The sequence below is a fragment of the Agarivorans sp. D1326 genome (assembly GCF_056958115.1).
This window is the reverse complement of sequence record NZ_JBTWEN010000001.1, coordinates 173014-288356: the sequence shown is the minus strand read 5'-3', so window position 1 is coordinate 288356 and position 115343 is coordinate 173014. Positions and strand designations below refer to the sequence as shown.

Below are 115343 nucleotides of genomic sequence, written 5' to 3'. Positions count from 1 at the left end.
TTTGATAACACCATTCAAGCTAGTGGCCGTATTGAACACCTGCAATTGCCTTATTTTGATAACCAAGGGCAGTTACAGCAGCAGGAGTTTTGGCGTTTAGGCGGCTTTGGTTTGGTTAACGAACAAGGTTATGCTCGCTGGGATGGTAAGCAAGCTAAGTCGTTTATTGTGCAGCCTGAACTTGCGCCTACGGCCACAGAACTGCAGCAAGCACCGGGCAAGTTTGTGAGCTTGGATCCAAGCCATGGAGGTTTGTTGCAACAATTGGCCGAGCAACCGACTTTAGCTCAGCGTTTTGCCCATGGTGGGGTAGTCGGTAAAGTTATCGCACTATTGTTTGCATTAGGAATGCTGATTGCCTTATATCGAGGTATTCGTTTACTCATTATTCGCAGTCAAATTCGGGCTCAGCTAAAGCAACCTGCTAATCCAAAAGATAATCCTTTAGGCCGAATATTACAGGCTTATAAAGCCGACCAAGACCAAGCTGTAGAAGCAATAGAGCTGCGTTTACTTGAGCAAATTGTAGATGAACAGCAGCATTTAGAGCGTGGCTTAAGCATGATTAAATTGCTTGCAGCGCTAGCACCAATGTTGGGTTTATTGGGGACAGTAACTGGAATGATTGAAACGTTCCAGGTGATTACTCAGTTTGGTAATGCCGATCCTAAAGTAATGGCAAGTGGCATCTCAATGGCCTTGGTGACGACTGTTCTTGGGCTTATTTCTGCTATGCCTTTGCTGTTCTCGCACAATGTACTGCATGCACAAGCCGAGGCGATTCGTAACATACTCGAGAAGCAAAGCTTGGGATTGGTTGCACAGCGGGCAGAGGCAAACCATAGCTTAAAGGCCATAAGTAACAATGCTGCTTGAGCTAATCAACCAGCTACCTGACTGGGCCAATATTAACGAGTTCATGCTGCGGGGCGGGCCGGTACTTTGGGCCTTAGTTGCCGTGGTAGCTGGCTTTTGGTTACTTAGTTTAGAGCGTTTGCTGTTTATAGTGTGGGATTTTCCGCGCTTGCAAAACGTCTGGAAGTCTCGCTGGGATGCCCGTGAAGAGCAGCATTCTTGGCTGGCCTTGTGGCAGCGTAATGCTTGGTTGAGCGAAGCAGAAAACGCTTTGAAAAGAAATTTTAATCTCTTGAAACTGCTGGTGGCACTTTGCCCAATGTTAGGTTTACTGGGTACGGTAACCGGGATGATCGTGGTATTTGATACCATGGCTAGCCAAGGTAATGCCGATCCGCGATTAATGGCAGCAGGCATTGCTAGAGCAACACTACCTACTATGGCTGGCATGGTCGCAGCCCTTACCAGCATGTTTATCTATTCACGTTTATCGCGGTTAAGCCAGCGTAAACAGCTACATTTAGAAAAGCTTTTAAGGAGTCGTCGATGAGATTAGGTCATCGCAGGCAACAGCACGAAGAAGCGCAAGTCGACCTTACGTCGATGCTGGATATTGTATTCATTATGTTGATTTTCTTCATTGTGACTAGCTCATTTGTTAGAGAGTCGGGTATGGAAGTGCAAAGGCCGCAGGCGAGTAATGCGGTTGCTCAAGCTAACGCTGGAATTTTTGTAGCAGTGGATGCGCAAAACCGGATCTTTATCGATCAACGCATGATTGACGTAGAGCGAGTTCAAGCTAATTTGGAGCATTTACTGTTAGAACAACCTAGCGCCAAGCTGGTTATTCAGGCCGATAAACATGCCTATAATGGCACAGTAGTAAAAGTGATGGATGGCGCTAAAGCTGCCGGTATTCAAGACATCGCTTTGGCCACCGAGGCGCCATAATGCTGCGTTTGTTGTTAATCAGCCCCTTAGCTGTGTTGTTGGCTATTAGTCTGTTTGTAGCGATGAACTCTATGGTGCATTTTCAACGCAGTTTGCCGGAAGATAATTCAGCGAAGCCGAATTTGTTTATTCAGCTACAACAGCCTGAAAGTATTGCCCAGCGCAGACAGCGCCGCTTACCTGAGCCGCCAGAACCGATGCCGGAAGCGCCAAGTTCAAGCGCTACCAGTGCACCTGAGCAAGCGTCTAGTCACGACCAACAACTTAATACTTTGGCGATGCCAAGCATTAACTTTGAAAGTAATGTTAGTGCGCTAAGCTTATCGGCACCCAATTTACCTATGGTTGCCAACGTTCAACAGCAAGACATTTTGCCACTGCATCGTATAGAGCCTAAATACCCAGAGCGGGCTAAACGACGTAATATTGAAGGCTATGTGAAATTCAGTATCACTATCAATGAGGCTGGGCGAGTAACAGATATTAAGGTTTTAGATGCCAAACCCAAAGGGGTGTTTGAGCGCGAAGCATACAAAGCGCTGTCGCGATGGAAGTACCAACCACAAATGGTAAATGGTAAAGCCACAAAAATTGCAGATCATACTGTTATTATTGATTTTGAGGTTCCTGCTGCAGATGATTAGGATCTTATTGGCTACTTTAATGTTTTGCGGGCTAAGTTCTGGGCCACTGTTTGCTCAAGAACTCAGTCGGAATACAGCAGAAAGGGTGCAACGAGTATTTCAATTGCAACAAGATGGCGAACTCGCTAAAGCCATTTCTCAGTTAGAACAACTCAAGCCCAGCGGTAAATATGACCAAGCTTACATAGCTAGAATGTTGGGGATTTATTATTGGCAAGACGAGCAGGTAGCGTTATCTAAAGCAAAACTGGTAGAGGCTGTGAACTTGCAAGCGTTTCCCCCACAACAGGCTTGGGAAACGCGAAACATGCTGGCCGAAATACTACTTAGCGAGCAACATATTGATGAGGCATTAAGCCATTTTGAGATATTGCTGACTCAAGTTCAGCAACCGGAGTTAGAGCTTGATATTAGTCCCTCACAAACGCTTAATTTACGCGCTAATTTAGCTTACGCTAATTATCAACAACAAAACTGGCAAGCGGTGTTAGATCATTTAGCCGCGTTAGAACAGCTGCAAGTGTTAGATAAAAACAATCTAAGTATGCGTTTTATCGCTCAAGTGCAGTTAAAGCAGTTAAAAGCGGCGATCATCACCAATCAAGCTTTACTGGTGTTAGAGCCAGAAACGCTGCGTTGGTGGCAACAACTAAGTGCTTTGTACAGCCAAACCCAGCAACATCAAAAAGCCTTAGCTACCTTAGTTTCTGCAGAGCGTTCGGGATTAGCCTTAGGGGAGAACTTGTTACGCCATAAAGCCCAGTTATATGCGTATCTGAGAGTGCCAGAAAAAGCAGCCTTGAGTTATGCGCAATTGGCTGATGCGGATTCTGATGCCTCATTATTACTTCGCCAAGCACAACTTTGGCAGCAAGCAAGAGAATGGCAAAAGTCAGCGAAGTATTGGCAACTGCTTGCTGAGCATAAGCCTGAGTACAATCTGCAGTATGCTCAGGTGTTGTTATTAAGCAATCAATATACTCAAGCTATTGAGGCTTTAAAACTAGCTGATCCGCAAGAACAACAAGCTAAATCGCAGCTATTATTGGCCGAGATTTACTTAGAGACAAAAGATTACTCACTGGCTTATGCCGCTGCTCAACGTGCGCATAACCTTGAACAAAGCTCGCAAAGCGAGCGCTGGTTAAACTATTTAGAAGCCTTAGTTGCCGATACAAAAGCTTAAGCAAACCAAGCTAATCGGAAAGAAAGGCCAAGGGCAACAAAGCCAACACTGAGCAAAGTAACTGCGATGATATGCAAGGCCATATCCCACAAGTTATTGCAGGATAGTTTAGGTAAAACGCGTAACTTGGCGTCTAAGGCTAAACCAAAGGTTAAAGCCAATAATAGTAGTTTACCGGCGATGCCGTGGCTTATAGGGTTACTCATGCTAAACCAAAGGCTCACATCGGGGAGCCAATGGTAAGCCAGAAAAAGCCCGGTAATCACTTGAATAATTAACGCTGGCATTCCCACCTTTTCAAAAGCTTGCTCAAAATCTAGTAGCATTTCCGGTGATTTGGCTCTTAAAACTTTGGGTAATATCACCAAGCAAAGCACGATATGTCCGCCGGTCCAAATAGTTGCTGCGATGAGGTGAGCGAGTAGCAAAAGGCTGTATGTCATTAGGTTTCCTTACCTTGGGGAGTTATTTGCACTATAAGCGAATGGCTAGCTAGTAACCTTGATAATTATCATTCAAATACGAATGTTAATTGTTTTTGTTACTGAGTTTTGGAAGACATCAGGTTGTACGCTTTTTGAGGGTAGGTTGGCTTTGAAAGGTGGTGACTAAAGTGCTTTGCTTAGGCTAGCTTGAACTTGGAAAGCGTTTATTGGCTCAAGCAAAAGCAGATGTTTTGCAGGTAACAAAAAGCCCGTAGCTCATTGAGCTACGGGCTGCTATTTGGTCGGAACGAGAGGATTTGAACCTCCGACCCCCGACACCCCATGACGGTGCGCTACCAGGCTGCGCTACGTTCCGAATTGAGCAATGAATTTACTTAGCTATCAGAGTGCTGTCAATACACCACTTTGGTTTTTGTGCTTAAGTGTTCATTCAATGTACAAATTACTGTTGAGGTTGATAAAAACGCTTTAAGTCGTTTAATACTTGTACCAACATAGGCACAGATACACGAGCGTTGCTGGATTTTAGATCGCGATCTAACACCCGATAGCTACCTGATTGATTAAATAGAGTAATCTGGTTGCGTTGAACAACGGCTTGTTGTTCTTGGTTACCTATTAATATCCAATCGCGCTTACGCTTCTTAAATAAGTTTTGTCCGGTGCTATAGTTCGCGCTGTTAGATGCTACTGAGAGCATTTCTTCAAGCAAGGTTGGCACTATATCGTTATGGCTAGTATCACTGTGCAATAGTGATGGGTTTTTATCTGGCCAAGATATAAATAACGGCACTTGAGTTTGATAGCGGCTAAAGTTGCTATTGTTACCCCAGTAGTTGCTATTACCATCGTTTAGCTCGTTTCCGTAGTCGGATGTTACCACTAAAATGGTGCGCTCTAATTGGCCGCTTTGAGCTAGTTGCTGGTACACCTTGTTCAGTTGCGAGTCCACAACTGTGGCGGCATCTGAGTAATGCTGGCTTAAGGACTCAGGTGTCACTTCGCTCATAGTTTCACCGCTGCCATTGTCATAAGCAGCAACGCCATTTAGATATAAAAAGTTAAACCAAGGAAGTTGCGCATATTGGCTTTGCTGCCAGATTAGCCATTCCTGTATGGCTTTCTCGTCACCCGCAGCTCCGCCTGGCCGCTTGGTCATATCGAGGTTTGAAAGCTCGCTAAAGCTGGTTCCTGCTAATTCCGGCAGGTTTAAGCCACGGCTACTAAACAATTCGATTTGATAATTGCTGTCTTGAAGTGCAGACACCAATACAGAGCCTTGGCTTTCCGTTTTAAAGCTCGGCCAATAACTGGTCGGGATTCCGTAAAACAAACTAAATAAACCTTCTTGCGGTTTATTGCTGCCACTGTAGTGACTAAAAAACTGGCTAGAGCGTTTAGCTTGCTTCCAGCTGTTTGGCATTGCTTGTTGGTTAAGCATATCCCAGCGTAAGCCTTCTACTACCACGAGCATTAAGTTGTAGCGCTGTTCAACTTGGTCATATTTTAGTGGTGAGATAGGGTAGCGAAGTTGCCCTTGCTGCTCTTGTTCTTGTGCTTTGATTTGTTTGTAGTAGGCGTCTACATCAAAAATGCCTTGCTCTTGTAAGAAGCTTCGCGCGGTAAGCGGGTAGAACAAAGGGTAGTTATTCTTTTGTCGAGTAATGGTGGTGTAATTTGTTGCATCGGCCCAAGCGTGCACAAAGTGGGTTAACAAAAAGCAAATGAATAAGACACCAGCAATTGGACCACCAAGGCGTTTGTGCTCTAAACGGCGTAAATACTTCCAACACAGTTTTGCGAGCCAAAGCTCTAACAGAAAGATAAAAGGTACAGATACAAACAATAAGTTAAGTGTATTGGCTTGGCTGTTTTGCTCTTCATCTATAAGTAGTTCCAACAAAGCTGGATTTAGGTGCAAATTAAAAGTAGCAAAGACCTCAGTATCAACAATCAGTAAGCTTATTCCGATGGTGGCGAACAACGCCCCAACAAAACGCAATGAGCGATTACTAGGAATAACAAAACTGAGTGGAAATAGGGTAAGCAAGAAAATAACAAAGGCAATAAAGGAAAATTGCCCTAACCAACTCACAATTAAATAGCTTTGACCTAAAAATGTTTCCGGTGGGGTAGCCAGAACCAGATAACGTAGGCCAACAATTAAGGCCAAAATTATATTTGATAAACAAAACCAGTGGCCCCAGCTTATAAGCTGAGACACTTTGTCGCGGTACTGTTTTGAGCTATTTACCATTGCGAGACAGGAAATCCTTTTGTGTGCTTATTTTTCGTCGTTAATCGAATTTTTTAGTGCTTTGGCAAAGCCCTCGGTGAGCTTTTTTCTTTGCTCTGGCGCAACACGCTGATTGATCATACAGGTAGCGGCATTGCCCAGTACCATTAGCGCTAAATCAGTGGTTACATTGTGATTGTCGACTACTTTGAGTACATCATTAAGTAATTGTTCCACCTGCTCTGTGGAATATTTTGAAACTATTGCCATTACTTCTCTGCAAATTTGCTGATAAAGACGCGTATAATACCCCACCTTGTCAGCAAACACTAACAGTAAGAGACTATGAGCATTTCCTTAAAACACCTTATTTTACATTCACTAGAGCTAGTTGAAGATGGCACCATTGGGCTGCAAGCACGAGCCGAAGAAATGGCTCATAGCGAAGAGGCGCTTAGCTTAATAGAGAGCTTACATCTTAACTATAGTGGAAGAGCAGCTAAAGGCTTTGGCTTTTATAACCAAGAAAATGACAGCCCCTTCAAACAACAATTGGATGCCTTATTAAGCCAAGACGTTGATTTTCATAAATACAGTGTTGATGCTGGCACGGTATTGATTGAAGAACTAAAGAAATATGATTTTGTAGAGCAAGGTGTATTGCTTCTGGCTAACTACGAGCATGTTGCTGGCGAGTATCTACTTATCATGCTGCTAGAAAATAAAACCTCGCCTGCAGTAGACGATAGCTTAGAACTTACTGCTAGCCGCTATTTAGAAACCAGTTCCGTGCAACTTGCTGCACGTATCGATATTACCGATATGCAACGTAATCCTGAGTCACAGCGTTATGTTTCTTATGTAAAAGGAAGAGCTGGGCGCAAAATTTCAGATTTCTTTGTGGAGTTCTTGGGGTGTGACGATGGCTTGGATGTCAAAATGCAAAATGCCGTACTTATGCAAGCTGTTGACGATTACTGCCAAGCGACTCAGTTAGATAAAGAAGAAAAGCTTGCCTATAAAGATGAAGTTAAGTCTTACTGTGAACAACAGCTAAAGGATGGCGAAGAAATTGTAGTAGGGGAGTTGGCTAAGGCTTTACCTACTGCCGAAGAGAACGTTGATTTCTACCAGTTTGCTGCTGAGAATTACCCCCTTGAAGAACAATTTCCAGCAGATCGTACAGCACTGAAAAAACTGGCTAAATGTTTTGGTCAAGGGAAAGGTGTGTCGGTAAGTTTCGAACAAAAATTGTTAGGAGATCGCGTTTTTTACGACGAAGCAACAGATACATTGACGATCGTTGGAATCCCACCTAACTTAAGAGAACAGTTGAAAAATAACAAATAAGTTAATTGGATTGCTTGAAAAGGTTATCAGTTTCAATTTTGTAGTTTAATTACTACATGGAAAGGTTTTCAAGTGTATATGCTGGTAATTATGTTGTTTTATTACCACCGTTAGGTGATTAAATCACCTCTTGAGGCAGGCTGCACCTCGGTTTAGGGGTTTGTAGTATAATTTCAAAAGTGCGAGCTAAGTCATGTGTTAAGCCAGCCTTATGAGCTAGAATCTAGCGCAGCAAGTTACTCTTGCGACCCAAAAATAATCATAACGACAGTTAAGGAAAGGCTAATGAAAAAGACAATTCTTGCATCTGCTATTGCGGTTGCTTCTTTAGGCATGGCATCTAATGCTTTTGCTGCAATTGAAGAAGGCCAATTAACCATTTGGGTAAATGGTGATAAAGGCTACAACGGCTTGGCTGAAGTAGGTAAACGCTTTGAAGCTGATACTGGTGTTAAAGTAAGTGTTGCACACCCAGACGATGCCCCTGGTAAATTCCAACAAGCGGCTTCAACTGGTTCAGGTCCTGATATTTTCTTATGGGCTCACGACCGTTTCGGTGACTGGGTTGATGCAGGTCTATTAACTGAACTTAAGCCAAGTGCTGAGAAAAAAGCAGCAGTAGAAGACTTTGCTTGGAACGCGGTTACTATCGACGGCAAAGTATACGGCTACCCAATCGCTATTGAAGCGGTAGGTCTTATCTACAACAAAGACTTAGTGCCAAACCCTCCTAAGACTTGGGAAGAAATCCCAGCTCTAGATACAGAGCTTCAGAAGTCTGGTAAGCACGCTATCCTATGGGATTACAACAATACTTACTTCTCATGGCCTCTACTGGCTGCGAACGGTGGTTACATCTTCAAATACGAAAACGGTGCTTACGACGTTAAAGACACTGGCGTAGCAACTGACGGCGCTAAAATGGGCGCTAAAGTAATTAAAGATCTTATCGAAAATGGTCACATGCCTAAAGGCGCTGACTACGGTGTAATGGACTCTGCCTTTAACAAAGGTGAAGTAGCAATGGTTATCAACGGTCCTTGGGCTTGGGATAACATGGAAAAAAGTGGCATCAACTACGGTGTAACTTACATTCCAACTATCAACGGTAACAAAGCTAAGCCAATGGTTGGTGTATTAGCAGGTGCGGTTAACTCTGCGTCACCTAACGCTGACTTAGCGGTAGAGTTCCTAGAAAACTACCTTGTTACTAATGAAGGCTTGAAATCTGTGAATGACGATGTACCACTAGGTGCTGTAGCACTTAAGTCGTACATGGAAGAGCTTTCAAGCGACCCTCGCATCGCTGCAACTTTCGCAAACGCTCAAGATGGTGAGCCAATGCCTAACGTAGCTGCAATGGGTAAATTCTGGTCTGCGATGGCAACATCTCTAACCAACATCACTAGTGGTCGTCAACCTCTAGAGAAAGCACTAGACGCCGCTGCGCGTCGCATAGCGAAATAATACGGTCATATTATTTCGGTCAGGAGGAGGATATTGGTCTATCCTCCTCTTTATTAATTTCGGTCAAATACAAAGGTTGTACATAAGATGGGTCTTTCTGCGTCTCCAGGTTTTATGCAGGGCAAGTATGCTTGGCTAAAACTTCTGCTGATCACGGCGATTGTATTGCTTAACGGCTATGCAATTGTTTTGATGTATGCAGGTGGTGAATATGCATTTGCATTGCTCACCCTTGTTGTTGTTTCTACCGGTGTTTACGTTTTTTTAAGCAAAAAAATGTATGCGCACAGATATATCTTCCCCGGCATTGCGGGGATGGTCGTATTTATCATCTTCCCTCTGGCATACACCATTGGAATTGCTTTCACCAACTATAGTGGCACCAACTTATTGTCGCTTGAGCGGGTAGAGCAGTTACATATCCAGAAGACTTATATGGCGAAAGGCGGTTCATTTGACTTTCAGCTACATCAAGAATCTGAAGGTAAGTATGTTCTAGCACTGTCACAAGACGACAAATATTTTGTTACTCGTCCTGTTGAAGTAGTGTCTAACGCCGATGTTCGCGCACGCAAATTAACGCTGGCAACTAAGCGAATTAAATTACAAGAAGTTGACGCTTTACCTTCTAGTGAAAAAGCGCCAATTAAAGAAATTATCTCTCATCGTCAGTTCTTCAATAGCATTGTATTAGTTACGCCTAATCAAGATGAACTGGTTATGAATGGCCTTCGCAAATTCTCTGCGATGAAGCCTTTATATACACGCCTTGAAGATGGAGTAGTGCTAAAAGAAAGTGGCGCTATTTTACCTGGGCCTTCTATTCTGCGTAACAACCAGACTGGCGAGCTTATGCTGCCAAACATGGAAACAGGTTACTACCAGTACATTGATGGTGATGGTGAGTTTGTTGGTAACCGTTTAGCGCCTGGCTTTACTGTTGGCGTAGGTTGGAAAAACTTTGAACGTGTTGCTACCGATAAAGGTATTAAAGAACCGTTCATCGAAATCTTCATTTGGACAGTAATTTTTGCTGCTGCATCTGTAGCATTTACCTTAGCAATTGGTATGGTTTTAGCCTGTCTAATTCAGTGGGAAGAGCTAAAAGGTCGCGCTATTTATCGCGTAGTACTCATTCTCCCCTATGCAATTCCAGCCTTTATCTCAATCCTAGTATTTAAAGGTTTATTCAACCAAAACTTTGGTGAGATTAACGAAATCTTAAATGGCTTATTTGGCATCAAGCCAGACTGGTTTACTGACCCGGTAATGGCCAAGTCGATGATTTTGATCGTTAACACTTGGTTGGGTTACCCCTACATGATGATTTTATGTTTGGGTATGCTTAAGTCTATTCCAGAAGACTTATACGAAGCTTCTGCGATGGACGGTGCGGGTCCAATTAATAACTTCTTCAACATTACAGTTCCGTTGTTAATGAAACCTCTAACACCATTATTGGTGGCTTCTTTTGCCTTTAACTTTAACAACTTTGTTTTGATTCAGTTATTGACCAACGGTGGTCCTGATATCATTGGTGCTTCGACACCAGCTGGTACAACCGACTTACTCGTAAGTTACACCTACCGAATTGCCTTCCAAGGTGACGGTGGTCAGGATTATGGTCTTGCAAGTGCCATTGCAACCCTAATTTTCTTAGTGGTTGGTGCACTAGCATTGATTAACTTGAAACTAACTAAAGCTGATAAAACGGCATAAGGAGAAGCTACTATGGCAATGGTTCAACCTAAATCATTGAAATATAGAAAACTAGCTACTCACGTAGTGCTATGTTTGTTTCTATGTTTAATTATTTTCCCATTATTAATGGTAATCACAATTTCATTCCGTACTGGTAACTTTGCGGTAGGTGAATTGATTCCATCTAACCCTACTTTAGATCACTGGCGCTTGGCCTTAGGGATTACAGTTGTAAACCCAGATGGTTCATTAACACCGCCTCCATTCCCAGTACTAACTTGGTTATGGAACTCGATTAAAGTAGCGGGTATCTCAGCCTTACTAATCGTGGCTCTATCTACTACTAGTGCTTATGCGTTTGCTCGTATGCGCTTTAGAGGTAAAGCAACCATTCTTAACGGTATGTTGATTTTCCAAATGTTCCCATCTGTATTGGCCTTGGTAGCAATTTACGCCTTGTTCAACAAGATTGGTGAATACATTCCTTGGTTGGGTCTAAACACTCACGGCGGGTTAATTTTCGCTTACCTAGGTGGTATTGCACTTCACGTGTGGACCATTAAAGGGTACTTCGAAACTATTGACCCGGCCTTAGAAGAGTCTGCTGCTATTGATGGCGCAACTCCTTGGCAAGCGTTTAGATTGGTATTGTTACCGCTTTCTGTTCCTATTTTGGCAGTAGTGTTCATTCTTGCATTCATTGGTGTAATTACCGAAGTACCAATGGCGTCTGTATTGATGCAAGATGTTGATAAGCTCACGCTCGCCGTAGGTGCTCAACAATATCTCTATCCGCAAAACTACTTGTGGGGCGATTTTGCCGCTGCAGCTGTATTGTCAGGATTCCCTATCACGCTAGTGTTCCTAATGGCTCAACGTTGGTTGGTCGGCGGGTTAACAGCTGGTGGTGTTAAAGGTTAAATTATTTGGGCGTAGCTACTGGTGTAGCTACGCAAAACAAGATTGATTGCGAGTAAAGCGAACGCTTTATTCAGTTTGGAGCTAATAATGGCTGATGTAATTCTAAAAAATGTACGTAAAAACTACGATCCGGCAATTCACCAAGATACCTTGCGTGATATTAACCTAGATATTAAAGATGGCGAGTTTGTTGTATTTGTTGGTCCATCAGGTTGTGGTAAGTCAACGTTGCTACGTATGATTGCTGGCTTAGAAGATATTACTAGTGGTGAGCTTAACATTGGTAGTAAGTTCATGAATGACGTACCGCCAGTAGAACGTAATGTAGGTATGGTGTTCCAGTCTTACGCACTATACCCACACATGGATTTACGCGAAAACATGTCTTTCGGCCTTAAATTGAAAAAGGTTGATAAAGATACGATTAAAACTCGAGTAGATAATGCTTCTGACATTCTAGGCCTAGATCCTCTTCTAGACCGTAAGCCAAAAGAGTTAAGTGGTGGTCAGCGTCAACGTGTTGCTATTGGTCGTTGTATTGTACAGCAACCAGGCGTATTCCTATTTGATGAGCCACTATCTAACCTTGATGCAGCACTTCGTGTGAAGATGCGTATCGAGATTGCTAAACTGCACAAAGAACTGCAATCAACTATCATCTACGTTACCCACGACCAAGTGGAAGCGATGACCTTAGCTGATAAGATTGTGGTACTTAGCCCACTAGACCCCAATGCTGCAACTAACTTGGAGCAATACGGTTCTCCGTTAGAGCTTTACCATAACCCAGCTAACAAGTTTGTTGCTGGCTTTATTGGTTCGCCAAAAATGAACTTCATCGAAGGCGAAATCGTAGAAACTGGTGAGCACGAAAGTAAAGTTAAGTTGGTGACTGGTGATGTTATCACTGCTGCGGTTGATACTAGCCGTGCAAGCGTAGGTGATTTAATCGAGCTTGGTTGCCGTCCTGAGCACTTGGTAGAAGATACCCATGCTCATGCAGAGAACTTCATTACAGGTACAGTAGTAGTTGCTGAACACCTAGGTTCAGAGTCTTACGTTTATATGGACGTTAAAGGCTTTGATTTCACCTTTAAAGCACGCAGTGAATTCCCAAGTAAAAATGGCGATGAACTACGTGTAGGTCTACCAACTAAAGCTTGTTACTTGTTTGATAGCAATGGCATTGCGTTCCCGCGTACTGCCAAGTACAACAAAGACTAGAAGTTGACCGTTAATTCAAAAGCGACCCTCGGGTCGCTTTTTTTGTGCCTTAAATAGTGCTTACTCTGGTTTAACCGGGGGTTTTGTTTTCTCGTTGTACAATTTCTAAAAGCGCACTCTCAATAAATTTTTGCTTAAGTTTGTCGTCGGCATCAAAACTTAAACCGTAATGCACTTTTTCTGGTGAGCGTTGTTCTAAATGCTGATTGCAGATACTCGCGGTTATCGCCAAAGGATCTTGGCCTTCTATTGGTAATTCTAACGTAAATGCTTGTTTGGTTAACGGCAGTGGAATAGGGCTAGACACGAAGCCACCGCCATTTAAGGACAAGTCTTTAAGCAAACCGCTAAAGGATTCTTGGCTATCAGCGCTACTGCGCATGTTGCAAGACAAGGAAATAGGTAAGCGACTGTGTTGGCGCAAGCTGATTTTTTGCACGTTGCGCGGATAATCAAGTACTACCCAGCGGCCAACACTACTCATTAGCTTAGATATAGAACCGCGATAGGCAAATATTGTAGCGTTTGGGTCACCTTCGTTAACAATACGAACAACAATTGACTGGCCTTCTCGAATTAAATCTCTAGCTGCTTCCCAATTTTGGTCTATTCCGCGAGATAAAATCACACACATTCCTGGCTCAATACCAATTAAGCGACTTCTTAAGCGCAACGGCTTTGTAGGAGTGGGTATTTGTAGATGCACTTCGGTTTGACAAGGAAGGGCATTAAACTGCTTGAGAAGTTCCGGAGCTATAGGGTCCACATCGATATCTATCGTTTCCATGACATAGTTTAACCATATCATAGTTCTACGCTGTTTGGATTAGAGAGCATTGAGGCGATGACTATTCTATGCGCTTGCCGTTATAATGAGCCGCATTCGCGTTTATGAGCAGCACTATGAAATTATTTGTAAAAGATTTAACCGTAATCGACTCTACCTACCTTTGCCCAGATCGTGGCTTAGTGGGAGAGAGTTGGTTAGTAGACATAGAGTTAGGTGGTTCACTTAATGATATGGATATGTTGTTAGATTTTGGCCAAGTAAAAAAGCTGATTAAACGTTTAATCGATGAAAAGGTCGATCATAAACTGTTGGTGCCTATTCGCTCGCCTCTATGTAAGGTAAAAACAGGCGAAGGTTATACCCAATTGGACTTCATGCGACCGCATGGAAAGAGCATTCATTTACGTTGCCCTGATGAAGCGTATACCTTTATTGACTCGGTAGAGGTGAGTAACGAAGCCTTAACCGCGTACGTAAAAAATGTAGTTTTAGAGCAGCTGCCGGCGAATATTCAAGATCTGGCTATTACCTTAAGACACGAATCTATCGATGGTCCTTATTATCACTACAGCCACGGTTTGAAAAAGCACGATGGCAATTGTCAACGTATTGCTCATGGGCATCGTTCCACTATCGAAATTCAGGTAGATGGGGAGTATGACATTGACTTAGCAACCAGTTGGGCGATGAAGTGGCGTAATATTTATCTTGGTAGCGAAAGTGATGAAATTAGCCAGCAAGATATTAGTTTTTACCAGCAGCAAGACTGGCAAGATCATTACGCGTTTGCCTATCAATCGCCGCAAGGTTTTTTTGAACTGGTGCTCCCTAAACAAGAAACAGACATTCTTCCCTGCGAGACTACCGTCGAGAATTTAGCTGCGTATATTGCGTCTACCCTTGCTAAGGTGATGGAAGGACATAGCTTGAAGGTTATAGCTTACGAAGGGGTAGGAAAGGGTGCCATATCCGAGGTTTATCGCTAATAAAAAAGGCTCCTTTGGAGCCTTTTTTATTTACAGCGCAATCTACAGGGTAAAGCGTTTAACTAGCGAATCTTGTTGTCCTGCTAATTCACCAAGCTCTTCACTTGTGCTGGTCACTATTTCAATGCTTTGGTAGTTCTCATCGCTAATGTCTGAGATACGGTTAAGGTTGTTGGATATCTCAGCGCCGGTGGCTTGCTGTTGTTCTGCCGCTGCCGCAATTTGGCTACTCATATCAGAGATTTGAGTAATAATGCCTTGGATTTCTTCCATTGCACCGTTGGCGTCAGAGCTTTGAGAAATACTGGCTTGCATTTCTGAAGAACACTCCGACATAACTGATACAGCGCGTTGAGCACTTTTCTGTAGGTTTTCAATCATAGATTGAATTTCGGTTGTTGAGTTGGTGGTTTTCTGTGCCAATACTCGCACTTCGTCAGCAACTACTGCAAATCCACGGCCTTGCTCACCGGCGCGAGCGGCTTCAATAGCGGCGTTTAAGGCTAACAAGTTGGTTTGATCGGCAATGCCTCTGATTACATCTAAGATTGAACCAATACTGTTACTCATGCTGTCAACTTCACCAATAACCGAACTACTGTGTTCTAGTTTTTCTGATAATTGGTGAGTAGTAGTAATGTTGTTGCTCATTACTTGTCGACCAGAGTTTGCAGCTTCTTCAACTTCCATTACTTTTTCTAAAGTAATGTTAGCGCTCTTGGCTACTTCTCTAACCGATTGCTCCATTTCCGTCATAGCTGCTGCAACAGACGCTGTTTCTTGGCGTTGATTATCCAATTCAACTTTGGCGGTATTAAGGGTAGTGGAGTTACCGTTAGATACATTCGAGAGACTTTCAGCGGCCTGGCTAATATCATTAAGAACCGAGCGCATTTGCTCCATCATGCTGTTGGCAGAATCAGCTAGTTGGCCAAATTCGTTGGTACTTTGGTACTTAACAGTTTCGGTCATATCACCGGCGGCTGCCGCTTTAAGGGTCTTAAGTAATAAGTTAAGTGGTTGTTTAATAGAACTTGCAACGTTCCAAGCAACCAATAAGGCTAATGGAATAACTATTACCATCGCAGTAATTAGCTGAATGCGGCTAGACTCCAACATCTTGTTGGCACTTTCGGAGGCATTGTCTACCTGAGCGTTTGCAATGTCGTTAATGCTAGAAAGCTGGCTAATGGCTTCAGTAATTTGGACAGAGGTCTCACTAACACGTTGAGCAATGGCTTCGTTGTCTTGTGTCACCTTTAGGTGGGCAGCTAACACACCATCAGACTTGGTCGAGTCCTTAACAAACTGGTCAATCTGATGGCCCATATCGTTACGTAGTTCAGGAATTTCTTCTTCTAGATCTGAGGTGGCGCTCAAGAAGTTTTTGATTAGCTTGTTGTTGCGCTTAAGGATTACAGATACCTTTTTAGACTGGCTAGTATTTAAGCCTTCTAAAGTATTTAGCTCGATAACGGCCATCGCGTTCAAGAAACTCTCAGCCGCCCAACGGATGTAGTCATCGTTCAATGCAGCTACTTTATCTGATAGGTTTTTCTTAAGTTGCGGTAGCATTACCGACAATTGGTTGGTACTACGCTTAACCGATTGTAAATCTTCCAAGTAATTAATGTTGTCGTTCATTACCTGCTTAGCTACTTGGAAGTAATTTTGGTCCAGAGCATTAAGCGCATCTAGGCGAGATTCCAACTCGTTATTGCCTTCCGACATTGAACGTAAAGTGCCAAGTGAAGAAATAAAAACGAGTTCACTTTGTTCAAAAGCCTCGCTACTAGCTTTAATAACATCTGCTTCGCTAGAGGTTAGAGCATCTTTAAAGTATTTATCTGCAGTGAGCAAATCTACCGCAAATTGGCTACTTTGTAACACTAATGGAGTGGCTTCTTCTGTTACGGTATCAAGCTGTTGGTTAAAGCGACTGCCAGTTTGTAACGACAATACGTTGGTGAGTACCATCATTAAAACCAGAAAGCCAAAACCAATGTTTACTCGATGAACAATAGAAATATTTTTAAAAAATTGGAGCGATGAGGCTACGTTCAGTGACTTTTTTTTCATAATTCCTCGACCAACCGATCTTGTTAGCTATTTATAGTTTTTATATTGTTTTATTTTGTTAAAAGTATGCCCTGTGTTGGCTGTTCTTACTATGTAAGAGATCACAACTCTACTCGCGCAGGCCGCTTTTATACTGATATTAGCGGCTGATTTAACTAAGACTTTACCTTTTAAACTTTTATCTAAAGCTAATCGTTCAAATAAAACACAACCAGGGCGCTTTTTTGCTAAATAATCTACCGCTAGGTTGGGCCTGTATAGCAAAATAGTTTATAAAGAAGATTCTTCATCCACATGAGTTTTAGCTTAGACAAATGGCCTTTGTACCTCGCATGTTTAAGTGCATGTTAGTAAACCGTCGGTTTCATCACTTTCTTTCGTATAAACCGCGAGTGTTTTTAGCTGCATTTTTTTCTAGCATAGTATTACTAGGTTGTAGCAGTGCAGTTTTCAGTGATCTTTTTGTGAGTTATGACGAGCAATTGCGCGCGAGCCGTTACCAACTAGGTTCAGGAAAATTTGAGCTAGCCTCGGACTTATTGGCCGAAGGTAAACAAGGCGATAATAGCTACTACCTTAAGCAACTAGAAAAGGGGCGGATGAGTTACTTAGCGGGCGATTTTGAACAAAGCCAAGCACATTTCACTACCGTCGACGAGCAACTTCAGTGGTTATCTCGGCAAGCGGAGTACCGTTTATCAACGGGTTTACAGAATGTTTCGGCCTTGGCGACCAACGATAACTTTATTGAGTACCATATTCCTGTTTATGAACAGGTTATGTTGCATCATTATCAGGCGATAAATTACTTGCATAGCAATGGCCTAGAGTCTGCATTAATTGAGGTACGCCGTGCGGCAATGATTCAACAACAAGCTATGCAAGAAGCACCAATTAGCCTAGAAGAGCAATTACGGGATTACACAGCGCAATACGACGATTTAATGCAAGAATACCCGCAACTAAACTCCAAGGATAAAGCCCTGGATAATGCTTTTCAAAATGGTTTAACGTTTGCTCTATCTGCTGCATTGTACTTGGCGGCGGGGCAAGAGGATGATGCTTACATCGATTACCGAAAGGCCTTAGCACTGGCGCCTAACAATAGCTATTTACAAGCCGAAGTAGCCCGCCTTGGCAAGAAACTCTCGATGAGTGACTATAAAAAGTATACCCCTGCAGAGCCAGTTCCCTTAAGTAAACAACAAGGTTTGCTGATTGTTCTTCATGAACAATCAATTGTTGCCGCTCGCCAAGAAGCCCGTTTTACATTGCCACTTTATAACCATAATCGCTGGGAAACCTACACGGTAGCGCTGCCCATTATGAGGGGAAATGCCCAAGTAAGCATTCCGCAAAAGCTAGCCGTTAATGGTGAGCGATTTGCTACCGAGCGTTTAGTGCAGTTTGATGACTTAGCGGCTAAGCAGTTGCAGCAAGACTTACCAGGTATATTGCTACGGCAAATCTTGCGGGTTATCACCAAAGACCAATTTAGGCGAGAAGTGAACAAAGACAAAGCTGATGACGAAGAAAATTGGGCAAATGCCTTAGTCAATATTTACAATGTTGCTTCAGAGCGCGCCGATACTCGTAGTTGGCAAACCTTACCGGCTTTAGCACAGATAGCCGTTAAAGCTTTGCCTGTTGGTGAACATACTCTAGAATTTGAGGGGTTAATTGAACCATCTACAAGCATTACTTTAAGGCCCAGAAGGGTTACCTTGGTATTAACTAATGATTTGGGTGCTCCTGCTCAAGTATTTAATTTATGAAGAGGGTAAAGCTATGAAATATTTGCTGTTACTAAGTGCATTGTTGGTTGGGTGCACCACTGATACCTCCGGAATTGCAGCCGACTCAGACAAACCTGATGGTAAACAATGGTTAATAGTAGATAACCTTAATCTAGGTCGTAAGCTCACCATTATTGATGCAGCAACCCACCAAGGTATGGATCGCCTACGTGGTGTCGCCACAATACAATCTTTATACAAAGGTGACTTAGATTTACAGTATCGTTTTTATTGGTACGACAGTAACAATGTACAATTGAACAACGCAACAACAGCATGGACGCCGCTAAGCTTGCACGGCAAGCAACAAATTCAGGTCCAATCGGTGGCGTTAGTTCACAACGCTAACCATTTCAAAATTTATGTTAGAGAAGTTGAATAACAGAGAGATATCCCATGAAAAAACTTGTATTAGCAGCATCCGTACTGGCATTTACCTTGACTGGGTGTTCAACTCAGGTGAGCTATGGCGACCCTCAAGAAGTTGAAACTGTAGATGTTGCTTTTGGTTCGACTGATTTGCAAAAGATTGCTGGCGAAATGACTGATTCCATGATCTCATCTCCTTTGTTAGCAGAAATCACCGCCAATAATCGTCCGATTGTGTTTGTTGAACGGATCAAAAATAAAACTACTGAACACATCGATACCGAATCGGTAACTGATTCCATCAGCACTAAGTTATTGCAATCTGGCAAATTTCGCTTTGTTGATATGAGCCGCGTGAATGAAGTGCGAGAGCAGCTCGACTTTCAAAATGATGGTGGCTTAGTTGACCCCTCAAAAGCGATTGCATTTGGTCAGCAGGTCGGCGCCGAATACATGCTCTACGGTAACCTAGCGAGTATCGTAAAAACCAACAAAAAGACTAAAGACGTTTATTACAAAATGACCATGCGATTAATGGATTTAAAAACCGGCCTAGTAGAATGGGCTGATGAGACTGAGATCCGTAAGGCCGAAACTAAATCTACTTTTGGTTGGTAGTGATTAATGGGCCCACTTTTTATCGATTTACTTGGCACAGAGCTGAGTGCTGAAGAAGCTGAAATGCTTCAGCACCCTCTGGTTGCTGGGGTTATTTTATTTAGCCGTAATTATCAAGACCGAGCTCAATTAATAGAGCTAGTACGAACCATAAGAGTGGCCAGCAACCAGCGTTTACTGATTGCTGTTGACCATGAAGGTGGGCGTGTCCAAAGATTTAGAGAGCAGTTTTCTGCCATACCTGCAATGGGGCAAATTGCCAACACCGCCAATCAGCTAGGTTTGTCTAGCATTGAATGGTCAAAGCAATTAGGTTGGTTAATGGCGGTTGAGCTGCGAGCCTGCGACATTGATATTAGTTTTGCTCCCGTGTTAGATATTAATGGCGTGAGTGACGTGATTGGCCAGCGGGCATTTGGTGACAAGCCTGAACAGATTACTCAGCTTGCCAGCGCATTTATCGATGGTATGTCGGTAGCAGGAATGAAAGCTACCGGTAAGCACTTTCCTGGTCATGGTAATGTAAAAGCCGATACTCATCATTTAGAGGCGCGTGATAACCGCTCTTTTGCCGACATTCAACAGCAAGATATGCAAGTGTTTGCCTCGCTAATAGCCCAGAATAAGCTGGACGCGGTGATGCCTGCGCATGTTATTTACTCGCAAGTTGACGAAAAGCCAGCAGGTTTTTCTAAGATTTGGTTGCAGCAAATTCTCCGCAAAAGTTTGGCATTTAAAGGTCTAATATTTAGTGATGATTTAAGCATGAAGGGGGCAGCAGTGGTGGGCGATCATGTTGCTCGCGCTAAACAAGCATTAACTGCTGGCTGTGATTTGTTGCTCGCCTGTAATGATCGAGAAGCAAGCATCAGTTTGCTAGATGGTCTAGAGCATACTCAAGTGCCCGCCGGTGAGCGATTAGTAGGCAAAGCATATCCACTTAGTTGGTCTGAGTTAGAAGCGCAAGCTCAGTATAAAGAAATTGCCGCTCGCGCTGCGAAAATAGCGCAAATGAGTAGTGAAACAAACAGTTTATAAATACACTTGTTTTTAGTGTGTGATTCTAAGGAAGGTAAAGCGAGATGATTATTTATCTACACGGCTTTGACTCAACAAGTCCGGGTAACCACGAAAAAGTGCTGCAGCTGCAATTTGTCGACCCAGACGTGCGACCAATTAGCTACAGTACCATTCACCCAAGGCATGACATGAGCCATCTTCTAAAAGAAGTGCACAAACAGCTCATGTTAAGTGCTGATGAAGAAGTGGTGATTTGTGGTGTGGGACTAGGCGGCTATTGGAGCGAACGCATTGGTTTTTTATGTGGTATACCTTCGGTGATTTTCAACCCGAATTTACACCCAGAAGTGAACATGCAGGGCCGAATTGAGCGACCAGAAGAGTACATTGATATTGCTTCTAAATGTGTAACCGAGTTTAGAACCAAGAATAAAGGCAATTGTACGGTAGTGCTGTCGGAAAACGACGAGGTACTGGATAACAAGGTATCGGAACAAGAGCTTAAAGATTACTACCAGGTAGTATGGGATAAAGAGCAAAGTCACAAGTTTAAAGATATTAGTCATCACTTACAGTTGATTAAGTCTTTAAAACGTTTACCAAGCCTGTAGAAGCTTATATTTTTGTCAAAAGAGGGATTTAATCCCTCTTTTTTATTGCGCTCTTTTTGTGATCTCTATCAAGTTACGTATAATGAGCGCTGCTTCACCAGCAGTTCAAGGCACAAAAAATCAACTAAATGCCTTTTGGGTAAAGCAAAAACACTTCAAGTTGTTACAAGGAAACAAGCAAGCATGACTAGAATCGTTGTAGTTGGTGGTGGTGCCGGTGGCTTAGAGCTAGCGACACGTTTAGGGCGTAAACTAGGGAAAAAAGGCCAAGCGAGTGTAGTGCTGGTAGATAAAAACCGTACTCACCTTTGGAAACCCCTGTTGCACGAAGTAGCCACTGGTTCATTAGATGCCGGCATTGATGCGCTTAGTTATCGCTCTCATGCTGCTAATCATGGTTTTGAGTTTCAACTCGGTGAAGTTGACGACGTAAATCGTGAAGATCAATTAGTGACCCTAAAGCCAATGGTTGAGGAAGGTAAAGAAGTATTGCCCGCTCGCCAACTTAACTACGACTACTTGATAATGGCGATTGGCTCGGTTTCCAATGACTTTAATACTAAAGGTGTTAAAGACAACTGTATTTTCCTCGATAACCCAAGTCGCGCCGATTTATTCCACCGCCGCATGCTTAATCGTTTCTTACAGTACTCGCAAAATGATGAAGCGCAAAGTGGCGAAAAAGTACGTGTTGCCATTGTAGGTGCAGGGGCAACTGGGGTAGAGCTTTCTGCTGAGCTCCATAACGCCTTAGATCAGCTTCGAGCTTACGGTGTACCTAATTTAAGCCACTCTAGTTTGGCGGTTACCTTGGTAGAGGCCGGGGAAAAAATTCTACCTGCTTTACCAGTGCGCATTTCTAGTTCAGCCCATTCAGAGCTACAAAAAATGGGTGTGGATGTTCGCACTAAAACCATGGTGACAGAAGCAACACCTGAGGGTTTAACCACCAAAGATGGTGAGCTAATTAAAGCCGATATTATGGTTTGGGCTGCTGGCATTAAATGCCCCGAGTTTATGAAGGACTTAGGTGGATTAGAAACTAATCGCATTAATCAGTTAGTGGTAAGGCCAACTTTGCAAACCTCACGCGATAGTAATGTTTATGCAATTGGCGATTGCGCTAGTTGCGCCATGGGCGAAGATGGCTTTGTACCGCCACGTGCTCAATCGGCCCATCAAATGGCAACATTGGTGTTTAAAAATATTGTGCGTCAAATAGAAGAAAAGCCACTGTTAGAGTTTGAGTACAAAGATCACGGCTCATTGGTATCACTTAGCCGTTATTCAACCGTAGGCTCGTTAATGGGTAACTTAATGCAGGGCTCGATGATGATTGAAGGGCGCATCGCACGGATAATGTATATTTCCTTATATCGCATGCACCAAATTGCCTTACATGGTTACATGAAAACCGGCTTGATGATGTTAGTTGGGCGCATAAACCAAGTATTAAGGCCTAAGCTTAAGCTGCACTAAGCTGGTGTATAGCCATAGTTAAAAAGCAGCCTGGAGCTGCTTTTTTGGTATTTAAGGGTTGAGCTGACAAGCGAGAGACAGAAGAAAAGTAATTACCAGCCAATAGCGCAGTTGATCTCTATGTTTGGTGAGTAGCTTGTTTGATAACTGCTCTAGATCTTTACCAAAAATCATCGGAAGAAACAGAAACATTGCCAAGTGGAATACGATAAAAGGCGGACAGCCGCGCATTTGCCAATGCTCGTTTTCACTTTCAGTCCACTCGGTATAGAAATTTTTGCTGGCTTTTATTAGTGGAAATAAAGAGATGAGGAATACGTACAATAGTAGGTTTTTTAGTATCTCATCCATGACGTATTACTAGCCTAATAATATAGTGGGTTTATCTTAGCTTTATTCCGCTAAGTAAATTAAAAACTCTTATAAACCGTTTATTAGGGGCAAGACTATCCATGTTGTTTCTCTATCGCTGCTCTAAAGGTAATAAAAGCAATCATAAAACTTATCCACAACGTAATGGCATTAAGCGTTTCAAAGCGCCAATAGTTTAAATTAATAGAGTGAATCTGAATGGCTATATCGCTGAATAATAGAACTAAAATGCCCCAAAGCTGACTCCGAATGGAGAGCTTTTGCCATAGTTTCGGAAAGATCAATCGAGTGAGCGGTAAAGCGCCCATAGCTAAGCCAACGTAAAACCAAAAATGGTCAGGGTAGAGTAGACCCAGTATTTTGTCACCGGTTTGTCGAGAGCTGGCGGCAATGGCCAGCAATAACCAGGTTCTGCTTAACAGCGCGCAAGCAAATAGCACGCTGGGTTGATTAGCAAGTAACACAAATGTACTTAAGAAGCTGGTGTAACAGAGCTGTTTTGCTGGTCGCTATTAAGCTCTGAAGCTTCAGTTACATTAGCTTGCTCTGCCTCGACGATAGGATCTGATTCCGCTTGAGCATCGGTTATAGGTGTTTGCTCGGCATCGACAGAAGCGTTAGTTTGCTCTTCCGGGCTACGACGAATTTGAATCAGCATACCCATTAACGGGTGGTCAAAGTAGTGAATTTCGCCTGAACGTACACGACGTTTTTGATCGAACTTAAAGCTGTGTAGCTGCTCTTCTGTGTGGTATTCACTAATTAAGCTACCTTGCTCTGTTGTCTCTGCGTCTGCGCTCAGCACAACCACTTGTTGCTCTTCACTAGGTACAACAACTTCAGCAACAGCAACATTGGCAGGAACTTCTACAGTACTTTCTTCAGCGATAACAGTTTCTTGCTGTGGTAATTCAGCGGGTTGCTCAAGCTGAGGTTCTGGTTCGTTTAGCAACAGCTCTACTTCAACAGGGCGTTTTAGCAGTAACTCGCTTTCGATATACAGGTAGTGCTGCAGGTATACACGAATTCCCCCTTCCAGTTCCCAAATAGCTGGCGCCGGCTCTGGTTCAATATCAAAAGCGCCAACTGCTGAGTCGGGTTCATCAAACAACGAAATATTTTCAGCGGCTAAGTCGAAACTTTGGCTTTCTTGCGCATATTGCTCATCAGAGAAAGTTAAAGAGCCAAGTAAACGTCCTTCATCATTGAAACGGGTAGAGAAGTCTTCACCGGCTTGTACTTGGTAATGCTTAGCGCGATTGCGAGGAGCAACAATTTCTCGCCAGCCTAGGTGTAATAAGGGCGTGAACGCTGCGTGCTGGGTGAGTTTAGCAAACTCATCGTTTAGCTCAAGCTGCTCTTTACTTAGCATTTGGCGTTTAGTAGCGCCGCTTATCGGCCAGCCTCTACCATCAATGCTTACTGGTAGCTTATCAAAACGTGGCGCAATGCAAGGCTCTTGTTCTTCGCTGCAACCAAATAGTGGTGCCAGTAAAGGTTCACTCGTGTTGGCATTAAGGCTTTGTGGTTGCGGCCAATACTCTTGGCTACTTTCAACACTTACGTTACGTTTGAAAAAAATAACTTCAATGTCAAACCAGCGAGGCTCTTGAGCAAAACTAGATAGGCTGGTAAAGCTTACTGCAGCTAAGCTACCTAGCTGCAGGGCATGTTTAAGAGTTAGTCGCATTGGCAGTAAATTGCTCCAATAATGATTCGATTAAGCTTAATCGCTGTTCTGGGCTATCGCTAGGTACCGCAAACTTAAGTTTGTTGGCACCTTCTAGGCGATAAATAGCTGGCTGTGATTGTAACAGGCTTACTAGAAAAGCGGCATTAACTTTTGTGGTTTCGGCAAACTCAACTTGGCCACCTTTAGGCCCAGCTTCAATACGTTTAATGCCTAGCTGTTCGGCTTCAATTTTGAGATTTTGAACTTCAAATAGGTTTTTTGCCTGCTCAGGTAATAAGCCAAAGCGGTCAATTAACTCCACTTGTAGCTCTCGCATTTCTGCTTGATTGGCACAGTTGGCGATGCGTTTGTACATGGTTAAGCGTGTGGTTACGTCAAAAATGTAATCATCGGGCAGCAGAGCGGGTAAGCGCAGTTCTACTTCACATTGGTCGTTCTGGCTTAAGTCCCAATTTAGGTCTTGACCATTTTTTAGTGCCGTGACAGCTCTATCTAACATTTCCATGTAAAGCGTGAAGCCTACTGCTTCAATTTGTCCGCTTTGGTCATCACCTAATAATTCACCTGCACCTCGAATTTCTAAATCGTGAGTAGCAAGGGTAAAGCCGGCACCTAAATCTTCTAGCTGCGATATGGCATCTAAACGTTTTTTTGCATCTTTGGTGATCAACTTAGGTGGTGGCGTTAGCAAATACGCATAGGCTTGGTGGTGCGAGCGGCCAACACGACCTCGTAATTGGTGCAATTGGGCTAAACCAAAATTATCGGCGCGGTTAATAATGATGGTGTTGGCACTAGGGATGTCGATGCCAGTTTCAATGATAGTGGTACACACCAGTACATTAAAGCGTTGGTGGTGGAAGTCACCCATGATTCGTTCAAGTTCGCGTTCACGCATTTGACCATGAGCCACGGTAATTCGCGCTTGTGGCAACCATTCTTTAAGCTCTTGAGCTACACGTTCGATGGTTTCGACTTTGTTATGCAAGAAGTAAACTTGACCACCACGCATCACTTCACGACTAATTGCTTCTTTAATTAGCGCGGCGTCGTGCTGGCGAACAAAGGTTTTTACTGCCAAGCGCTTCGCCGGTGGGGTAGCAATAATCGATAAATCACGCATGCCACTCATGGCCATATTTAAGGTTCGAGGAATTGGCGTAGCGGTAAGAGTAAGAATATCGACATTGGCACGCATCGCTTTAATCTGTTCTTTTTGGCGCACCCCAAAGCGGTGTTCTTCGTCGATGACCAACAAACCTAAATCGGCAAATTTTACATCTTTGCTAAGCAGTTTATGGGTACCAATAATTACATCCACTTTGCCAGCAGCGAGATCCTTTAAGACTACATTTTGTTCTTTAGTGGTTTTAAAGCGAGATAACGAAGCGACTTCTATCGGCCAATTGGCAAAACGATCGCTAAAGTTGTCGAAGTGTTGCTGGGCCAATAGGGTGGTTGGCACTAGTACGGCGACTTGTTTGCCAGCATTTACGGCAACAAATGCTGCGCGCATGGCAACTTCTGTTTTGCCAAAACCTACATCACCACACACTAAGCGGTCCATGGCGTTAGGTGTTTGCATATCTTGCAAGGTTGCGCCAATAGCCTGTTGTTGGTCATCGGTTTCTTCAAACGGGAAATCGGCTGCAAACTGTTGGTAGGCGGCGTCATCTAGCTCATAACCAAAGCCGGGTTTGGCGGCGCGTTTTGCGTAAACTTCTAGTAACTCGGCGGCTACGTCGCGAATTTTCTCAGCAGCTTTGGCTTTGGCTTTTTGCCACTGATCATTACCTAGTTTGTGCAGAGGCGCTGTTTCGTCGTTAGCACCAGAGTAGCGACTAATTAAATGCAGGGCATTTACCGGCACGTAAAGCTTGGCTTCGTTGGCATACTCTAGGGTTAAAAACTCGGTTTTAATACCACCGTTTTCAAAGCTGCTTAAACCATGATAGCGGCCAACCCCGTGTTCTATGTGTACCACTGGCTGGCCAATACTTAGCTCAGCTAAATTGCGAATAAGTACATCAGGATTAAGTGTTTTACTTGATGCTTTACGTTGCTTAGCTCGTACTTTATCGCCGAGTAAATCAACTTCACTAATTAGCTGAACATTGGGATCTTTTAGCTCAAAGCCCTTATCTAAAGGTGCCACCACCATGGCCAAGCTGTCTTTACTTGCCAAAAACTCACTGATACTGGCAACATCTTTGATGCGCAGTTTAAGCGGGCTAAGCAAGTTTTTTAGGGCTTCTCGACGGCCTTCTGTCTCGGCGATAAAACAGGTTTTAGGTTTTGGGTGATGTTCTAGGTAATGACTTAGCGCTTGCAAAGGCAAGTTCAAACGGTGATTTACACTTAAGTCTGGCAGCGCGTGGGCATCTAGATTCAGCTTACCTTGGCTATTACGGGCCGGGCCTTTATGCAGTTTTACGCCTGCAAACTGTTTTAGTTCTTTAAAGCATTGCTCGGTGCTTTGATATAACTCGTCTGGCGGTAAGATCGGCCGCGCTTTGTCGTAGCGTCGATTTTCATAACGGTCCGTCAACTCACTCCAAAATTGCTTACCGGCATGATCCAAATCACCGACTTTAAGAATCACCGTGTTGGTGGCTAATTGGTCGGTTAAGCTTTCGGTATGAGCATGAAATAAAGGTAGATAATACTCAATGCCCGCTGGCATTATTCCTTTGGTGACTTGTTGATAGATGGAGCCCGCATCTCGGCTTGGTTCAAAACGGTCGCGCCACTGTTGGCGGAAGGTTTCTATACCGCCTGCATCGGTCGGGAACTCGTGCGCTGGTAATAAGGTAATGCTTTTGCGCTGCTCAGCACTACGCTGGGTATCGGGATCAAACTCGCGAATGCTGTCTAGCTCATCATCAAAAAAGTCCAAGCGAAAAGGCAGGTTGCTGCCCATGGGAAAGAGATCTAGCAAGCTTCCGCGAAGAGCAAACTCTCCGTGCTCCATTACTTGGTCAACATGCTGATAACCGGCGCTAACTAAACGCTCTTTAAAAGCATTGAGGTTTAAGCTTTGACCTACTTTAAGCTGCAAGCTGTGCTTGGCTAAAAATTCTGCCGGTGCACAACGTTGTAGCCAGGTAGCTATGGGCGCAATAAGCACACTATTTTTATCGTGACTTAGTTGATTAAGGCTTAAAATACGTTGCGATACAATATCTTGGTGCGGAGAAAAAGTGTCGTAAGGCAAGGTTTCCCAGTCGGGTAGCAAATGCAAGGCACGCTGAGGTTTTAAGCCGTTTACCTCTCGCTCTATTTGCAGGGCGCTACGGGTATCTTCAGTTAAAATCACGATGGGCGCATCAAGTTGCGCGATGTATTCTTGAATAACAAAAGCAAGCGCGCTACCGGGTAAGTTGCTTACTTGCTTTTGGTCGCCAGCATCAACTGGGCAGGGTAAATTTAGTAACACTGATAACTCTTATTTTTCGGCTTGTTGGCGAGCATCTGCTCGGGCTTTTAGCTGCTGGCTTTGAATGTGTAAGCTGGCTCTAACTAGTGCTTCAACATCTTCATCTCGGATCAAGGTGTAGTTTATTTCTACCAAGTGCTCACTGCGATGAGCAATGGCTTTGCTTTGCTGTACTTCACCATAGCAATAAACGGCAGTGGACTCTTCTGGCAGAAAAATCTTCAGCTTTACTGCTTGCCCTTGCTGCAAGACTTGTGGCCAGAAACAATGGATTTCTGAGCCGCCAAATTGATGACTGAGCGTACGGTGTTCAGGGCTGTCTTGTTGTACTAGCACGTAACTTAACACTCGGTTTAGCTTTTGTTCTTGAGCGTGCAAATAAGATAAAAGCTGTTCGCCCGCTTCGCCCAGTTGTTTAATTGCGCGCAAACCGAGCAGAGAATGATGCTGCCCTGGGTTAGCCAAGGTAAAGGGCTCAGGAATGCTGGCTTCAAATGCTGCTTTTGTCTGAGGTAAGTCATTTGGCTCAATTAACTCAAGGTTTACATTAAGTTGATGAGTAACGCTAAAATATTGTTGTTCCTGCATACATTCCCAGAAGCGCCGTGCGGCGAGTTGTCAAATAGACCATGCTTAAAGCGTAGTTGAAGGCGAAATTACAACAAGTTGCGTAGCGGATTGCAAATAATCTGAATATCTTTGTTTTTTATGTGATTAAGCAAGAGTTGTGACTTGTTGGCCTTAGTGCCGCGCGGTATGATTAGCGCGTTTTTTTGTGCCTAGGGATGTTCGTTGCTTCAATGAAATTAATTGGCTTTATAGCATGGCGGTTCTCGCGAGGAGCCAAACAGCAACGTTTTGCGTCGTTTGTGAGTTGGTTTTCTACTTTAGGCATTACATTAGGGGTAGCTGCGCTTATTACGGTTATTTCGGTAATGAACGGTTTCGAAAACCAGTTAAAGCAACGCATCCTCAATTTGGTTCCTCATCTTACTATTGCTAATCAGCAAGCCTTGCCGGATAACTTACCCTCACTAGCTACTGCACCATTAGTACTGAGTGAAGTTGTACTGCAAAGTAGCAGTAACTTACATGCCGCGATGATGCAGGGCATCGATATCGAGCAACAAAACGATGCAGCGCTGCTGCGTGAAAAGATGCTGATTGGTGATCTAGATAGCCTGCAAGCAGGCAGTTACAACGTAGTGATAGGCATTGGTACGGCTAATGCTCTGGGTGTGCGCTTAGGTGACACCATAAGGCTGCTGGCTACCGACAGACTGGTATATACCCCATTAGGTGAAATGCCTTCACAGCGCAATTTTGTTGTTTCAGGAATATTTGAGTTTGCCGCTGAAGTCGACAAACAGTTTATTTTACTCAATATAGAAGATAGCGCGCGCCTACTGCGTTCTCCACTTTCCGCTGTGAGCCAACAGCGAGTGTTTCTTGATGATCCGTTCCAAATAGAAAACATTGCCGCTAGCCTTAATCAGCACAATGTAGAGTTTCAAGATTGGCGGCGCTTTTATGGCGAATTATTTGCCGCAGTTAAAATGGAAAAAAACATGATGGGCATGCTGTTTTGCCTAATTATCGCGGTAGCCGCGTTTAACATACTGTCGAGTTTGGTGATGATGGTTGGGGAAAAGCGCAGCGATGTGGCCATTTTGCAAACCCTAGGTTTATCGCGCGATAAGGTAGTAATGGTGTTTGTTATGCAAGGTGCCTGGAGCGGTTGCATTGGCGCAGCCGTTGGAGCCTTGAGTGGTTGGTGGCTAAGTTCCAACATTAATAGTGTTATGTCTGCTATTGGCCTTAACTTTGCGGCCAACTTTGGTGGTGCAGGTTTACCTGTATTGCAACGCAGTGAGCAAATTATCTTCATCACCGTTGCTGCCATGTTATTAAGCATTGTCGCGACGATTTATCCTGCTTGGCGCGCCAGCAAAATCCATCCTGCAGAGGCACTTCGTTATGAATGAGATTAATGCTCAGCCCGTTTTAGTGGCGAAAGAAATATATAAAACTTACCAAGACGGCAATCAATCTACAGAAGTGCTTCATGGCGTTGATTTTGATGTGAATGCTGGTGAAGCAGTGGCTATTGTAGGTAGCTCGGGCTCTGGTAAAAGTACCTTGTTGCATATCCTTGGTGGATTAGATGAAGCCAACAAGGGCACGGTCACTATCGATGGACAAGCTATCGACGGTTTAAGTAGCAAGCAATTAGCTGGGTTACGTAACCAAAAACTTGGTTTTATCTACCAATTTCATCACTTATTAGGTGAGTTCTCGGCCATAGAGAATGTTGCAATGCCCCTGTTAATTGCGGGAATGGCAAAAAAGGCCGCTATGCAAAAAGCGCAAGCTTTATTGGAGAGAGTTGGTTTAGGCCATCGCTTAAAGCACCGACCATCTGAGTTATCGGGAGGCGAACGCCAGCGCACGGCTATCGCTCGCGCCTTGGTTAATGAGCCAAGCTTGGTGCTAGCCGATGAGCCCACCGGAAATTTAGATAGCCAAAGCACAGAATCTATTTATCAACTTATTTTGGAACTGAACCGAGATTTAAATACAGCGTTTGTTGTGGTTACCCATGATTTAGCTTTAGCAGCTAAATTTACCCGCCAAGCATATATGCAAGACGGAAACTTTGTGAGCAAGGGCGAATAGCATGCGTTTGCCTTTGTCATTTTTTATTGGCTTGCGTTATCACCGAGCCAAAAATAGTAATGGATTTATCTCGTTTATCTCGGCCTCATCTACTTTAGGCATTGTGTTGGGTGTAGCGGTTTTAATCATTGGCCTTTCGGTCATGAATGGTTTTGAGCGAGAGTTGCGCGAGCGCTTTTTAGCGATTGTAAGCCATGGCGAGCTAGAGGCGGTAAACCCTCCTTTGAGCGATCATCAGCAGCTGTTAACTACTGCTATGGACCATACTAAGGTACTGGGCGCTGCTCCTTATGTTAGCTTTAGTGCACTGGTGCAAAAAGGCAAACAGATGAAAGCCTTGTCGCTAAAGGGCATCGATCCAAACTTAGAGAAGAATGTTACTAACCTTCATCAATATGTTGGGGACAGCGCTTGGCAAGCCTTGGCAAGTAACCAGCCGCAAATTGTTTTGGGTGCGGGTATCGCTAAACTGCTTGATGTAACCGAAGGCGAGCAGGTTACTTTGTTGTTGCCTAAAGCTAATCAACAAAATCGTTTGAGTTCACCACAGCGGGTTCGGGTTAAGGTTGTCGGCTTGATGAAGGCTGGGGGACAACTGGATAATCAGCTGGCCTTTATTAATTTGGCATTTGCCCAACAATTGATGAACTGGCAAGACGGCGTTTCTGGAATTAGCTTGAAGGTTGCAGATCCCTTACAAGCAGACCAAGTGGTGCGTTCTGTGGCTAAGAACTTTCCCCAACTGGTTTATATTAAGAGTTGGATCCGCCAACATGGCTATCTCTACCAAGACATTCAGTTAGTTCGCACCATTATGTACGCGATAATGTTATTGATAGTGGCTGTGGCTAGTTTCAATATTGTATCAACCTTGATTTTGGCGGTAAGCGAAAAACGTGGTGACATTGCTATTTTAAAAACCATGGGCGCGAGCGACCAAACCTTATTGAAGAGCTTTATCGTATACGGCTCATATAACGGGGTTTTAGGTTGTGCGTGGGGGGCATTGTTAGGCGTGTTAGGTAGTTTTGGTTTGCCTAAATTAGTTGCGTTGATTGAAGCCCTAATAGGGCATAGTTTGCTCTCTGCCGATATTTATTTTATCGATTTTCTTCCCGTTGAGCTTATTTGGACAGACGTTATAGCAGTCGTTGTGGCGGCGCTAGTATTAAGTATGTTAGCCACTATATGGCCAGCTTGGCAGGCGACTCGAGTTAAGCCTGCTCAAGAATTAGGTTAATGCCACATCAACAAAAAAGGAGCTGTAAGGCTCCTTTTTTTGTTTTGGACATCTATCTGCGTTTGCGGTAGCGACGCCTAACTGAATAACGCCACAATGCGTTAATCGCAAAATAACCACACACAGAAAAAACAATACCATTAACAAGGCTGCCTAGTAAAAAGGCTGGGCCAATGGTGGCGATGAGATGTTCTAGGCCATGCCAAGTTAGCTCTAAATGGTAGTCGGCTACCGGTTGACCTAAGATCCCCGTTCCTACTAAATAACAAAAATAAAAGATAGCCGGGATAGTAAACGGGTTGGATATCCAAACTAAGGCAACCGATAAAGGCAGGTTTACTTTAAACATAATGGCTAAAGCTGCTGCAATAATCATTTGCGACGGCAGCGGAATAAAAGCCACAAACAAACCTATGGCAAATGCGCCCGCAGCTGAGCGCCGGTTAAGGTGCCACAAATTAGGGTTGTGTAGCCAATCACCAAAAAATTTTAGATGTTTGCTTGCTTTTAGATCTTCAGTTTTAGGAATAAATCGTTGTATCGTTTTTTTTGGCATATAGTTTGTTATTGATAATAAACTTCTTATGACATATGAATGCCTTTTTACTAGCAAGTTTGCTAGCAATGACTTCATCGCTATTCTGGCCGAACCTACTTAGCTTACCACTCCTATATGTTAGCTTCGTTGCACTTGTGGCTTCGCTTTGGAAAAGAAAGCTCTGGGCTGCTGGCTTCATATTTGGCGTGTGTTGGATGACGAGCCATACGCTGTATTATCAGTCATGGATTGTTAGCATCCAACAAAAAACGGCCAACTTTAGCATAAATGGCGAGATCTTGGCAGTTGATAATAATCAATACTGGCAAAAAATTACTGTAGAACTACATCAATTAGATAGCCATACCAGTATAGCGTGGTGGCAGCCAAAACTTACCCTTTATCATTCTCGTTCAACAAAGGATTTTGTGCCACTTCAGGCCGGTCAGGAAATTGTTGGCGAGGTTAAGCTAAAACCTGCCTTTGCCAGTATTAATCCGGCAGGATTTAATTATGCAAGGTGGTTAGTTGCTAAATCAATTATTGGGCGCGGCAAACTGATTAGTTATGAGCTACTAGAAAGCGAACCTTCATATCGAGAAGTTTGGTTAACAAAGTTAGCCAAATTACTGCAAAACTATCAGTATTCTGGTGAGATGTTGGCGCTAATGACGGGCGATAAACGGCTTCTCTCGCAGCAGCATAAGCAGCTATATCAGCAATCTGGCTTAGGTCATTTGTTTGTATTGTCCGGATTGCATTTAGGCATTGTGGCTTTTTGGTCGTGGTTGTTAGCAAGGCTTGTGAGTATAGCGTTTAGGGTTAATCAACAAGCGATGCCAATTTTGATTAGCTTGGCATGTTGTATCGCATTTTGTTGGCTGGCCAATTGGCAGTTATCAATGATGCGAGCATTGCTAATGTATAGCAGTTCGATGCTATTTATATTATTAGGTAGCCGCAGAACAGTTGTTTTTGGCTTAATGTTTAGTGCATTACTCATCCTGCTTATATGGCCGTTTAGTGTTTATAACAGTGGTTTTTGGCTGTCCTATTTTGCTGTCGCTATTGTATTACTCTGCTTGTGGTTAGGCCCAAGAAATAAGCTGGCAATGCTTGTATTTATTCAGTTGGCTATTGGTTTATTAATGATGCCACTGCAGGTGTTGTTGTTTGGATTAGTGCCTAGTTCAGCGTTGTTGCTTAACCTTGTTGCCGTGCCGTTGTTTAGTATGGTGATCGTGCCAGCCTTGTTATTACTTATTTTGTTATTTGCAGCGGACAGTCATTTAGCACCTTATTTGGTGCAGTTTGTTGATTGGCTATTTTCATACCTTTATAGCTCGCTTGAGTGGCTGAATAGCAATTTGTCGGTGAGTTTAAGCTCGTCGTCGATTGTTATTGGATTACTACTAGTCCTCCCACTATGTGCACTATTACTGAGGTTTTACCGTAACCGTTTGTATTGGGTTTTGTTGTTACTTTTATTGTTACCTAGTAGCCATCGCTTAAGCCAGTCTAAAGATAGCTGGCAAGTATATGTACTAGATGTAGGGCAGGGGCTTGCCGTGGTGGTCACCCATCGAGGTGAGGCGATAATCTATGATACAGGGGCGAGGTTTCGCAGCGGTTTTAGTTACGCAGAGAGTGTGATCGTTCCTCTTATTGCGGAGCTAAGAGTTCAGCATGTTGATAGCATAATAATTAGTCATGGAGATAATGACCACGCAGGTGGGAGAGAAGTCTTAGAGCTGACTTACCCACAAGCCAAGCAATATTATGGCCGAGACCAGCGCTTGCCAGAAACATTTTGCCAAGGTAAGAGGAGCTGGGGAAAGCTGCAGTTAGATTTCTACTTAGCCGACCTTGGTTATGGAAACAATGGGTCTTGTGTATTAAAGCTCAGTGACGGCCACACAAGCGTGTTGTTGACTGGTGATATTGAGCAATTGGCTGAACAACAATTACTAAATGCTGGCTTAAAGCAGGTGAATATCATGTTAAGTCCTCATCATGGTAGTCATAGTTCATCTTCGGCTAGCTTTATTCATTCACTAAATCCAGAAGTGGTAATTCATAGTAGCGGGGCGTTTAATCGATTTGGTTTCCCGCATCAATCGGTGCTAGAGCGTTACGCTGAGAGGGAGCAGTATATAACGGGGCGAGATGGAGCAATAAAACTTGAAATTGATGACCGTTCATACCAAGTTTATCCGTATAGACATTTAAAAACGAGTCCGTGGTACCAGCAAATCATCAGTTGGTGATTTGGCTATAAACCGCTAAACTAAGGCAATTTTTCCGATGGAATAACTCTGTTCTTATGATTCCAGATACAGCTACGAATACAAAAGCTAATTTTCTCCGTTTATTAAGCTACGTGAAAGACCGTAAGATTGGTTTGATTGTCGCCATTATTGGCATGATAGGTTACGGTGCCGTAGATACGCTTTTTGTTTACTCTATCAAGCCGCTGATCGATGAAGGTTTGTCCGGTAAAAACCCGGCAGTGTTAACTTACATGCCAATCTTTGTATTAGGCATTGTATTGTTGCGTGGTATTTGTGGTTTTGCCAGTAGCTACGGTATGTCTTGGGTTGGTGGCCATCTAGTGATGAAAATTCAACGCCAGATATTTAATCATTTGATGTTAATGCCTGTATCTTTTTTTGATAAAAACCCCACGGGCACACTCATTTCAAAAATCACCTATGACTCTAACCAAGTAAGCACGGCAGCAACAGCCAGCTTAGTTAACTTGGTGAGAGAAAGTGCCACTATTATTGGTTTGTTGATTCTTATGTTTTACAACAGCTGGCAATTGTCTCTAATCTTTTTCGTAATTGGTCCGCCAGTGGGTTACGCAATCAACTTGGTTAGTCGCCGATTTCGTAAGATTAGTACTAACTTGCAACACGCTGTAGGTAACGTTACCACTACCAGTGAACAAATGCTTAATGGCCATAAAGAAATTCTTTCATTCGGTGGTCAGCCTAAAGAAGAAGCAAGATTTAATAGTGCAAGCAACATGATTCGTCGCCAGCAAATGAAAATGGCTACTGTAAGTGCTATTGCCAACCCTGCGGTACAGTTTATCGCTTCTATTGGCCTGTCTATTGTGTTGTTTGCCGCATCATCACCTGAGCTGGTGGCAGAACTTAGCCCAGGTACCTTCACTATCATTGTTACCTCTATGATGATGTTGCTAAAACCATTAAGAGTAATTACCCAGTTAAATAATGATGTGCAAAGAGCGATGGCTGCTTGTACTAGCTTATTTACCGTAATGGATATGGACACTGAAACTGATACTGGTAGCCACGTTACCAAACGTGCTAAAGGTAAAATCAACTTAGATAATGTTGAATTCAAGTATCCCACCAAAAATGAGATTGTACTTAAAGGCATTAACTTAAACATAGAAGCTGGGCAAACCGTTGCTTTAGTAGGGCGTTCTGGCAGTGGTAAGTCAACTATCGCAGGCTTGTTGCCCAAGTTTTACGAAGTGCAATCTGGGCAAGTATTACTAGATGATATTCCTGTTCAAGATTACCAACTCAAGAACTTACGTGAGCAGTTTGCTCAAGTATCGCAAACCGTTCACCTGTTTAGCGGTACCATTGCCGAAAATATTGGTTATGCCAATGAAAACGCCAGTCGAGAAGAGATTGAGCGAGTGGCTGAAATGGCTAACGTAACCAGCTTCGTAGAAAAATTTGAAGATGGCTTTGATACTGTTATTGGTGAGAAAGGTGTGATGCTTTCTGGCGGCCAACGTCAGCGCATTGCTATTGCTCGTGCCTTACTAAAAGATGCACCAGTTCTGATTTTAGATGAGGCTACCTCGGCGCTTGATACTGAGTCAGAGCGTAAAATTCAGCAAGCAATTGACAGAGTTTGTTCTGATAGAACTGCCATTGTGATTGCTCACCGCTTATCAACCATTGAAAACGCAGACATGATTGTTGTTCTTGATGAAGGTGTTGTGGTTGAGCAGGGCAGTCATGCTGAGTTAATGTCTAATCAGGGTGACTACTACCAGCTACATCAAATTCAATTTGGTGAAAAGTAAGCAGTGAAGTTTTGGTATCAAGCTAAGCAGCAACATTGGATAAAAATTGGTTTGTTGCTGCCGCTTAGCGGCTTATTTTACTTAGTTGCTAGTGCTCGCCGTTTAGCTTTTAAGCTGTCTTGGTTTAGTAGTTATCGCCCACCGATCCCAGTTGCCATTGTGGGTAACATTAGTGTGGGTGGAAATGGCAAGACTCCAGTTGTATTAGCGCTGGTTGAAGCGGCAAAGCAGCGCGGTTTTAAGCCCGCAGTTGTTAGCCGTGGTTATGGCGGTAAAGCGCCTTATTATCCTTTTGTTGTTAGCTCGACTAGCCAGTCTGCAGAGTGTGGTGATGAACCTCTGCTTATTTATCAGCGAACTCAGTGCCTAGTGATCGTAGACCCAAATCGCAGTGCAGCGTGCAAAACTGCTGTTGAGCAGGGGAGTGATCTGATTATTTGCGACGACGGAATGCAGCACTATGCCTTGCAACGCGATATAGAAATTGCGGTCATTGATGCTCAGCGAGGTTTAGGTAACGGTTTGTGTTTACCCGCGGGTCCTTTACGAGAAACAGCCTCTAGGCTTTCAGCGGTCGATTTGATTGTGAGCAATGGGGAGCCGCTGTTTAATGCCAATAGTCATTTATTGCAGTTACGGGCCAGCGGTTTGCGCCGCGTAAGCGATCAGCAACAAGTGAAGGATGTTACTGAGTTTGATGCGGCTATTGCTGGAATTGGCAATCCACCGCGCTTTTTTTATTCACTTGCAGTTTTAGGCTTTGCTTGTAAGAAGCAAGTCAGCTTAGATGATCACAAGCACCTTAGTGAAGAACAGCATAAAGAGCTGTTTGAGAAACGTATAATCATGACAGAAAAGGATGCGATTAAATATCGTCATACAGCCGGTGATGAGTGGTATTATTTACCCGTGGATAGTGTGCTGCCTGATGCGTTTTATCAGCAATTTTTCTCATTGTTACAGGAAAAAATTCATGTCAGTTGAACATAATTTATTAGAAATTGTTGCTTGCCCCTTATGTAAAGGCAAGCTGCACTACGACAAACCTAATAACGAATTAGTGTGTAAGTTTGACCGTTTAGCCTATCCCATTAAAGATGCCATTCCGGTTCTTTTAGTCAATGAAGCCAGAGAAATGTCAGCCAACGAGTTACCGCAATGAAATTTGTAGTGGTTATTCCAGCTCGTTATCAGTCTACCCGTTTACCGGCTAAGCCACTGCAAGATATTGCAGGTAAAACGATGATTGAAAGAGTCTATCGGCAGGCCTGTAAATCAGGCGCCGAACGTGTGGTTATTGCAACTGATGATCAGCGTATTGTCGATGTTGCAGATGGTTTTGGTGCTGAAGTTGTGCTCACCGCTGCTTCTCACGAATCAGGTACTGAGCGTTTGGCGGAAGTGTGTAAAAAGTTGGCATTCTCGAACGATACCATTGTGGTTAATGTTCAAGGTGATGAGCCGTTGATCCCATCTGCGGTAATTTCTCAGGTAGCTGGTTTACTCGAAGATGCGCCCGAAGTGAAAATGGCAAGTTTGTCTGTGCCTATACATGAGGATACAGACATTCATGATCCTAACGTTGTTAAGGTTGTGTGTGATAAAGACGACCACGCCTTGTATTTCAGCCGCTCAGCAGTGCCGCACGAGCGAGATGGAGATTGGCAATGTGAGCTGTATTCAAGGCATATAGGTATATACGCCTATCGCGCGCATTTTGTCGGTGAGTATTTGCAACTTAGTCCGTCTCCCATTGAGAAGATGGAAAAACTAGAGCAGTTACGCGTTCTCTGGCATGGTTATAAAATCAAGATGGCAAGAGCAATAGAAACACCCGCTCATGGTGTAGATACTCCAGAAGACTTAGAAAAAGTTCGCGCTTTATTTGCGTGAGTACGCCAAATCGTTATAGAGAAAATATGAATTACATTCCCTTAAGTGAGCACAAAAAAGCTTGGATCTTTAGACGGGCTGATCTACCCATTAGCAGTGAAGACAGCGCTGCAATTAAACCTATGACAGAGCCTCGAGCGAGTTTGTTATGGAAAGACCTTGTGAGTAAACAAGTTGATCACCCAGATTTTTTTCGTAAGGGTGATTGGGCCTTCAATCTAGAAACTTGGACTGGGCAGGGTAACTGGGAAGCTGTATGGGATAGCGAGCAACTTGCTTTACCTGAGGAGCTATTGACCCACTTAAACTGGCAAGATAATACAGTGGTTTATTATTGCAATGATCAACGAAACGTTATTGAAACCACTTGGTCTGTATTTAAGCGTTGCTGGAAAAACTTTTTGTTCATGGATGACGGAGCGTTGTTAGTCGCTAAAAAGCGCACCGAAGTCGCTCAATTTCTTGCCAATGGTAGTTATCAATTTGGCAATAAGCCTGCTTAGCGCATAGCTGAAGAGTTAATAAAAAACCGAAGCAAGTGCTTCGGTTTTTTTATGGCGCTAAGTAAGAAGTATTACTTGAACGGACGGTGCGGTTCGCCGGTGTATAACTGACGTGGACGACCGATGCGTTGGGTCTCTTCTTCCATCATTTCTTTCCAGTGAGCTATCCAGCCAACTGTGCGAGATAGCGCAAAGATTACAGTAAACATGCTTACTGGAATACCAATTGCCTTAAGAACAATACCTGAGTAGAAATCTACATTCGGGAATAGTTTTTTCTCTTTGAAATAAGGGTCAGAAAGCGCGATGCGTTCTAATTCCATCGCTACGTCTAGTAGTGGATCATCGATGTTTAATTCGTTGAGCACTTCATGACAGCTCTCACGCATTACAGTAGCGCGTGGATCGTAGTTTTTGTATACGCGGTGACCAAAGCCCATTAAGCGGAATGGGTCATTTTTGTCTTTAGCACGTTCAATAAACTCTGGAATACGGTCTACTGAGCCAATTTCTTCTAACATTGTTAGACATGCTTCGTTGGCACCACCATGAGCAGGCCCCCACAAACAAGCAATACCAGCGGCAATACATGCAAACGGGTTAGCACCAGAAGAGCCTGCCAAACGCACTGTTGACGTAGAAGCGTTTTGTTCGTGATCAGCATGCAAAGTAAAGATACGGTCCATTGCGCGTTCAACTACAGGGCTAACCTTATATTCTTCGGTTGGCACTGAGAACATCATATTTAAGAAGTTTGCTGCGTAGCTTAAATCGTTGCGAGGGTATACAAACGGTTGGCCAGCAGAATACTTGTAGCTCATTGCGGCTAAAGTAGGCATCTTAGAAATTAACCGATAAGCTGCAATTTCGCGATGGCGCTCATTAGAGATATCCATCGAGTCGTGGTAGAAGGCAGATAATGCACCCACTACACCTACCATGATCGCCATAGGGTGCGAATCACGACGGAAACCTTGGAAAAAGTGGATTAGCTGTTCGTGCACCATTGTATGGCGTGTAACAGTGGTTTTGAAGTTTTCGTATTGTTCAACGTTTGGTCGTTCGCCGAACAAAAGAATGTAACAAACTTCAAGGTAATCAGCGTGTTTTGCTAGGTCCTCGATTGAGTAACCTCGGTGTAACAAAATACCTTGCTCACCATCGATGTAAGTGATTTTTGATTCACATGAAGCTGTCGCTAAGAAACCTGGATCAAAAGTGAAATATCCTTTTTTTCCTAGTGTACGAACATCAATTACGTCATGTCCTGCTGTACCAGACATAATCGGCATCTCGTATGCCTCTTGGCCTGGCAGCGTTAGGGTGGCTTTATTGTCAGCCATAGCACGTCTCCCTTGCTTGTTCTAATTGTATTGTTTTTTGGATACAAAGCGCAGCACATTCTCACCTAGAACAAGGTCAAATGTCAATTGGCTCTGGTTGTGAAATATGGTGACTTATAGCGTTTATGTTAAATTTTCGAATTAAGTTGGCTGTTTCGTTGCGCTAAATTAGCTAAATGAAGGAAATGTTAATTGTATTTGTATAATGTGGGCGTTATACTTTCCTCGAAGTATGGCGCTAGTCCGAGCATTTTTTGCGCAATATAAATGTGAGTTTTTATACTTTAGTCTTAATTTAGGCCTTAAGTTCACAAAATTAACATTATCGCAACTCGCTGCTCTGTCCAGAGCCTCACTTTATAACCATAATAATACTCAAGGACCTGAGTGGGCAGAGAATCGTGAAAACAAAACAAAGACCAGTAAACCTCGACCTACAAACCATCAGATTTCCCATTACCGCAATTGCGTCCATCTTGCATCGTGTTTCCGGTGTGATTACCTTTTTCGCTTTGGCTGTTTTGTTAGGCCTACTTGCTGAATCCCTTCAATCAGCAGAAGGTTTTTCGAATGTGCAATCTATTATGGGTAACTTCTTGGTGAAGTTAATCATATGGGCAAGCCTTACCGCGTTGATGTATCACATTGTTGGCGGAATACGTCACTTGATCATGGACATGGGCTATTGGGAAGAGCTAGATAGTGCGTCATCTAGCGCTAAAATCTCATTCATTATCACTGCTGTACTGGCAGTACTAATGGGAGTAATCGTATGGTAACTAATGCTGCAACTTTTGGCCGTAGCGGTGTACATGACTTTTTGCTCATCCGCGCAACCGCCATTATTTTAACCCTATATACAATCTACTTACTTGGCTTCTTCGCATTTAACGATGTGACATATCAGTCTTGGAGTGGATTTTTTGCTTGGCTTCCAACCAAAGTATTCACCTTACTTGCACTTTTATCGATGCTGATCCATGCCTGGATTGGTTTATGGCAAGTGTTAACTGACTACGTGAAATGCACAGCATTGCGTGTTGGTTTACAGTTTTCTTTAACAGTTCTGGCGCTAATTTACGTAGCGACCGGCCTGTTTGTTATTTGGGGGTAAGTCGAGTGGCAATTTCTATTCGAGAGTTTGACGCCGTTGTAATCGGTGCTGGCGGCGCGGGAATGCGTGCTGCTTTACAGATTTCTGAAGAGGGCAAATCTTGCGCTCTAATTTCAAAAGTATTTCCAACCCGTTCTCACACTGTATCTGCTCAGGGTGGTATTACGGTTGCGTTAGGTAATTCACACAAGGATAACTGGCAGTGGCACATGTACGATACCGTTAAAGGGTCGGACTACATTGGTGACCAAGATGCCATTGAATACATGTGTAATGTAGGTCCTGAAGTTATTATTGAACTTGAAAAGATGGGTTTACCATTTTCTCGTTTTGATAATGGCTCAATCTACCAACGCCCATTTGGTGGTCAATCTAAAGAGTTTGGTGGTGAGCAGGCTGCTCGTACTGCAGCAGCTGCAGACCGTACTGGCCATGCTTTGTTACATACGCTGTATCAGCAAAACGTTAAAAAGAAGACCACCATATTCTCTGAGTGGTATGCCTTAGATTTAGTAAAAAATGCTGATGGTGATGTTGTAGGTTGTACTGCAATGGATATCGACAGTGGCGAAGTGGTTTACTTTAAAGCTAAAGCAACCGTATTAGCTACCGGCGGAGCAGGGCGTATTTTTGCCTCAACCACCAATGCTCATATTAATACTGGTGATGGTGTGGGCATGGCATTGCGCGCTGGCGTACCAATCCAAGATATGGAAATGTGGCAGTTCCACCCAACCGGTATTGCTGGTGCCGGCGTACTAGTGACCGAAGGCTGTCGTGGCGAAGGTGGTTACTTATTAAATAAAGACGGCGAACGCTTTATGGAGCGCTATGCTCCAAATGCTAAAGACTTGGCTGGCCGTGATGTTGTTGCGCGTTCAATGATGACTGAAATCCGCGAAGGCCGTGGATGTGATGGATCTTGGGGCCCGCACATCAAACTTAAAATGGACCATCTAGGCGAAGAAGTTCTAGAGAGTCGTTTACCAGGTATTTGTGAACTGTCTCGTACGTTTGCGCATGTTGATCCTGTTAAAGAACCGATTCCCGTTATTCCAACTTGTCACTACCAAATGGGTGGTGTGCCTTGTAATGTAAACGGCCAAGCTATTACCCAAAATGAGAAAGGCGAAGACGAAATCATTAACGGCTTGTTTGCTGTGGGTGAAATTGCTTGTGTATCGGTACACGGCGCCAACCGCTTAGGTGGTAACTCATTACTTGATTTGGTTGTGTTTGGTCGAGCAGCAGGTAAATTCTTAGGTGAATACCTAAACGATGATATCAATATGGCTGATGCTACAGAAGCAGAATTAGATGCTGCCATGGCTCGTTATAATCGTTGGGAAAACTCAACTTCAGACGGTGAAGATCCAGTTCAAATTCGTAAAGACCTCCAACAGTGTATGCAGCTTAATTTCTCGGTGTTCCGTGAAGGCGAATCAATGGCTAAAGGCCTGGAAGAGTTACAAGTTATTCGCAAGCGTTTAGCTAACGCTCGTTTGGATGACAAGTCGAAAGACTTTAATACTCAGCGTGTAGAGTGCTTAGAATTAGACAACTTAATGGCAACTGCAGTTGCTACAGCCCATGCTGCAAACTTCCGCACTGAAAGTCGTGGCGCGCATAGTCGCTTCGATTACCCAGATCGTGATGACGCACAATGGCTGTGCCATTCACTGTTTGATCCAGCTAGCGAGACCATGGGGCGTCGTGAGGTGAACATGTCACCAAACCTACGTGAAGCTTTCGAACCTAAAGTTCGCACATATTAAGGAGGCGGTAATGAACGTTAATTTTTCTCTGTACCGCTACAACCCGGATACGGACACAAAACCAAATATGAAGTCATATCAGCTTGAGGTCCCAGAGGGCTCTGATATGATGGTACTAGATGCATTGATTTTGCTTAAAGAACAAGACCCTAGCATTGCTTTTCGACGCTCATGTCGTGAAGGCGTTTGTGGTTCCGACGGCATTAATATGAATGGTAAAAACGGCCTAGCCTGTGTGACTCCATTGTCAGACTTGTTAGGTAAAGGCGATATTGTTATTCGCCCGCTACCAGGCTTGCCTGTAGTACGCGACCTCGTGGTTGATATGGGGCAGTTTTACGATAACTATGCGCGTATTAAGCCATTCTTAATCAATGATGAACAAATTCCACCTGCTCGTGAAAACTTGCAGAGCCCAGAAGAACGCGAAAAGTTAGACGGAATGTACGAGTGTATCCTATGTGCATGTTGTTCAACGTCTTGCCCTTCTTTCTGGTGGAACCCTGAGAAATTTGTTGGCCCTGCTGGCCTATTGGCAGCATATCGTTGGTTAGCAGATAGCCGAGATACGGCTACTGATGAACGTCTTGCAGAATTAGACGATGCCTTTAGCGTATTCCGCTGTCATGGCATTATGAACTGTGTAAGTGTTTGTCCTAAAGGATTGAACCCGACAAAAGCTATCGGCCATATTAAGTCGATGCTGATAAAACGGGCTGTTTAGCAAAAAGTTAATTTTTATAATTAGCTGGTTCTAAATAGCCATTTTACTTCGGTAGGATGGCTATTTTTTTATAAAACCCTATAAAGTCATACAGTGACGTAGAAAATAAAGGGATAGCGTTTAAATGCAAAATGGCGTAATGAAGGCCTGGCTAGAGTCCTCGCATTTAGCTGGTGCTAATTCGACCTATGTGGAAGACCTCTATGAGGCATATTTAGAAGATCCTTCTTCTGTATCTGAACAATGGCAGGAAGTGTTCGCTGAGCTTCCAGCTGTGGAAGGTACATCTGAAGATACCCCTCACGCTCCTATTCGTGATTACTTTCGCCGTTTAGCGAAAGATACCTCTCGTTTTAGTTCTCCGGTTGAAGACCCCCAACACGGTGCCAAACAAGTTAAAGTATTGCAGTTAATTAATGCTTACCGCTTTCGCGGCCATCAGCATGCGCAACTGGATCCTTTAGGTTTATGGCAACAAGAACGCGTAGCCGACCTATCTCCAGAGTTTCATGCCTTAGATAGTGCAGACTTTGAAGAAACGTTTAACGTAGGTTCTTATGCCATTGGTAAAGAAACCATGGCACTTAAAGATTTACATAAGTCTTTATTAAAAACCTACTGTGGTTCTATCGGTGCTGAATACATGCATATTACCGATACTGACGAAAAACGTTGGATTCAAAGCCGCTTAGAATCAGTTGAAGGGCAGGGCGACTTTACACAAGAAGACCGAATTCGCTTTCTTAAAAGCTTAACAGCAGCAGAGGGTTTAGAAAAATACCTAGGCGCTAAATTCCCAGGGGCAAAACGCTTCTCGTTGGAAGGTGGCGATAGCTTGCTGGTAATGCTTAAAGAAATTGTTCGTTCGGCAGGTATTCAAGGCACTAAAGAGGTTGTTGTGGGCATGGCTCACCGCGGTCGCTTAAACGTACTGGTAAATGTACTGGGTAAAAACCCATCAGAATTGTTTGATGAGTTTGCCGGCAAACACGACGACACTTGGGGCACTGGTGACGTTAAATACCACCAAGGCTTTAGTTCAGACTTTGCTACTCCTGGTGGCAATGTACATATGTCGTTAGCCTTTAACCCATCGCATTTAGAAATTGTAAATCCGGTAGTGATGGGCTCAGTTCGTGCTCGACAAGATCGACGCGCAGGTGAAAACTGTTTGCCAATTACCATCCACGGTGACTCAGCTATTGCTGGCCAAGGTGTTGTACAAGAAACCTTTAATATGTCACAAGCGCGTGGCTTTAAAGTTGGCGGCACAGTGCGAATTGTGGTGAATAACCAAGTAGGCTTCACTACCTCTAATCCGCGTGACACTCGCTCAACCCAATACTGTACCGATATTGCAAAAATGGTGCAGGCGCCAATATTCCACGTAAATGGCGACGATCCAGAAGCGGTTGCTTTTGTTAGCAGAATGGCGCTGGACTACCGCAATACCTTTAAGCGTGATGTAGTTATTGATTTGGTATGTTACCGCCGTCATGGTCACAACGAAGCCGATGAGCCAAATGCAACTCAGCCGTTGATGTACCAAAAAATTAAGAAGCACCCAACGCCACGTAAATTTTACGCAGATGTATTAGTTGAGCGCGGTCAATTAGATAGCGCCGAGGCCACTGCGTTGGTTAATGGCTACCGTGATCAACTTGATAATGGTGATTGTGTAGTTGAAGAATGGCGCCCAATGACTGAGCATAGTGTTGATTGGCGACCATACCTTGGTCATGAATGGGATATGGACTACGACTCTTCGTTACCCGTTGAAGCTATTCAAGATCTTGGTGAAAGGCTAACCAAGCTACCAGAAGAACATAAGCTGCACCCTCGAGTTAAGAAAATTAACGATGATCGCCGCTTAATGGCCTTAGGTGAAAAACCACTTGATTGGGGTTTTGCAGAAAATTTAGCTTACGCAAGCTTGCTTGACGAGAAGCAAAATATCCGTATTACCGGGCAAGACTCTGGCCGTGGAACTTTCTTCCATCGTCATGCGGTGTTGCATAACCAAACAGATGCATCAACTTATGTACCATTGAAAAACCTGGCTGAAGAGCAGGGGCATTTAGCTTTATTTGACTCAGTATTATCTGAAGAAGCTGTGCTTGCCTTTGAATATGGTTACACAACTGCAGAGCCTTCTACTTTGGTTATTTGGGAAGCGCAGTTTGGTGATTTTGCTAACGGTGCCCAAGTGGTAATCGACCAATTCTTATCGTCGGGTGAGCAAAAGTGGGGCCGTATGTGTGGCCTTGTGATGTTGCTTCCACATGGTTATGAAGGTCAAGGTCCTGAGCACTCATCGGCGCGTTTAGAGCGTTACTTGCAATTGTGTGCAGAACACAACATGCAAGTATGTGTGCCATCAACACCTGCCCAGGTTTACCATATGTTGCGACGCCAACAGGTTCGCCCTATGCGACGCCCGTTAGTGGTAATGTCGCCTAAGTCGTTACTTCGTCATCCTCTGGCGGTGTCTAGTTTAGAAGAGTTAGCAGAAGGTCAGTTCCAAAATGCTATCGGTGAATTAGACGATATCGACCCAGCTCAGGTTCGCCAAGTTGTAATGTGCTCAGGTAAAGTTTATTACGACTTGCTTGAGCAACGCCGTAAAAATGAACAAACTGATGTTGCTTTGGTACGTATTGAGCAGTTGTATCCGTTCCCCGACCAAGACGTGAAACAAATTTTTGAACAATATCAACATGTAGAAAGATTTGTTTGGTGTCAGGAAGAACCGCTTAACCAAGGTGCTTGGTATAGTAGCCAGCATCACTTTAAATCTGTAATCCCTGCCGGAGCAGAATTGCGTTATGCTGGTCGACCAGCATCTGCGTCACCTGCGGTTGGGTATATGTCCCTTCACTTAAAACAACAACGCGCTCTAGTTACTGATGCGTTGACAGTTGAATAAAAAAGAATAAAGGAAGCCTTAATGAGCATTGAAATTAAAGTGCCAGACCTACCTGAATCAGTAGCTGATGCAACAATTGCCACTTGGCACAAGCAGCCTGGTGACGCAGTAGAGCGTGATGAAGTAATTGTTGATATTGAGACAGATAAAGTTGTACTTGAAGTGCCCGCATTGGAAGCTGGCGTACTTGAAGAGATTGTTGAAGCAGAAGGTGAAACGGTACTCGCTCAGCAAGTTATCGGTAAGATGAAAGCAGGCGCAGTTGCTGGTGAAGAAGTTAGCACTAAAGCTGCAGATGCTGGCAACGATAAAGCTGATAGCGGCGAAGAGTTATCGCCTTCTGTACGTCGTTTAGTGGCAGAGAAGGGTATTGATGCCTCTGCAATTAAAGGCTCTGGCCCAAATGGTCGTATAACTAAAGAAGATGTAGAAGCACATATTGCTAAACCTGCGGCGGCTGCCAAAGAAGCCAAAGCTGAAGTGGCTGCCCCACAAGCGCCACTATCTTCGCGTAGCGAAAAACGTGTAGCTATGACGCGTTTACGCAAACGTGTTGCTGAACGTTTGTTGGAAGCCAAAAATACCACTGCAATGTTAACAACCTTCAATGAAGTTAACATGAAGCCAATTATGACTTTGCGTAAGCAATATCAAGACGTATTTGAAAAGCGTCATGATATTCGTTTAGGCTTTATGTCTTTTTACGTAAAAGCAGTTGTTGAAGCGTTAAAACGCTTCCCAGAAGTTAACGCGTCTATCGACGGTGATGAAATTGTTTACCACAATTACTTCGACGTAAGCATCGCTGTATCAACGCCTCGTGGCTTGGTAACGCCGGTACTGCGTGACTGTGATTTGCTAAGCGTTGCTGATATCGAAAAAGGCATCCGTGAGCTGGCCATTAAAGGTCGTGATGGTAAGTTAACCGTTGAAGAATTAACCGGTGGTAACTTTACAATTACTAACGGTGGTGTATTTGGCTCGTTAATGTCTACGCCAATTATTAACCCACCACAAAGCGCTATTTTGGGCATGCACAAAATTCAAGACCGCCCAATGGCAGTGAACGGCCAGGTAGAAATTTTACCAATGATGTACTTAGCGTTGTCTTATGACCACCGCTTGGTAGATGGAAAAGAGTCGGTTGGTTTCTTAGTAACCATTAAAGAGTTACTCGAAGACCCAACACGCTTATTGCTCGACGTGTAATAAAAGTTTGTATTGGGCCTGGTTTTCAGGCCCTTATTCGGAAAGGTGTTCAGCACCTCTAATGTATCCCCTAACACTATGGATAGAACATCATGAATTTGCATGAATATCAGGCCAAGCAATTATTTGCCGACTATGGCTTGCCAGTGCCAGAAGGTTACGCCTGTGATACCCCACAAGAAGCAGCTGAAGCTGCGGGCAAAATCCCTGGCTCTACATGGGTAGTAAAAACTCAAGTTCACGCAGGTGGACGCGGTAAAGCTGGCGGCGTAAAAGTAACGTCTGATAAAGAAGAAATTAAGGCATTTGCTCAACAATGGTTAGGCAAAAACTTAGTCACTTATCAAACCGATGCTAACGGCCAACCTGTATCAAAAATCTTGGTAGAAGAAGCTTCTGACATCGCTAACGAGCTTTACTTAGGCGCGGTTGTCGACCGTGCAACGCGTCGCGTTGTATTTATGGCATCAACTGAAGGCGGCATGGAAATCGAAAAGGTTGCCGAAGAAACGCCAGAGTTGATTCACCAAATGGCTATCGATCCCTTAGTCGGTCCTCAAGCTTATCAAGCGCGTGAGTTAGCGTTTAAATTGGGCCTTGAAGGCGCTCAAATTCGCCAATTCACTAAGATCTTTGTTGGTCTTGCAGAAATGTTTACTGACCACGATTTGGCGCTTTTAGAAATTAACCCGCTAGTGGTTACCGGTAGCGGTGATTTAGTTTGCCTAGACGGTAAAATTAACATTGATTCAAATGCGATGTACCGTCAGCCTAAGCTACGCGAAATGCACGATCCTTCGCAAGAAGATGAGCGTGAAGCACATGCCGCACAATGGGAGCTAAACTACGTAGCACTCGATGGCAGCATCGGTTGTATGGTTAACGGTGCTGGTCTAGCAATGGGTACTATGGATATCGTTCAACTACACGGCGGTTCTCCGGCCAACTTCCTAGATGTTGGTGGCGGCGCAACCAAAGAACGTGTTACCGAAGCATTTAAGATTATTTTGTCAGACGACAAAGTAAAAGCCGTATTGGTAAACATTTTTGGCGGTATTGTACGTTGTGACCTAATCGCCGACGGTATTATTGGCGCTGTAGAAGAAGTTGGTGTGAGTGTACCCGTTGTTGTTCGCCTTGAAGGTAACAATGCTGAGTTAGGTACCCAACGTTTGGCTGAGTCAGGCCTTAACATTATTGCAGCTACCAGCTTAACTGATGCTGCAGAGCAAGTAGTTAAAGCAGCGGAGGCCAAGTAATGAGCATTCTAATCGACAAAAATACTAAAGTGATCTGTCAAGGCTTCACAGGTGGTCAAGGTACTTTCCACTCTGAGCAAGCTATTGAGTACGGTACGCAAATGGTAGGTGGTGTATCACCTGGTAAAGGCGGTCAAACTCACTTAGGTCTTCCTGTGTTCAATACCGTAAGTGAAGCGGTACAAGCTACTGGCGCAGACGCTACAGTGATTTACGTGCCAGCTCCTTTCTGTAAAGACGCTATTTTAGAAGCTATCTCAGCTGGCATCAAAATCATCATCACTATTACCGAAGGCATTCCAACTTTGGATATGCTAGAAGTTAAAGTGAAATTAGATGAAGCTGGCGCACGTATGATTGGTCCTAACTGCCCGGGTGTTATTACGCCTGACGAATGTAAAATTGGTATTATGCCAGGCCACATTCATAAAGCCGGTAAAGTTGGTATTGTGTCTCGTTCTGGCACACTTACTTACGAAGCTGTTAAGCAAACGACCGACGAAGGTTTTGGTCAGTCTAGCTGTGTAGGTATTGGCGGCGACCCGATTCCAGGCTCTAACTTCATCGACATTTTGGAAATGTTCCAAAACGATCCAAAAACTGAAGCAATCGTAATGATTGGTGAAATTGGTGGTAGCGCAGAAGAAGAAGCAGCAGCTTACATTAAAGAAAATGTAACCAAGCCTGTAGTTTCTTACATTGCTGGTGTTACTGCTCCTCCGGGTAAGCGTATGGGCCACGCCGGTGCCATTATCGCTGGCGGTAAAGGTACTGCCGCAGACAAGTTTGCTGCTCTTGAAGATGCAGGTGTTAAAACAGTACGTAGTCTTGCCGATATTGGTAAAGCATTGCGTGAAGTTACCGGTTGGTAGTCTTCAACTTAATGCAATAAGGCGCCTTAGGGCGCCTTTTTTATTGGCTAAATTTTGTTAGCTCTTTGGTGGTATGAACGCGGAGATTTGTAAGCGACTTACTATTATCACAATAACCATTGTTAAGGGGCTGAATAACTTGCTTTTAAGCGGGGAATGAACAAGGATGAAGGGATAAAAATAAAATAATTACTAGACTAACGACAAGGATGAACTATGAAGGATTCTCTTCCTATAGAACATTTGTATTACACAGAGAGTAGCCTAGAGAAAATTCTAGGTAACCTCGACAAAGTTAGACAGAATATCTTTCCTAATTTGTCTGAAGAAAAAGACTTATTAGAACAAAGCTTCCCCTCTGTTTGCTTAATTGGCCTAGGTCGCTGCGGATCAAACATAGCACTTGATGTAGCCACTTTGGTATACAACTCCCGTAATCACTACCTTAACGAGTTAGAGTACCAAGACCAACTCGCTCAGGAACGTGAATTTAAACCCATGCGTTGGATTAAAAATCATTTGCCACTGGATAGCGGTAACGGTGACAACCCAGTATTTTTAATTGAACCCGTGGTGCTGGTAGGCGATTTAGATAAAGACATTGCCGGGCGTATTAAGTACTCCTCACAAGCTGGTCGTCAAAAGTTTCTCGATGAATACAAGAAGCTCCAGTTGATGGACTTATCTGAAGTACACGCCGGAGGCGCAGGTAACGCGCCAATTTTAGGCCAGTACTTAGCTAAGATTATTTTAAATAAGGAAACTGCCAGCTTTAGAAATGAAGATTGGCGTCACATTCACTCTTACTTGGTCGACTCTTGCGGCATTAAAGCTAACCAATCGCGCCTTTACTTCTATATATTTAGTGCCGGTGGTGGTACTGGTTCTGGCATGGCATCCGAGTTTGGCCTTGCTCAGCAGTTTTCTTACCTAAGTAAAACCTTTGATTATCAAGTTTCGCCATCTAATCAACCCGATAAGCGTGATTCTTTTGTTTTTGAACCTATTTTCACTTCAGGCATTTGTATCCTGCCTAATATCTCGGGTAGCAGTATCGAGGTGTCTGAAGCGCTACATATCAACGCGGGTCGTTTGTTATGTAAGTACCTTTCTGAAGAGTGGGATTTCTCGTATAACGTGGAGCGTGAAAGCAACGATACGCCAGAAGATGTGATGAAGCGAATTCGCCCTTGGAACTCTATGATGTTGATTTCTAACGATATAATGCGTTATGTAGAGCAAGAAGAAAGCGATAATGGCAAAGATATTGACGTAAATACTATGGAGAAATATGCCAATCAGTATATCTCTCAACAAATATTCAATATCTTAACCGCGCAAGCCGTAACCACTGATTACGACGAAAACTACTTCCGCCGCGCAGGCATTGATATTTCAGAAACCGTGCGCTTAGATGCAAACGATTTGTTCATGAGTATGGCAGGCCCTGTCGCGGTCGCTTACGCAGAGAGCGTGGTAAACAAATCTGTAAATGATGATGTTGATATTGATGAGTTGTTTTTTCGCTCAATAGATTTACCTCACTTCAATCGCGATACTCAAGCTATTGAAGGTATTAGTATTTTACCTATTGAATCGCAGCGTTATAAGCAGTCATTGAAGAAGTATCAAGACAGCCAATACAATGCAGAAGAGCTAAACGACTTACACTTCTTCAAGCATTGTTCGTCGGTAATTTCTATTATTTCTTTGCCAAAAGACTACAAGCTGTCGTTTATGGATTTAAACAAGCTGAAAGTGCATATTAATAAGCTGTTCCCTAACACGACCTTAAAGCGTTATGCCTTAGTAATTGGCGCTTCAGCAAACTTGTCTTTAACGACTTTGGTAGCCAAAAGCCCATGTTTGAGTGATGACTTTTTGACCTTGGTGGTTGCTTATATTAAACGTTGTTTTGCTAAAGAAGAGTATCGTTATAACGATGATATCGACCAAGCAATACTGCGCTTTATTACCCAAGATGAGTTTAAGCCAGAAGAGCTACAAGAGTTCTTATGGGAGTTTGAAAACCCAGCCAAGATCTTAGATACCAATTGGTATGCTATTAAGCCAATGTATGAGAAGAAATATCGAGAGCTAATTGGCGAGGCTGATAAGTTTGTATCGATTAATGATATTCGTTTGGACTTTAAGAATGTGGAAAATGCGATTAAATATCTGCGTGAAATCTATCGACACCGCATCAGTAAAACCAACATTCTATCTTTGGATAATGATGCCGGCGGAGTTATTCACTTATCGCCAGGGCTACACTCAATAGAGCCTGTGGCCGAATCTAAATAAACACTAAAAAAGGGGCTTTAGCCCCTTTTTTTATGTGTGCAGCAAGTAAATTAGTTATTGCCTAAGCTTTCGCTGTCTAATACTAACTCTAGTGCTTCGGCCGCAAGGTTTTGCTCTTGTTGGCGTAGTAAGTTGTAGTTCTCTACAGCGCGGCGATTGGTCGCTACGTTTCGTTCGATAGCATATTGAAGATCAGTCTTCATGGGATTCCCTATATATACGATGATCAAACTTATGACCTTATGGTCGGCACAAGTTTGAGGGCGCAATGTTACACAAATGTGAAGGAAAGGTGAAGTGTTTACTTTGTGTTTTGAGCCCGTTTGCCGCTAAATTGTTCAAAATAAGCAGAAAGCCAAATTCCTTCTATAATCGGGGGCAAGCCTTGTGATTATACTTGGACAAGGATGAAAATTTGTTTCAAAATGTGGGCGTTATCTGATTAGGGTCATAAAACTTTTACCCTTTGCGTGGCAAAATGCGCGCTCATAAAAACAGTGGGTTGGAATTGTGAAGTCGCCGATTCTAGTGCTGTTAAAAGAATATTTGTTGTTTCGTGCAGCCAAGTTAAGCCAATAAAAGCAAAAAAGCATTAAAAGGCAGGCACGAAGGAATTGTTGAATTATTACGTAAGTTTTGGTCAGTTCAGCTTTGTGAGGGAATGATGGTTAAGAAAATTGGTGTTTTAACAAGTGGCGGCGACGCTCCTGGTATGAATGCTGCGGTACGTGCAGTTGTGCGTAGTGCGTTATCTAAAGATATTGAAGTATACGGCGTATACGACGGTTACATGGGCTTATACGAAGACAACATTAAGAAGTTGGATCGTTACAGCGTTTCTGATGTTATCAACCGTGGTGGTACGTTCTTGGGCTCAGCTCGATTCCCAGAATTTAAAGAACTTGCTACCCGTGAAGTAGCAGTAGAGAACATGAAGAAACACGGCATCGAAGCGCTTGTAGTAGTGGGCGGTGACGGTTCTTACATGGGCGCTAAAAAGCTAACTGAAATGGGGTTCCCATGTATTGGTTTGCCAGGCACTATCGACAACGATATTGCAGGTACTGATTACACCATCGGCTTCGATACTGCGCTAAACGTAGTGATTGACGCGATTGACCGTATTCGTGATACCTCTTCTTCACACAACCGTATTTCTGTTATCGAAATTATGGGTCGCTACTGTGGCGACTTAGCCATGCAAGCTAGTATCGCCGGTGGTGCAGAGTACGTGATTATTCCTGAAAAGGGTTTTGATCGTGAAGAGCTATTAAACAGCCTTAAAGATGGTCAGAAAAAAGGCAAAAAACACGCTATTGTTGCGATTACCGAGCACATCACTAACGTGAATGAGTTAGCTGCTGGTATCGAAATGGCCACTGGTCGCGAAACTCGTGCAACCATTCTTGGCCACATTCAACGTGGTGGTACACCAACCGGTCGTGACCGCGTAATGGCTAGCCGTATGGGGGCATACGCCGTAGACCTTCTACTAGAAGGTGAAGGTGGACGTTGTATCGGTATTCAAAACAACAAGATGGTTCATCACGACATCATCGATTGTATTGAAAACATGAAACGCCCATTCAACGAAGAGTTGTACGACTTATCTAAGTGCTTGTTCTAAGCACTAGCACTATTAAAAAAGCCCGCAATAGCGGGCTTTTTTGTATCTTCAACTCTGTCATTAGCGATAGTCGTTTAACGACCAATCGTAATCTAGGTAAGATATTTTAGCCTTTTTAACTTGCTCAGGGCTTACGCGTAAATCTGCAGCATACTGGCTTAAGTAGTTATTAAGGCCACCTTCAAAGTCACCTCTGTACCATTTGAAGATTGAAGAGAGGTAAAGCCGATCTTTTTCGTCGTCATAATAGTTTTTGTTGCTATGCAAAAACTCTCTAAACGCTTGGGTGAGTTGTTGCTCAACGGCTTCGCCAGTAAATGCCACGCTTTGCAGAGGAGGGCAGCTAATAGCAGCACACACTACCGCGGCATGAATGTGTGGATTATTGTAACCCGGTCGAATTAAATCGTGTTCGATATGATCAAGACTGACTTTTTCACCAAACAGCATAAAGCGTTTTTTCTTCCAAGGGGATTGAAACAAGTTACCTAAATCGCGAATAGAAGTAATGTTAGGGTAGGCGCTAAGAATGTACTGCACGGTATAAGCATTGTAGGCATTAATTAGAAATGCCAGTTGCTCGTTATCAGACCATGTATCAAATTGACTTTGCGTGATGCTTGCCAAATTGTCTAAATAAGCCTGCAATTCTTGTCGATCAAAGTTGACGTAGTCTACACGACTTTCCTGATTAGCCACCGGCCAATGAACATATTCTTTAAGCAAACCATCCCATTGCGAGTGATCAAAAGATTCTGCCAAGGCCAATGGTGATGCAATTAAACCAATAAGGATTAAAACTTGAGCAAACAAACGCTTTGCAGGGTTAAAAAGCGTTTTTAGCGTTTGCAAAACCGTAAGGCTTAAGCGAGAATAGCCTCGCTTCTTCGGAAGCTCATCTATGGTGGCCCTATTGGTCCTCCCGCATTGATACTCTGTGAACTCGGCCAGGCCCGGAAGGGAGCAACCGCAGCAGACGACTCGAGTGCCGGGATGTGGCTGGTAGGGTTGCCACCCAATCTTATAAGTAACTGATTTAATAAGATTTATCAAACTTATTCCTTCTGAATTCAACTTGTATTTGTTTAGCATAGTTTAGTTTTATGATGTCTAACTATATCTGTAGCTAATTCTTAACTCTCTATTTAGACAGAGAAAAGCTAAGAAAACTTCCTCGTTTCTTTTTTATTTATTAGTTCTTTTCCTTTACTTGCCAATTTGAGCCGCTGTTACCTCCTGTCACTGTGTTACTCCAGTAACTTACTTCTTTGTGTTTGTTCAAAAATTCACAATGGCTCCGTCAAAACAAACAGCGCCTAGCTAAACGCTTAACCGCTGATTTAAACCGGAGACTAAAACAATGACTACATCTACTTTTAAAAAACATCCGCCAATTCCTGCAGAGCGTTTAGCAAAGTACCAAAATTTGTGGCTTAACTCGCAAAGCATTGATGGGATAGACCAAGAAGTAATGGAGCACTTGGTGCGCATTAGTGAAATGGGCGGTGTAGGCCTTGAGGTGGTAGGTAACCTCAACAAAGAATATTTGGGTGCATTTATGGCGCCGTTCTCTCGCGATACAAAAAATGCCGATATTGCAGTGGTTGGGCAACCGTTAGAAAAAGCCGCGCCAATGAATAGCTCGCATAAATATGGGCCAAAGGCACTGCGAGAGTTATCTAAAAATGCCATGGGTACTATTGAGCCAAGCCCAACGGGTGGCTGGGATATTCCTTTCGATAATGCACGCATTATTGATTACGGAAACATTGATACCTACGGCCAATTCGACATGAAAGACGAAGTGCAAAAAATTGTTGATGAGTACGAGAAAATTGTATTAGAAGATGATTGCGTTACCTTCACATGGGGCGGCGACCATACCACTAGCTATGCGCCAATCGCTGCGCTTGGTAAAAAGTTTGGCCCATTAAGTTTGATTCACTTTGATGCGCATTATGACTTAGTTACTTTTGCAGATTTTGAATACCCCTATCACTCGGGCAACCAGTTCACACGTAACTTTGCCGAGGGGAACTTAGATCCTGAGCGCATGATTACCATGGGTATTCGTGGCCGAATGACAGCCTTGGTGGGGGGGCATGCTAAAAACTTTGGCGTGGAAACTTACAGCTCTGACGATGTGTTTGATTTAGGCACTACCGAGATAGCCGAGCGTATTTTGAAGCGAGTAGGCGATGGCCCTTGTTACTTTAGCTTTGATTTGGATGCACTAGATGCAACCGACAATGCGTCTAACTCAGCCATTGAACCCTTCGGGCTTAAGTCGCGCCAGGTGTGGGACATCATTCGTTATTTGCGTAAACACGGCAACATTAACTTAGTAGGTGCCGATGTGGTGGAATACACGCCACAACACGATATGTCAAAACGTGATGGTTACATTGCTGCAGGCATTAGCTGGAAACTGCTTTGCTGGTTAGCGGATTGCACCGCTAAACGTAATGGCGAAAAACGTAAAACACAATGGCCACAAGCCTTTGGCAAAGCCAGCCTGTAATAAATGGGGCGACAGCAATGTCGCCTTTTGCTTTTGTGTTTTAGGAGTACGTTATGAATAAGCCACGTTGGGGTTTAGAGGCTTGGTATACCGCGCACTTATGCTACGGCATTATCCAGTTGGTATTTATCCCTATTCTAATTCCTACTTTTATTCTTGATAAAACCGGCAGCCCAACTCAAGTGGGTATTGCTATGGGTATTTTGGGCTTGTCGGGTTTGTTGGCACCCGTGCTAGGCGGGCTTGCCGATAGATATCGCGCGCACCGAGCTGCACAGTTAATTGGTTTAGCAGCGACTGCTATTGCTGCGCTAGTTTTCGCACTGTCAGGTGCCAATTTCATGCTGCATTTGTTGGCGGCTGTGTTTTTAGGTTTGGGTTCCGCTTCCCTTCTGATGATTAACCCGGCGTTTATCGTCTCCGGGGGTTATGAAGCAGAAGAGGAAGCCTCCAAGCTTACTTTGCTTAATCAGGTTGCTATTGTGGGTTCGTTGCTTGCTGGCATTGGTTTGGCTGCATTAACCGAAGCAGGCGTGTCGTTTGAGCTACGCTTTGCAGTCATGTTCTTCATCTCTTTGTTGGCGCTGCTAGTAACAGCCGCGACCAACAAGCAAGCCGCTGCGCGGATTAAAGTAGAACAAGTAAGTGAGGGAAGCGAAGCCGGGGGAATCATGCAGGTGGTGCTTTCTCGCTTTGGTTTGATTTTGCTGGCTATCTTTTTTGTATCGATTGGCCAAGGTGTTATCACTGGGCAGTTTCCTAACTATATGGCTGAGGTATTTAAGGTTGATGCCGCGCTTTCATCTATGGCCTTGTCGGTATCGGCGGTAGTTAGCTTGGTGCTGTTATCTTTAGTGGGTAAAGCCATGGCTAAAGTAGGTGGCGAAAAAGTATGGTTGCTGGCGGTAGTGGCTAAAGTCGTGGTGATGCTAGGTCTCGTTGGGCTTGCCTTATATGCTGGCCAACTTGTGGCATACTTACCTTTAGGTTTGTATCTGGTTTATCTACAAGGAGTGACAACGGTAGATATGGTGCAGCCTGCCATTGCAGCCAAAGCTTCTCGAGCCGGTGCGGGGATGACTCAAGGCCTGTTAATGTTTGCCATTGCCGGTGCTTATGCTGGCGGCAATGTACTCAGTGGCATTAGTGCCGATAGCTTTGGTTGGAGCTCTTTAGCTAGCTTAGTGGCAGCGGTTAGCGCTATTGCCTTAGTGGTTGGTTTAACTTGCTTAGTAAGCAAACCCAAAGTGGCTATTCAACGGGCTATTTTTAATGATTCGGAGTCAACCAGCAAGCTTTAAGATTTAGCGCTTCAACTTAATTCTCCAAAGGCACTTATTAGCTTAAGTGCCTTTTTTATTGGCAAAATTACCATGCTAATTTGAATATCTGAAACTAGTTTGGTTAAGTTGAAGAAAAACAATCTATTTCTAACTGGCTTAGTGCTCTCCATTCTCCCGGTGCAATGTCCAATACAATATCGGCAATTTGTTGTCGATGTAGGGCTTTAACACGGTTGCCGGTAGCTGCAAACATTCGCTTTACTTGATGAAATTTGCCTTCATAAATACTTAATTCAACTTCAGTGGCGCTTAAGGTATTAACCATAGCGGGTAGGGTGGCTTTAGCTTCTCCTTGAAGAACTAAGCCTCGTTCGAGCTGCTCAATGGCATTGTGAGTAATGGGCTTAGCTAACGTTACTTTATAAACCTTAGGGCAACGTTGCTCTGGTCGAGTGATAGAGAATGACCACCTGCCATCGTCAGTAGCTAATACTAAACCGGTAGTATCGGCATCTAAACGTCCGGCAATATGCAGCTGCTCATTTTGGTTTAGCCCTACAGCATTGAATACCGACGGATAAGCTTCGTCTTTATTGGAGCAAATACACCCAGCAGGTTTGTGGATCATAAAATACTGAGAGGGGCGAGCAAATAAGCGCTCACCCAATAGTTCTATGTGGTTGTTCTCGTGTACTTGTATTGCTGCGTCTGTTGCAGTTTGCTGATTAACTTTTACCTGATGTTGGCTAATTGCCAATCTTGCCTGAGCAAGCTCAAGCGTAGTGCTTTTGCAAATAAACTTGTCTAGTCGCATTGATGCTTACAGTGTTGGGAGAAATTGAGCGGAGTATAACGAAATCCCCGCTCGAGTATTCTTAAAGTTTATCTAATGCTGAAATAACTTGTTGCTTTGAATTTGGACAAACTAAATAAGCACTTAAGTAATGCTCGCGTCGTTGTTTAAAATCTGGGCAAAGTTCAAGTACTTTTAGGTAGGCGGCTTTAGCCTGGGCAAATTCACCTTTTTCTAGGTGTAATACACAGCGCAGTAGAGGTTGCCAATAGAGGGTACTTAATGAGAATTGATCTAAGGCTTTAAAGGCCTGATCAAAGTCTTGCTCTGCATAAAAGTAAAGAATATCTGCCAAAGCAAACCAAGGTGGGCGAAAGGGATTTAAGGCCTTAGAATTAGCTAACAACTCTCTACCTTGTTTAAACTCACCAGCTAAACACAGTGCCCAACCGGCTAAGCCCACTTGGTAGGCGGCATTAGGGTTAAGGGCAATAACTTTATTTACTGCTTCAATAAGGCCTGCTTGATCGCCGCGGCTTAAGTAGCCCATGGCCAAGGCCATTTGGCATTCTTGATTATTGGTATCTAGCTCTACTGCTTTACGGGCACATTCAAAGCCTAGCTCACTGGCATTAGCAATGTCTGCCATGGCTAGCTTATCGGCATCAAAATAAAGAATGGCTAACATTGCCCAAGCAAGTGCATATTCTGGCTCTTGTTGGGTTGCTTTTTGCAGTGCTTGCAAAGCCGGTTGGTATTGCTCTTTGCCTAAGGTCATTAAATAGTGGCGGTAGCGTAGGGTGGCTTCGTAGGTGGATAATTGCTCAACTTTTTTATGGTTGCAGCTTTGGTAAATTTCGCGGTGAATAATACCAAAACTTGACGCCAATTCTGCCACTATCTCGGCAATGATCTGATCTTGCGCTTCGAACAAGTCATCGGTTGACATATCACAGGTGTATTTCTCGGCCCACACTTGTTGTCCTGAATCGGCGCGATATAGGCGAGCATGAATACGCATTTGATTGTTTAAAGCGCGCATGGTGCCGCTAGTGATAAAGGAAACCTTGAGCTGCTTGCCTATTTGGTTGATGTCGGCGGCAGTGTTTATATCAAAACTGGTATCACCCATGGCATACATCGACACCACATTAAGCGTATCAAAGCGTGATAATTCGGTGGCAAGCTCTTCGCCAAAACCATCGGCAAAAAATTGCTGTTGGTTGTCGTCGGCTAAAGATAAAAATGGCAGTACGGTAATGCTTGGGCTTAGGCTTTCAATCTCTGCGGGTTCTGTATCAGGAGCAATAGCTTGAGGATTAAGATCTTGTTCACTGCGTAACTTAAAACTAGGAACATAACGCCCTTTAGGCACCGAGATATAAAGCGCGTCGTTGGCTCCTTCGGTAAAATAATAGGTGTCGAGAGAGCGACGCACTCGGCCTGCTTGAATGCGAACAATGGGATCGGATTGGTGGTCAAAGTCTGCGTCACGGTCAAAAATCTCAATCGCAATAGTGAACTGCTTTAAGCGGTCGCCGTTGCCTTGCAAGGTTTGGTCAACCAAGTAGCTCAGCAGTTCTTTCATTTTTGGGCTTTGTTCGAAAACACTGCTCTCGACTATGCGCTCCAGTTGTTCGCGGATCAGTATTTGGTGCTGCTGATTATCTAGGTCTAAGTTTTTACCGTTGGCCACTTTTATCACCTATTTCTATTTACGCTGGGTTTATTCTGCCATTAATGCTGCCTCAAAAGTAGCGCCTAATTTGGCAAAGTCTTTCACTAACAGTAGTTTAGTTGTTTCTGCTTAACATATTGCGGCTTGTTACCTATTGTTACTCATTTACTCTCATTGCTACTCGTCTATAAGTTTCTGTTTTTATTTGGGTATTTATCTTTTTTGCCGACGATCCAGTGTGTAACTTCGAGATTTTTGGGCTTTAAGTAAACTGGCTCTCGTCAACTAGATACACATTGTTAATTGCCAATAAGAGAGACGGATTATGAGCACACAAGTTCAAACCAAAAAAGTAGATGCAGGCTTCATTGAGTTTTCTTTGAAGCGAGTTTGGCAAGCCACCGGCGCCAGCGAAGAACATGCAAACGCAGTATCTCGCGCACTAATGACCGGCATTCGCCAAGGCAAACTAAACCAAGGTTTAGGTGTTTATGAGGCCATCGACCTTACCTTTCAAGCTGGTGAGTTAGACATTAAGGCTGAGCCAGAAGTGGTTGGTGAGGGGGATGCTTGGGCGGTGGTCGATGGTAAGCGCTCTAGCGGTTATTGGACAGTGACTAAAATGGCCGAGCTTGCTATTGCTAAGGCTAAAAAACACGGTATCGCTATCGTATTTGGCGGCAACCATAACGATGCAGGTAGCTACGGCTCTTATGCGTGGATGGCGCACGAGCAAAATATGTTTGCTCAAACCTCAAATAACTCGGTACCGATGGCTTCGCCATATGGTGGCATGGCTAACGTATTGTCAGTACCTCCTTTCGATGCTATTGCGCCATCTGGTAACGAAGCACCTGTTTGGACTAGTGTAAAACTATGCGAATGGTATGACGCAGACACTGCACAGTCGGTATTACAGGGCACTAAGGTTAAGAAAGACTCAGTAATTGACCCGCAAACGGGTGAATTAGGCAATGACCTTGCGCCATTTGCGCGCCCTGTAGAAGGCTATGGTCGAGTGTTTGATCAGTCATGTTATCAAAATCTTACAGACCCTCGTTTGTATTCTTTAAACCTTTGGAACGAAGCTCTTAGCGCCATTATTAACCCATTGGGTGTCATTGCTCCAGAGATGCCAACGCTAACCGATTACCTAAGCGGTGATGCCGATAAACCATCGGTAGGTGGCTCTTACTACATTGCTATCGACCCTAGCCATTTCGGGCCAATAGGCGAGGTATTAGCTAAAGCAGACCGCTTTACTCAGGCAGTACAACAGGCTAAGCCATTGCCAGGTAAAGGTGCACCACGTATGCCTGGACAAAAAGGTTATTACAGCTTAAAGGCTCAAACAGAAGAAGTGGAAGTTTTGGCTAGTCACTGGGCTCCATTCTTCGAGAAAACCGCGGCTAAATATGGGCTAAATGAAGCGAAATTACGTGAAGAGTATGCGCAGTTAACTCAGCAAGAAGTTATCGCATAAGCAAATCACAAGATCTCGTACGAGTACTTAAGCACAGTCGAGGGATAGATTGAGGAGCGCAGGGAGCGCTTCGTTTTAAGTCCTTAGGGGCTGTTGATCTTTGGTGTTGAAATTTTATTCAAGATAAGCGGGCTTTAATCGCGGCGAGCACTTTGAAACCTAGTGGGCTAAGTGAAAAGTGTTCAACGAAGCGTAAAGTTCGCTTATCTGAACCCTTCGGGCAGCATTTCTTAGCCATTTATTCAGCGTTAGCGAGTGATTATTAAGCCCACTTAACTGCACACTCACTGCCTTGTCTAAATGGCTAATAAGTTGCTGCAAAAACCATCAGCAAAGATCAACAGACCCTAATATTGATTATCTCAAAACCAACATTGATATCAGAGGATTACTATGACACTTAAGGGTAAAGTCGCCATTATTACTGGCGCGACAAAGATGAAAGGTTTAGGCCGTGCTATTGCACTTAAACTCGCTAAACAAGGCGCTAAAATTGCCTTAACTGGACGAACAAGTTCAGCAGAAGGTTTGCAGCAGGTAGTGGACGACCTTAAGGCGCAAGGCGCCGAGGCTATGGGGGGAATAGTAGACGTAGCCAACCAAGCCGAAGTTAATACTGCAGTACAGCAGGTCATTGACCATTACGGCAGCGTAGACATATTAGTAAATAATGCCGGCATAGGTGCTGGCTCGCCAGTATTTCTAGAAAATAGTAACCGCGATTGGGATGCCAACTACGCAGTAAACGTAAAAGGCACTATGGCTATGTGCGCAGCGGTATTACCACAAATGGAGCGTCAAGGTTCGGGTGCCATTGTAAACATTGCTTCTTTAGCGGGCTTAGGCGCCTTGCAGGGCATGCCTTATCCTTATACCGCCACTAAGTTTGCTTTAGTCGGGGTGACTAAAGAGTTGGCTTTAGAATATGCCAACAGAGGTGTGCGAGTTAACGTGGTGTGCCCGGGCGCTATTGCAACCGATATGTTGCAGCAAGCTTATCAAGGCATTGCTGAAGCGGAAGGCATTAGCATCGAAGAAGCTGCAAAGTTAGAAAATTCGACTATTGCCATGGGGCGCCCAGCCGAGCCCAGTGAAATTGCCGATACCGTTTGTTATCTTGCCAGCCCGGCAGCCAGCTATGTGACTGGAGTTGCGATGCCTGTAGGTGGCGGAATGCTGCCTGGTTTGTAAACGGCATTTAAGTTTAGACAGCAAGCCAAACAGTAGGCTTGCTAGTTTTATTGCTTTGCTTGCAAGCTCTTAATTAAGGGCCCGCAAGGAAGTGGTTTTGTTTTTAAAGGTTTCGGTTTCTGAGGTTTACTAAAAGTAGGTGTTTTGGCGAGCTGCTCTTTCCACCAGCTTAGTTCATCGCAACCGTGGCCCTTTGCTATTGGCTTTTGATTGTTACATTGTGTATCGCCCACTGGGCAAACTAAACGCACGTGCATATGAGAGCTATGCCCCCACCAAGGACGTATTTTTTGTAGCCATTCATCACCAGTTTCGCGTTCATCACACAGTTGTTGTTTAATGATTGGGTTAATAAAAATACGCGCAACCCGCTCGTCTTGAGCAGCGACTTTTAGCATGGTTTTATGCTCGTCTTTCCAAGTGTTTTTATTGACGACCAAATTTTTCTTGTCTACCACACTTACCGCATAAGGGCTGGCTAGTTGTTTGGTTACCAGTAAGTCGTCTTCTAGTCGCAACCAAATGTCCACGTCTAAGCCAATTTGGTGGCTACTATGCCCATAGTTAAATTGGCCTCCTCTTGGCATAGACATATCTGCTATCAAAATATTGTTAATGCCTTGGCTGCGCAGTTGTTTGGCGTAATCACTAATGAATGCGATAAGGCTTGGGTGGCCATAAAAGCGATGACGTTGAGCGCGAATAACTTGATAGCCTTCGCCAGCTAAGGGAAGTGCTTTTGCCCCGGCTAGGCAGCCGTTGGCGTAGCTACCAATTGCAGCCGCTGGGGCTTGGTAGGTGCTGGTGGCCTGTTCCCACGGATTGTATTGAGCTTGTGCAGTGAAGCAAGATGCAAGTAACATCAGTGTGGCAGATAAACTCTTCATTCCTTTCGGCTCTCCCTTTAGCGTCCACCTGCTAGTGTAGTCGCCTTTGCCAGTGGTTTCAGTTACATTTAGTCGCAGTATGCCGCTTATGCGTTTCGCATAACAATTGCTTGGCACCAGTTATAAATAGGAAATTGAGGGCGGTGAAGGTGTGTTCTGAATCGAGCTTTACTACTGGACGATTAAAGGTAAGCAAGGTTTACTATAAGCATGCTATCAAGCAAGAAACTGGCTGGTTACCACGTATTGTTGAACTGCTAAGGCCAGCAGTAGTAGAGGCATTACCGCCATATTTTCAGCACATAAACAATGAAAAGGACGCCTTGCGGTGGTTAAACACGGTGTGTTCAGAAAGCCAGCTGTTTGCTGTTTCGTTTAAAGACCAAGCGCTACTCATAGGTTTTTTGTTTGTACATGAACAAAGCAAAAGCACCGTTCACATTGGCTATTTATTGGGAGAGGCTTACTGGCGACAAGGCATTGCCAGTGAATTGTTAAGTGGCTTTATAGATTGGGCAAATCAACATACACCTTATCACTGTTTAGTTGCGGGCTTGGATAGCGACAATCAAGCGTTCAAAACGCTTATTGCTTAAATTAGGTTTTAGCTTGCAGGTAACTAGCGACGCCAATACACAAATATATCATTACAATTTACCATCTTGATTTAGCCTAAGATCTGGCGGTTTGCCCTTATACCACCCGAAATCAGCAAAAAGCTTCAAAGTTTAATATATGCAGTATTCTAGCGACAATAATAATGAGCTTTAGTGTAGGCTAAGTTGCTGTATTTTAAATCTTTAGCTGCTATTGGTCGTCCTCATGTTTAAATACTCTATTGCTGTTCTATTCGCTCTTGCGGTGTTTGTCTCTCCAACACTGCATGCAAAAACTTTGCTTAAACCAGAGGCTGACAGCTACTTCTCAATTACCGGAGGTAGTGGTATTACGCACTTAGATGATGGCGCAAGCGATGAGCAAAAGAAGCAACAGTTTCGCTCCTTCGATATTCGTTTCGCTCAGCACTTTCATAAAAATTGGCGTGTAGACTTAATTCATGCCAACGAAGGGCATCCTTATAATCATCATCGAGATGGTTTTTCCGCACATGCCACTTATGTATACGTTCCAACGGACTGGTTTCGTTTAGAGCTTGGCGCTGGGCCGTACATGTCATTTGACACCACTATTGATGAAACGGGATTGGAGTTAAACGAAAAACGCCTAGGTGCGATGAGTACTCTAGCGTTTATCTATCCTTTAAAACGCTTTAGTGAAAGTGCTCACTTACGTTTGCAATTAAATAGCTACCTTATGGCTGCACGACCTAATGGCAACTCGCTGTTGATTGGAGTGGGCTGGGATATTGATAACTCCGATTATCAGCGTAAGGAAACGCGTTACCAATGGTTTGATGATGCTTGGGTGTCGATTATCAATACTAAAATTAATCATGGTGGCCCAGAAACAAAGGTTGGATACAGCTTTGATTTGGCAAAACGCTTTCATAATAACTTAGCTTTATCGCTAGGCTACATTGACGAAGGGGGCTACAACGGCGCCACCGACCGCAGCGGTATTTCAACCCAGCTATGGAAAGTGATTCCTTTAGGCAAGCGTTTCGAAGGACGAATGGGCGGTGGAGGTTATTTTGTGCTTGATAAAGTTGAGCATACTAGTGCCTACGACTTAAAAGGAATTATTAGCTTTGGGGCTAACTATTATCCTAGCTGGTCATTTTTTGAAGATGGCTACTTAGGTGTAAGCATTAGCCGAGTGATTGATCGTAAGGGTCACCAAGATGATGCTGATCTATTCCGCTTTAGCGTTGGTAAACGCTTTTAGTGATAAAAGGTGGGCTGTTTAGGTGGTACAAAAAACGCGATGAAGCTTGTTTCAACGCGTTTTTAGTTTTGGTTAGTTCGTTACTACTTAGCAGAGCCGTGGCTTACATCTAAGCTGTAGAAGGTTGCTTGAACATAGTCTTCTGGGTTGCCAGAACGGTTTTGGTTATAAACACCAGCTTTAAAATACATCCACTGATCTTTCAAGCCGTAGCCTGAGTTCTGCATATCAACCTTTTGTACAACGTCAGCTTTTCCTTCGCGGCTAATCGTTACCGTCATGTCAGAGCCATTAATATCAATCTCGTAGGAGAATTTTTCACCTAAAGCGATACCATCATTGTATGACTTTGGAATATCTTTATCTTTTTGCTTCCAGTAATTTGGCTTAGTTGGACCAATCATAGGAAAAATTATGTCGTCTCCACCATTTGGCTCATGACTAATCCATACCGAACCCGTTTCATGGTTAGGCAGTTTGCGGTAGTAGATTTTAACTGGCTCGTCATCTGGGGCATGAATTTGGCCAATAATTACTCGACCTTGTTGCCAAATTTCACCGGTAGAGGTGACGTGATCGACAGATAAGGTGGCTTTTAAGTTACCGTCTACACCCGCCGCATTTTTTAATGACTCGGCCGACTCGTTATGACTAAATACCCAGTTGTTGCCATTAACGCCTTTTGTTTTATGGCTAGTATCACCACAGCGCATCATTTCACGAAGTTCTGAGCGAACATACTTGGTATTTTTAGAGGTTTTAATACCTTGAATCGGTGAGCGAAAAACCACACCATCTTTAGCTTCGTTTACGTAAAAGTAATCTTCATGCATTGCGCCTTTAGCAATCTTTTTCTCGCTAAACTCTGTAGGGCGGTCACCATTGTCCAAAGACACTGGTAAGGTTACTTTCCAACAAGATAGATCTAATACTTCTGCTGGCGTAGTCGTGGCCGCAGATAGGCTGGTGCTTAGCGCGCCAAGCATCATAACAACAAGAGTTTTTATTTTCATTCGCTTACCTATAGCTTGTATTTTGAGTTATTGTACTACAATAAGCTCATGATGCTTCTCAAAAAAAGAAGGTCAATTAGCGCGTTAATTATTTGAGACATCAAACTGGATTAGACCCGATTTTAAGTTCTTAAATGTGGGCGGCTACAAAGTAATAAGCTTGTTGAGAAGCGATAAAAATAGCGCTGATCTTAAATTGGCTCTATGTCGTTTTTATAAGCTGAGCCTGTAAGTCCCCCTTGAAGTTCGCTGTTGTACACCGTAATGAGAGAGCCAAGTGTGAACGAACAGAGGTGAACTAAGAGAGCTATGTAAGTGAGGAATAATACTTGTGTGGAGCGGCTAGGTGGGTTACTAAATATATAGTAAGTAAGATATTTTCAGTATTGTCATGGGTTTAGACCATGAAGTTTACTGATGATGCTCATGCGGCTAATCTGTTTGTTATGCTTAGTTAGTTTAGTTATTCAAGGGCTGAAAAACTCAGTCAAGTGAGTTCAAGACAATTTATTTGGTCTAAAGTCATTCATTAAGGTAAAGGTAAGGAGCTAGATATGGATTCATCGAAAACGGAAGCGCTACCAACTCAACAAACCTATTCTATTCCTCAAGAAGCATTTGATTGGTATGACGAATATGCACACGGACTTATTGACCGTCGAACGTTTTTAGCTCGTTTGTCTAAGTTGGCGGCAGTTGGGTTTTCAATGGCGGTGTTATCGTCGGCTTTACTTCCTAATTACGCGTTGGCTGAACAAGTGTCGTTTAACGATCCTGATATTAAAGCAAGCTTTGCAACTTTTGCTTCCCCCCAGGGTTACGGTGAGGGTAGAGGGTATCTTGTTATGCCCGCAAATTTAGAGGGCAAAGCACCCGTAGTATTGGTTATTCACGAAAACCGAGGGCTTAATCCTTATGTGAAAGACGTAGCAAGGCGTTTAGCTAAACAAGGCTTTATAGCCTTTGCCCCGGACGCGTTATACAGCTTAGGCGGATACCCAGGGAATGATGATGAAGGGCGCAGCATGCAGAAGTCATTAGACCGCAGCAAAATTGAACAGGACTTTTTAGCTGCTGCTCAGTTTCTAAAAAAACATGATGCAAGCAACGGTAAACTTGGCGCGGTGGGCTTTTGCTTTGGAGGTTATGTAGTAAATATGCTCGCAGCGCGAATGGGTAGCGAGCTTGACGCTGGAGTGCCATTTTATGGAACGCCGGCGGCCAAAGAGCTTAGAGCCAATATCAAAGCACCATTACAAATTCAATTAGCAGAACTTGATAAGCGGGTTAACGCAACGTGGCCAGAGTATGAGCAAGACCTATTGGCCAATAAGGTTGATTTTGAAATGCACATGTACTCAAAAGCTAACCATGGATTCCATAATGACTCTACTGGCCGCTATGATGAAGAGAATGCAGAACTGGCGTGGAACAGAACTATTGCATTTTTTGAGCAGCATCTAGCCTAGTTATCTTGCAGTGTTTAGGGTTAGTTTTCACCACGTGAAGCTAGCCCTATTCTTTAGCTAAAAATACTTGTTCAGTTTTCGGTAGCGCTGCTCAGCAAACTTGCTAATGTAGTTCCAAGTCTGTTCTATGTAGTGAAAAGTTTATGAAAGCACTAAGTTTTCAGCAAAAGTATCAAGCAATGAGTCGCAAAGATGCTCAGTATGAAGGCGTCTTTTATACCGCGGTTAAAACCACCGGCATTTTTTGTCGGCCTAGCTGCAGGGCGCGTAAACCTAAAATTGAAAATGTGGTTTTCTACGACACCGTGCAAGAAGCATTACAGCACGGTTATCGCGCATGCAAGGTGTGTAAACCGATGCAGCCGCTGGATGCTGCACCTTTAGGTATTAAGCAGTTATTGGACGACCTTCAACAAGACAACTTCACTCGAATTCAAGATGGTGACTTGCGTGAAAGAGGCTTAGATCCCGCGCAAGTTCGCCGTTGGTTTAAGAAACATCATGGCATTACCTTTCACGCTTACCAGCGGATGTTGCGGATTAACTCAGCTTTTAGCCAAATTCAACAAGGGGATAGTGTAAGCAATAGCGCCTTTGATAGCGGTTATGAATCTTTGAGTGGCTTTAACGACAGCTATAAAAAAGTATTTGGCGGAGCGCCTAGTGAACAAAACAAAGCAGTTATCAACATTGTTCGTTTCACCACGCCCATTGGGCCAATGTATGCCTGCGCCACTGATAAAGGGCTTTGTTTATTGGAGTTTACCGATAGACGCATGCTAGAAACTGAGTTTGCCGATCTTACCAAGCGATTAAAAGCGGTGATTTTGCCAGGAGATAATCCGCACTTAGACCAAGTTCAACAGGAAATTGCAGAGTACTTTGCGGGAAGCCGCAAACAGTTTGACGTGGCGCTAGACACCCCAAGCACCGAGTTTAGACAAAAAGTTTGGCGAGGCTTAATGGACATTCCTTACGCCGAAACGCGCAGTTACGGCCAACAAGCCGAATATCTTCAAATTCCTAATGCCGTGCGAGCTGTGGCATCGGCGAATGGGCAGAATCGCATTAGTATCATTATTCCCTGTCATCGGGTAGTTGGCGCTAATGGTCAATTAACCGGTTATGGTGGGGGGATTCACCGCAAAGATTGGCTGTTAAAACATGAGCAGGCAAATCGCTAAATCTTTTGGTTTTACTGGTAGAAGGAAGGCGCTTTATCACGCAGCAATCAAGCTTAAAACAACAGTTGCACCATTGGTTAGAAGCTCAACAAGGCGTGAGTAGCGTGTTTTGGCCAAATGATAAAGGCGGCTTTTATGGCTTTCGCTATAAAGAATGTGAGTTTGCTCATTTTCATCAATCTGATGAACTTGATCTAAAGCTAGGCAAAAACACCATTGCTAAGTTGGGTTTGGAGCGGCCGGTTCGCTCGCTTGTCCACCCCAAACGCAGCGCAGGATCTGCATGGATAGAGCTAGCATTTAGTGATTCGCAAGATCTAGAAAAGATAAAGGACTTGGTGAAGCTGACAATATCTCAGCTATAGTTGCTCTAGGCCGCGAGTTATAAGCGGTTAATATCTCGACATATTGAAGTTAGCTCATAGTATTTCCGCAAAATAGCAATATAATACTACTATTGCTGATTATAGGTTATCACCATGCCGCAAACCCTACTGCCAAATATTATTGAGTTCCTCTCGCAAATTTATCCCTTTAATTTGTTGCCACCTGAATTGCAGCGTCAAATAGGGGAGTCGGTGCAAATTACCTATTTGGCGCGTGGCGAAAAAATCAACTTTGGCAGCGAGAAGCAAGAGTGTTTTTTGTACATTATTCGCACTGGCGCAATGGAGCAGCGTAAACCCAATGGTGTTTTACGCTCAAAGTTAGGTGAGGAAGATTTATTTGGTTTTACTTTTTTAGCGCCACTTAAAGATGCATTAGACGGTTACAGTGCTACGGCGATAGAAAACGCCTTGTTATACATGGTGCCACACAGCCAACTCACTCAGTTACTAGAAGAGCATCCAGAATATGCGGATAGCTTTGCTTCAAAAGCGCGAGTGCGCTTGCAGTCGGCGCTTAATGTTGTGTGGTCAGACAATGAAAAAGGTTTGTTTTTCAAAAAAGTCTCTGAAGTTGCTAGCGGTACCGTGGCAGTTGTTACTGGTGACATGTCTATTCAAGCGGTGGCTAAAGAAATGCGCGAGCAATGCCGTTCATCAACCGCTGTAATCAAACAAAATGGGGTGATTAGTGGCTTAATTACCGACCGAGATATGACCAAGCGAGTAATTGCAGAGGGCTATGACATAAGCTGCCCCATCAGCGAGGTGATGACAAAACCTGCCATTACCACCAAACCTAACGACCTTATTCTTACTGCTGCTTCGTTAATGATGGAGCACAATATTCGCAGTTTACCGGTAGTTGAAAACAATCAGGTACTTGGCTTACTTACTACCTCGCACCTAGTGCAAAAGCATCGGGTACAAGCCATTTTCCTTATTGAAAAGATCAAATACACCGAAAGCATAGAAGGTCTAGCTAAGCTCACTCCCGAGCGACAAGCTATTTTTGAAGCTTTAGTGGAAGGCAAAGTAAGGGTGGAAGTAATCGGCCGCGTAATGGCGATGATTATGGATGCTTACAATCGCCGGCTTATTCAAATGGCTGAGCAAAAGCTTGGCAAGCCGCCTTGTGCGTATACTTGGGTGGTGGCTGGCTCGCATGCCCGAAACGAAGTGCACATGCTCTCTGATCAAGACAGCGCAATTATTTTGCCAGAAGGCGTGAGTAAATCAGACAAAATCTACTTTACTCACTTAGCCATGTACGTGTGCAATGCGATGGATAGCTGTGGTTACCCATTGTGTAACGGCAAATTTATGGCAGCTACGCCTAAGTGGTGTCAGCCAATAAATGTGTGGAAAGAGTATTACCGTAAGTGGGTTTCTAACCCAGAATACAGCATGCTACTTAACGCTACGGTATTTATGGAAGTGCGTTGTATTCATGGTGATGGCAGCTTGTCTGAGCAATTGCAGCAGTATTTGTACAGTTTGCTAAATAACAATAAAACCTTTTTAAACTCGTTAGTGACAGACTCGGTTTCGGTAAACCCACCGCTGGGTATCTTTAATAATTTGGTGTTAGAAAAAGGCGGAGAACACAGCGAAATGCTCGATATTAAAAAGTACGCTTTGTTACTGATTGTCGATTTAGGCCGAATTTATGGCTTGGCGGTAAACTGTGATGATACTGGCACCGAGCAACGCTTTAACCAAGCGGCCAAGCAGCATATTTTAAGTGATGATGCCCTTAAAGATGTATTGGGTGCTTACCGCTTTATTACCCAGTTACGTTTTCGCCATCAACTAAAAGCCTTAAAAGAGGGGCAACAGCCCGACAACTACATCGCACCTAAAAGTTTTGGTAACTTTGAGCGTGAACACTTAAAAGATGCCTTTAGAATTATTGGTAATCTGCAAGATGCAGCCAAGCTGCGTTTTAGTGAGAAGTAAATTTAGCTATGTTTAAGCGTTTTAAACCCATAGCAAAACTGACTAAACAGCGCAGTAAGGCTTTAGCTTCTACACAGTTACCAAAGCAGCTCGTTGAGCTTCTAAAGTCTGAACTACCTAAAGAAAATGAGCTAATAAAAGACCTAGATTTTTTAGCCTTTGATATAGAAACCACCGGTTTAGACCCCAGCACAGATCAAATCTTAAGCATTGGTTTTGTGCCAATGAAAAACTTGCGGATCAACATGCAGGATGCAGAGCATTATTTCGTAAATAGCGGCACCCAGGTAAAAGCCGAAACCGCTGTTATTAATCAAATAGTGCCAGAGATGTTAGAGCAGGGCATTAGCCTTGATGCGGCAATGGATAAGCTATTCAAAGCTATGCACAACAAAGTTTTATTGGTTCACGGTCGCTGCGTGGAGCAACAATTTATAGAAGCGTATTTGCAGCAGCGTTATCAAGATAGCCACTTCCCAGTGTTATGGATTGATACCTTAAGTATCGAAAAGTCTTTACTCGCGAATGTAAATCGTCAAAAAACTGGGGATTATCGTTTAGCTGCAGTACGTAAACGCTATGGGCTACCAGAATACCCAGGACACAATGCATTGGCAGATGCAGTCGCCACCGCCGAATTATTGCTTGCTCAAAGCAAACGTGTTTATGCGCAAACCCAGCAAGTTATTAGTGCTTTAGTAAAGAACTAAGTTTTAGCTGCCGGAATACAATTTCACAGTAAATGGCTGCCCCATTGGTCATCTCATCTGCATTACAAAGCTAAAGCTTGATCATTCTTGATGTTGTCATTCTCTTAAAAGTAAGGAAGCGACAATAAGCTTTGAACAGAATTTGAGGCGTTTTTGGGACAATAACGAGTTAGCACTCGTTGAAAATAGGCAGCTCTATAGCTTTTAAAGCAAAACTTTGAGTTCTACTTATGAACTTCGATACTTACATGTCTCAGCTTGGGAATATGTTGTAACTGCTGTTTATAGGCTATCAACGAACGAGGTGCTTCGCTACGTATTGAGATTACAGCGCTAAGTGACTTCTCTCCGAGGTGCCAAACATGCAAATCTGTGATGTCTATCTCTTCGTCTTTCAAAGCTTCACGCACACGGTTCTCGGTGGTTTGACACTGTTGGTCGAGTAAGTGGCTACTTGTCAATGATATTAAGCCCCAAGCCCATTTACTTATAACTAGAGCTCCCACAATACCCATTACTGGGTCTAACCAATTAAGTCCAGCGTATTTGCCAGCGAGCAGAGCGAATATAGCGAGTAATGATGTTAGTGCGTCGGCCAGTACGTGCATATATGCTGCGCGTAGATTGTGATCTTGGTGAGAGTGGATGTGTTCTTCGTCATGGTGATGATGGTGATCATCTTTGAGAATCCAAGCACTTACTAAGTTAACTAACAAGCCAATAACAGCAACTAAAATCGCTTGATTAAAGGCAATCGCTTGTGGCTCGAAGAAGCGAGTAATCGACTCAATTATCATGAGAAGAGAAACTACCGCTAAAGCAATTGCACTGGCAAAACCTCCAAGCGAGCTGACTTTTCCGGTACCAAAGCTGAACTTGGGGTTGTTTACGTGCTTGCGAGCATATCGATAAACGAAGATAGTTATCGCGAATGCAGCAACGTGAGTCCCCATGTGCCATCCATCAGCAAGCAAAGCCATGGAGCCAAACCAAGTTCCAGCAACAATTTCAACTATCATGGTAATGGCAGTAAGCGTTAATACAATTAATGTACGCTGTTCACCTTGATTGGTGTGGTGAGAAAAATCGTGTTGGTGAGCTTGGCTGCTAATATCAAAAGCGGCTTGATGTTGGTGATCCATAAACTTATTTACCATCCCTGTAAGTAAGAATTCTAATAAAAAATAGTAACTGTTCTCACTCTTATTCTCGCAAACCCAATTTATCTATATGATAAGTTAGATCAAAAAAACAGCTGATTTGAGTCACGCTAAAGGTCTTTTCATTCTGTAGTTATTTACGATTTAGAAAACTAAGGTCAATGCTATCAGCAGGCTAGCTGCCAATATCGGCCAAAGCCCAGGCTTGATGTTAGGTTTGCTTGCGATATCTTTATTCTTATAACCACTGAACATCGCTCTCAAGTAACCACGCTTCCTTAAGCAAAAGTATCCAATCGCCAGTATGTGAATTGCGATAAGCGCAAATAAGTAATCAACGTTACTTGAATGGAGGGCTTTAAACCATTCGTAGTATTCTTCATCCACGCAGGCATATAAAGGTCCATCAGAAAGAATGTCATCAGAATTAAACAAGCCTGATAGAAGTTGTATGAACAGCAGTACCCATAAAGCCAGCACCATATAAGAACCGAGGTAAGAGTGGCCAATATGTATTCTTTCTGAGCCGCCCAATTCTTGTTTAAGTTCATCGAGTGCACCTTTAGGATGAAGCTGTAGTGACTTAAACAGCGCGGTTTCACTACCAAAGTAGCCCCAGATGAAACGAACCAGAAGCAAAGCCAAGAGTGCCAAACCTAGCTGCATGTGCAAATCAACTTCATCGTACTTCATACTTAACCACAAGCCGACTAGCAGAGCTAATTGCAGCCAGTGATAAAAACGAATAAACCTGTCCCACACCAAAACTTTTTGTTTAGCATTCATCATCACCCTCTCACTCTTTGTTTTAGGCGCATTAGGAGTCTCGCGAGGCCGCCAATTTATGACGGCCAATAAATAGCTATTTATCACAACTCATACGAAATTCTTTATGACTTCGTTTGCTGTGCTTCTTCACTTCGATTAGGGTGTTTTTGACGAGTTTCTTGTCATCAACTTGTTGTAGTTGGCCAAATAACACCAACAGTTCATCCATACCTTTCATATAGCTCATATGTGCCATATGGGTATTGTGGTCCATACCTTCCATATCTGGCATGTTACCGTGATCCATACTTGAATGGTTCATATCCGAGTGGTCTACGTTAGCCATCTCTGCCATATGATCATCATGCTCAGCCATGTGATGTTCGTTATCTTGCAATTTCAGTGGGATCAGTTGCTTGGCTTCTTTAGCATTAATAATCAGTTGTGCTGCATGTTGCTGCATAGCTGTCTTATCATCACCTTTGAATGCATCAACGTAGGCTTTAAGCTCAGATTTCATGTCCTCCATAACCGAGCCAAGCTTGGTGTCTTTACAGTGTTCACTGTGGGCATTGGCTGTAACGCTCACAAGCGTAAGGATGGATGCGACAAATATTGAAGCTAGTTTTTTCATAATAAATATTCCTTAATTGTTATTCGTTAATTAGTTTGCGCAGAGATACGCGCTTCCATAAGTAATAAACTGAGGGCAGCACTAGCAGGGTTAATACCACCGCTGAGGCCATACCGCCGATCATCGGTGCAGCAATTCTTTGCATTACTTCGGAGCCGGTGCCTTCACCATACATAATCGGAATCAGGCCTATGATCACCGTGGCTACGGTCATCATCACCGGTCGTACGCGCAAACCAGCGCCTTCAACAATGGCTATGCGTAATTGTTGCTTGGTAATAATGCTGTTTTTGGACAAGGTCTCTTCAAGTGATTGATTAAGATAAATCAGCATGATGACGCCAATTTCTACAGCTACCCCAGCTAGAGCGATGAAACCCACGCCAACGGCGATGGAGAAGTTGTAACCCAATAGGTACATGAGCCAAACGCCGCCAATCATCGCTAAGGGCAAGGTGCCTAGGATTAGTAGCACTTCACCCACTCGCCTAAAGGCCATGTACAACAGCAACATGATGATGGCGAGTGTTGCCGGTACCACCACTTTCAAGGTGGCTTCTGCGCGTTCCATGTATTCATATTGCCCTGACCAACTGACTGAATAGCCCGCTGGCAGAGTTAGATGCTCTTGCACGTACTGCTTAGCATCTTGTACGTAGCTGCCTAAGTCACGGCCTTCAATATCAACGAAGATCCAGCCATTAGGGCGTGCGTTTTCGGTCTTAATCATCGGGGGCCCGTCTTCAACGTAAACCGCTGCCACATCACCAAGGGTCAATCGCAGTCCACTTGGCGTGACCACAGGCAATAGTTTCAGTTGCTCTACGCTGTCGCGGTAACGCTGGGGATAGCGTAAGTTGATTGGGTAGCGCTCTAAGCCTTCCACTGTCTCAGACACATTCATCCCGCCAATTGCTGTAGAAACGACGGCTTGCACATCGGCGATGTTGAGGCCATAGCGAGCAGTTGCAATTCGGTCGATATCTACTTTTACATAGCGTCCACCTGCAACACGCTCAGCGTATGCAGAAGCGGTGCCAGGAACTTGGCCAAGGATTTCCTCGATATCTTTACCAATGGTTTCTATTACACTGAGGTCTTCCCCTGATATTTTGATGCCAATAGGCGTTTTGATCCCAGTCGCAAGCATATCGATACGGGTTTTAATCGGCATTACCCAGGCATTGGTCAATCCAGGAAAGTTCACCAAGTTATCAAGCTCTTGGCGCAGTTTGTCGGTGGACATCCCTTCTCGCCATTGCTCTCGAGGCTTAAGCGTAATGAAAGTCTCAATCATAGTAAGAGGTGCCGGATCTGTAGCTGTTTCGGCACGACCGACTTTACCCCATACCCTTTCTACTTCTGGCACTGTCTTGATCAGCTTATTGGTCTGTTGTAAGACTTCTCGCGCCTTGCCTATACTAATCCCAGGATAAGTGGTTGGCATGTACATCAAGTCACCCTCGTCCAATGGCGGGATAAACTCACTACCAATCTTATTTACCGGATAAAAACCTACACCGATTAAGGCGACAGCGATAAGCAATACCAACACTGGCGCTTTTAAGCTGAGGTTGAGTAATGGCTTGTAGCTGGCTATGAGCAGCCTGTTTAATGGATTCTTATGCTCTGCAAGCACCTTGCCGCGAATAAAGTACCCCATAAGTACCGGCACTAACGTAATAGCCAAGCCAGCGGCTGCCGCCATGGCGTAGGTCTTGGTGTAGGCCAAGGGCGAGAACATCTTGCCTTCTTGGCCGTGCAAGGCAAAGACTGGCACGAAGCTGAAGGTAATGATCAACAATGAGAAGAATAAAGCTGGCCCCACCTCTGAAGCCGCTTTGCCAATCACTTCCCACCGATTGGCATCCGTAAGCTCGGTTTTCTCCATGTGCTTGTGCACGTTTTCAATCATTACGATGGCTCCATCAACCATCGCGCCAATGGCGATGGCGATGCCTCCCAACGACATGATGTTGGCGTTGATGCCCTGCCAACTCATCACGATGAAGGCGATAATGATCCCCACGGGCAAACTAACCAATACCACCAGTGAGCTGCGGATATGGAACAGGAAGGCCGCACACACTAAGACCACTACAACAAACTCTTCAATCAATTTGTCTTTGAGGTTTTCTACAGCACGTTCAATCAAGCCAGAGCGGTCATAGGTGGTGACAATTTCTACGCCATCGGGCAGTGAAGTGCTCAAACTGTCTAGCTTGTCTTTAACAGCTGCAATGACCTGTTGGGCATTTTCCCCGTAGCGCATCACCACTACGCCACCGACCACTTCTCCCTCGCCATCAAGCTCTGAGAGTCCTCGGCGCATCTGTGGCCCTATTTGAATATCGGCAACATCACCCAGTAGCAAGGGGGTACCTTGTGGGTTGAGCTTTAATGGTAATTGTTGCAAGTCTTCGATCGAACTGATGTAGCCACTACTGCGTACCATGTACTCGGCTTCACCCATTTCAATCACGCTGGCCCCGGTCTCTTGGTTGCCTTGGGAAATCGCGTTCTTAAGCTGCGGAAGACTCAGTTGATAGGCTCGCAAACGATCGGGATCGATGCTTATCTGATACTGTTTCACCATTCCACCGACCGTTGCTACCTCACTGACACCAGCAACCGTTTGCAGCTCGTATTTCAAGAACCAATCCTGAATACTGCGTAACTGACTAAGGTCATGCTGACCGGTGCGATCGACCAAGACATAGCTAAATACCCAGCCAACCCCAGTAGCATCAGGCCCTAGCGCGGGCTTTGCTGCTGCCGGCAAATTAGGTGCGACTTGCGATAAGTACTCTAGTACCCGCGAACGTGCCCAGTAAATATCGGTACCATCTTCAAAAATGATGTAGACATAGGAATCACCAAAGAAGGAGTAGCCACGCACGGTCTGCGCACCCGGTACTGATAACATGGCGGTGGTCAAGGGATAGGTAACCTGATCTTCAACCACCTGTGGAGCTTGGCCTGGATACGAGGTCTTAATGATGACCTGCACATCTGACAAGTCCGGGATGGCGTCGACGGGCGTATTTTTGATGGCGAAACCACCGTAGACCAAAATAGCGAGCGTCGAGACCAAGACTAAAAAACGATTGTGTATCGACCAACGAATAATACTAGGGATCATTACTGCTCTCCCTCTTCATCATCAAAATCCAGCCAATCTAAATCTTCATCCACTAAGGTGCTTGTATCGATATCCGCATTTTGCTGTGGACGATGCCCCATCTGTGAATGGTCCATACTGCCGTGGTCCATTTGAGAGTGGTCCATGGTGCTGTGATCCATACTGCCGTGGTCCATTTGAGAGTGGTCCATGGAGCTGTGATCCATACTGCTGTGGTCATGACCCATCGCTGATTGCTTCAATGCATCAGGATTCAAGTCACCTGGAACAAGCTTGGAAATGGGAAACTGATTGTCTTGTTTGTTAATGGTAAATTTGAGTTCTCTTCCCGGCACGATCTGCTCGGTAATTTCAGCCTGTTCCAATGGAAAGTCCATCACCATACCTGGCCATTCCCACTCAGGTACGGGTTCATGGGCAATAGTGAGGGTTCCGTCTTTTACCGCCATTACCACACCACTTGCCACTACCGACTCGGTAAGCCGATCTGGGGGGCCAATGCGACTGAAATCAGCGCTCAAGCTAGATTCAGAATCCAACATAAATTGGGCACTGGTCACGATAGTGTCACCACTCATCAAGCCTTCAAGTATTTCCACTTGCCCCTGGCTTTCGCGACCTACTTCAACTCGTACGCTTTGATACTTTCCTGCGCCTCGTTTCATTACTACGCGATCAAAGCGGCCGCCTCTAATCACCGCTTCGCTAGGAATGGTTAATACTTGGCTCGCTTGTGCCGAGGAGACACTGACTCGAGCATACATATTTGGTTTGAGCCGCTCGTCATCATTGGCAAACTCCATGCGAACACGCAGGGTGCGAGTTTGCGGGTCAAGGTTGGGATAGATGTAGTCAATTTGACCTTGCCAGGTTTGTCCGGGGTAGCTATCCACACGCATTTCTACTCGGTCACCCTGCGCCACTAAGCCTGCTTGCGACTCGAATAATTCACCGATTAACCAAATGCTGTCCAAGGCTCCGGCATCAACTAGCGTGGTAGTGGGGGTAATGTAAGCGCCTTCCCTAACACCAAGCTTAGTGATGTAAGCTGAGCTAGGGGCATATAGTTCAATTAGCTGCTCGCTACGACGCTTATTGGTCACGCGCTTAACTTGCTGATCAGACATACCCAGTACATTGAGTCGAGTCTTAGCTGACTCAATCAAACGCTTATTACCCATGTTCAGGGCATTGAGTAAGTCATCTTGGGCCTTAACCAACTCCGGAGAGTAAATAGACATAAGGTATTGGCCTGCATCAACACGCTCGCCCTCTGCTTTTACCGGCAGCTTTTCAACCCAACCTGCAACCCTGCTATTAAGTTGCCACTGGGTATTCTCGTTCAGGTTTAGTGTGCCCACGGTTTCAATGGCCGTGGCGAAACTGTTCAGCTCAACCTTGGCAGTTCTCACACCTAGGTTATTCTCAACACTCGGATCGATGGTGACTAAGCCGGGTTGGCTAGCAGATTGGTTTTCCTCAAAAACTGGGATCAGGTCCATCCCCATAGGAGATTTGCCCGGCTTGTCACGGCGATAGTTAGGGTCCATTGGTGCTACCCAGTAAAGTGGCTCAGCTTCTCCCGAGGTATTGAGGTCTGCGTGGCTACCCGCACTATGCTGGTGCTGTATCAAACTATTTGCGAAGTAACCTCCGCCCAAGCCAAGGGCTAGAAATAGACTGCTTAATACAAATTTATTCATTCGGTTCTACTCCTACAGGGCCTGAAAATAACGGACTTGGGCAAGGGATTGGTACTGCTGGGTTTGTAACTGTTCAAACTCCAACTGCAAGGCAGTTTCATCCATGAAAGCCTTGACCACTAGATCAAAGCTCACTGTATTAGATTGATAACCTTGGATAGCGGCTTGGGTATTAGCTTGGGCTTGTGGCAACAAAGTTTGCTGATAGCGAGCTAAGCGCAGGTTAAGGTTTTGTACCTGTGCAACCTGACCATTGAGCCTACCATTCATGTTTTTTAGCACTAGGTCGCGCTCTGCTTGCTTCACACCCTTGCCACGTGTAGCTGAAATAACCGCCTGGTCTTGACGTTTATCGGTGAACAATGGGACGTCCATAGACAAAAAACCAGAAACCAAATCGGGACGAGCACTCCCATCCATATCACGACTGTTTCGATGGCCATATCCGACTTCGACTTTAAAGGCGGGCTTGTAGGCCTCATTTGCGATTTCGATTTGTTTTTCAGCCTCGTCAATGGCGGCTTGTTTCACCAACACCAGAGGGTGCTGCGACAGCAGTGTGTAGTGTTCGGTATTGGCTTGCTCTACATAATTAGCGGTGGCATCCCATTGCGGAAGTGCGCTATCAAATGGTTGATAAGCCTGAGCGCCAAGCCACGTTGCTAGCTGTCCTCGATAGGCTTGTTCTTGCTGGGAAAAGGCCGCGATCTGCTCATCAAACTTACTTAGTTGTAGTTCTGCTTGGAACAGGTCTTGGCTTTGCTTGTAGCCCAATTCAAACTGGCCACGCACGTGCTCGACATTGCGAGCGAACAATTGCTTGTTTTCGGCTAAAAGATGTTGTGCCGTATTAGCGAAACGCACACTTAACCACATTTGTCGGATTTGCTGGCTAAGTTCCAAGCGACGCTCAGCAGCTTGATAGCCAGTTTGCTGCTCCAATATTTGGTAACGCTGGCCGCTTAGCTCACGGGTATTGCCTCGGCTAAACTCTTGGGCAAGCCCAACACTCAGCTGAGTCATAGGGTCTTGGTCAAATTTGAAGCTATCAGTGGGTAGGTTCGCGAGACCTAACCTGATCATAGGGTCCTTTAGCTGACCACTCTGCACTCCCATGGCAGCAATTTGTTGTTGTCGCTGAGCATATAAATTCTCAGAGGGATCGCTACTAAGCGCTAGCTCTACTGCACGTTCAATATTTAAAGGGGCGGCTATCACCGTGGCACTTGTTGATAGCGCAACGACAAGCACAACCTCTTTGCAAGAGGGAATAAACATATTTCTTCCTTACTGTTGATTTAAAAAATAGTTAACTAAATCAAACAGTAAGAGGGGGTCTGAAGGGTAGTTCCTGTAAAGACGGGTGGAGATTAAAAGTGTAAAAACTGGTCGCTGCACTTTGTGGCTGCGGTATGAAGTGTAGGCTGGAAGATATGAATGCAGGCGTTGCAGCACACAATGACAACTGACAATCTAACTTACATAAGTCATCCAGCTTAGATTTATTCTCATTGTCAGGAATATTGCCATCATTATGGCAATCCATAGTCATCTGCATTATTTCTTGATCGGCACTATGTTTTTGCGCATGCGAAGAATGCTCCGAAGCGCTAGAAACGCCGGATACCATTTGTAAGCAAAACACAAAGATCAAAAACAAAGCTTTCATATCATCGTGATAGTAAGTCAAAGGCGAAGATTACTGCAAGCAATTTTAGCAACAGCGAGAAATTAGTTTAAAAACAAGTCTTAATAATCTACTTCGGAGGACATGCGTTCTAACCAGTCAAACTAGATAAGGGCCGTCGAATTAATTGCTGATGGAGTCTCATTCTAGATTCTACTAGAAATAGCCAGGCCCCAAATTTCTGGTGAACAGCACTAACTCACTATGGGGCAGCAATGAGTTGGGTTACAAACTTAGAATGGTTCATTTAAGCCAAAATGACCAAACACCTTTGCCTGTCGACAATAGAGTTGGTGTGCAGCTGGCAATTTAGCTTTGAGTAAAGGTAATTGTTACAAATAAAAAGCTAAGCACTTTGTGCTTAGCTTTTTTGTTTATCTACCTAAAAGAGGAGGGCTTAAAGCCTGTTGTTTTTGTTGGAGGCTAAAAGCAAAAAGGCAGTGTTTAGGCCAACACCCTAAACACTGCAAAAGAAGGAATGGTCAGTTCCTTGTTGCTACAGGTCTTACTAAGACTCGGTTTCTACAGCTTGGCTAAGAGGTGGCTTCTTATTGCTGGTGTTTGCTTTAATAAGCAGTACACCCACCGCAAGAATAATGGCACCACAAAGGATGAACACTAAACGGTCACCAAGGCTGTTTGGAAGAACAACTAACAACATTACAAAGGCACCCGCTGCTGCGATTAATTTGCCTAACATGCTACGTTGTTTGTTATCTAACACTTCTTGTTCGGCAGATTCGTTAACTAATGGCGTGTGCAAGTTGTTGAAGAATTTGTCTACGTCTTTTGAACGCTCTTCACTCAAACCTTTGTAGAACAGTTGAGACATTACAAAGAAGCCGCCAGTTAAAGTAATGTGACCGATTAGGGCAATTGCTACTTTAAGATCTTTCCATTCGCGGTTAGTAAGCTCTTGTTCTAAGCCAAACAAGTCTTGAATATGTTGAGGTCCGATTACAAAACCTACGATGTAAGACACACCAGCACCAACAAGTAGGGTGCCCCAGCCAGCCCAATCAGGCGTTTTCTTGATAAAGAAGCCTAGGAAAGCAGGAATCGTCATTGGGAAACCTAGCATTGCACCAGCAAACATCATCGCATCAAATAAACTCAAACCTTTTAATGAGTTAATGAATAGGGCGAAGAGAATAATAAGAATACCAAATACCGTAGAGGTGATTTTAGATACTGCTACTAGTTCTTTTTCTGAAGCATGTGGGCGTAGTACTGGTTCGTAGAAGTTTTTAACAAAGATACCAGAGTTACGGTTTAGGCCAGAGTCCATAGAGCTCATGGTGGCAGCAAACATTGCGGCAATAAGCAGACCCACCATACCGGCTGGCATGTATAGTTCAACAAAGGCTAGGTAAGCGGCATCAGCGGCTTTACTGCCCATTTCTGGGTGCATAGCGGCTAAGTCAACGCCTTGACCGGCTAAGAACCATGGTGGAATAAACCAGATAACAGGACCTAAGGTCATTAAACAACAAGCTAGTAATGCAGCTTTTTTGGCGTTCTTTGAATCTTTAGCCGCAAGGTAGCGGTAAGAGTTAAGCATGTTATTGGTAATGCTAAACTGCTTAACAAAGATGAAGAATGCCCAAATAGTTAAGATGCTTACGTAGTTAAGGTTGTCACCGATAACAAAGTCACGAGGGAATTCATCTAGAATATTACCAACACCACCAGAGTGAATAATGGCAACAATACAACAGGTTACGGTTACTGCCATAATCACAACCATTTGCATAAAGTCGGATGCAATAACAGCCCAAGAGCCACCGGTAACAGACATAATTAGAACGACAAGACCGGTTAATACAATGGTCCAGGTCATATCAAAACCAAAAATACCAGAAGCAATAATGGCTAAGCCGTTTAACCAGATACCTGCAGATACCACACTGTTAGGCATACCCGACCAAGTAAATACTTGTTCGTTATACTTACCAAAACGCATGCGAATTGCTTGAATAACCGTTACTACGCGTAGTTGGCGGAACTTAGGCGCGAAGTAGGCGTAGTTCATGAAGTAACCAAAGGCATTGGCTACGAAGATAATGGCAACGGCAAGACCGTCGTTATAGGCTTTACCTGCTGCGCCGGTAAAAGTCCAAGCGCTAAATTGGGTCATAAAGGCGGTTGCACCTACCATCCACCAGAGCATTTTACCGCCCCCACGAAAGTAGTCGCTGGTATTATTGGTAAATGTTCTGAACATCCAGCCAATGGCGATCAAAAAGCAAAAGTAAATGAGTACAATCAGGACGTTTAAATCCATTTCTGTTATTCCTCTTCCATAGTAGATGCGCTTACCTTAACAAGCACTATGGCATTATTGTATGACATATAGGTCTAACTGCGATTCCGATCTCACTTTTATATGTAATCCAGTTGAAAACGTTATCTGGATCCCATCAAATTACTCTCAAATGATAGTTCGAATATTAGGGGAGGGGATTTCGAATAAACGAAATGTAACAAAATACCAATTTGGTGGCTGCAATCTACCTCACAATTTGTAATACATTTGTTGTTCGATAAATAGTCAGGTGTCGGTAATTAGCGACAGTTTTTGACTGTTTTTAGCCTAGGGTGTATTGAAAAAAGTACAGTAATATCAAAACACTATCGTTATTCGGGTAGTGTAAATTTTTAAATCTGTTAACGTAGGCATACATTAGTCGGGCAGCATCGAAATTGCTGCACTAAATTAATATGAATGGATGAATTCATAGGATAGTAAAAAGGACACCTATGGCTAACGAATTTGCAATGATTGAAGGCGCTTCGCGCAGTTTACACTTACAAGTAGCAAGGGAGATTGCCAAAAGTATTTTGTCTGGCGCGCTTCCTCAAGACAGTATTATTCCATCGGAGATGGAATTGTGTGAACAATTCGGCGTAAGCAGAACTGCTTTGCGTGAAGCAATTAAGCACTTAAGCTCTAAAGGCTTGCTGGAATCTCGCCCTAAAATTGGTACACGAGTTAAAAGTCGTGAACATTGGAATATGTTAGATTCTCAACTGTTAAGTTGGATGTCAGGTGTGGGCGAAACAAGTGATACACTCACCGAGTTTTTAGCCTTGCGTCGTGCTATTGAGCCAGAAGCTGCCGCGTTAGCTGCTATTAATGCCAGTGCTGAACAGCGGATGAAATTGTCTGAGTATTATCAGCGTATGGTCGAGATCGCCAAGAGTGAAGACCAAAGTGAATGGGTAGAAACAGATCTGCAGTTTCACCGCACAGTATACTTAGCCACTGGCAACAGCTTTTATATTCCTTTTGCTAATGTATTGCAGGTAATGTTCATTGGATTTTTCCAGCATTCGTCAAAAGATGGTGGAACTTGTATGTCAGAGCATACTGCTATTTACCAAGCAATTATGGCTGGCGATCCAGAAAAGGCCCGCGAAGCAAACTTGGCATTGCTAAATAATAGCAACCACCGATTGCCAGAAGAAAATGTAGCTTAAGGTCAAATAATCTAAAAAAAGCCTCGCAGTGCGAGGCTTTTTTGTGCCTATCGATAAATTTCATGTATTACAAAAGAAAAGGTTTTTTAGGTGGAGTTAGAGTTGAATGCCTAATCACCCACTTGTTTTTCGCTTAACCCATCCTGTCTATTTAGCCATTTTTTAGCGCCTATATTTCGCAGTTTTTGCTGGCCATTTATTTACAACTTTCCGTTTAAATTTGAGATTTTATATAAACTACTGAATAAGTTGGTTATTTATCCGATTGGGTAGGTTTGATTCACTTTGCGATGTGGGGTTTTGTAGTACTTTTACCGGTGTCTGTATTCAAGCCTTTTTGCTTAGGTAACTTACCTAAGGTTCCAGTGTGTAACTCTGTTAGAACGGTCAACTTCGGTAACTTGTCGTTATTCAAGGCGGCATAGAGCTGCGCAAACGATAAGAGGTGAAAAGATGAATCAACTATTTAATTTAGACGGTAAAGTAGCGGTAATTACCGGTGGCACTTCTGGTATTGGTGCAGCAGCAGCCGAGCGTATGGCAAAAGCGGGTGCAACTGTAGTGATTGCCGGGCGAAAAAATGCTATCGAATTTGCTGAACGCATTGGCGGCATTTTTGTAAAAACTGATGTATCTGATGAGAACTCCGTGCGCAACTTAATGGCTGTCGCCAATGATTTATGCGGGAAAATCGACATCGTTGTTAATTGCGCTGGGGTTAATCGCGGCTACAACACATTGCTTGAGTCTGAAAAAGAAGACTTTGATTTCAATTTTAATGTGAACACCATGGGTGTGGTATATGGCATTAAACACGCCACACAATATATGGGCCAGGGCGGCAGCATTGTAAATGTTGCGTCTGCTGCGGGTGTGCAAGGCGTACCTTACTTAGCCCCTTATGTAAGTTCTAAGTGGGCGGTATTGGGGATAACTAAAACCGCAGCCTTGGAATTAGGTGAGCAAAATATTCGAGTGAATGCCATTTGCCCAACTTCGGTGGATACACCAATGGCGCGAGCCGAAGGTGGTGAACCTCAACTACGCATGGAGCATAAAGCGGTGCCATTGGGTCGTATTGCCGAGCCGGAAGAGGTTGCTGCCATTATTCATTTTTTGGCCGCTCCCGACTGTGCCTTTGTTAACGGACAAACGATAGGGGTAGATGGTGGCTTTACCGCGGGTATGAGTATTAATGCTTATAACAGCCTAGCTGCAGAGTAGTGCAGCGTTAAGGCTTGGCGCAGTGATTCGCGCTGTTAAGTTACATAAACCGCTAAGTGTTTGGTGAACAATAATTCCTGCCTGTTATTGTTTTGACGCTTAGTTTGGCAAGTTGCCACCGGTAATACAGAGTATTACCGGTTTTTTTGTTTACGCTGCGGTGTTGTTAGTGCCGCCGTTATCGGTAAATGTGGCTTTAGCTGCCAGTATGCGAGTTACCGTTGTAATGCTGCATAAAGCGGCAAATATAAATGCCAACTTAGCGAAGTGCTGTGGGAACAAACAAAATAGTACAAAGGTGGCGATAGTTTCTGTTCCTTCCGTTAAGCCACCTAAATAATACAAAGACTTATGCGGATACACGGTGTTATCAATGTTGCGCTTAGCGGCCATAATCGCAAAGGTTAAGAAGCTTGAACCGGTGCCCATAAAGGTCCAAATAAGTACATTGGCCGCAACGGCATTTTGCTCGGGAGCTGCTAGCGCAAAACCTAACACAATGCCGGAGTAAAAAATAAAATCGCAAACAATGTCGAGGTAGCCGCCAAAATCACTGCAACCTTGTCGGCGCGCTAATGCACCGTCTAAGCCATCAAAAGTCCGGTTGAGTAAAATAAGCGCCAAGGCAACATGGTATTGCTGAAAAGCGAGAAAAGGGATGGCGCTTAAACCAATAAAAAAACCAATAAGGGTAATTTGATTGGCGCTTAAACCGGCATTATCGAGTTGTTTAGCGCTGTAATCTAATGGTGCTTTTATAATTTTTATGGCGTAACGGTCTAACATTGTTGTCCTATTTGCTGTTGTTTATCTATCGCATGCTTAGCGAAAGTCTCGCGAGCGTACCGATAAATCGGCGAGTAACCACGAACAGTCTTCAAGCTTCCCTGCAATAATATGTATCACTTCATCGCAGCGTTCTAATCGTCCGTGTACTTTTAGAAGACGAGAAGAAATAAGAGCTTGGCGCTGCGCTTTAGCCGTTGCTGACCAGACTATCACATTGCTGTTGCCCGTTTCATCTTCTAAGGTGACGAAGGTGACATCGGCTGAAGATCCTGGCCGTTGCCGACCCACCACTAAACCTGCCACCTTAACTAACTGACCGTGTTTACAGTGATGCAATTGCGCTTGTGAGTAACAATTTTTTAATGCTTGGTGTTCACGTAATAAATGCAGTGGATGTCGCCGTAAACTAACCCGCGTTGCGCGGTAGTCTTGGCGAATATCTTCTATTTCACTAGGTGCAGTTAAGTTTACCGGTGCTTCTTTGGGCATAGCAAATAGTGGTAAGGGGGCCTCGGTACCGCTCATTTGCCAGCGGGTTTGGTGGCGATGCCCAGCTAAACAGGCAAAAGCGTCGGCAGTGGCTAAAGACTCTAAGCTGGTTTTGTCGAGTTGCTGGGTTAATTCACTGAGTTGCCTAAAACCTTGGCTCGGTCGATTTGCTAATAAGCGAGCAAACTTTTGTTTGTTTAGTCCTTTTACTTGTTTTAACCCTAATCTAATTGCGCCCTTCGGATCTTGGCTGTAGTCGAGGCTATGTTCCCAATCGCTTTGGTTAATGTCGATGGGCAGAATACTCACTCCGTGGCGTTGTATATCTTGAATTAATTGGCTGGGGCTATAAAAGCCCATGGGTTGGCTATTAAGTAGTGCACAGCAAAATGCAGCAGGCTCATGGCATTTAAGCCAAGACGAAATGTAAACCAGTAAGGCGAAACTGGCTGAATGAGACTCGGGAAAGCCGTATTCACCAAAACCTTGAATTTGCGAAAACAAACGCTCAGCAAATGCGGCAGGGTAGCCGCGCTGTTGCATGCCGTTGATGAGTTTATCGCGAAAGTAGGCTAGCTTGCCGTTGCGCTTCCAAGTGGCCATAGCGCGACGCAGTTGGTCTGCTTCGCCGCCACTAAATCCTGCTGCTACCATGGCTAACTTAATTACTTGTTCTTGAAAAATTGGCACGCCAAGGGTGCGCGCTAATACGGCTTCTACTTCTGGGCTAGGGTAATCTACCGGTTCTTCGCCATTACGTCGGCGCAAGTAAGGGTGCACCATATCGCCTTGAATTGGGCCGGGGCGAACAATCGCCACTTCTATCACTAGATCATAATAGTTTCGTGGTTTTAGCCGCGGCAACATGCTCATTTGTGCTCGTGACTCAACCTGGAAAATGCCCACACTGTCGCCTTTGCATAACATGTCGTAAGTGGCGCTATCATCTTGTGGAATATCGCTAAGGCTAATGGTGCGTTGTTCTCGTTGGCTTAAGCTGGCAAGGCAGCGGCGAATGGCGCTTAACATTCCCAAAGCCAGTACATCCACTTTCATTAAATGTAGTGCTTCTAAGTCATCTTTATCCCACTGGATGATAGTGCGATCGGCCATGGCGGCATTTTCTATGGGGACTAAGTCACACAGCTTGTCTTGGGCAATAACAAAACCGCCCACATGTTGTGACAAGTGACGAGGAAAGCCGCGTAGTTGTTCCACTAGTTCAGCAAAATTACGTGCATTAGCTTCTGGTAATAGGCTAGCCTGAACAATTTTTTGGCTGGTTGAGTTACTGCCATCACGCCAATCAATATTGTGGTTAAGGCCATGTAGTATATGCGCAGGAATAGCTAAGGCTTTACCTATTTCGTTAATTGCACTGCGGGTGCGGTAGGTGACAATACTGGCAGCTAAAGCAGCGCGCTCACGGCCGTATTTTTGATAGATGTATTGAATGACTTCTTCGCGGCGCTGGTGTTCAAAATCGACATCGATATCTGGTGGTTCATTACGTTCTTTAGAAATAAAACGCTCAAATAGTAAGCCCACTTGGCTGGGGTTAACTTCGGTAATATGTAAGCAATAACACACCACTGAGTTGGCGGCAGAGCCTCGCCCTTGGCAGAGAATGTTTTGCTGCCGTGCGTAGGCCACAATATCGTAAATAGTGAGAAAGTAGTGTTCGTAATTTAGCTCGCTAATTAAGCTCAACTCATGTTCGATTTGCGCTCGTAGTTCAGCAGAAAGCTGCTCACCAAAACGCTGTTGTATGCCTGTTTCAACAAGTTCTCGCAGATATTGCTGAGCGCTGTAACCCGCCGGTACATTGTCTTTAGGATATTGGTAGCGGATCTCATTAAGACTAAAACAACATTGCGCAGCAAGTTGAGTGCTAAGGGCTAATTCGTCACTAGAGTAGCGCTGTTGCAAATGAGGCCACTGTAATAGGCGACGTTCGGCATTACTGCTTAATAAAAAACCGGCTTGCTGCACTGTGCTGTGTTGGCGAATGGCATCAAGAATGTCGGCTAAGCGCTTTCTATTAGCCAAGTGCATGCGTGGGTTAATGGATGCAAGGCAGGGCATTGCGTGTTGTTTGGCTAATTGCCTGTAACTGTTTAGCACTTTAGTGGGTTGAGATAAGTCGTTATGTAACAGTAAATAGAGTCTTTGAGACAATTGTTGCTGTAGTTGCTTAAGGTGTATTGCTTGTAGGGCAGGAGTGGCTTTAACCAAGAGTAAGCATTGGTTAAGTCGTTGATCAAATTGTTGTAGTGTGACTTGATAACTGCCTTTTTTACTGTGCTTTCTTGCTTGGGTAATAAAGCGACAAAGTTGCTGATAACCTTTAAGATTTTTAGCCAGAACCACCAATTGGCATTGTTCATCGGTGGTGAACTGGCTACCTACAATAAGCTTAATGGCCAATGGTTCGGCGGCTTGGTGGGCTCGAACAACTCCACTTAATGAGCATTCATCAGTAATGGCAATGGCTTGATAGCCGTAACGTTGAGCTTGCTCTACCATTTCTTCTGGGTGTGAAGCGCCGTATAAAAAACTAAAGTTACTCTGGGCATTAAGCTCGGCAAAAAGAGTGTTATTCATTAGGCAAACCAGCCGTGCAGGTACCACTGTTGTTTTTCTTGGCATACCCAAGCCAGGCCTTGATTGGGACTTTGCGCCATGTAGTAATCTCGGTTAATGCTTTGTTCATCCCACCACCCGCTAGCGATGCGTTCGGGCTCAGAGAGTAGGGTGTAATGTTCAATATTGATGGGTTTTAGCTGCGGCAGTAACCAGCAGGGGCGAGTAAACTGTTTAGGGTAATTAAGTGTCTCATGCTGAGACAAAGGCTGGTATTGGCTGGCAAATTCGGGGCGAAAATCTGCTTGGCAGCTTAAGCGGCTAATTGCTTGCTCGCCCAAGCGCACACTTAATTGGTCAAACAGCAAGCTATCACCAATGGGTTGCTGTTGTTCAAACAAACCGGTGATTTGGTGACCAAGGGGATAAAGAGCTTGGCAATCTAAGCTAAATTCAATCACCGCAGCTGCTAGGCGAGTAGATTCCAACTTTAAACGAAATAGTGCTAGCCAATCTTGGCTGGTTTGTAATAAACGAGCACTTTTTAAGATAATTTGTTCGCTGGGTTTATCTCTAAAGTTTAAATGCAGTACCAATATATTGCTGCAAAGCTGGTGTTGTCTTAACCACTGCTGAAAATGTTGGCAAGCCTGTTTCAGTGAAAACATTAAACCTTGAATTGTGTTGGTTTCGGCTAACAAAGGAAAACGTTGTTGGTAATGGGCTTGTGCTGTGATGAAGCGCAGTGGAGTCGTTAATCGCCCATTAGCTTGATCGAGTAACGCTAGGCTGTCTTCGCCTAAACGTTTACGCAGCTCTGGCCGAGGCAAACCATTAAGTTGTTTAATGGTATATAAGCCCATCGCTTGTAAAGCCGTGATTTGGTGAGAGGGTAAGTCACTAAAGTTCAGTGGTAAATCGGCTAGCTGAGTAATTCCCGATCCTGCTTGCTTGATATCTTGTGAGCGAGCTAACCAGCGGGCAGCTATCGCGCTATGGGCATGGGCAATACGAAAGCTAAGCTGTTGTTGCTGATAGTGTTGTACCAACTTAGATATATGCTGCTCTGGTTTAGGGTAAATGGTATGCATACCGGCACCACTTATATATAAGCCATTGTCGGGATGAGTAGCGACTTGAGCGCAATAGTGCAAAGCCTGTTGAGCTAAACCCATAAAGTAAGCATCGCAAGATAAATCGCTTTGTTGGTATAAGCAGAGCTGAGGTGCTAGCTGATAAGCCGTATTGAGTGAGCAGCCTAAATACACCCCCAAATTATGTGCAACTTGGTTTAACTGAATAATTTGCTTGTTGTGGTGTATTGCCAAGGCTTGTTGGCTGGGGTGCTCGCGTTGTAGTAGGTCCAACGCGAGCTGGGGAAAATCAAGGTAAATCCAATACATGTTGCACTTGCATAAAAGGCATCGGCATTAATTAAGTCGTGGAATGTGTTGCTCATAGAGCGGGGCGCCGCCACGACGTTTTAGCAGATGGTAGTTAATGTGTTCTGGTGACTTGCTAGGGTGCAAGGCCATTCTTACGCTGGCGCTAGAGCTTTGCTGTTGTTGCTGTAGCGGTCTAAATAAATAACTTAAGCAATCTCCTTGTTCTGCTGCTAACTGCAAGCGGCGGCTGGCTTTTAAATCTAAGCCGTCTAACCAGCCTAATACTGCGCTACAAGAGCCACTTTTTAATGCTTGCTCAATGGTCCACAGGGCATCGCTACACTGCTCAGGTCGAATAACAATGACTTTACTAATATCTACGCCGTGCTGTTGTAGTGCAGGGGCATTAGGCATAAATGGCGGTGCAACCCAAATAATCCAGCGCGATTGTTGACTAAGCTTAGCTAGAGCAGGAAGCAATAATTGTAACTCGCCAATGCCATGTTTTTCGTACAGCACCTCGGTGATGCCGCCCTGTGGCCAACCATGGTTAGGTAGTTGTTGGTCGAGTTGTGCAAAGCCACTTGAATGAACGTCAAGATGACTGTGTTGCCATTGGCTGCCTTGCCATACCTTGTTGCTTTGTAGCAGTTGTTCAATTTGTTGTGCCATTGTTCGCTCCATGCTCTAAGTCAATGTCGAAGTTTAACTGTTTTTTTATACAGTGTATGGATATACAGTATTCTTTGTTTGGAGATTTTGCAAATGTTTTTTTGCTTTATATGTATGACAATTAAACTGATGTGCTAGTAATTTTTCGTAAATACTTGCAAAATAACATTGAAGACTGAAAAGGTTTTCATAGGAAGCGTGCTAATAAATAGGGATTAAAATGATAACTCTTGGTGAATACATAATAGAAAAACAACACCAGTTTCCCGATGCCACAGGGGAGCTTACTCAGCTATTAGGGGCTATTCGTTTAGCCGCTAAAGTAGTTAACCGTGAGATCAACAAAGCAGGGTTAGTTGATATTATCGGCGCTACTGGCGTAGAAAATGTGCAAGGAGAAGTGCAACAAAAATTAGATTTATATGCGAACGAGAAATTTAAAGCTGCGCTTGAAGCGCGTGGTGAGGTATGTGGCGTAGCCTCAGAAGAAGAAGATGAGTTTGTTAGTTTTGACAGTGCTCGTTCTATCGACAGTAAATACGTTGTGCTAATGGATCCTTTAGACGGTTCCTCAAATATTGACGTAAATGTGTCGGTTGGGACCATTTTCTCAATTTATAAGCGTATCAGCCCTTGTGGTGCGCCAGCAGTATTAGAGGACTTTTTGCAACCGGGTCATCGCCAAGTTGCTGCAGGATATGTGGTATATGGTTCATCGACGATGCTGGTATATACCACTGGTCATGGGGTACATGGTTTTACCTGTGATCCATCGTTAGGGGTGTTTTACCTTTCTCATGAGAATATGACCATTCCTGATGACGGGGTAATTTACTCAATCAATGAAGGTAATTACCTTAAGTTTCCAACTGGGGTTAAGAAGTACTTAAAGTACTGCCAAGAAATTGAACCAGAAACCAATCGACCTTATACCTCGCGTTACATTGGATCTTTAGTGTCTGATTTTCACCGCAACTTGCTAAAAGGCGGAATTTACATCTACCCCTCAACGGCCTCTGCACCTAAAGGGAAGTTACGTTTATTGTATGAATGTAATCCGATGGCCTTTTTGATTGAGCAGGCAGGGGGCAAGGCCAGTGATGGCTTTACTCGTATTATGGATATTGAACCAGAAGAGCTGCATCAGCGGGTTCCCTTCTTTTGTGGCAGTAAACATATGGTTGAAACCGTTGAAGAGATGATGCGAGAGTATTCATCTGAAGAACAGTAAAACTAGCTCTTAATATTGTTTGCCCTGGTGAGCCAATCATCAGGGCAAACAAAGATACGCTTTTCCTGCTGCTTAGCTTGCTCTGGTAAGTAAAGTTGTACAGGGCCTCGTGAAACATCTACTACATTACCTGCTTTGCTTAGTGGATAAGCGTTAGGGCTAAGCCATTGCTGCTTAGCTAATATATACCACCCTTGAGCTTGCATTGCCTGCCATTGAGTTAGGCTATACCAATGCAAATTTTGTGGAGTGGGGAGGCTATCATTGCCCAATTTAAACAAATACCCGGGCAACACAATGCGCTGTTTAAAAGAGTAGTTAGCATAGTTTTGGGCTAATGCTTGGATTTGTGGGTGTTTACCTAAAGGGATTTGCTTGAGCAGTAATTTACTGAGCTTATTGCTTAGTCTGTCTTGTTGATTGGGCCCCAAGTAATCAGAAGCGCAAGGTGAAGCATTGCGTGCTAGGTAAAACTTCACCGCTAGCTCCCAGTGCTCTATTTGTTGCTGCTGATGGTTTACCAGCAAAAAATCGATAGCGCCTTGGGTACGCCCATGTTGTTGCACAGCGACATTATCGGCGAGTAACTGCCATTCTGGGTGTGCTCCAATTAAGCCCCGCCACAATTGCTCAAAATATAAACCTAAGCGAGAGTTAGCCTGTGGCTCAGCTATATGGGGTAAATGCTCCTTAAGCGTCCATTGCCACTGTTGTTGCCAGGTAGAGTCAACCATAAAAGGCAGGGCATGAGGCAGCAAAGCAGGCGCGTTTAAACACCAGTGCAGATCATTTTCCCATGCTTTTTTATTCACAAATGTTGCTTTTTTGTTACTAATTTACACTTATTTAAAGATTTTGCTTTTTATTTCGACTGTTTTACCGGTTTTTGTAGTTTTATTACCAAATGTTAGCTACTATTTAGTGGTCTAACCAGTTGAGGTGTTCGAAATGAGTAAGCAATTTTCTACCAGCATTATCATCGTTCGTCGTATCGCACTATTTTTAGTGGGTTTGGTTTCTTTCCCTTTTGTTGCCCTTGCCGGCCTAAGAGCGCCTTTCTATAGCGCATTGCACCGCCAGTGGATTAAGCGCAATGATCGTCCAAGTTGGATGCAGCAAGCTGACAAAATTAACCAGTTTGTTTTGTTCTAATCTATAAGGCTTGTTTAAAGCTGGGTCTGCTACTTACAATGTGCCAAACCATTGTGAGTTAATGTAATGAAAAATACCCGATTAGAAAACATATTAAACCAGCACTTAGAAAGCTTTAAGTTTAAAGACTACTGTCCCAATGGCTTACAAGTAGAAGGTCGTGCAGAGGTTAAGCGAGTTGTTACTGGTGTTACAGCTTGCCAAGCCTTAATTGACCAAGCTATTGAGCATAAAGCCGACGCTATCTTGGTTCATCACGGCTTCTTTTGGAAAAACGAAGCGGCAGTGGTTACCGGTATGAAGCGTCGTCGCCTGCAAGCGCTGTTAAACCACGATATTAACCTTTATGGCTATCACTTACCCTTAGATGTACATCCTGAACTTGGTAATAATGCACAGCTCGCTAAGCGCCTTGGCATTACTTTGAAGCGAGGTCTGGAAGCGTGGGATCCGCGTAGTGTAGCCATGGTAGGTAAGTTAGAAGAGCCACTTTCCGGTGAAGAGTTTGCCAAACGTATCGAGCAGGTGCTGCAGCGTAAACCTTTACATATCGCTAATGGCCATAGCATTCAAAAAGTAGGTATTTGCACTGGTGGTGGTCAATCCTACCTTGGTTTGGCAGCTGAGCAGGGCTTAGATGCATTTATTAGTGGCGAAATCTCTGAAAACACCGTACACACTGCGCGTGAGATGGGCATTGATTACTTTGCCGCTGGCCACCACGCTACCGAACGTTATGGCGCGCAGGCACTAGGGGAGTGGTTGGCAGAAACTCACGACCTAGATGTTACCTTTATTGATGTAGATAATCCGGTATAAGCCTAAAAAGATATTGCGAATGATAATGGTTCGCAATATAATTGCTTTATTGTGATTGATGAGGTGAAGCAATGTTTGTATGTTTATGCCACGGCATTACTGATAAGCAAATTAAAGAAGCAGTACAACAGGGCTGTGAAAACTTAGCTGATGTACGCAAAAAGAATGGCGTTGCTTCTGAGTGTGGAAAATGTGCCAGAATGGCAAAAACCATCATTGATAAAGAATTATCTATTACACCTAAGTACTACGAAGTAGCCTAGTAAGCATTTGCTTAGGCTACTTAATCCGCTTCATCGCGGTGAATTAACAAATCAAATCCTTTATCCCGCCAATATTGAATAAGCTCAGGCTGCACGCCTAATATCGCTAACGACACCTGTTTCTCTAAACAGCGCTGCTTTATGGTTTGCCAATATCCACGATTGTCATTATTTACGTTGAGCAAAATCCACATATCCAAAGAAATCACTAGCACATCAATTAAGTCCAACACTGTGGGATTGTTTATTAGTTGAGCCACTAAGTTGGGTTGCCAAGCTAGTTGTACGTTTTGTTGTTTAATACGCACTAAGCTGGTTAGATTTTCCATGGGCAGCTCAGGGCTAAACACCAACATCATTTCTGAGTAATGATCGGCTATTTGCGTTAGCGTCAAATTACGGTGATTCAGCTCTTGCTTAAAGTGGTGCCAATATACTGCATTAACAGGGGCATTAAATTGCTCGTCTTGTTCAATGCTTGTTGGCCAATCCCAGTAGCCAACTAAGCTGTTGTCTGTCGTTGCATGAATCAGATACTGGCTATGTTTAGTGGCATGACTAAGCTGATTTAACTTGTGGCGATATAAGCGGAAAAATTGACGGCTCAAGTAGCCTATTTGGGTTTTGAATTGCCCAACCGTGATCGACGTATATAGATTTAAACCGTAATGCTTCGCCAGCAAAATTATGCTGTTTTTCAGTTTAGATTGCTCTTGAAAAACCAGTATTAAGCCAGGGCGGTGCAAGATAGCCGCAAGACGCTCTATGGTATCAATGATATGTGGATCATCATCATATACTGCCAGCATCACTAAGTTAGCCTGTTGGAGTTGCTGAGCAATACCTTGCTGCTGCGGCTGCCAATACTCACAAAAGCTAAAACCTAACTCTTGCACTTGTTGCCGCAATGGTTCGGTAGGTCGAGGGTTATATAAGTAAACGAACTTATTGTTAGCCCATTGTTGGTACTGTTGGTTAATGCTGTCGCCCCAATGAGCGAACTGTTCATCTAACTCCTGCTGGCTATAGCAGTAGATAAAATCGGGTAAGTCAAATGACATTGCGGGCATTTCACCTATCAAAAATACCGAAATCTGCGATTGCTCTTCAAGTAAATCAGCGAGTAAAGCTAGCTGCTCACTATTCAATTTGGCACAGTTTAAAACAATCGCGTCAAATTCATTGGATTGCTGAAGCTGCAGCTGTAATTCATCAACTTGTTGGACAGAAATGTGTTCAATGGGGGAGGTGTTACAAATAGGCGTTTGTTGAAACCACAATACTCGAAGTAATTTTGAAGAGGCAGGGGCTGAGCTTGGCGCTAATAGAAGCGCCAATTCTTCGTCATTTAAAGCAAATGACCCTGCCGTCATTACTAGTAAGTCACCTTAACATTTGCCGCTACTTGCTTGGCGTTATCTACGGCTTGCTCAATGCTGTCGCTACGATTTAAGGCTACCCCTAAACGGCGCTGACCATTAATGTCTGGTTTAGAGAACAAACGCAGTTGGCTATCGCTAGTATCTAAAGCTTCGGCTAAGCCACTAAAACGAATGTCTTGGGATTTGCCATCGCCCATGATCACAGCTGAAGCGCTAGCACCAAATTGATGGATTTGCTTGATAGGCAAACCAAGAATGGCTTTAGCATGTAAGGCGAACTCAGATAAGTCTTGTGAAATTAGGGTTACCATGCCGGTATCATGCGGGCGTGGTGACACTTCGCTAAAGAACACCTCGTCGCCTTTAATAAATAGCTCAACGCCGAACAAACCATAACCACCCAGTTCGCTAACAATCTTACGAGCTACCTCTTGTGATTTCGCTAATGCAAGCTCTGACATCGCTTGTGGCTGCCATGATTCGCGGTAATCGCCATCTTGTTGGCGGTGACCAATTGGCGCACAAAAATGAATACCGTCTACTGCACTTACTGTAAGCAAGGTTATCTCGTAATCAAAATCCACAAAGCCCTCTACAATAATGCGACCCGCACCAGCCCGGCCACCTTCTTGCGAGTAATCCCACGCAGCGGTAACTTGGTTGCTATTACGTAAGGTTGATTGTCCTTTACCAGAAGAACTCATCACTGGTTTGAGTACACATGGTAAACCTACGTTTGCTACGGCTTGTTGGCACTCTTCTAAGCTATCGGCAAATTGATATGCAGAGGTAGGCAAACATAGTGTTTCGGCAGCTAAGCGACGAATGCCTTCGCGATTCATGGTGAGTTGGGTAGCACGCGCAGTTGGCGTTACCGCATACCCTTGTTGCTCTAACTCAACCAAAGCGTCGGTGGCAATGGCTTCTATCTCGGGAACAATATGCTGTGGTTGTTCTTTAAGAATTAGGGCTTTTAGCGCCTCTCCATCTAGCATATCTATAACATAACTGCGATGCGCAACGTGCATCGCTGGAGCGTTGGGGTAACGGTCTACCGCAATAATTTCAACGCCATAACGTTGTAATTCAATGGCAACCTCTTTGCCAAGTTCGCCTGCTCCGAGCAATAACACTTTAGTTCCAGAAACGCTTAGCGCAGTTCCTAACATTTAAATACTCCTAAGTTGAAGGATAGTAATGATGGACCATTGGTTTTTGAGAATGTTCCGCGAAATTTTGTAATTCTTGCTTAAAGCTGAATCGATTGTCTTTATGTTCCCATAATTCGAAGCGTTCAACATTGTTTAAGCTCAGGTGATTAAGGGTTAATTGAGATAATAAAGTGAGAAGCGGCGAGAGAGAAGGATTAAACGCTACGTTTTCTAGATAACAGCTCCAAGCGATTACTTTGTCGCCCTGATAAGCAAACATGGCGCTTTGTACTTGGGTATAAGGGGCATAGCTGGCTTTAGCAAAATCGGGAGCTTGGCTGGCCTTATCAAGCTTAAGCTTAGCCAGTGGAGCTTGCACGCCTAGGTCGTTTGGTCCAAAAGATTGAGGAAGCAATTGAGGGAAGTCATAGCTTTGTTGATTAAAGCGCACCTTTAACTGCGCAGCGTTAGCTAGCTCGTTAATAAACTGACGACAATAACCACATGGTGCTGCATTAATCACTAAATCGGTGAGTTCGTCTGCTTGGTGGCTAAGTGCGTTAAATATAGCACTTTGTTCCGCATGCAAACTGCCGGTTAGTGGCCCATATTCCAACTCATAGTTAGCGCCTAAAAATAGCTGTTGTTGCTTATCGACCGCAATCGCCCCTACATGGAAATTAGACTTGGGAGCAAATGAAAAACTGGCTGCTAAAGGTAGCATGCGTTCTGCAAGCTCAATAACGTTACAGCTTAGGATGTTGCATAGTGTCTTGGTTTGTTGGCTATTGAGCATATTTGGCAGTTGCTTGCTGGCCAATACGGTTTGGAGGGCGTTAGTTAGCGATAGGTCTGCTTGGGTATTTTCTGACATTTCATCGTTCCCTTTAATTTGTCGAACCTAGCAACAAATGTTGATTACTTTGCTAAGACTTCGATTATAATCCGCCTAAATCGTGTTTAGTTAAAATATATCTTTGTTTTAGCTGTTTCTGTGTAGCGCGTAATTTATTGTAACTAAAGGTGTTGATAAGTGTTTTCAAAGCTTGATTCTGTTCTTCGGTTGGTTCGTCAGTGGCAGTTAAGCTCGCCACATGAGCAAGGTTTGTACACGCCACAATGGAGTGGGGCGGAATGTGTGATAAGAGTAGATAATTTGTCTGCTCATAGCATGAGCTTAGGGCAAATTGATTTGTTCGACGGCCAATTACCCGACAATGCCAAGTTTCATGGTGAGGGTTTTCAAATGTTAGCGCAGAACTACGGTACTGCGAATAACATCACTGCGATTGGTCGCTGCCCCGATGCAGGAGAGTATCGGCTTAGTGAAGATGCTGATCACTTTACTGCATATAATCAGCTACTTATCGAAAGTAACGGATATTACACCTTACTGGGTTTTAGTTCATGCCACCGCTTTAGTGGTTATTTTAAGGTATACCCTAGTGGCCGTTTAGTCATTGGTATTGATAGCGATACCCTTGCTATCCCCGCCCACCATTACATCAATAGTGAAAGCTTATTTGTGGCTAGCGGAGAGAGCCGCGAAGCCGTGTTAGAACAATTTGCCGATGCAATACAGCAGCATCATCCTCGGCTTAGCTGGCCGAGTAAGCCCAACGGTTGGTGCTCGTGGTATCACTATTATGCTGATGTATCCGCAGAGGATATTGAGGAAAATCTTCAACAGCTTATTAGCCCACATGACCAATTAGATTACTTGTTGATTGATGATGGCTACCAAGAGTTTATGGGGGATTGGCTGTATCCGTCTGATCGTTTTAGTGGTGGCGTAGAAGGTTTATGCAAACGAATTAGAGAGCAGGGGAAAGAGCCCGCTATTTGGGTTGCGCCTTTTATTGCGCAAGCAGAGTCTCGTTTGTTTAAGCAACATCCAGAGTGGTTTGTGAAAGGTCAAAACGGTCAGCCTTTAGCAGCAGAAGAAGTAACTTATGGCGGGTGGCGCTGTACGCCTTGGTATGTATTAGATACTACCCAAGAGCAAGTAAACCAGTATCTGCACCAGGTGTTTAGCCATATGTATCACCACTGGGGAGTGAAGTACTTTAAATTAGACGCTATTTATTGGGGAACATTGGCTAAAGGCTATCGTGCTGATCCCAATAAAACTCGGATTGAAGCTTACCGAATGGGTATGGAAACCATCAATAAAGCTTGTGATGGGCAGGCCTACATTCTTGGCTGTAATGCCCCAATGTGGCCTTCATTAGGTTTAGTGCATGGGATGCGTATTGCCGATGATGTTGAGCGAAATATTGGGCGATTTAAGCAAATCGCTAAAGAGACCTTCTTCCGCAATTGGCAAGATATGCGCTTATGGCATAACGACCCCGACTGTGTGACCTTAAATAATATTCTTAGCCAACATACCGATGACGACGCTTACAACTGGCACCGAGTGAGCTTATTGGCGAGCAGCGGTTTAGTGTTCTCTGGTGATCGCCTAACAGAGCTAGACGATGCTCAGGCTAGCGTATTAAGTGTGCTAGAGAAAAACCAAGCAGACGCAGCCCGTTTTGCTGACTTTAGATTGCAGCATGCTAAGCAATATCAAAACCAGCAGTTAGTTCGCCAATATTGGTTTAACTGGGGCGAGCACAATAGCTTGAATATAGAGCTAAGTTTAGATCAGCAGTGGCAGGTTTTATGGGCAGACAAACGCTTTGTTAGTAAACAAACTGACAAGGGTTTAACCATTTGCTTAGCACCAAATAGCGCGGTGGTTTTCGAAAAGAAAGGGTAAATGAAGTGGTGGGTTTAGTATTTAAATTCTAAGCCCACTGAAAAATTACTGTCGCCATAGCCAGGGATATCGTGGCTAGAAATAATAGTTCGCATCGACATTTGTTCGTTTAGTGGTGCCACAAATCCTAAGCCAACTGCAATATCAGTTTTATCAACCAAGTAGGACATTTGGCGTTGACCAAGGTTATGGTAGACAGAGTCTTCATGTAACTGGTTGTACACCGAGTATTTTGGATCGTAGATGTGGCTAAACAACTCTAGTCTAAAGCTGTTAAATGGTGTTTGCACCACTGGCACAGCTACCATGTCGTAAAGCTCTGAATCAGAAAAGTAACTATTTGTTAGGGTGGGCGAGAAGTCGGTATCTTGATAGGTTTTTTCGAAGATTTCGCCTAACACGGCGAATTGCTCGGCACTAAGTCGCAGCAGCGAAGAAGGGCGGAGGTTTTGCAACTCATAAGTGGCGTAACACTTTGGCGAAAAACACAAGGTCGCAGCAACAGCAAGACTTGCTGTAGTAGCTATCGACCATTTAATGTGTTGACGCATTTTCATTTGTATTACTTTACCTTCCCTGAACAGTGTTGATTATAACTTAGGCAGCCAAATAAAATAGTCTTTTGCTCACGTTTTAAAGGTTTTCTATGTAGTTATATAGGCTTTTTAGTATATTTATTTTATTAGTATCATTTTGATACTCACTCATCAGCATTTCTAACTCTGGAAACACCAGCGCAACTTGCTCGGTAATTGAGGCTTGTCGATGCGCTTGCCATTGCTGCAATTCGCTTTCATTTAAACACTCGGGGTAATTGCGTGCCTTGTAACGCAGTATTAATTGGTTAAGCCTTGGATCAGCAAATTGAAACTGCTGTTTGCTAATCAAGTTAGGATCGCTAGAGCGTAAAACTTGCATGAGGTTTTTATCGGCATTGCCAATAAATCCGTTGTATAAGGCAGTATCGGGGTTACTGTCTTGGTCAAACTCACGCTCTATGGCAAATACTTGCGACAGCTTCTGTTCGACCTCAGCTTTGTTTTTTGCTACTAAATCTAAGCTTTGACGACATTGTGCTCGGTTTAAGCCTAATTCTTCCGCTCGTTCCGGTGTTAGGGTGCTAGCTGGGGCGAGAACTGGGCATTTATTGGTGTGAATAAGTTTTACCGGAATCGGCAGTTCATCGGCAGCCAGCTCAATACGTGCGGTATACAGCCGTTGGTGGATTTCCTCTGCACTTAGTGACAGTAAAACGCTGGCGTCTTTGTTTAAGTCGATCACTATCATGGCGTTTTTGTTGATTGGATGCCAAGCAATAGGCAACACCCAAGAGGCACAGCCTTGAGCTGCGCCAAACATTCCCGATATGTGTACCAAAGGTTTGTTGTTGAGTAGATCAAATTGTTGAGCGACGGACTTTTTGTTTCGAAGATTAAGCAAGTAATTGAATAGCTTAGGCTGCTTATCTTTAATCAATTTAGCCATGGCGATGGTGGCATATACATCTGATACTGCATCGTGGGCATTAGCATGGCTTAAACCGTTGGCGGCGGTGAGTAATTCAAGCCTAAAGCTGACTAAGCCATCGTCATTAGTTGGCCATTCAATACCTTCTGGTCTTAGCGCATAACACGCGCGAACCATGTCGATTAAATCCCAACGAGAATTACCATTCTTCCATTCACGTTCATAGGGGTCGAGAAAGTTACGGTACAGGGTATAGCGGGTAACTTCATCATCAAAACGTATGCTGTTATAGCCAACACCACAGGTACCGGGTTGACTAAACTCATTATTGATTCGTTCTATGAAGTCACTTTCAATCAGGCCTTTTTTCATGGCTAATTGCGGAGTAATACCTGTAACCAAACAAGCTTGAGGGTGAGGTACGTAATCATTAGGCGGCTGACAAAACAACTCAATGGGCTTTCCTATTGGGTTTAAGTCCCAATCGGTACGTATTGCAGCAAACTGACAAGGGCGGTCTCGCCCAGGGTGTACGCCAAAAGTTTCGTAGTCGTGAAATAAAAAAGTGTTGTCACTCATCGCAATAGTTAGTCTTTTTTTGCTTGTTCGTTATCCCGTATAACCATACCACATAATGCGTGAACTTCTTGGTAGTTGAAGGCTTAACTGTTTAGTTTACAGCCAGTTGTTATTACCAGAGTAAGTTGCTAGTTTAATTTTGAAGCAGCGAATAAATTAGCAGCGCTTCTCTATAGATACATATTTTCAGTGTTCGAAAACTTTTCTACTACACTGAGCGTAATGCTTGAGGTAACCACGACTATAAGGACATACAATGAAAACTTTTACTTTACTGGCTGGCTTGGCGCTTTCTTTTAATATTCATGCGGCAATGGTAAGCCAAACTGTTACTCATACGATTGGTGACAAAAGCTTTGAGTCCACCTTGGTTTTTGATGATGCCAAGCAAGGATTACCAGCAGTATTAATGGTCCCTAACTGGATGGGCCCTACCGAAGGTTCATTGACTAAAGCGAAAAAAATTGCCGAGATGGGTTATGCGGTAATGATGGCTGATGTGTATGGAAGCGATGTTAGGCCAACCAATGGCGAGGAAGCAAAGGTAGCTGCCACAGCTCTACGTAGTGATCGCCAATTGCTGCGTGAGAGAACCAAAGCTGCTTTAGAAGCAATGAAAAGTAGCCTGCCTAAATCGGCAGATGCCTCAAAGGTAGCGGCCATTGGATTTTGTTTTGGCGGTGGTGCAGTGTTAGAACTGGCGCGAGCTGGAGAAGAGCTTGGTGGGGTAGTGTCATTTCATGGCAATTTAGATACTCCAAATACTGAGGATGCTAAAAATATCCAAGCACCCATCTTAGTATTGCATGGCGCTGTTGACCCCTTTGTTCCGGCCGAGCAAGTAAGTAATTTTGAAAAAGAAATGAACGCCGCAAATGTTGATTGGCAACTGATTGCTTACGGCGGTGCGGTACATTCGTTTACTAATCCAGCAGCAAAAAGAGCCGGACAAGCAGAGTACCACCCTAAAGTGGCGGCCCGTTCTTTTGTAGCAATGGATAGCTTTTTTAGCGAGACATTTAATTAGTACTCGCTATTTGAGTAAGGCAAATCTGCTTTCTTAAACAAAGCAACTCGCATTAATCTAAATACGTCTTCACATTAGTGGAGACGTTTTTGTTTAGAGAATATTTGTTATTGGGTTGAATCTAATCGAATTTTGGCTTTTACAGTGAAGTTCTGTATTTAGTTTGCATTGAGCATTATAGTTAATTTATTCAGTTAAATAGCCTCGTGCTAATGGGCTTATCAAGGATGGATTATGTCGGTTGAGCAGTTATTGTGGGTACTATTTGCCTTGTTAGGCTTAATTTTGCTTCTGTTAAATCGACTCCGCAAAACCAATCTCGAGAGCGTGAGTTTACTGCTCAGTTCTAGGAAAAGCATTCTTGTCATATTAGCCATCTGTAGCGCTGCGGTTGCCGTTGTTGCAGCAATCACTAGCATTGGTTTAAAGCAACTTAAGCATCATCAGTTTAATCAATTAGAAGAAGTTATTGGCTCAGTGCTTGATACCGCAGATGCAGGGCTCGATGAATGGAAACAAGGCTGGCAGTCAAAAGTTGATGCTATTGCCTTAGACCCAGCATTCCAGCATTTTTCTTATGTACTTATTGAATCTGAGCATAGTAAAGAAGGACTTCTTGCTAACCCTGCTTTAGAGAGTCTGCGTCAATCGGTAGATAACTATCGAACTGTGTTTGATGACCTAGGCTTTTTTATCATCTCACGCGATCGCATTAATATTGCCTCTATGCGCGACGAAAACCTAGGCGAAATCAATGTAATTACACGTCACTATCCACATTTACTTAACCGGGTATTTGAAGGTGAAACGGTGGTTATTCCGCCAATTCGCCCAGAAATTGTCTTAGATGGCATGCTGCAAAACAGCGTTAAAAGTGCTCATTCAACCATGTTTATTGCTGCTCCAATAAAAAATGGGGATGGACTAGTTGTTGCCATTCTTACTTTGCGTATGGATCCAGAGCGCGAATTTGCTCAATTACTCAAGGGAGCTCGAATTGGTAAGACGGGTGAAACCTACCTTGTTAGCCGCTCGGGTTACATGATTTCACCGAGTAAATTTGAAGACGATTTAGTTCGTTTGGGCTTGCTAGAGCCCGACCAATCATCGGTGTTGAATATTCGATTACAAGTCCCTAGTTATACCCGTGAACGACCCGATTGGACAGAAAGCGGCTACGCGATTATTGCCAAATCTAGCGGCTCAAACTTTCAAGGATATCTAGATTATCGAGGTGTATCGGTAGTAGGAGCGTGGCACTGGGATAAGGATCTGGAAGTTGGTTTGGTGTCTGAGATCAATCATGAAGAAGTGATGCAAGGTTATTTGCAGTTTCGTGATGTGGTGTTGTTAGTTTTAGGTTCAGCGCTAGCGTTCTGCATTATTTTGTTTGTGTTGGTATTTGCCTTAGTGCGCAAAATTAACTTGCGACTTAGTGAATCTAAGCAAGAGTTAGAGCGGCAAGTTGAGCAACGCACCTATGAACTGCAAGAGCGCGAAAAAACCCTTTGGGATCTTTATGAGTTTGCCCCAATTGCTTACGCCTCGGTGGATAAAGAGGGGCGTTTTCTGCAACACAATTTAAGCTTTTCTGAACTCATTGAAGTAGAACGTGATGGTTTTGAGGCCTTGTTTTTCCATGACTTTGCGGAGAACCAAGAGCAACGTCAGAAATCTAAAGAGCTACTAGCAGCCGCTTTTGTTGGTCATAGCTTTAACGATGAAGTGCTCAGTATTTTTACGTCCAGTGGCCAGAAAAAAACGGTGAGTATAAACATTGTGCCTAGCCTCGATGAAGAAGGGCATATTCATGTGGTTAAAGTTTCTTTAATCGACATGACCGAACGTTATCAAGCGCGCTTAGCCCTGGCTGATAACGAAGAGCGGATCCGCACCATTGTAGATACTATCGCCGATGGTATTATTTTGATTGAGCAATCTGGCATTGTTCGCAGTTTTAGTCCCGCAGCAGAGCAAATTTTTGGCTACAGCGAAGCAGAAGTCATTGGCAAAAACGTAAAAATGTTAATGCCAAGCGACATTGGTGATCAGCACGACAGGATACTGGCCGACTATAAACCCAAGAAAGAATCTTCGGTCATTGGTAATGAGCGAGAGGTATTTGGTCTGCGTAAAAATGGTGAGCAGTTCCCCATGGAGCTGGCTGTTAAAGAAGTATTCTTAAAAGGGCAACGCCACTTTACCGGCGTTGTGCGAGACATTACCGCCCGACGAAAAGCTCAACAAAAAATTGCCGATAGTGAACGTCAATTTAGGACCCTTACCAACAACTTGCAGTGTGTGGTTTATCGTATTCGCCTTAAAGAAGGTGAGTATCCAGAATGGCTGTACATTAGCGAGAAAATTGAAGAGCAAACGGGCTACCCGATTAGCGATTTTGTTGGTTTAAATCCAGTTCGTCGTTACAAGGAGCTAGTGCATCCTGATGACGCAGAAGAGAGCCTCGCGCGCTCTAGAGAGCTCAATCAAAAGGGTGGGGCTATTTCCCAAGAGTTCCGCATTATTGATGCGTCTGGAACAGTTAAACATATGCTGCAAAAAGCCTTTGTATCAATGGATGAGGAAGGACGACCTGCTTATTCAGATGGTGCAATTTTTGACATCAGTGAAATAAAGCAGGTTGAAGCGCAGCTAAGGGAAAGTGAGGAACGCTTAGACTCCGCTGCTTCAGGTGCGGGTTTAGGCATGTGGGATTACTACCCACAAGAAGATCGCATTGAAGTTAATGCCATTTACGAAAGCATGTTAGGTTACGCGAAAGGTGAGTTGCGAGACGGCGATGGCCTTTGGGCTCGTCTAAAAGGTGATACCGCAACTTGGATGAAGTTGATTCATCCTAGCGATGTTATTACTAACAACGAGAAACTTGAGCAGCACTTGGCGGGTGAGAATGATGTGTTGCGAAATGAAATTCGTCTGCGTTGTAAAAACGGCCAGTATCGTTGGATTTTAACCATTGGTCGAGTGTCTGAGTTGGACGAGCACGGTAAGCCATTGCGGATTAATGGTATCCATGTTGATATTGAAGAAACCAAAAAGCTAGAAGCAGCCCTTAACGAAGCGCGAGCCTTAGCCGATAGCGCCAACCAAGCTAAAAGTGATTTCTTAGCGAATATGTCGCATGAGATCCGCACTCCAATGAACGCCATTATTGGCATGTCTTATTTGGCTCTAGAAACAGAGTTAGACAATAAGCAACGTAATTACATAGACAAAGTCCATCGTTCGGCAGAAGCCTTGCTTGGCATTATCAATGACATTCTCGATTTTTCTAAGATTGAAGCGGGTAAGCTGGACATAGAAAAGATCGATTTTCGTTTAGAGGATATTCTCGACAACCTAGCTAATTTAGTGGGGTTACGTGCAGAGCAAAAAAGTTTGGAGTTGCTGTTTGATATTGACCCTAGCATCCCAACAGCATTAATTGGTGACCCCTTACGTCTAACTCAGATACTGGTTAACTTGTGTAATAACGCGGTTAAGTTTACTGAACAAGGCGTAGTGGTAGTAAAAATAGAGGCAAAACAACAAGACAACAAACAAGTTCAGTTGTACTTCTCGGTTAGCGATACCGGTATTGGTATGACACCAGAGCAGCAAGCCAAATTGTTTAAACCTTTTTCACAAGCTGATAGTTCAACCACGCGTAAACACGGTGGTACCGGTTTAGGGTTAGCGATTTGTTTAAAACTGACTGAATTAATGGGCGGGAAAATAGCCTTAAGCAGCGAGTTAGGGCAAGGCAGTTGCTTCTACTTTGAATTGCCGATGCAGATTCAAGAAAACGCGCAAACACTTCGCGATACTAATTCAGCACAACTTAATAGCCTCAAAGCTTTGGTTGTGGATGACAATGCTAATGCTCGAGATATTAATCAACAAGTACTAGAGAGCTTTGGCTTACAAGTTGAATCGGCCTCTAGCGGTAGCGATGCCATAGCCCTGATTAAGGAACATGCAGAAACATCGCCCTTTGATATGGTATTCATGGATTGGAAAATGCCAGATATGGATGGCGTACAAACTGTCCAGCATATTCAGGATCAGGGTTTTGACCTAGACGTAATAATGGTGACCGCATTTGGTCGTGACGAACTCACTAAAGAAGCTGAAGCAGTTAACATTGATGCGGTGTTAACTAAGCCTGTCACGCCGTCTCATTTGTTCGATACAATTGTGCAAGTACGTAAGATAGAGGTGCTAGAGCAAACACGTAGAGAAGCCCAGCAGCAGGGGGCCAACTTAGATATTGCTCAGTTACAGGGAGCAAATATTTTGGTCGCTGAAGATAACGATGTTAACCAAGAGCTGATTACCGAGTTACTGGGTTCCAACGGATTAAATTGCACAGTGTGTGATGATGGCTCGCAGGCAGTTGAGTACCTAAAAGAAAATAAGGTTGATGGGGTACTAATGGACTGTCAAATGCCGGTGATGGACGGGTATACCGCAACCAAAGTAATTCGTTATCAGCTAGGCCTAAAAGAGCTGCCGGTTATTGCGCTTACTGCAAATGCCTTGGCGGGGGATAGGGAGAAAGCGATTGAAGCAGGAATGAATGACCACATTCCTAAGCCAATTAATGTGAACAGTTTGTTCAGCACGATGGCCAAATGGATTACACCCGCTTCTCCAACTGCGATTAATCAAAGTGGACAGTCAGCTAAGGTAGCTAATGAGCAAGACCTAATGTTGCCAGATATTGATGGCTTAGATACCGAAGCAGGCTTGGCGAATGCTGCTGACAATAAAGCTTTATATTTGAAGTTAATTGGCAAATTTGCCAACGAAGAAAACACTCCAATGGACGATCTAAATACTGCTTATACTGAAGAGCGTATTGATGAATTGCAGCGAATTGCTCATACCATAAAAGGTGTTACGGCTACGCTGGGTGGGCAAGCGGTGTCCGACCTAGCTGCGGTTGTAGAGCAACAAGCCGAAGAAAATACAGTTCAGCCAAGCAGTATTGAAGCGCTAGGTAAGCAACTAATACCACTTCAACAAAGCTTACAAGAGTTTGTCTCCCAAGTTGAAACAACTGAAGTAGCAGAAGAGGGTGCTTCACAAAGTGTAAGCGAAGAAGAGTTACTGAGTTACCTGCAGCAGTTGGCACAACTACTTGATGACTTTGACGGCGAGAGTAACGATTATCTCGATAGCCACGACTGTATTTTGCAAACCTTCCCGGCACAGGCGAAAAAACTACAAATGCTTATTGAGGAATACGATTACGAAGCCGCTGGAGAAATTGTTCAAGAGATGCAGCAACAAGTGACTAAAAAAGCCTAGTAATTTCCTGGGGTGGCAAGACTTGCTCGCTAAGTTCGGGTAGACTTTGCGCCAATTATTTATACCTAGGGGATAGTTGTGACTCAAACACTTACCATTACCAGACCGGATGATTGGCACCTTCACTTGCGCGATGGCGCTATGTTAGAGGTAGCAGCAAATGCTACCGCTAAGCACTTTTCTCGTGCCATCATCATGCCTAACCTAACCCCACCAGTTACTCAAGTTGCTGATGCTCAAGCTTATTATCAGCGCATTAAACAGGCTCTTCCCGAGCAAAGCCAGTTTGAACCATTAATGACGCTTTATTTAACCGATGCCACTACCCCTGAGATAATCGCAGACGCAGCGGCAAGTGGAATTGTTAAAGCATGTAAATTGTATCCGGCTAATGCCACAACTAACTCTGCCCATGGCGTAACCGACGTTGCCGCTCTTCGCCCGGTATTTGAAGCAATGGCAAAACATGGTTTGTTACTGTTAGTTCACGGCGAGGTGACTCACGCTGATATCGATATCTTTGATAGAGAAGCAGCATTTATCGACGCTCACATGCGTGGTTTGGTGGATTCACTGCCTAATCTCAAAATTGTCTTCGAACACATCACTACCGCTGAAGCGGCTGAATTTGTAATGAATGCACCAGACAATGTAGCTGCAACCATTACGCCACAGCATTTGATGTATAACCGTAATCATCTGCTAGCGGGTGGTTTACGTCCTCATAACTACTGTCTGCCGGTGCTTAAGCGTCAAACTCACCAAAAAGCTTTACAGCAAGCAGTGGCTAGCGGTACCAAAAAGATATTTTTAGGAACGGATTCGGCTCCTCATGTTCAAGGGGCTAAAGAAAGTGCCTGTGGATGTGCGGGTTGTTACAGCGCACCTGCCGCCATTGAATTGTATGCCGAAATTTTTGAGCAACTAGGTATATTGGATAAACTTGAAGCCTTTGCGAGCTTTAATGGCCCAGATTTTTATGGCCTACCAAGAAACACAGATACGATTACTTTGACCAAAGAAGCTTGGCAGGTGCCTGGTTCGGTAAAAGTTGATGGTGAAAACTTAGTGCCATTCTTTGCTAACGAAACTTTAAACTGGCAAGTTAAATAGGCAAAAAAAAGCCCTTTGCTCTAGAGCAAAGGGCTTGCATAATCGTGTAATGTTTACACAGCAATAGGTAACTAAACGCGTGACTAAGTTAGCGACTCAGTCGAGATAAATAATAACCACGCTTGACCGATCAGGCTATTACCCAAATGGGTGAAATTTAAAAGTTAATAAATTTCTTATATATTTTAATGCCTTGCATACACCTCTCTGTTTAACAAAGCAAAAAAAAGCCCTTTTACATAAGTAAAAGGGCCTGCGTAAAATTTGTGTAAAGGTTGTACACAGCAATAGGTAACTAAACGCGTGACTAAGTTAGCAACTCAGTCGTGTTAAATACTATCTTTGAACTCGCTCTCTCACCATTCCCCAAATGGGTGAAATTAGCTGCTTATTTCACTCAAGCTCATGAAATTAAAGACAAAAAAAGACCCTTTGCATTGGATAACAAAGGGCCTGCATAAATTTGTGTAAAGATGTACACAGCAATAGGTAACTAAACGCGATGACTGAGTTAGCAGCTCAGTCGATATAAATACTACTCCTCGGCCATTATTCTCACCATTACCCAAATGGGTGAAATTTGCCATTGATAGCTTAAATGTCAGCTTGTATGTGCTAGCTGGAGTAATTCGATTACGCCAACTAAGCTAACAGTAAGGCAACTAGCAGGAGTAAAGGTTATGCCCGAGAACCTCAAAGTGCGCGATTACATGTTAATGCGCCCGGTTTGCTTTACCGCAAAACAACCCATCGCAGAAGTTGTACATAGCTTGCTAGAGCATAAACAACTAGGTGCTCCAGTGATTGATGAACAAAAGCACGTTATAGGTTGGATCTCCGAGCAAGACTGCTTAAAGAGCTTGCTTGAAGCTACATATCATTGTGAAACGGTCTCGTTAGTGGAAGATTTAATGCGTAGTGATGTGCTAAGCGTTGGCCCCGAAACCAGTATTTTAGAACTTGCTCAAAGCATGTTAATGCAAAAACCCAAAATGTATCCGGTCATCGAGCAGGGCAAGCTACTGGGCCTAATTACTCGTGAAGAGGTCTTAGCCGGCATCGATAAACATCTACATAGTTGCTATAAGCAGGTGAGTTAGACTTGTTTTCTTAAGGATTGTTGATAGCATTTGCGCCTCGTACGCAACCTACGAGGCTTTTTTCTTGCAGTCGGCTCTCTCAAATTACAAACAACAAATATCACAGGCATTGGCTAAAGACCGTTTTAGGCTTCAGCGCCAGCTTAGCAAGCTAAATGCAGATGATGTAAAAAACAACAGCTCACAGTTACTCAAGTTCACTCAAGCGCTTGAGCGCTCAAGTGAGCTTAGCGGCCGCCGACGAGCCTCAATCCCAAGTATCGAATATCCTCAACACCTACCGGTTGCGGAGCAAAAGCAAACTATTTACGAAGCTGTTCGCGATAATCAAGTGGTTATCATTGCGGGCGAAACTGGCTCGGGTAAAACCACCCAAATACCTAAAATCTGTTTAGAGCTAGGTTTAGGAAGCCGCGGTTTCATTGGCCATACCCAGCCTCGACGCTTGGCTGCGCGTAGTGTGGCAGCGAGAATTGCTGAAGAACTCAACACTCCGGTTGGTGAATTAGTGGGTTACAAAATCCGCTTTAACGATCAAATCAAGAATGACAGCCTAATCAAACTGATGACCGATGGCATGTTGTTGGCAGAGATGCAGCAAGATCGGTTTTTATCGCAGTATGAAGTATTGATTATTGATGAGGCTCACGAGCGCAGCTTAAACATCGATTTTATTTTAGGTGTACTTAAGCAGCTATTACCAAAGCGACCCGATTTAAAGGTCATCATTACTTCCGCTACCATCGATCCTCAACGTTTTTCTAAACACTTTAATGATGCACCTGTTATCGAAGTTTCTGGACGTACTTATCCGGTAGAAACACGTTACAGGCCGCTAAACGAAGGCGAGCAAACCAAAGATATACTGGAAGGCTTAGCCGATGCTGTAGATGAGTTGTATCGAGAAAAGTCTGGCGACATTCTTATTTTTATGAACGGTGAGCGAGAGATTCGTGACGCTACCGACTATCTGCAAAAGCGCCAACTGCGCGATACCGAGGTGTTGCCACTTTATTCGCGTTTATCTAATGCCGAGCAAAACAAGATTTTTTCATCTCATCGCGGTCGCCGAATCGTACTAGCTACTAACGTCGCTGAAACTAGTTTAACCGTACCTGGTATTCGCTATGTTATCGACCCAGGTACAGCACGGATTAGCCGTTACAGCTATCGCTCTAAGGTACAGCGTTTACCGATTGAGGCGATTTCTCAAGCTAGTGCTAATCAACGTAAAGGTCGTTGTGGGCGTGTTGCCGAAGGTATTTGTATTCGCTTATATAGTGAAGAAGACTTTGCAGGGCGCGCAGAGTTTACTGATCCTGAGATTTTGCGTACTAACTTGGCCTCAGTTATTTTGCAGATGTTGGGATTAAGGCTAGGTAAGTTAGAAGACTTCCCGTTTATTGATATGCCCGATCAGCGCAATATTAAAGACGGCTTAAATCTGCTAGAAGAAATTGGAGCGCTAAAGCAGCAACATGGCAAACCAAGCCTAAGCAATTTAGGCCGCGAGGTGATTAAGTTTCCTATCGACCCGCGTTTAGCCAGAATGATGGTCGCCGCTAAGCAGTTTGATTGTGTGCAAGAAATGATGGTGATATGTGCCGCGTTATCTATTCAAGATCCACGTGAGCGACCTAATGATCGTAAGCAAGCGGCAGATCAAAAGCATGCCCGCTTTGTCGATAAAGACTCCGACTTCTCCAGCTATTTGTTGCTTTGGCGTTATTTGCAAGAGCAACAAAAAGCCTTATCAGGCAATCAGTTTAGAAAACAATGTAAGCAAGAGTTTTTGGCTTATATGCGCATTCGCGAATGGCAAGATTTGGTTTTTCAGTTATCTACGGTAGTTAAAGAGTTGGATTACACGGTTAATCAAAACGAAGCTAACTACGATGCTATTCACCAAGCAATAACGGCTGGCTTGCTGAGCCACTTGGGTTTCAAAGATAAAGAACGAGAGTTTTTAGGCGCGCGGAATGCACGCTTTGTGGTGTTCCCTGGCTCAAGTCAGGCTAAAAAGCCACCTAAATGGGTGGTTGCGGCCGAACTCGTTGAAACATCCCGCCTATTTGCTAGAGGCGTAGCTAAAATTCAGCCTGCTTGGTTAGAAAACCAAGCAGGGCATTTAATTAAAAAGTCTTACAGCGAACCTCATTGGTCTATTAAGCAGCAAGCTGTAATGGCTTACGAAAGTGTTCGTTTATACGGCGTAGCGCTAGTAAACAAACGCTTAGTTAACTATGGGAAAATTGATCCTGTGGTTGCCCGCGAGGTATTTATCCGCTCTGCCTTAGTAGAGGGGCAGTGGCCAGCAAAACATGCTTTTTTCAAACAAAACCAGCTATTGCTTGATGATGCTGAAGCCTTAGAGCAGAAACAACGTCGCCGAGATGTGCGAGTTGATGACCAAGTACTCTATGACTTTTATGCAGAGCGTTTGCCAGAAGGCATTGTTTCGGCTAGTCATTTTAATCGCTGGTGGAAAGAGGCCAGTAACAAGCAGGCCGATTTACTGAGCTTTTCCAAGCAAATGCTTTATCAGCATGACGCAAGCCATATCACTGAAAAGCAGTATCCTGATCAGTGGCAGTTTGAACAGGTTTCTGTAGCCTTAAGCTATGTGTTTGAACCGGGGCAAAGCGACGACGGCGTAAGTGCTCATATTCCTTTAGCGCTGTTGAATCAATTAGATTTCACTCGTTTTGAATGGCAAATTCCAGCATTTCGCGAAGAACTCATTAGTGCCTTGATTAAATCCTTGCCTAAACCTATCCGCCGCAATTTTGTGCCGGTTCCCAACTATGTGCAGGCCTTTGTTCAAGCAGTGCCGCATGCAGAGGGCAATTTGTTAGAGGTACTGACTAAACAACTGCTAAGAATGACTGGAGTAAAAATACCCGAAGATGCTTGGAATCTAGATTCGGTGGCCGATCACCTTAAAGTTAATTTTAAAGTGATTAATGACCAAGGCAAAGTGGTTGCGCAAGGCCGCTCTTATCAAAGCTTGCAAGAAAAACTACAAGATCAGGTAGAGCAGAGCATTGCTGAAATTGCCCCAAGCTCTTTTGCAGAACAGGCGAAAGTAACAGAGTGGAGTTTTGGTGAGTTGCCTGAGCTTATTGAAGAACAGCGCCAAGGATATCAAATTACCGCTTATCCAGCCTTGGTGGATGAAGGTAAAACGGTCGCACTTAAGCTGTTTGATAAACAAGAAGAAGCGGGTTGGAGCCAAACTCGCGGCTTAAGCAAATTGTTGCAGCTAAATATTCCTTCACCTTTAAGTTACTTGCAGCAACATTTACCGAATAAAGCCAAATTGGGCCTGTACTTTAATCCCTTTGGCCGAGTGGATGTATTGCTCGATGACTGCTGTTTAGCGGTGATCGACAAGTATTCTCAGCTTGAAAGTGTTAACACTGCTGAAGCATTTCAAGCCTTGTGTGACAAAGTTCGCGCAGAGCTGGCTACAGAAACCTTAGAAGCGGTAGTGTTAGTGGAGCAAATATTGAGCTTGCATTACCAAATAAACAAACAGCTAAAAGGCAAAGTAGGTTTC

94 protein-coding genes, 1 tRNA gene and 1 other RNA gene (2 of these 96 only partly in view) are annotated in these 115343 nt (G+C 43.9%); 60 read left to right on the top strand and 36 right to left on the bottom strand.

Going from position 1 to position 115343, the window contains the following annotated elements; genetic code table 11:
• The 5 genes in view from ACYFDN_RS01250 to ACYFDN_RS01230 are tightly spaced (each overlapping or abutting the next) and all read left to right on the top strand, a layout consistent with a single transcriptional unit that may run on beyond the window.
• A protein-coding gene (locus ACYFDN_RS01250; protein WP_483509738.1) for a MotA/TolQ/ExbB proton channel family protein crosses the window boundary here: on the top strand, positions 1-876 show its 3' portion. The gene continues 459 nt to the left of window position 1, outside the view; only the last 876 of its 1335 coding nucleotides appear in the window; the start codon falls outside the window, past its left edge; it ends in the stop codon at positions 874-876.
• Positions 866-1405, top strand: a complete 540-nt coding sequence (locus tag ACYFDN_RS01245) for a MotA/TolQ/ExbB proton channel family protein (protein ID WP_152781006.1) — start codon at positions 866-868, stop codon at positions 1403-1405. Before ACYFDN_RS01250 ends, ACYFDN_RS01245 begins: the two co-directional genes overlap by 11 nt.
• Positions 1402-1806, top strand: coding sequence for an ExbD/TolR family protein (locus ACYFDN_RS01240; protein WP_220721177.1), 405 nt, complete (start codon positions 1402-1404; stop codon positions 1804-1806). The genes ACYFDN_RS01245 and ACYFDN_RS01240 overlap by 4 nt, the downstream gene beginning before the upstream one ends.
• The gene (locus ACYFDN_RS01235) at positions 1806-2450 is read left to right on the top strand and encodes an energy transducer TonB (RefSeq protein ID WP_483509737.1); all 645 of its coding nucleotides are present in this window, start codon (positions 1806-1808) and stop codon (positions 2448-2450) included. Before ACYFDN_RS01240 ends, ACYFDN_RS01235 begins: the two co-directional genes overlap by 1 nt.
• The gene (locus tag ACYFDN_RS01230; protein ID WP_483509736.1) at positions 2443-3636 is read left to right on the top strand and encodes a tetratricopeptide repeat protein; all 1194 of its coding nucleotides are present in this window, start codon (positions 2443-2445) and stop codon (positions 3634-3636) included. The genes ACYFDN_RS01235 and ACYFDN_RS01230 overlap by 8 nt, the downstream gene beginning before the upstream one ends.
• Here ACYFDN_RS01230 and ACYFDN_RS01225 read toward each other — a convergent pair.
• The 4 genes from ACYFDN_RS01225 to ACYFDN_RS01210 all read right to left on the bottom strand — a co-directional run bounded on the left by ACYFDN_RS01225 (position 3633) and on the right by ACYFDN_RS01210 (position 6588).
• Positions 3633-4079 carry a copper resistance protein CopD gene (locus ACYFDN_RS01225; RefSeq protein WP_483509735.1) on the bottom strand — a complete coding sequence of 149 codons (447 nt, stop codon included), beginning with the start codon at positions 4077-4079 and terminating at the stop codon, positions 3633-3635. The two genes, ACYFDN_RS01230 and ACYFDN_RS01225, sit on opposite strands and share 4 nt — an antisense overlap.
• A 281-nt stretch (positions 4080-4360) precedes the next feature.
• Positions 4361-4437: transfer RNA gene (locus ACYFDN_RS01220), tRNA-Pro, on the bottom strand.
• 87 nt (positions 4438-4524) lie between these two features.
• Entirely contained in the window at positions 4525-6339 is a 1815-nt protein-coding gene (locus ACYFDN_RS01215; protein WP_483509734.1) for a DUF3413 domain-containing protein, read from the bottom strand.
• A gap of 27 nt (positions 6340-6366) precedes the next feature.
• Complete coding sequence (locus ACYFDN_RS01210; RefSeq protein WP_040307371.1) at positions 6367-6588, bottom strand: YejL family protein; 222 nt, start codon at positions 6586-6588, stop codon at positions 6367-6369.
• A 75-nt stretch (positions 6589-6663) separates the two neighbouring features.
• Between ACYFDN_RS01210 and yejK the strand changes: the two genes are divergently transcribed.
• The 5 genes from yejK to ACYFDN_RS01185 all read left to right on the top strand — a co-directional run bounded on the left by yejK (position 6664) and on the right by ACYFDN_RS01185 (position 12981).
• Positions 6664-7668, top strand: coding sequence for a nucleoid-associated protein YejK (gene yejK, locus ACYFDN_RS01205; protein WP_338625942.1), 1005 nt, complete (start codon positions 6664-6666; stop codon positions 7666-7668).
• A 285-nt stretch (positions 7669-7953) separates the two neighbouring features.
• Positions 7954-9135, top strand: a complete 1182-nt coding sequence (gene malE / locus ACYFDN_RS01200; RefSeq protein ID WP_152780990.1) for a maltose/maltodextrin ABC transporter substrate-binding protein MalE — start codon at positions 7954-7956, stop codon at positions 9133-9135.
• A gap of 87 nt (positions 9136-9222) precedes the next feature.
• Complete coding sequence (malF, locus tag ACYFDN_RS01195) at positions 9223-10854, top strand: maltose ABC transporter permease MalF (protein ID WP_338625945.1); 1632 nt, start codon at positions 9223-9225, stop codon at positions 10852-10854.
• 12 nt (positions 10855-10866) lie between these two features.
• Complete coding sequence (malG, locus tag ACYFDN_RS01190; RefSeq protein ID WP_016402572.1) at positions 10867-11757, top strand: maltose ABC transporter permease MalG; 891 nt, start codon at positions 10867-10869, stop codon at positions 11755-11757.
• 87 nt (positions 11758-11844) lie between these two features.
• On the top strand, positions 11845-12981 hold the full coding sequence (locus ACYFDN_RS01185; RefSeq protein ID WP_016402571.1) for an ABC transporter ATP-binding protein: 1137 nt from the start codon (positions 11845-11847) through the stop codon (positions 12979-12981).
• A gap of 70 nt (positions 12982-13051) precedes the next feature.
• Here the strand turns inward: ACYFDN_RS01185 and ACYFDN_RS01180 are convergent, their stop codons facing one another.
• Positions 13052-13768 carry a PilZ domain-containing protein gene (locus ACYFDN_RS01180; RefSeq protein WP_040307370.1) on the bottom strand — a complete coding sequence of 239 codons (717 nt, stop codon included), beginning with the start codon at positions 13766-13768 and terminating at the stop codon, positions 13052-13054.
• A 116-nt stretch (positions 13769-13884) separates the two neighbouring features.
• On the opposite strand from ACYFDN_RS01180, the gene ACYFDN_RS01175 reads away from it, so the two are divergent.
• The gene (locus ACYFDN_RS01175; protein WP_483509733.1) at positions 13885-14757 is read left to right on the top strand and encodes a 6-carboxytetrahydropterin synthase; all 873 of its coding nucleotides are present in this window, start codon (positions 13885-13887) and stop codon (positions 14755-14757) included.
• A gap of 42 nt (positions 14758-14799) precedes the next feature.
• Here the strand turns inward: ACYFDN_RS01175 and ACYFDN_RS01170 are convergent, their stop codons facing one another.
• Complete coding sequence (locus ACYFDN_RS01170; protein WP_483509732.1) at positions 14800-16836, bottom strand: methyl-accepting chemotaxis protein; 2037 nt, start codon at positions 16834-16836, stop codon at positions 14800-14802.
• A 314-nt stretch (positions 16837-17150) separates the two neighbouring features.
• Here ACYFDN_RS01170 and ACYFDN_RS01165 point away from each other — a divergent pair, with 314 nt between their 5' ends.
• From ACYFDN_RS01165 to ACYFDN_RS01140, 6 genes are all read left to right on the top strand, one after another.
• Entirely contained in the window at positions 17151-18611 is a 1461-nt protein-coding gene (locus tag ACYFDN_RS01165) for a COG3014 family protein (RefSeq protein WP_483509731.1), read from the top strand.
• Positions 18612-18624: 13 nt separating this feature from the next.
• Positions 18625-19014, top strand: coding sequence for a YcfL family putative periplasmic lipoprotein (locus ACYFDN_RS01160; protein WP_016402566.1), 390 nt, complete (start codon positions 18625-18627; stop codon positions 19012-19014).
• Between the two features lie 14 nt (positions 19015-19028).
• The gene (gene lpoB / locus ACYFDN_RS01155; RefSeq protein ID WP_040307368.1) at positions 19029-19619 is read left to right on the top strand and encodes a penicillin-binding protein activator LpoB; all 591 of its coding nucleotides are present in this window, start codon (positions 19029-19031) and stop codon (positions 19617-19619) included.
• A gap of 6 nt (positions 19620-19625) precedes the next feature.
• On the top strand, positions 19626-20657 hold the full coding sequence (gene nagZ / locus ACYFDN_RS01150) for a beta-N-acetylhexosaminidase (RefSeq protein ID WP_483509730.1): 1032 nt from the start codon (positions 19626-19628) through the stop codon (positions 20655-20657).
• Positions 20658-20701: 44 nt separating this feature from the next.
• On the top strand, positions 20702-21250 hold the full coding sequence (ycfP, locus tag ACYFDN_RS01145; RefSeq protein WP_338625961.1) for an alpha/beta hydrolase YcfP: 549 nt from the start codon (positions 20702-20704) through the stop codon (positions 21248-21250).
• A 183-nt stretch (positions 21251-21433) separates the two neighbouring features.
• Positions 21434-22729 (top strand): NAD(P)/FAD-dependent oxidoreductase, encoded by a 1296-nt coding sequence (locus tag ACYFDN_RS01140; RefSeq protein ID WP_016402561.1) that lies wholly within the window; start codon positions 21434-21436, stop codon positions 22727-22729.
• Between the two features lie 51 nt (positions 22730-22780).
• Here the strand turns inward: ACYFDN_RS01140 and ACYFDN_RS01135 are convergent, their stop codons facing one another.
• The 5 genes from ACYFDN_RS01135 to ACYFDN_RS01115 all read right to left on the bottom strand — a co-directional run bounded on the left by ACYFDN_RS01135 (position 22781) and on the right by ACYFDN_RS01115 (position 28818).
• The gene (locus tag ACYFDN_RS01135; RefSeq protein ID WP_483509729.1) at positions 22781-23080 is read right to left on the bottom strand and encodes a hypothetical protein; all 300 of its coding nucleotides are present in this window, start codon (positions 23078-23080) and stop codon (positions 22781-22783) included.
• Positions 23081-23175: 95 nt separating this feature from the next.
• Complete coding sequence (locus tag ACYFDN_RS01130) at positions 23176-23565, bottom strand: DUF2919 family protein (RefSeq protein WP_483509728.1); 390 nt, start codon at positions 23563-23565, stop codon at positions 23176-23178.
• 8 nt (positions 23566-23573) lie between these two features.
• Complete coding sequence (locus tag ACYFDN_RS01125; RefSeq protein WP_483509727.1) at positions 23574-24791, bottom strand: CsiV family protein; 1218 nt, start codon at positions 24789-24791, stop codon at positions 23574-23576.
• Positions 24775-28230: a transcription-repair coupling factor gene (gene mfd, locus ACYFDN_RS01120; RefSeq protein WP_483509726.1), complete on the bottom strand. Its 3456-nt coding sequence runs from the start codon at positions 28228-28230 to the stop codon at positions 24775-24777. The genes ACYFDN_RS01125 and mfd overlap by 17 nt, the downstream gene beginning before the upstream one ends.
• A gap of 9 nt (positions 28231-28239) precedes the next feature.
• Entirely contained in the window at positions 28240-28818 is a 579-nt protein-coding gene (locus tag ACYFDN_RS01115; RefSeq protein WP_483509725.1) for a hypothetical protein, read from the bottom strand.
• Between the two features lie 212 nt (positions 28819-29030).
• Here ACYFDN_RS01115 and ACYFDN_RS01110 point away from each other — a divergent pair, with 212 nt between their 5' ends.
• The 3 genes from ACYFDN_RS01110 to lolE are packed head-to-tail and all read left to right on the top strand — an operon-like array spanning position 29031 to position 32146.
• Positions 29031-30215: a lipoprotein-releasing ABC transporter permease subunit gene (locus ACYFDN_RS01110; RefSeq protein WP_483509724.1), complete on the top strand. Its 1185-nt coding sequence runs from the start codon at positions 29031-29033 to the stop codon at positions 30213-30215.
• Positions 30208-30906, top strand: coding sequence for a lipoprotein-releasing ABC transporter ATP-binding protein LolD (lolD, locus tag ACYFDN_RS01105; RefSeq protein ID WP_483509723.1), 699 nt, complete (start codon positions 30208-30210; stop codon positions 30904-30906). The genes ACYFDN_RS01110 and lolD overlap by 8 nt, the downstream gene beginning before the upstream one ends.
• A 1-nt stretch (position 30907) precedes the next feature.
• Positions 30908-32146, top strand: coding sequence for a lipoprotein-releasing ABC transporter permease subunit LolE (lolE, locus tag ACYFDN_RS01100; protein WP_483509722.1), 1239 nt, complete (start codon positions 30908-30910; stop codon positions 32144-32146).
• Positions 32147-32198: 52 nt separating this feature from the next.
• Here the strand turns inward: lolE and ACYFDN_RS01095 are convergent, their stop codons facing one another.
• Complete coding sequence (locus ACYFDN_RS01095; protein ID WP_016402552.1) at positions 32199-32702, bottom strand: DUF2062 domain-containing protein; 504 nt, start codon at positions 32700-32702, stop codon at positions 32199-32201.
• Positions 32703-32737: 35 nt separating this feature from the next.
• On the opposite strand from ACYFDN_RS01095, the gene ACYFDN_RS01090 reads away from it, so the two are divergent.
• The 6 genes from ACYFDN_RS01090 to ACYFDN_RS01065 are packed head-to-tail and all read left to right on the top strand — an operon-like array spanning position 32738 to position 39152.
• A complete protein-coding gene (locus tag ACYFDN_RS01090; protein WP_483509721.1) occupies positions 32738-34951 on the top strand; it encodes a DNA internalization-related competence protein ComEC/Rec2 in 2214 nt (737 codons plus the stop codon).
• A gap of 56 nt (positions 34952-35007) precedes the next feature.
• Positions 35008-36756: a lipid A export permease/ATP-binding protein MsbA gene (gene msbA, locus ACYFDN_RS01085; RefSeq protein ID WP_483509720.1), complete on the top strand. Its 1749-nt coding sequence runs from the start codon at positions 35008-35010 to the stop codon at positions 36754-36756.
• Between the two features lie 3 nt (positions 36757-36759).
• A complete protein-coding gene (gene lpxK / locus ACYFDN_RS01080; protein WP_483509719.1) occupies positions 36760-37740 on the top strand; it encodes a tetraacyldisaccharide 4'-kinase in 981 nt (326 codons plus the stop codon).
• Entirely contained in the window at positions 37730-37918 is a 189-nt protein-coding gene (locus tag ACYFDN_RS01075) for a Trm112 family protein (protein ID WP_016402548.1), read from the top strand. The genes lpxK and ACYFDN_RS01075 overlap by 11 nt, the downstream gene beginning before the upstream one ends.
• Complete coding sequence (gene kdsB / locus ACYFDN_RS01070) at positions 37915-38649, top strand: 3-deoxy-manno-octulosonate cytidylyltransferase (protein WP_483509718.1); 735 nt, start codon at positions 37915-37917, stop codon at positions 38647-38649. Before ACYFDN_RS01075 ends, kdsB begins: the two co-directional genes overlap by 4 nt.
• Positions 38650-38675: 26 nt before the next feature.
• Positions 38676-39152 (top strand): DUF2947 domain-containing protein, encoded by a 477-nt coding sequence (locus ACYFDN_RS01065; protein ID WP_483509717.1) that lies wholly within the window; start codon positions 38676-38678, stop codon positions 39150-39152.
• A gap of 71 nt (positions 39153-39223) precedes the next feature.
• Here ACYFDN_RS01065 and gltA read toward each other — a convergent pair whose 3' ends face one another.
• Positions 39224-40495, bottom strand: coding sequence for a citrate synthase (gene gltA / locus ACYFDN_RS01060; protein ID WP_016402545.1), 1272 nt, complete (start codon positions 40493-40495; stop codon positions 39224-39226).
• Positions 40496-40893: 398 nt separating this feature from the next.
• On the opposite strand from gltA, the gene sdhC reads away from it, so the two are divergent.
• From sdhC to ACYFDN_RS01015, 9 genes are all read left to right on the top strand, one after another.
• On the top strand, positions 40894-41274 hold the full coding sequence (gene sdhC / locus ACYFDN_RS01055) for a succinate dehydrogenase cytochrome b556 subunit (protein WP_483510044.1): 381 nt from the start codon (positions 40894-40896) through the stop codon (positions 41272-41274).
• On the top strand, positions 41268-41609 hold the full coding sequence (gene sdhD / locus ACYFDN_RS01050) for a succinate dehydrogenase, hydrophobic membrane anchor protein (protein WP_016402543.1): 342 nt from the start codon (positions 41268-41270) through the stop codon (positions 41607-41609). The genes sdhC and sdhD overlap by 7 nt, the downstream gene beginning before the upstream one ends.
• A gap of 5 nt (positions 41610-41614) precedes the next feature.
• Complete coding sequence (gene sdhA, locus ACYFDN_RS01045) at positions 41615-43384, top strand: succinate dehydrogenase flavoprotein subunit (RefSeq protein ID WP_483509716.1); 1770 nt, start codon at positions 41615-41617, stop codon at positions 43382-43384.
• A gap of 10 nt (positions 43385-43394) precedes the next feature.
• Complete coding sequence (locus ACYFDN_RS01040) at positions 43395-44108, top strand: succinate dehydrogenase iron-sulfur subunit (protein WP_040307614.1); 714 nt, start codon at positions 43395-43397, stop codon at positions 44106-44108.
• 124 nt (positions 44109-44232) lie between these two features.
• The gene (gene sucA, locus ACYFDN_RS01035) at positions 44233-47034 is read left to right on the top strand and encodes a 2-oxoglutarate dehydrogenase E1 component (RefSeq protein ID WP_406611189.1); all 2802 of its coding nucleotides are present in this window, start codon (positions 44233-44235) and stop codon (positions 47032-47034) included.
• A 21-nt stretch (positions 47035-47055) separates the two neighbouring features.
• Complete coding sequence (gene odhB, locus ACYFDN_RS01030) at positions 47056-48243, top strand: 2-oxoglutarate dehydrogenase complex dihydrolipoyllysine-residue succinyltransferase (RefSeq protein WP_483509715.1); 1188 nt, start codon at positions 47056-47058, stop codon at positions 48241-48243.
• A 92-nt stretch (positions 48244-48335) separates the two neighbouring features.
• On the top strand, positions 48336-49502 hold the full coding sequence (sucC, locus tag ACYFDN_RS01025) for an ADP-forming succinate--CoA ligase subunit beta (RefSeq protein ID WP_016403617.1): 1167 nt from the start codon (positions 48336-48338) through the stop codon (positions 49500-49502).
• Positions 49502-50374, top strand: coding sequence for a succinate--CoA ligase subunit alpha (gene sucD, locus ACYFDN_RS01020; RefSeq protein ID WP_016403616.1), 873 nt, complete (start codon positions 49502-49504; stop codon positions 50372-50374). The genes sucC and sucD overlap by 1 nt, the downstream gene beginning before the upstream one ends.
• A 216-nt stretch (positions 50375-50590) precedes the next feature.
• Positions 50591-52678 carry an FtsZ/tubulin family protein gene (locus ACYFDN_RS01015; protein WP_016403615.1) on the top strand — a complete coding sequence of 696 codons (2088 nt, stop codon included), beginning with the start codon at positions 50591-50593 and terminating at the stop codon, positions 52676-52678.
• Positions 52679-52728: 50 nt separating this feature from the next.
• Here the strand turns inward: ACYFDN_RS01015 and ACYFDN_RS01010 are convergent, their stop codons facing one another.
• Positions 52729-52881 carry a hypothetical protein gene (locus ACYFDN_RS01010; protein WP_194164085.1) on the bottom strand — a complete coding sequence of 51 codons (153 nt, stop codon included), beginning with the start codon at positions 52879-52881 and terminating at the stop codon, positions 52729-52731.
• Between the two features lie 461 nt (positions 52882-53342).
• On the opposite strand from ACYFDN_RS01010, the gene pfkA reads away from it, so the two are divergent.
• Entirely contained in the window at positions 53343-54305 is a 963-nt protein-coding gene (gene pfkA / locus ACYFDN_RS01005; RefSeq protein WP_016403613.1) for a 6-phosphofructokinase, read from the top strand.
• A gap of 60 nt (positions 54306-54365) precedes the next feature.
• Here the strand turns inward: pfkA and ACYFDN_RS01000 are convergent, their stop codons facing one another.
• The gene (locus ACYFDN_RS01000) at positions 54366-55118 is read right to left on the bottom strand and encodes a DUF547 domain-containing protein (RefSeq protein ID WP_483509714.1); all 753 of its coding nucleotides are present in this window, start codon (positions 55116-55118) and stop codon (positions 54366-54368) included.
• 98 nt (positions 55119-55216) lie between these two features.
• Between ACYFDN_RS01000 and ffs the strand changes: the two genes are divergently transcribed.
• The 3 genes from ffs to ACYFDN_RS00985 all read left to right on the top strand — a co-directional run bounded on the left by ffs (position 55217) and on the right by ACYFDN_RS00985 (position 58127).
• Positions 55217-55313, top strand: an RNA gene (gene ffs / locus ACYFDN_RS00995) — signal recognition particle sRNA small type.
• A 352-nt stretch (positions 55314-55665) separates the two neighbouring features.
• Positions 55666-56826, top strand: a complete 1161-nt coding sequence (locus tag ACYFDN_RS00990) for an arginase family protein (RefSeq protein ID WP_483509713.1) — start codon at positions 55666-55668, stop codon at positions 56824-56826.
• A gap of 53 nt (positions 56827-56879) precedes the next feature.
• Complete coding sequence (locus ACYFDN_RS00985) at positions 56880-58127, top strand: MFS transporter (protein WP_483509712.1); 1248 nt, start codon at positions 56880-56882, stop codon at positions 58125-58127.
• Between the two features lie 103 nt (positions 58128-58230).
• Here ACYFDN_RS00985 and ACYFDN_RS00980 read toward each other — a convergent pair whose 3' ends face one another.
• On the bottom strand, positions 58231-58923 hold the full coding sequence (locus tag ACYFDN_RS00980; RefSeq protein ID WP_483509711.1) for a pseudouridine synthase: 693 nt from the start codon (positions 58921-58923) through the stop codon (positions 58231-58233).
• 61 nt (positions 58924-58984) lie between these two features.
• Entirely contained in the window at positions 58985-60598 is a 1614-nt protein-coding gene (locus ACYFDN_RS00975) for a transmembrane adenylate cyclase (protein WP_483509710.1), read from the bottom strand.
• Between the two features lie 307 nt (positions 60599-60905).
• On the opposite strand from ACYFDN_RS00975, the gene ACYFDN_RS00970 reads away from it, so the two are divergent.
• Both ACYFDN_RS00970 and ACYFDN_RS00965 read left to right on the top strand, forming a co-directional pair.
• Positions 60906-62063: an Ldh family oxidoreductase gene (locus ACYFDN_RS00970; protein WP_483509709.1), complete on the top strand. Its 1158-nt coding sequence runs from the start codon at positions 60906-60908 to the stop codon at positions 62061-62063.
• Between the two features lie 393 nt (positions 62064-62456).
• Positions 62457-63254 (top strand): SDR family NAD(P)-dependent oxidoreductase, encoded by a 798-nt coding sequence (locus tag ACYFDN_RS00965; protein WP_483509708.1) that lies wholly within the window; start codon positions 62457-62459, stop codon positions 63252-63254.
• A gap of 47 nt (positions 63255-63301) precedes the next feature.
• Here the strand turns inward: ACYFDN_RS00965 and mepA are convergent, their stop codons facing one another.
• Complete coding sequence (mepA, locus tag ACYFDN_RS00960; protein ID WP_483509707.1) at positions 63302-64141, bottom strand: penicillin-insensitive murein endopeptidase; 840 nt, start codon at positions 64139-64141, stop codon at positions 63302-63304.
• Between the two features lie 143 nt (positions 64142-64284).
• Between mepA and ACYFDN_RS00955 the strand changes: the two genes are divergently transcribed.
• Together ACYFDN_RS00955 and ACYFDN_RS00950 are read left to right on the top strand one after the other, a co-directional pair.
• On the top strand, positions 64285-64737 hold the full coding sequence (locus tag ACYFDN_RS00955) for a GNAT family N-acetyltransferase (RefSeq protein WP_483509706.1): 453 nt from the start codon (positions 64285-64287) through the stop codon (positions 64735-64737).
• 226 nt (positions 64738-64963) lie between these two features.
• A complete protein-coding gene (locus tag ACYFDN_RS00950) occupies positions 64964-65986 on the top strand; it encodes a hypothetical protein (protein ID WP_483509705.1) in 1023 nt (340 codons plus the stop codon).
• Between the two features lie 83 nt (positions 65987-66069).
• On the opposite strand, the gene ACYFDN_RS00945 is transcribed toward ACYFDN_RS00950, so the two are convergent.
• Positions 66070-66999 carry a polysaccharide lyase family 7 protein gene (locus tag ACYFDN_RS00945; protein ID WP_483509704.1) on the bottom strand — a complete coding sequence of 310 codons (930 nt, stop codon included), beginning with the start codon at positions 66997-66999 and terminating at the stop codon, positions 66070-66072.
• Between the two features lie 554 nt (positions 67000-67553).
• Here ACYFDN_RS00945 and ACYFDN_RS00940 point away from each other — a divergent pair.
• From ACYFDN_RS00940 to ACYFDN_RS00920, 5 genes are all read left to right on the top strand, one after another.
• Entirely contained in the window at positions 67554-68468 is a 915-nt protein-coding gene (locus tag ACYFDN_RS00940; protein WP_338626053.1) for a dienelactone hydrolase family protein, read from the top strand.
• Between the two features lie 143 nt (positions 68469-68611).
• Positions 68612-69652 carry a bifunctional transcriptional activator/DNA repair enzyme AdaA gene (locus tag ACYFDN_RS00935; protein WP_483509703.1) on the top strand — a complete coding sequence of 347 codons (1041 nt, stop codon included), beginning with the start codon at positions 68612-68614 and terminating at the stop codon, positions 69650-69652.
• Between the two features lie 5 nt (positions 69653-69657).
• Positions 69658-70017: a luciferase domain-containing protein gene (locus ACYFDN_RS00930; RefSeq protein WP_016403668.1), complete on the top strand. Its 360-nt coding sequence runs from the start codon at positions 69658-69660 to the stop codon at positions 70015-70017.
• A 114-nt stretch (positions 70018-70131) separates the two neighbouring features.
• On the top strand, positions 70132-71997 hold the full coding sequence (locus ACYFDN_RS00925) for a putative nucleotidyltransferase substrate binding domain-containing protein (RefSeq protein WP_483509702.1): 1866 nt from the start codon (positions 70132-70134) through the stop codon (positions 71995-71997).
• Positions 71998-72005: 8 nt separating this feature from the next.
• Positions 72006-72707, top strand: coding sequence for an exonuclease domain-containing protein (locus ACYFDN_RS00920; protein ID WP_483509701.1), 702 nt, complete (start codon positions 72006-72008; stop codon positions 72705-72707).
• Between the two features lie 224 nt (positions 72708-72931).
• On the opposite strand, the gene dmeF is transcribed toward ACYFDN_RS00920, so the two are convergent.
• The 7 genes from dmeF to ACYFDN_RS00885 form a co-directional block, all read right to left on the bottom strand.
• Positions 72932-73849 (bottom strand): CDF family Co(II)/Ni(II) efflux transporter DmeF, encoded by a 918-nt coding sequence (gene dmeF, locus ACYFDN_RS00915; RefSeq protein WP_483509700.1) that lies wholly within the window; start codon positions 73847-73849, stop codon positions 72932-72934.
• 162 nt (positions 73850-74011) lie between these two features.
• Positions 74012-74656 carry a cytochrome b/b6 domain-containing protein gene (locus tag ACYFDN_RS00910; RefSeq protein WP_483509699.1) on the bottom strand — a complete coding sequence of 215 codons (645 nt, stop codon included), beginning with the start codon at positions 74654-74656 and terminating at the stop codon, positions 74012-74014.
• A gap of 73 nt (positions 74657-74729) precedes the next feature.
• Complete coding sequence (locus tag ACYFDN_RS00905) at positions 74730-75269, bottom strand: copper resistance protein CopA (RefSeq protein ID WP_152780912.1); 540 nt, start codon at positions 75267-75269, stop codon at positions 74730-74732.
• Positions 75270-75288: 19 nt separating this feature from the next.
• A complete protein-coding gene (locus ACYFDN_RS00900) occupies positions 75289-78411 on the bottom strand; it encodes an efflux RND transporter permease subunit (RefSeq protein ID WP_483509698.1) in 3123 nt (1040 codons plus the stop codon).
• Positions 78411-80114, bottom strand: coding sequence for an efflux RND transporter periplasmic adaptor subunit (locus ACYFDN_RS00895; protein ID WP_483509697.1), 1704 nt, complete (start codon positions 80112-80114; stop codon positions 78411-78413). The genes ACYFDN_RS00900 and ACYFDN_RS00895 overlap by 1 nt, the downstream gene beginning before the upstream one ends.
• Before the next feature lie 12 nt (positions 80115-80126).
• Complete coding sequence (locus ACYFDN_RS00890; protein WP_483509696.1) at positions 80127-81392, bottom strand: TolC family protein; 1266 nt, start codon at positions 81390-81392, stop codon at positions 80127-80129.
• A gap of 917 nt (positions 81393-82309) precedes the next feature.
• Positions 82310-84085, bottom strand: a complete 1776-nt coding sequence (locus tag ACYFDN_RS00885) for a sodium:solute symporter family protein (RefSeq protein WP_016403663.1) — start codon at positions 84083-84085, stop codon at positions 82310-82312.
• Between the two features lie 476 nt (positions 84086-84561).
• On the opposite strand from ACYFDN_RS00885, the gene ACYFDN_RS00880 reads away from it, so the two are divergent.
• Positions 84562-85281: a FadR/GntR family transcriptional regulator gene (locus tag ACYFDN_RS00880; RefSeq protein WP_152780902.1), complete on the top strand. Its 720-nt coding sequence runs from the start codon at positions 84562-84564 to the stop codon at positions 85279-85281.
• A gap of 453 nt (positions 85282-85734) precedes the next feature.
• The gene (locus tag ACYFDN_RS00875) at positions 85735-86505 is read left to right on the top strand and encodes an SDR family NAD(P)-dependent oxidoreductase (RefSeq protein ID WP_483509695.1); all 771 of its coding nucleotides are present in this window, start codon (positions 85735-85737) and stop codon (positions 86503-86505) included.
• A 150-nt stretch (positions 86506-86655) separates the two neighbouring features.
• Here the strand turns inward: ACYFDN_RS00875 and ACYFDN_RS00870 are convergent, their stop codons facing one another.
• From ACYFDN_RS00870 to imuA, 4 genes are read right to left on the bottom strand one after another with little or no spacing between them, the layout of a single operon-like run.
• Positions 86656-87291 carry a CDP-alcohol phosphatidyltransferase family protein gene (locus ACYFDN_RS00870; protein ID WP_472591117.1) on the bottom strand — a complete coding sequence of 212 codons (636 nt, stop codon included), beginning with the start codon at positions 87289-87291 and terminating at the stop codon, positions 86656-86658.
• 36 nt (positions 87292-87327) lie between these two features.
• Entirely contained in the window at positions 87328-90387 is a 3060-nt protein-coding gene (locus ACYFDN_RS00865; protein ID WP_483509694.1) for an error-prone DNA polymerase, read from the bottom strand.
• On the bottom strand, positions 90387-91769 hold the full coding sequence (locus tag ACYFDN_RS00860; RefSeq protein WP_483509693.1) for a Y-family DNA polymerase: 1383 nt from the start codon (positions 91767-91769) through the stop codon (positions 90387-90389). The genes ACYFDN_RS00865 and ACYFDN_RS00860 overlap by 1 nt, the downstream gene beginning before the upstream one ends.
• A gap of 27 nt (positions 91770-91796) precedes the next feature.
• Positions 91797-92423, bottom strand: a complete 627-nt coding sequence (imuA, locus tag ACYFDN_RS00855; RefSeq protein ID WP_016401899.1) for a translesion DNA synthesis-associated protein ImuA — start codon at positions 92421-92423, stop codon at positions 91797-91799.
• A gap of 220 nt (positions 92424-92643) precedes the next feature.
• On the opposite strand from imuA, the gene fbp reads away from it, so the two are divergent.
• Positions 92644-93654 (top strand): class 1 fructose-bisphosphatase, encoded by a 1011-nt coding sequence (gene fbp, locus ACYFDN_RS00850; RefSeq protein WP_016401898.1) that lies wholly within the window; start codon positions 92644-92646, stop codon positions 93652-93654.
• 2 nt (positions 93655-93656) lie between these two features.
• Here fbp and ACYFDN_RS00845 read toward each other — a convergent pair whose 3' ends face one another.
• Positions 93657-94466: a DUF1853 family protein gene (locus ACYFDN_RS00845; protein WP_483509692.1), complete on the bottom strand. Its 810-nt coding sequence runs from the start codon at positions 94464-94466 to the stop codon at positions 93657-93659.
• Positions 94467-94602: 136 nt separating this feature from the next.
• Between ACYFDN_RS00845 and ACYFDN_RS00840 the strand changes: the two genes are divergently transcribed.
• The 3 genes from ACYFDN_RS00840 to ACYFDN_RS00830 all read left to right on the top strand — a co-directional run bounded on the left by ACYFDN_RS00840 (position 94603) and on the right by ACYFDN_RS00830 (position 95888).
• A complete protein-coding gene (locus ACYFDN_RS00840; RefSeq protein WP_016401896.1) occupies positions 94603-94806 on the top strand; it encodes a DUF2517 family protein in 204 nt (67 codons plus the stop codon).
• 66 nt (positions 94807-94872) lie between these two features.
• Positions 94873-95625 carry a Nif3-like dinuclear metal center hexameric protein gene (locus ACYFDN_RS00835; RefSeq protein ID WP_016401895.1) on the top strand — a complete coding sequence of 251 codons (753 nt, stop codon included), beginning with the start codon at positions 94873-94875 and terminating at the stop codon, positions 95623-95625.
• 71 nt (positions 95626-95696) lie between these two features.
• Positions 95697-95888, top strand: coding sequence for a bacterioferritin-associated ferredoxin (locus tag ACYFDN_RS00830; RefSeq protein WP_016401894.1), 192 nt, complete (start codon positions 95697-95699; stop codon positions 95886-95888).
• A 20-nt stretch (positions 95889-95908) separates the two neighbouring features.
• Here ACYFDN_RS00830 and ACYFDN_RS00825 read toward each other — a convergent pair whose 3' ends face one another.
• The 3 genes from ACYFDN_RS00825 to cdd are packed head-to-tail and all read right to left on the bottom strand — an operon-like array spanning position 95909 to position 99295.
• A complete protein-coding gene (locus tag ACYFDN_RS00825) occupies positions 95909-97261 on the bottom strand; it encodes a hypothetical protein (RefSeq protein WP_016401893.1) in 1353 nt (450 codons plus the stop codon).
• Between the two features lie 2 nt (positions 97262-97263).
• Positions 97264-98439 (bottom strand): formate-dependent phosphoribosylglycinamide formyltransferase, encoded by a 1176-nt coding sequence (gene purT, locus ACYFDN_RS00820; protein WP_483509691.1) that lies wholly within the window; start codon positions 98437-98439, stop codon positions 97264-97266.
• A gap of 10 nt (positions 98440-98449) precedes the next feature.
• Entirely contained in the window at positions 98450-99295 is an 846-nt protein-coding gene (gene cdd, locus ACYFDN_RS00815; protein WP_483509690.1) for a cytidine deaminase, read from the bottom strand.
• Between the two features lie 159 nt (positions 99296-99454).
• Here cdd and ACYFDN_RS00810 point away from each other — a divergent pair, with 159 nt between their 5' ends.
• Positions 99455-101185 (top strand): glycoside hydrolase family 36 protein, encoded by a 1731-nt coding sequence (locus tag ACYFDN_RS00810; protein WP_483509689.1) that lies wholly within the window; start codon positions 99455-99457, stop codon positions 101183-101185.
• A gap of 14 nt (positions 101186-101199) precedes the next feature.
• On the opposite strand, the gene ACYFDN_RS00805 is transcribed toward ACYFDN_RS00810, so the two are convergent.
• On the bottom strand, positions 101200-101742 hold the full coding sequence (locus ACYFDN_RS00805; RefSeq protein WP_016401889.1) for a hypothetical protein: 543 nt from the start codon (positions 101740-101742) through the stop codon (positions 101200-101202).
• Between the two features lie 76 nt (positions 101743-101818).
• Entirely contained in the window at positions 101819-103231 is a 1413-nt protein-coding gene (gene sbcB / locus ACYFDN_RS00800) for an exodeoxyribonuclease I (protein WP_338626101.1), read from the bottom strand.
• Positions 103232-103487: 256 nt separating this feature from the next.
• Here sbcB and ACYFDN_RS00795 point away from each other — a divergent pair, with 256 nt between their 5' ends.
• The 5 genes from ACYFDN_RS00795 to hrpA form a co-directional block, all read left to right on the top strand.
• Positions 103488-104258, top strand: coding sequence for a dienelactone hydrolase family protein (locus ACYFDN_RS00795; protein WP_338626103.1), 771 nt, complete (start codon positions 103488-103490; stop codon positions 104256-104258).
• A gap of 234 nt (positions 104259-104492) precedes the next feature.
• Complete coding sequence (locus tag ACYFDN_RS00790) at positions 104493-109571, top strand: PAS domain S-box protein (protein ID WP_483509688.1); 5079 nt, start codon at positions 104493-104495, stop codon at positions 109569-109571.
• Positions 109572-109649: 78 nt separating this feature from the next.
• A complete protein-coding gene (pyrC, locus tag ACYFDN_RS00785) occupies positions 109650-110684 on the top strand; it encodes a dihydroorotase (protein ID WP_483509687.1) in 1035 nt (344 codons plus the stop codon).
• A gap of 680 nt (positions 110685-111364) precedes the next feature.
• Positions 111365-111784 carry a CBS domain-containing protein gene (locus ACYFDN_RS00780; protein ID WP_152780876.1) on the top strand — a complete coding sequence of 140 codons (420 nt, stop codon included), beginning with the start codon at positions 111365-111367 and terminating at the stop codon, positions 111782-111784.
• Between the two features lie 64 nt (positions 111785-111848).
• Positions 111849-115343, top strand: partial view of an ATP-dependent RNA helicase HrpA gene (gene hrpA / locus ACYFDN_RS00775; protein ID WP_483509686.1) — the 5' portion only. Its footprint extends 366 nt past the window's final position; only the first 3495 of its 3861 coding nucleotides appear in the window; its start codon is at positions 111849-111851; its stop codon lies beyond the right edge, outside the window.

Bases quoted from the DNA above. Each gene is read 5' to 3' on its own strand.
- fbp (WP_016401898.1), top strand. From the start codon at position 92,644: ATGATAACTCTTGGTGAATACATAATAGAAAAACAACACCAGTTTCCC.
- gltA (WP_016402545.1), bottom strand. From the start codon at position 40,495: ATGGCTGACAATAAAGCCACCCTAACGCTGCCAGGCCAAGAGGCATAC.
- ACYFDN_RS01175 (WP_483509733.1), top strand. From the start codon at position 13,885: ATGAAATTATTTGTAAAAGATTTAACCGTAATCGACTCTACCTACCTT.
- malF (WP_338625945.1), top strand. From the start codon at position 9,223: ATGGGTCTTTCTGCGTCTCCAGGTTTTATGCAGGGCAAGTATGCTTGG.
- kdsB (WP_483509718.1), top strand. From the start codon at position 37,915: ATGAAATTTGTAGTGGTTATTCCAGCTCGTTATCAGTCTACCCGTTTA.
- ACYFDN_RS00795 (WP_338626103.1), top strand. From the start codon at position 103,488: ATGAAAACTTTTACTTTACTGGCTGGCTTGGCGCTTTCTTTTAATATT.
- ACYFDN_RS00825 (WP_016401893.1), bottom strand. From the start codon at position 97,261: ATGACGGCAGGGTCATTTGCTTTAAATGACGAAGAATTGGCGCTTCTA.
- ACYFDN_RS00945 (WP_483509704.1), bottom strand. From the start codon at position 66,999: ATGAAAATAAAAACTCTTGTTGTTATGATGCTTGGCGCGCTAAGCACC.
- lolD (WP_483509723.1), top strand. From the start codon at position 30,208: ATGAATGAGATTAATGCTCAGCCCGTTTTAGTGGCGAAAGAAATATAT.
- sucC (WP_016403617.1), top strand. From the start codon at position 48,336: ATGAATTTGCATGAATATCAGGCCAAGCAATTATTTGCCGACTATGGC.
- sucD (WP_016403616.1), top strand. From the start codon at position 49,502: ATGAGCATTCTAATCGACAAAAATACTAAAGTGATCTGTCAAGGCTTC.
- ACYFDN_RS01125 (WP_483509727.1), bottom strand. From the start codon at position 24,791: ATGCGACTAACTCTTAAACATGCCCTGCAGCTAGGTAGCTTAGCTGCA.
- mepA (WP_483509707.1), bottom strand. From the start codon at position 64,141: ATGAAGAGTTTATCTGCCACACTGATGTTACTTGCATCTTGCTTCACT.
- ACYFDN_RS01180 (WP_040307370.1), bottom strand. From the start codon at position 13,768: ATGGAAACGATAGATATCGATGTGGACCCTATAGCTCCGGAACTTCTC.
- ACYFDN_RS00885 (WP_016403663.1), bottom strand. From the start codon at position 84,085: ATGGATTTAAACGTCCTGATTGTACTCATTTACTTTTGCTTTTTGATC.
- malG (WP_016402572.1), top strand. From the start codon at position 10,867: ATGGCAATGGTTCAACCTAAATCATTGAAATATAGAAAACTAGCTACT.
- sbcB (WP_338626101.1), bottom strand. From the start codon at position 103,231: ATGAGTGACAACACTTTTTTATTTCACGACTACGAAACTTTTGGCGTA.
- ACYFDN_RS01010 (WP_194164085.1), bottom strand. From the start codon at position 52,881: ATGAAGACTGATCTTCAATATGCTATCGAACGAAACGTAGCGACCAAT.
- ACYFDN_RS00940 (WP_338626053.1), top strand. From the start codon at position 67,554: ATGGATTCATCGAAAACGGAAGCGCTACCAACTCAACAAACCTATTCT.
- ACYFDN_RS00900 (WP_483509698.1), bottom strand. From the start codon at position 78,411: ATGATCCCTAGTATTATTCGTTGGTCGATACACAATCGTTTTTTAGTC.
- ACYFDN_RS00860 (WP_483509693.1), bottom strand. From the start codon at position 91,769: ATGTATTGGATTTACCTTGATTTTCCCCAGCTCGCGTTGGACCTACTA.
- nagZ (WP_483509730.1), top strand. From the start codon at position 19,626: ATGGGCCCACTTTTTATCGATTTACTTGGCACAGAGCTGAGTGCTGAA.
- ACYFDN_RS00925 (WP_483509702.1), top strand. From the start codon at position 70,132: ATGCCGCAAACCCTACTGCCAAATATTATTGAGTTCCTCTCGCAAATT.
- ACYFDN_RS00970 (WP_483509709.1), top strand. From the start codon at position 60,906: ATGAGCACACAAGTTCAAACCAAAAAAGTAGATGCAGGCTTCATTGAG.
- ACYFDN_RS01215 (WP_483509734.1), bottom strand. From the start codon at position 6,339: ATGGTAAATAGCTCAAAACAGTACCGCGACAAAGTGTCTCAGCTTATA.
- pfkA (WP_016403613.1), top strand. From the start codon at position 53,343: ATGGTTAAGAAAATTGGTGTTTTAACAAGTGGCGGCGACGCTCCTGGT.
- ACYFDN_RS00990 (WP_483509713.1), top strand. From the start codon at position 55,666: ATGACTACATCTACTTTTAAAAAACATCCGCCAATTCCTGCAGAGCGT.
- ACYFDN_RS00780 (WP_152780876.1), top strand. From the start codon at position 111,365: ATGCCCGAGAACCTCAAAGTGCGCGATTACATGTTAATGCGCCCGGTT.
- odhB (WP_483509715.1), top strand. From the start codon at position 47,056: ATGAGCATTGAAATTAAAGTGCCAGACCTACCTGAATCAGTAGCTGAT.
- ACYFDN_RS00835 (WP_016401895.1), top strand. From the start codon at position 94,873: ATGAAAAATACCCGATTAGAAAACATATTAAACCAGCACTTAGAAAGC.
- ACYFDN_RS00880 (WP_152780902.1), top strand. From the start codon at position 84,562: ATGGCTAACGAATTTGCAATGATTGAAGGCGCTTCGCGCAGTTTACAC.
- ACYFDN_RS01235 (WP_483509737.1), top strand. From the start codon at position 1,806: ATGCTGCGTTTGTTGTTAATCAGCCCCTTAGCTGTGTTGTTGGCTATT.
- msbA (WP_483509720.1), top strand. From the start codon at position 35,008: ATGATTCCAGATACAGCTACGAATACAAAAGCTAATTTTCTCCGTTTA.
- ACYFDN_RS00830 (WP_016401894.1), top strand. From the start codon at position 95,697: ATGTTTGTATGTTTATGCCACGGCATTACTGATAAGCAAATTAAAGAA.
- ACYFDN_RS00985 (WP_483509712.1), top strand. From the start codon at position 56,880: ATGAATAAGCCACGTTGGGGTTTAGAGGCTTGGTATACCGCGCACTTA.
- cdd (WP_483509690.1), bottom strand. From the start codon at position 99,295: ATGTCAGAAAATACCCAAGCAGACCTATCGCTAACTAACGCCCTCCAA.
- dmeF (WP_483509700.1), bottom strand. From the start codon at position 73,849: ATGGATCACCAACATCAAGCCGCTTTTGATATTAGCAGCCAAGCTCAC.
- ACYFDN_RS01135 (WP_483509729.1), bottom strand. From the start codon at position 23,080: ATGGATGAGATACTAAAAAACCTACTATTGTACGTATTCCTCATCTCT.
- ACYFDN_RS01015 (WP_016403615.1), top strand. From the start codon at position 50,591: ATGAAGGATTCTCTTCCTATAGAACATTTGTATTACACAGAGAGTAGC.
- ACYFDN_RS00890 (WP_483509696.1), bottom strand. From the start codon at position 81,392: ATGTTTATTCCCTCTTGCAAAGAGGTTGTGCTTGTCGTTGCGCTATCA.
- ACYFDN_RS01185 (WP_016402571.1), top strand. From the start codon at position 11,845: ATGGCTGATGTAATTCTAAAAAATGTACGTAAAAACTACGATCCGGCA.
- ACYFDN_RS00965 (WP_483509708.1), top strand. From the start codon at position 62,457: ATGACACTTAAGGGTAAAGTCGCCATTATTACTGGCGCGACAAAGATG.
- ACYFDN_RS01225 (WP_483509735.1), bottom strand. From the start codon at position 4,079: ATGACATACAGCCTTTTGCTACTCGCTCACCTCATCGCAGCAACTATT.
- ACYFDN_RS01040 (WP_040307614.1), top strand. From the start codon at position 43,395: ATGAACGTTAATTTTTCTCTGTACCGCTACAACCCGGATACGGACACA.
- malE (WP_152780990.1), top strand. From the start codon at position 7,954: ATGAAAAAGACAATTCTTGCATCTGCTATTGCGGTTGCTTCTTTAGGC.
- ACYFDN_RS01110 (WP_483509724.1), top strand. From the start codon at position 29,031: ATGAAATTAATTGGCTTTATAGCATGGCGGTTCTCGCGAGGAGCCAAA.
- ACYFDN_RS00895 (WP_483509697.1), bottom strand. From the start codon at position 80,114: ATGAATAAATTTGTATTAAGCAGTCTATTTCTAGCCCTTGGCTTGGGC.
- ACYFDN_RS01140 (WP_016402561.1), top strand. From the start codon at position 21,434: ATGACTAGAATCGTTGTAGTTGGTGGTGGTGCCGGTGGCTTAGAGCTA.
- yejK (WP_338625942.1), top strand. From the start codon at position 6,664: ATGAGCATTTCCTTAAAACACCTTATTTTACATTCACTAGAGCTAGTT.
- ACYFDN_RS00805 (WP_016401889.1), bottom strand. From the start codon at position 101,742: ATGAAAATGCGTCAACACATTAAATGGTCGATAGCTACTACAGCAAGT.
- lolE (WP_483509722.1), top strand. From the start codon at position 30,908: ATGCGTTTGCCTTTGTCATTTTTTATTGGCTTGCGTTATCACCGAGCC.
- ACYFDN_RS01090 (WP_483509721.1), top strand. From the start codon at position 32,738: ATGAATGCCTTTTTACTAGCAAGTTTGCTAGCAATGACTTCATCGCTA.
- ACYFDN_RS00870 (WP_472591117.1), bottom strand. From the start codon at position 87,291: ATGTTAGACCGTTACGCCATAAAAATTATAAAAGCACCATTAGATTAC.
- ACYFDN_RS01095 (WP_016402552.1), bottom strand. From the start codon at position 32,702: ATGCCAAAAAAAACGATACAACGATTTATTCCTAAAACTGAAGATCTA.
- ACYFDN_RS01065 (WP_483509717.1), top strand. From the start codon at position 38,676: ATGAATTACATTCCCTTAAGTGAGCACAAAAAAGCTTGGATCTTTAGA.
- imuA (WP_016401899.1), bottom strand. From the start codon at position 92,423: ATGGCACAACAAATTGAACAACTGCTACAAAGCAACAAGGTATGGCAA.
- ACYFDN_RS01165 (WP_483509731.1), top strand. From the start codon at position 17,151: ATGGCCTTTGTACCTCGCATGTTTAAGTGCATGTTAGTAAACCGTCGG.
- ACYFDN_RS01075 (WP_016402548.1), top strand. From the start codon at position 37,730: ATGTCAGTTGAACATAATTTATTAGAAATTGTTGCTTGCCCCTTATGT.
- ACYFDN_RS01170 (WP_483509732.1), bottom strand. From the start codon at position 16,836: ATGAAAAAAAAGTCACTGAACGTAGCCTCATCGCTCCAATTTTTTAAA.
- ACYFDN_RS01160 (WP_016402566.1), top strand. From the start codon at position 18,625: ATGAAATATTTGCTGTTACTAAGTGCATTGTTGGTTGGGTGCACCACT.
- ACYFDN_RS00790 (WP_483509688.1), top strand. From the start codon at position 104,493: ATGTCGGTTGAGCAGTTATTGTGGGTACTATTTGCCTTGTTAGGCTTA.
- ACYFDN_RS01210 (WP_040307371.1), bottom strand. From the start codon at position 6,588: ATGGCAATAGTTTCAAAATATTCCACAGAGCAGGTGGAACAATTACTT.
- ACYFDN_RS00980 (WP_483509711.1), bottom strand. From the start codon at position 58,923: ATGCGACTAGACAAGTTTATTTGCAAAAGCACTACGCTTGAGCTTGCT.
- sucA (WP_406611189.1), top strand. From the start codon at position 44,233: ATGCAAAATGGCGTAATGAAGGCCTGGCTAGAGTCCTCGCATTTAGCT.
- purT (WP_483509691.1), bottom strand. From the start codon at position 98,439: ATGTTAGGAACTGCGCTAAGCGTTTCTGGAACTAAAGTGTTATTGCTC.
- ACYFDN_RS00875 (WP_483509695.1), top strand. From the start codon at position 85,735: ATGAATCAACTATTTAATTTAGACGGTAAAGTAGCGGTAATTACCGGT.
- ycfP (WP_338625961.1), top strand. From the start codon at position 20,702: ATGATTATTTATCTACACGGCTTTGACTCAACAAGTCCGGGTAACCAC.
- ACYFDN_RS00920 (WP_483509701.1), top strand. From the start codon at position 72,006: ATGTTTAAGCGTTTTAAACCCATAGCAAAACTGACTAAACAGCGCAGT.
- ACYFDN_RS00935 (WP_483509703.1), top strand. From the start codon at position 68,612: ATGAAAGCACTAAGTTTTCAGCAAAAGTATCAAGCAATGAGTCGCAAA.
- lpoB (WP_040307368.1), top strand. From the start codon at position 19,029: ATGAAAAAACTTGTATTAGCAGCATCCGTACTGGCATTTACCTTGACT.
- sdhD (WP_016402543.1), top strand. From the start codon at position 41,268: ATGGTAACTAATGCTGCAACTTTTGGCCGTAGCGGTGTACATGACTTT.
- ACYFDN_RS01240 (WP_220721177.1), top strand. From the start codon at position 1,402: ATGAGATTAGGTCATCGCAGGCAACAGCACGAAGAAGCGCAAGTCGAC.
- ACYFDN_RS00865 (WP_483509694.1), bottom strand. From the start codon at position 90,387: ATGAATAACACTCTTTTTGCCGAGCTTAATGCCCAGAGTAACTTTAGT.
- ACYFDN_RS00905 (WP_152780912.1), bottom strand. From the start codon at position 75,269: ATGAAAAAACTAGCTTCAATATTTGTCGCATCCATCCTTACGCTTGTG.
- ACYFDN_RS00950 (WP_483509705.1), top strand. From the start codon at position 64,964: ATGTTTAAATACTCTATTGCTGTTCTATTCGCTCTTGCGGTGTTTGTC.
- ACYFDN_RS01230 (WP_483509736.1), top strand. From the start codon at position 2,443: ATGATTAGGATCTTATTGGCTACTTTAATGTTTTGCGGGCTAAGTTCT.
- ACYFDN_RS01115 (WP_483509725.1), bottom strand. From the start codon at position 28,818: ATGCAGGAACAACAATATTTTAGCGTTACTCATCAACTTAATGTAAAC.
- ACYFDN_RS01245 (WP_152781006.1), top strand. From the start codon at position 866: ATGCTGCTTGAGCTAATCAACCAGCTACCTGACTGGGCCAATATTAAC.
- ACYFDN_RS00840 (WP_016401896.1), top strand. From the start codon at position 94,603: ATGAGTAAGCAATTTTCTACCAGCATTATCATCGTTCGTCGTATCGCA.
- ACYFDN_RS00910 (WP_483509699.1), bottom strand. From the start codon at position 74,656: ATGATGAATGCTAAACAAAAAGTTTTGGTGTGGGACAGGTTTATTCGT.